Genomic DNA, 110,333 nt, shown 5'->3' with positions numbered 1-110,333 from the left:
ATCGTTCCGTCCGTCCAATCTCCGCCAAGCATGCTCAAGCTTCACGATTTTTGCAACAGAGCCGGAAATCGACCAAAAACGCGGTGGGGCGGGTAACGACGGCCGGGACGCCAACGCGCTCCACGGCCTCGGCCCAGCGCGCGGCCGGCGGCTGGAGCAGGCCGTTGTGCACGGAGCCGTGATAGGTGCCTACCGCCAACGCGAGCCAGCGCTCCAGCTCGCGCAGCGTCAGGGTGGCCATCTTCTCGGAATCGTACTCGCCGCGCTGGCCGGGATTGGAGAAGGTCGTCCCCGGTAATTCGTCGTGGATCATCTGCATCGCCGTGCCGATGATCCGTTCCACGATGCCGCCGTAGTGCGGCTGGCCTGGTGGGCGATAGTCCAGCCGGATGCCATGCTGTTCGCAGCCACGGCGCAGCGCTTCGCTTTTGAACTCGGCCGCGTTGTCCAGATAGAGCAGCCTGGGCTTGCCGCTCATCGGCCAGTCCATTTCCACATTCAGCCCTTCCAGCCAGGGCCGCTTGTCGCAGGCGGCATGCGCGAGGCATAGGCCGACCGAGACGGCGGACGGCGCTTCCAGCGTGACCACCATGCCGAGTACGCAGCGCGTGAACACGTCGATGGCGAGGGTCAAATATGGGCGGCCAATCGGTTGCCGGTCGCGCTCGTCGACCACGATCAGGTCGATGACGGTGTGGTCGATCTGCACCTGTTCCAGCGGCATGGTGACTTCTGGCGGAATGCCACCCGCGCCTTGCAAGGGACGGGCAGCGTCCTGCCCGCCCCGGCTGCGGGCTATTTTCGCCGGGTGTAGTCCGGCAATCCGCTGGGCCACGGTGTTGCGCGCCGGCACCGGCAGCTTCTGGGTTTTGCACGCCTGCGCGACTTCGCGGTGGAACGCCGCCAGGCTGCGTTTCTGCTTGGTCAGGAAGCGCTTTTGCAGCAGCTCGCGGATGATGCGCTCGACCGGTTCCGGCAAGCGCCCCTTGCCTTTGCCGCCGCCGGATCGGCCGGGCGTCAGGTCTGTTACCAGGCCAGTACCCTGCCGGGCGCGACGGATCAGGACATATACCTGTCGCCGGGACAGGCCCAGCGCTTGGGCTGCCTCATCGGCGGCTTCATGCCCGACCACCTCAAGCGCTGCCAGTGGCCCGATGATTTCCGTCCGGTGCCGGGCTTGCGCCCATGCCTCGTCGGGCAGGGTGGCCACGCCTTGCGCGGCAATCGGTGGAGTGTCTGATGTCATGCCCAAACCTCGCTTTGGTGCACACGAGTATTGAGCATAGTCGAGATTGGTGCAGACGACTCCTGATATTGGGCTGTCAGGAGCCGTATGCACACCAGGCGTTACATCCAGTCAGATGGTGCGGTCGTCTTCTGAAAACGACAGCCTTGCCTGACATCCAGTTAGGGTATAGCCTAGATTGACATGCGCGATGCAACCCTTAACTTGCTTGCACCTATCGTTTCCATGCTAGCTTTATCGTAACGCTAAAGAAATTGGGCTTAATGTCGAACACAATAAAATAAAACAGCCAACCCTTGAGGCTCTTATGCGCCAGAATTTACCAGTGACGGGTCGAAACTTAGAACTCCCAAAAGATGCCAATATTCTTTCGACTACCTCCCCTCAAAGCCATATCACGTACGTTAATCCTGACTTCATTAAAATCAGTGGTTTCACTGAGGAAGAACTATTAGGCCAGCCTCACAACATCGTAAGACACCCAGATATGCCGCCTGCTGCATTTGAGCATATGTGGAGTACATTAAAATCTGGCCGCTCATGGATGGGGCTAGTAAAAAATCGCTGTAAAAATGGCGACCACTATTGGGTAAGTGCTTATGTAACGCCAATAGCTAAGAATGGTTCGATTGTTGAATACCAGTCTGTAAGGACCAAGCCTGAACCTGAGCAGGTTTTGGCTGCGGAAAAATTATATGCTCAATTGAGAAGCGGGAAGGCCGCGAGGCCGAAATGGGCTGCTAGCTTTTCCGTGAAAATACTCTTGCTCATATGGGGTAGTATTATATCAAGCGCAATGGCTGCCGGCATGCTTACTGATACATCAATAAGCAGCTTATTGTTAGCTACTTTAATGTCAGGAAGCTTAAGCTCTGTTAGTGTTTTGGCTATTCTCTCTCCTCTTGGAAGACTGGTTGAAAGAGCCAGGAATATTTCCAATAACCCATTAAGTCAATCCCTCTACACTGGGCGCACCGATGAGTTTGGCCAAATAGAGTTTGCTTTACGAATGATGCAAGCTGAAACAGGCGCCGTAGTAGGTCGCATAGGTGATGCATCAAATCGGCTTAGCGAACACACCCAAAGCCTACTAAAGGATATTGAGTCAAGCAATGTACTTACAGTTGAGCAGCAGGCAGAGACAGATCAAATAGCAACGGCAGTAAACCAAATGGCGGCAAGCATTCAAGAGGTTGCGAGCAATGCACAGCATGCTGCAGATGCGGCCGGAAGAGCAGACACTGAGACGGCATCTGGCCAGCGTCTGGTAGCCCACACAAGCCAGTCAATCATTGCCCTTGAAGGTGAAATTAGGCAAGCCGCTCAGGTTATTCATGAGCTTGAAGGTCAAAGTAACGAGATATCAAAAGTTCTTGACGTTATACGAGGGATCGCCGAGCAAACGAATTTGTTGGCACTCAACGCAGCAATTGAGGCCGCGCGTGCTGGTGAGCAGGGGCGTGGTTTTGCTGTTGTCGCCGATGAGGTTCGCAGTCTTGCTGCTCGCACCCAGCAATCGACAACGGATATTCAAAGCATGATCAGCGCTCTACAAGAGCGAGCGCAATCCGCTGTTACAGTCATGGAGCAAAGTAGTCGGCAAGCGCACACGAGTGTAGCTCACGCAGAGGAAGCAGCTACAGCTCTTGATGGAATTGGCCAACGTGTTAACGAAATTACCGACATGAACGCGCAAATAGCGACTGCGGTCGAGCAGCAGGGAGCAGTAAGTGAAGACATCAACCGCAGTATTAACAATATACGCGATGCTGCTGATACCAATGTACAGACCGGGCAGAATAATTTGCAAAGTGCGAAATCTGTCGCTCAGTTAACTAGCGCTCTGAGCGAACTGGCAAAACAGTTTTGGGAAAAACGAGGATAACGCTTTTCAGTATCTCGACAGGGATAACTTACTTTACCATCGGTTATCCCTTTTAGCCGCACAAATTTTAGCCATGGCTTTTCAGGAAGTCAGGGCTATCAGAATGGCCTTAGAAAGCCTAGTCAAAGAGCTGTCACGAGAACACCGTTAGCTTAGCGTACGATTTTTTCCGAATTCTGCGGTTCCCCCTGTAACGACGCCAGCAGCCGATCCGCAACATTGGCGGCCCATACCGCGATCGTCAGGCTTGGCGGCCTGCCGGTCGATTCCGGCAGCGCTGCGGCATCGACCACATAGAGGCCCGGGTTATCGAAAACTTCGCCATTAGCATCGATCACGCCATCGGCGTTTGACGTACCCAGACATGCACCACCTAGCGGCTGCACGGTGAGCGGTGATGCAGGGGCGTAGATTTTTGTGCCTGTTGCACGTTGAATTGTTTCAACTTCGTAGTCGATCTCATGATAGACGCTGCTCTCATTCTTGTCGTAGGTGATTTGGAATTTCCCGCTCTCCATCGTCATCGCGCCGTTATTGTTGTCCTTGCCCAAGGCGACGATGAATGAATTCCGACGCAACCAGCGGCGGAGTATGGCCGGCATGGGAATATCATCGATGCCCTGGATGGCGGCGCGCAGCACCTGCACCGACTTGCTGGGGGAGTCTTTCGACCGGAATGGCCCGGCCAACGGCAACCCCTCGGAGAGATCTTTGGAACTGTTTTCTTTCCAGAAGGCGAAGTATCCGCCATTGGTGCCGAAGCTCATACCGAGCCGTGGCATTCCATCCAGCGCGCCGTCGACATCTCGGCTTTTGAACAGCAGTCGAACTGTGTTCAGGCATCCGGCGGCGAGGACGACGTGCTTGGCGAATACCTTTTCGTCACGTCCTTCCCGGTGGTTGCGATAAAGGATTTCATAGCGCATTCCCTCAGCGCTCGCTTCGCTCAACTTGCGGATGGTCTGCACTTCGCACAGGTCACGGACCTTCAGTCCGCGCTGCATGGCGGGCCAAATCGCGGCAAAGTCCAGTGTCGTTTTGGCACCGGACGGGGACCCCAGCACACTGTTGTTGCGGTAGTCGCATTCCCAGCGATCAATGCCATTGGCATCTGTGACTTTCGATGCGCTGCCTGGTTGCTTCGGAAAGAGCACACCGATGAGTGGACTCGCAAGCCCTGCGGTGGACAGCTCTCCACCGTAATTTGTCTCACTGATGCGGTTCGGACTCTTGTCTTCTTCCGTGGCCGCCCGGGTCTGTAGCAGCGCGATGATCTCGGAATAGTATTTGTCCATGCCAGCTTGCGAGATCTGGGGATGGCGACCGTCCCAGTACGCTGGGTTGGAGGGTTTTGCCAGCATCCCGGCATAGATGTGGCTGCCACCACCCACGTTGGATGAGCAGATCACGTTGATGCCGTTGCCTAGGTACGCTTCAACAAAGCCCTTTGTGTTCAGAACCCATTGTCCCTGGAACAGATGGGACCGAATCGATCTCAGACCGTGGGAAAAAGCCTTTGCTCCTTGCGGCAGCGGTGTCAGATCCGTCATGCCGACTGATCGATTCGGCACCGTATCGCGCCAGGGGCCGCGCTCAAGCATTACGACGTCTCGCCCCGCTTCGGCAAGTCGCTTGGCTGCAATCGATCCACCGAAACCACTGCCGATGACGATTATTTCAACTTTGCTTGCCGGGACTGCATCCAGGGAATTCTCGGTAGATTCTTCGGTTGCAGCCACGGTTTGCGCGCCGGCCGATCTCGCGTATGCAAGCGTCGACAGCGCCCCACCAATCAGCACTATCGCCTCTCTTCGACTCAGGTTTATCTCATCGTCTGTCTCAGATTTACTGTCCATTTCGTCCCCATGAAATTGAATGAGTTCAAGGACCTGTTTGCAATGTGCAACGGCCCATATGGCGATCGCCTGGTTCGCGGCCTGCGCGCGATTCCGGTAGCACCGCAGCATCGGCTAGGCTGATTGGTGCCAGCCTTGTTGAGGATTTCGCGGGCGTGTCGCCTCGTTGTTCATCAACTACAGGTCGTGTCTTTGACTTCAAAGGGGGTCATGGAATGTCTCCGGTGCGTTTGGTGTTAGAACGCCGGAACTATCGACCTTACTATCGTGGGAATGTCAAGAGGCGTGGGAAGGTGTCAAACGAATTGCGCGGCCACACCGGCCAGCAGCGATACGAAGGTGGCCATCATGCCCATGCGACGAAGGGGCATGATCCCGCCAAGCATGCCGACTGCATGGGCGACACGCCCGATCACCAGCGGCCCTGCGATAGCGAAGACAAAGCCCTGCGGCACCCCCCGATACTCTGCGAGCGCGAGCAGGATGAGCACGATTGGCACGTATTCGGTGAAGTTGCCCTGCGCGCGGATGCGGCGCAGCAGCGCCGGGTCATCGCCCGGCCCCAGGGGCTGCTTGACCGCCATGCGACGCAGGGACACGGGAACGCTCAGTGCGATGAGACCGATGGCTGCGAAGGCGGCAACGGTGGAGGTGATGGGAAGCATGTGTATTTCCTTTGCCTAATCAGCGGATGGGCTGGATGTCCGTGACGATGAGCTTCTCGCCATCTTTGTCCGCACCGAATCGCACCTTGTCTCCCGCCTGAACCTTGTCCAGTAAGGTGGCATCACGTGCCTGGAACACCATGGTCATGGCGGGCATATCGAGGTGCTTGATCCGCCCGTGCTTGATGGTGATCTTGCCGGTGGTCTTGTCCACCTTGCGGATCTCGCCGTCGGTGAGGTCTGCACTGGCAGGTGCAGCAGCTTGGTTCGCAGGGGCCGCCTGGGCAAAGGCTCCGGGTGTCCAAGCCGCGGCCGTGACGCTCAGCATCGCGCCGAGCGTCACGGCAAAAATGGCTTTCGATTTCATAGAGTTTTCCTTGGAATGAAACGGTAAATCGCTGTGCGCAGAGTGGTCAGACAATCAATGGCCCGCGTGGCTGGCCGGCTTGCGTACCTGCACCTCGACTTGCGACGTGGACTTGGATGCACGGGGCATGGAGCTGCCTCCGGTGGAAGACGAGCGCACCGGCTCGGTCATCGTCCCTTGGTACTCGGTGGCGACCGTGCCCGGCGGCTGTTGGTACCAGCCCGGATTGCCATAGTCGCCGGGCTTCTGGTCGCGCCGCACCTTGAGCACGCTGAACATGCCGCCCATCTCGACCGATCCGAACGGGCCGTCGCCGGTCATCATGAGCGCGGTGTTATCGGGGATGGGCATTTCCATCTCGGTCATGTCGGCCATGCCGCGCTCGCCCATCACCATGTAGTCGGGGATCAGCTTGGCGATCTTGCCGGCCACGCCGCTGTGATCCACCCCGATCATGGTGGGCACGCTGTGCCCCATGGCGTTCATGGTGTGGTGGCTCTTGTGACAGTGGAACGACCAGTCCCCTTCTTCGTCGGCGACGAACTCGAACTGGCGCATCTGCCCCACGGCCACGTCGGTGGTCACCTCGGGCCAGCGCGCGGCTTTCGGGATCGGTCCGCCGTCCGTACCCGTGACCATGAACTCGTGGCCATGCAGGTGGATCGGGTGGTTGGTCATGGTCAGATTGCCGACGCGGATGCGCACCTTATCGCCCAATCGCACGTTCAGCGAGTCGATGCCAGGGAAGATGCGGCTGTTCCACGACCAGAGATTGAAGTCCAGCATGGTCATGACTTTGGGCGTGTAAGCCCCCGGCTCGATGTCGTAGGCGTTGAGCAAGAAGCAGAAGTCGCGCTGCACCTCGTCGATCAAGGGGTGCTTGGCCTTGGGGTGCGTTACCCAGAAGCCCATCATGCCCATCGCCATCTGCACCATCTCGTCTGCATGCGGGTGATACATGAAGGTGCCGGGGCGGCGCGCCGTGAACTCGTAGACGAAGGTCTTGCCCGGCGGAATGGCCTTCTGCGTCAGGCCCGCCACCCCGTCCATGCCATTGGGCAACCGCTGGCCGTGCCAATGCACGCTGGTGTGCTCGGGCAGGCGGTTGGTGACGAAGATGCGCACGCGGTCGCCTTCGACCACCTCGATGGTCGGCCCGGGGGACTGGCCGTTGTAGCCCCAGAGGTGAGCCTTGAAGCCGGGAGCCATCTCGCGCACCACGGGTTCTGCCACCAAGTGGAACTCCTTGACGCCGTTGTTCATGCGCCAAGGGCAAGTCCAGCCGTTGAGCGTGACGACGGGGTTGTAAGGGAGGCCCGTGTTGGGCGTGAGTGGCGGCATGGTGTCGGCCGAGGTCTGCGTGACCGGCTCGGGCAGCGCCGCCATGGCGACGCGGCTGACGCTGGCTACCGCCACCGTGCCGCCCGCCATTGCAAGAAATTGCCTTCTGGAGTTCATGGCTGTGTCTTTGTGTGGAATCTGTCGAAGAGTTGGCCGGCTTAGTGCCCGGCATCGTCGCTGCTGGCCGGCTGCGGGTTGCCTCCGGCCGCTACGGCGCTAGCCATGGGCCTGCCGATCAGTGCCGCTTGCAGTGCTGCATCGGCCAACCAGAACTGCTGCTCGGCCGTGATGGTCGACATCACCGCACCGACCTGGTCACGTGCGTCGGCCAGCAGGTCGAAAACACCGATCAACATGCCGTTGTAGCGAAGCAGGTTCTCCTCCGAGATGGTCTTGCGCAGCGGCACGACTTCGTCGCGCTGGTGCCGCGCGATGTCGTAGGTCGAGCGGTAGGCCGAATAGCTCTCTCGCACGTTCGATCCCGCCGCGCGCAGCGTGGCATCCAGGCGCTGGGCCGATGCCAGCACCTGGGCCTTGGAGGCATCGCGCTGCAAGTCACCCCAGTCGAACAACGGCAGGCGCACGGAGATTTCGTAGCCTCGCCCGGTGGCCTTGTGTCCATCGGCGTTGTCGAACGTGGTGTTGCGGGTCACGCCAAGTTCCATATCCGTCACGCTGGTGATGCCAGTCAGGCCCCGTGAACGTGCCGAGGCATCGAGTTCGGCCTGGGCCAGCCGCACGTCCAGGCGCGCGCGGCTGGCGGTTTGGCCTACTTCCTCCGGCTGCAATGGCTGCTTGGGCAGTTCGGGCAGGCGTTCAGGCAGCGTCAACTCCTGCGCTTGGACGTCAGTCAGGCCCAGTTGGCGTACCAGTTCCTCCCGCGCTGCCATGGCGGCATGGCGTGCGGATGCGAGCTGGGTGCCCGCGTCGGCGTAGAACGCTTGCTGGCGGGCGCGCTCCAGCTTGCTGAAGTTGCCCACGGCCTGCATACGCCGCGCCAATTCGGCACTGGCCTCTGCGCTCTCGTACACCTGACCGGCATATTGCAGGCTTTGCTGTGCGGCCACCGCGCGCACCCAGGCTTGGCGCACCAGCGTGATCTGATCCACCACGTCGGAAGTCAGGCGCAGGCGCGACTGCTCGATCTGGCGGTCAGCCAGTTCCTTTCGCGCAGGAAGGGTCAGCAAATCCAGTAGTCCGAAGGACAACAAGCGGCCGAATTCCAGTTCGCTGCCTGTGCGCAGCCGCTCGAAGCCGAACACCGGATTGGCGATGCGCCCCCCCTGCGCGGAGCGGGCCGCGTCGGCGCCATGCTGTGCCAGCAGGGCCTGCAACGCCGGGCTATTGGCCAGCGCCAGTTCCACCGCCTGCGGCTGGCCAAGCGGCTGAGCCAGCAGATCGGAAGCCACTTGGCGGCGCTGCGCATGGTCTTCATCCGAGCGAGCCAGGGCCAGACGCCCGCCGGTGAAGCTGGCGGCCTCGTCATTGGTGCGCGACAGGTTTTGCGCCAGGTCCACGCTGGCGCAGCCGGAGAGCGCCGCCAAGGCCAAGGCGGCGAGTGAGAAGCGAGCGCGGGAACGTCGATGGGACGTGGAGTGGATGCTGCTGCTCATGGCTGGGCCCCTGTATGTGCCTCATGCCCGCCACCGTGTGGGGGCAGCACCGGAGCGGTGGCCGCAGGTGCCGTGGATGGCGTCTCCTCTGAGGCTTCTTTGGCATAGCCGCGCCAGCCGCCAATGCGGCCCACGGTGTCGTTCGCTTCGCGCCAGGGCGTGATGGGCTGATCTGCAAACCGCTGGTAGGTGGCGAAAGCCGGTGTATAGGCCAGTGGCGGCACGGTGGGCGACGAGGTCTGCTGCGGCGCTTCTGCATGGGCTGCCACGGCCGCAAGAAGCAGGGCCACCGCGGTGCCTGCATGAGCGGGCCAACGAGAGACGGGTCGGGTCATGGGTGTTGTCTTCCGGGAGTGGTGCGGTGCGTCAATGGCAGCACTGTCACCCTTCCCATCGTGGGAGAGTCAACACCCATCCGAAATAACCTGATCCCGTAAAAAAAATGTTTCATTTCCGCTTGACTCTCCCATGATGGGAAGGATCAAGCTGACGGCATATTGGAAAACAAACTCGGAGATCCCATGGGTACACCCCTGGCGTTCAAGCCCCTCAACGACAGAGTCTCAGCGCCGCAGGCTGATTCGGCTGCTGCTTCTGTGAAGTGGCCCAAGCGGGGCTTCTGGAAGAGCTTGCGCATGACGCTGCGCTTCATCAACCGCCCACCAGGCCCTACTGGCCGCTGGCCCGCACAGCCGCTACCGATCCATGCGCTGACCCGCGCGGAGATTCTTGCGGCGCCTGCGCGCACCTTGTTCCGCTTGGGGCATTCGACCATCCTGCTCAAGCTGCGCAGCGGCTTGTGGCTGACGGACCCGGTGTTTGTCGAGCGAGCGTCGTTCGTTCAGTGGGCAGGCCCCAGGCGCTTTCATGCCCCTCCGATTGGTTTGGACGCGCTCCCGGACATCGAGGGCGTCGTCCTGTCCCATGACCACTACGATCATCTGGACCGCAACAGCATCCTTGCCCTTGCGCCCAAGGTGCGGCACTTCCTGACGCCGCTGGGTGTTGGCGACCGGCTCATCAGCTGGGGCATTGACGCGCGCAAAGTGGTGCAGCTGGGCTGGTGGCAGTCGGCCACGGTCGGGGACACGGCGGGCGGGCTGCAATGCACGGCGACTCCGGCCCAGCATTTTTCCGGTCGAGGGCTGTTCGATGGCGACCGCACACTCTGGGCCTCCTGGGTGCTGGCCGATGGCGATGTCCGCATCTTCTTCAGCGGGGACTCGGGCTATTTCGACGGTTTCAAGACCATCGGCGAGCGCCTGGGACCGTTCGATCTAACGCTGATGGAGGCCGGGGCCTACGACGCCCACTGGCCCCACGTCCATATGTGGCCACCGCAGACGGTGCAGGCCCATATCGACCTGCGTGGCAAGCGCCTGCTGCCAATCCACAACGGAACGTTCGATCTGGGAGGCCATAGCTGGCAGGACCCTTTCGAGCAGATTTCCGCCATGGCGCAGACCCGCGGAATCGGAGTGCTGACCCCGCTCATCGGAGCGCCGATGGACATGCTTCATCCCGATCCCACACCGGCCTGGTGGCGTGATTCGCAGCCCCAAGCCTCTATGCAATTTCATAACAGAGTTCTCTCATGACCACCTCTCTCACTGCCACAGTTCCGATGGAGTTCAAGCTCCCCATCGAAGGAATGACCTGCGCGAGCTGCGTTTCGCGCGTCGAAAAAGCGCTGAACACGTTGCCCGGCGTGGAAAGTGCCACCGTGAACCTCGCCACCGAAGAAGCCACCGTTCGCGCCTCCGGCGTGGATGCAGCGGCACTGGCGGGCGCTGTCCGCAAGGCCGGCTACGAAGTTCGCGCCGACGAGATCCAGCTTCAGATCGAAGGCATGACCTGCGCGTCCTGCGTGTCGCGCGTCGAGAAAGCGCTGCTGCAGGTCCCCGGCGTGTCCGCCGCGTCGGTGAACCTCGCGACCGAGAAGGCCACCGTCACTGCGCTCTCCGGGGTGTCGTTCGCGACGCTGGCGGCCGCCATCGACAAGGCCGGCTATGTCGCCAAGCCGGTCGAGGGCGCTGCCACTCCCCAGACCGCCAAGCGCCTTCCCGAATGGTGGCCGGTTCTCGTGGGCGCGTTGCTGACGCTGCCGCTGGTGCTGCCCATGGCGCTGCAATTGTTCGGCCTGGACTGGATGCTCGATGGCTGGACCCAGATGGCGTTGGCCACGCCGGTACAGTTCTGGCTGGGCGCGCGCTTCTACCGTGCCGGCTGGAAGGCCGTGAAGGCCAGGACTGGCAACATGGATCTGCTGGTCGCGCTGGGCACGAGCGCGGCCTACGGGCTGTCGGTCTATCTGCAATGGAAGCATTCGGGCCACGGCATGCCCCACCTGTATTTCGAGGCCTCGGCCGCGGTCATCACGCTGGTGCTGCTCGGCAAATGGCTCGAAGCCCGCGCCAAGCGGCAGACCGCCGATGCCATCCGCGCGCTCAATGCCCTGCGGCCCACGGTTGCGCGGGTTCTGGTCGATGGGGTTGAAGTCTCTACGCCGGTGGAACAGGTGGCGGTGGGCGACGTCGTCGTCGTGCGCCCCGGTGAACGGATGCCGGTCGATGGCGAGGTGATCGACGGACGCAGCCACCTGAACGAATCGCTCATCACCGGCGAGAGCCTGCCGGTGCCCAAGGCGGTCGGCGACAAGGTGACCGGCGGCTCGGTCAACGAGGAAGGCGTGCTGCAAGTCCGCACGGCGGCCATCGGCGCTGAAACCACGCTGGCCCGGATCATCCGCATGGTGGAGTCGGCGCAGGCAGCCAAAGCGCCGATCCAGCGTGTTGTCGACCGGGTGAGTGCGGTCTTCGTGCCGGTCGTCCTCGGGGTGGCGTTGCTGACCTTCGTCGGCTGGCTCCTGTACAACGGCGGCGACGTGGAACAGGCATTGATCAGCGCGGTGGCGGTGCTCGTCATCGCCTGCCCTTGCGCACTCGGCCTGGCCACGCCCACGGCGATCATGGCCGGCACCGGTGTGGCTGCCCGTCAGGGCATTCTGATCAAGGATGCCGAGGCGCTGGAAGTGGCGCACTCGGTCACCACCGTGGCCTTCGACAAGACCGGCACGCTGACCGAAGGCAAGCCGTCGCTGGTTGCCATCGAAGCGATGGGAGACGTGCATCCCGATGAAGTGCTGCAGCTCGCCGCCGCGCTCCAGCAGACCAGCGACCACCCGCTCGCGCATGCGGTGATGGAGAAGGCCCGGGCGCAAGGCGTGGCGGTCGAGTCCGCACGAGAGGCGCAGGCCCTGCCCGGCCGGGGCGTGCAGGCCGTCGTGGGCGGCCAGCACATCCTGCTGGGCAGCACGCGGCTGATGAACGAGGAAGGCGCCAACCCGGGCGCGCTGCTGGCCGAGGCGCTGCGCCTCGAAGGCGAAGGGCGAACCATCTCTTGGCTGCTGGAGCGGGACGGCGACCTGGTCCGCGTGCTGGGGCTGCTGGCCTTTGGCGACACGATCAAGCCCTCGTCCTACGCTGCCGTGGCACGGCTGCGCGAGCTGGGCATCCGCACGGTGATGCTGACGGGCGACAACCAGGGCAGCGCGCGCGCCGTGGGCCGTGAACTGGGCATCGATGACGTCCGCGCGGAACTGCTGCCGGGCGACAAGGCGGGCATCGTGCAGGAGCTGCGCCAGCAGGGCCGCATCGTGGCGATGGTCGGTGACGGCTTGAACGACGCTCCGTCCCTTGTGGCGGCAAACGTCGGCCTGTCGATGTCGACCGGCACCGATGTGGCGATGGAAGCGGCAGGCATCACCCTCATGCGCGGCGATCCGCGTCTGGTGGCCGATTCGTTCGACGTCTCCCGTCGCACCTACTCGAAGATCAAGCAGGGGCTATTCTGGGCCTTCGCGTACAACGTGCTGGGTATTCCGCTGGCCGCGCTGGGTATGCTCAGCCCGGTGATTGCAGGCGCGGCCATGGCCTTCAGCAGCGTGAGTGTGGTCACCAATGCCCTGATGCTGCGGCGCTGGCGCGGTGCTGCGACCGGCACCAACGGCAGCGGCCAGAATCAAGAAGAAGGAGCCTGACGATGAACATCGGTGAAGCCTCTACCGCCTCGGGCGTCTCGGCGAAGATGATCCGGCACTACGAAGACATCGGTCTGCTGCCCCCGGCCAGCCGCACCGATGCCGGCTACCGCCAGTATGGCGACAAGGACGTCAGCAAGCTGCGCTTCATCCGCCATTCCCGCGACCTGGGTTTCTCGCTGGACCAGATCAGTGCCTTGCTCGATCTCTGGCAGAACCGCAAACGATCCAGCCGCCAGGTCAAGGACTGGCGGAATCGCACATCGCCGAGCTGGATCAGAAAGTGCGGGAGCTTCAGGAGATGAAGGCCATGCTCGAATACCTCGTGCGCTCGTGCCACGGCGACGACCGGCCGGACTGCCCGATCATCGAATCGCCGGCATCTGAAACCACCGGGAACCCCGAAAAAGGCGGCGGCGACCGTAGCCGCCGCGGCAAGCGCCACCAGCTTGTTCCTTAGATTTCCCGGGGTCTCGCACCCCCCAGGATCAGGTCGCCCGCGCCAAGCACTGGAGGCTTGGCGCCTGCCTTACCGTGTCAACCGCCTACCGCCCGGCGATTCCACGGCATGCGCATCAAGACCCGAGCCATGCCGCAGAAACCGGATACCCCGGCAAATATAAAGCCGGCTCCGACAAAGCCCGACAACACGTGGAACCACGGCGAGACCGTCGCGCCCAGGACTGCTCCCAGCACGATCAAGGTGCCCGCCGTGATCTGCACCTGCCGCTGCAACTCCATCGGCTGGGACGCATCTGCGACCACAGGGAGCCCGGCCTTCTTCCAGGCATCGAGCCCGCCTTCCAGCACATAGGCGTCGCAGGCCGCGCACGCGCTCAACGTCTGGGCGTTGACCTGCGTCCGATTGCCGGATCGGCAATGGAAGATCACGCCGCCGGCAGCGTCCAGGGGGGACGCGCCTTTCAGATGCTCCATGGGCACGTGGCGGGCGGCAGCAATGTGCTCGCGCGCATGCTCGTCCGCGCCGCGAATGTCGATCAGGACAGCCCCTTGGCTGAGAAGGTCGCGGGCTGCTTGGGGAGAAATGGGCTTCAAGGACATGGCAGATAACTCCGGGTGGTCAGGGACAGAAGATGGTCTTGAGCGTGGAGATGAGGGTGGCTACATCCGGGTTGTCGATCCGGTAGTACAGCGTCTGCGCCTCCCGGCGGAACGTGACCAGGCCTTCCTCGCGCATCTTGGCCAGATGCTGAGACAACGCGGATTGGCTCAGGGGTACGTGCTCATGCAGCGCGCCTACCGACATTTCGCCGTGCTCGATCAGCAGGCACAGCAACAGCAAGCGATGCTCATTGCCCACCGTTCGCAGCAGGACGGCCGCCTGAGCGGCCCCCTCCTGAAAGAACTGCTTGTCTCTCATCTTTGCAACCATGGACGCTTTATTTCGTATTTCGCTAAATTAGCACATTCTTATGTAATAGCAATACCCCTCCGTTCTCACCGGGCTTGCGGTGCCTTTTTCTTACGATGGTCGGCGGGCATGTGCCGCCGGAGGGTTACTTGCGGGACTTGGGCTTCCCGGCAAACAAGCGAGCAGTGCGTAGGGCCAGATAGCCGATGAACAGGTTGGCCGCGACAAACACCGGCAGCGCCAGGACTTGCGCCGCACCAACACCCGACTGTGCCAGGTGCAGGCCTGTGACCGTCGCTGCGGCTACGCCGAACGTGTAGGCCCAGTAAGTGGGAATGAAGGGCTGCGCCCCCAGCCAGGGGCCCAGGCGCAGGCCGAGCAGCAGCTGAAAGAGCCCATAGCCCCATAGCATGAGCAACCAGTGGTCCGTGCTTCCCGGAGACAATGCCAGCCACGCCATCGCGCAGACGACGGGCGGCGCGAACTGGATGCCGATCAGGGGGCGCTGAGGCGTGGGCACTGAGGACGAATGCCAAAGCCGATGGATGACCAGCGATTCGAGCGCCAGCCATGAGAACAGTCCCGCTCCCAGGAACAGCCATCCCCAATCCGGCTGACCTAGCGCCCCCAATGCTGCCGCACTGACGAAATTGCCGGCGACGGTCGGCAAATACAGGGTCGGCACCATGTCTACCGTGTTTCTCCCGCCTTGCCAGAGCAAGCCGGTGTGCCAAAGGCAGAAGCCCAGGTGCCACGCGATCCCCGCGATCGTCAGAAGCCATGCCAGGATGCTTGAGTACGGGAGGACCGCGATGGCGATAAGCAAAGTGGAAACCGCCAGCAAGGCAGGCGTGCCTCCTTGCACCGGGTGAAGGAACTCGGCTTTCACGACCTCGAAGCGCCTGATTGCCTGCCACAGATAGCCAATGATCAGGACGAACCAGACCAGACCCGCGATCGCAATGACCGTCTCACCCACAGCGCCCGGCAAACTCCATCGCTGCGCCGCGATACGCCAAGCCTGCCCGAGACCTGCCAGACCCAGGACGACCCCGAAGTACGACGCCGGGATTTGCGCCTGTCTTATACCCATATGCCGAATCACCGAAGGAATTCTTGCCCCCTGAAATGCCACACAAACCCGAAAGAGCATGCGGGCCGCCATGAACGGAGACAGCTGCCAACCGCGCGCGCTCCCTTCGACGTTCCTATTCAAGCTGGCGTTTATTGTTCGCCGACCTCCCTCGCTGGACAAACGAGATAAAGTTTCTCCCGCCAAAAGAAATCATTTCCCGGTAGCTTTGAACACTCGTGCGCAGCTGCTGATCCGCCGAGCTGCTGGTGCCGGCCGCCGGGAAAGCCGCCGAGGCAGCTTCTGCTTCAATCGGCCATCACCTCTCCCAGGCGCACCGGGCGCGCGGGAGCCCATTCGGGGTTGAACCGCATCGGCCCCGGCGGAAACAACAGCACCACGGTCGAGCCCAGCAGGAAGCGCCCCATCTCCTCGCCTTGCTTCAGGCTGATGCGACGGTCGGGATAGCTCCAGTGCCGCACGCTGCGGCCGTGGGGTGGCCTGACCACGCCGTGCCAGACCGTCACGATGCTGCCGACGATGGCGGCGCCCACCAGCACCATAGCGAAGGGGCCATGCGGCGAGTCGAAGTGGCACACCACACGCTCGTTGCGCGCGAACAGCGCGTCGACGCCGCGCGTCGTGGCCGGGTTGACCGAAAACAACTCGCCTGGCACGTAGCTCATCGAAAGCAGATGCCCGTCGCACGGCATATGGACGCGGTGATAGTCGCGCGGGCTGAGGTAGAGGGTCGCGAAAGCCCCACGCTCGAACCTGCGTGCCAGCACCTGATCGCCAGCCAGCAAGGCGCCGATGCTGAAGGATTTGCCCTTGGCCTGGAGTAGCTGGCCACGTTCGATGCGGCCGAACTGACTGATCGCTCCATCGACCGGGCAGATCAATTGCGCCGTCGCCACCGGACGCACGCCGGGCCGCAGCGCACGAGTGAAAAAGGCGTTGAAGGTCTCGTAGGCTCCAGGGTCACTCGACGCCGCGTCCGCCATATCGACGTCGTAGTGGGCGATGAAACGCCGAATCACCCATTGCGTCAGTGCGCCCGCGCGCTTGTGCGCGAGTACGCCGAGCATGCGGGTGATGAAGCGCTTGGGCAGAAGATGCTGCGCTCGGACGAACACACGTTCGGACAAGCGGGGCTTCATGCCGGTGTCTGGCGCATGCCCGGTCATATGGCCGCCACCTCCGTGAGCAGCCAGTCGCGGAAGGCCACCAGTCGCGGCAGGCTCGCGCACCCGGGCCGATAGACGATGTAGTAGGCCATCGCAGACATGACGCTGATCTCGGGGAACAGCCGGACCAGGCGCCCGCTCGCCACGTCGTCGCGCGCCATCACGCTGCGCGCGAGCGCGACGCCTTGCGCCTCGATCGCGGCCTGCAGAACCGCCGCGGAATTGTTGATCTTCATGGCGCGCCGTGTGGCGGCCCCCGTCACGCCGACTTTCTCCATCCAGGTCTCCCAGGTGGGGAAGCCCGCATGACCGTCCATCGACAGGTCGTGGATCAAGGTCTCCCGTAACAGATCGGCGGGCGCGCGCAAGTCCCGGTTCCGACGCAGCAACTCGGGCGAACATACGGGGTAGACCTCCTCGTCCATCAGCTTGTCGGCCACCAGGTCTGGCCACATCCCCAGGCCATAGCGCACGCCGATATCCACCCCTTGCGCGATGAAATCCACGGGCTTGAGGTTGGTATCCAAGCGCACATCGGTATCAGGCCATGCGCTATGAAAGCGCTCGATGCGCGGCAGCAGCCACTTGGCGGCGAAAGCCGGGCTCACCGCAACGGTCAGCACGCCGCTGGCCGACCCTTCCTTGAGCCGTTCCAGCCCGAGGCCCAACCGATCGAAGCCTGCTCGGATGTCGGGCAGGGCGCGCTGCGCCACTTCGGTGGCAACCAGCCTGGATCGTCCGCGGTTGCCGCGATGGAACAGCGGTGTGCCCAGCCATTCTTCGAGCGCGCGAACGAGTTGGCCGACGGCAGCAGGCGTCACGTTCAGTTCGGCCGCCGCAGCGGAAAAGCTCTGGTGGCGGGCAGTCTCCTCGAATGCTCGCAATGCGTTGAGGTGGGCAGGCGATTTCATTTCATTAAAGTTTTTCTTTTAGATATGAACACTTTAAATGATTTGTCGAGACAAGGAAACCAAGAAAAAATATCACTTATAGAACAGGCCAGACGCTGCCTAGCTCGCGATGGCCGTTGGGCACCGAAAAGACAACGTGGCAGTAGAAGTTTTTCTTCCCGTTTCAGCCCCATCTCCGAACCTGCCACCTCGGCGGGGCAACAGTCAAAGAGGTTTTCACATGAGTCATCAATTCGACGGAAAGAAGCTCCTGGTCGTCGGGGGCACCAGCGGCATGGGCATGCAGACGGCCCGGGTGGTGCTGGCCCAGGGCGGCAGCGTGGTGATCGTCGGCAATCGCCCGACGAAGACCGAGGAAGCGCGCGAGGAACTGTCGAGCCTCGGCCCGGTCGCCGCAGTGACGGCCGACCTCTCCAGCGACGCAGGGCTGGCCGCGCTGCTCAAGGCCATCGACGAACAACATGCGGACATCGACCTGCTGGTCAACGCCGCCGGTGTGTTCTTCCCCAAGCCCTTCCTGGAGCACTCCGACGCTGACTACGACCAGTACATGAAGTTGAACAAGGCCACCTTCTTCATCACGCAGAAGGTCGCCGCCAACCTCGTCGCCAAGGACCGTCCCGGCGCCATCGTCAACATCGGTTCGATGTGGGCGAAGCAGGCCATCGCGGCCACCCCCTCGTCGGCCTACTCGATGGCCAAAGCGGGTCTGCATTCGCTGACCCAGCACCTGGCGATGGAACTGGCACCCAAGCACATCCGCGTCAATGCGGTGTCGCCGGCGGTGGTGCAGACGCCCATCTACGAGGGGTTCATCCCGAAAGCCGAAGTGCATGACGCGCTGCAAGGCTTCAACAGCTTTCACCCGATCGGCCGCGTGGGCACCCCGCAGGACGTCGCCGAAGTGGTTGCCTTCCTGCTCTCGGACAAGGCGGGCTGGGTCACGGGCGCCATCTGGGACGTGGATGGCGGCGTGATGGCCGGCCGCAATTGATGCACGGCGGGCAAGCCCCTGGCGCTTGCCCCACCTGCGCTCGTTTCTGTCAACCAACCTAGCAAGGAGAAATGCACATGGTCTATTTGCAAATCACCCTCAAGATCGCCGAAGCCAACCGGGCTGCGGCGGCTGGCATCTACCAGAAGTACAAGGGGCCGTTCCTCGACACCGTTCCCGGTGCCGAGTCCAAGGAACTGCTGGTGCGCAACGAAGACGTGCAGGTACTGCATGGCTTCGATACCCAGGAGAACGCGAGCGCCTATCTGCAGAGTGCGCTGTTCACCGCGGACGTGGTCGGTGGCCTCAAACCGCTGCTCGATGCCGACCCCGACGTGCGCATCTACCAGATTGCTTAATGTCCCTCGTCGCCGGGTGCGCAAACAGCGCATCCGGCATTTTTCTGTCAAGGAAAGGTTGATCTCATGATGCAAGACTGGAATGCCTATCGCGGCATGCTGATGGAACGGGTGGGCGAATACGCCCAGCAGAGCCCGGCGGTGATGCAGGCGCTTGGCGCCCTCAGCGGAGTCGTCGAACAAGGCGGGCACCTGACGCCAAAGATCCACGAACTGATCGCGCTGGCCGTGGCGGTGACGACCCGTTGCGATGGCTGCATTGCGGTCCATACGCAGAAGGCAGTCGAGCACGGCGCGACCCTGGAGGAAATCTCCGAGGCTCTGGGCATCGCTATCGCACTGAATGCCGGCGCTGCACTGACCTACACGGCTCGCGTGCTCGACGCCCACGCGCAACTGCCCAAACAGTAAACCCATCGGCGAACGGAAGGCAGGCCCGCAGACCGGGCCTGTACGTCGTTCCCGCCGCGACAGGAGCCCTGCCCATGCGCATCAACGCAGATTTCTCGCGCCGAGCCATCGTGACGCCCGAGCAGTACCAATGGGTCGCCTCCCCCCAGGGAGGCGTCGAGCGCATGATGCTCGATCGCATCGGCGCGGAGAAAGCCCGGGCCACCAGTATCGTGCGCTACGCACCCGATTCGCGCTTCCCGCATCACCCTCATCCGGGCGGGGAGGAGATTCTGGTTCTGTCGGGGGTCTTTTCCGAAGACGACCGGCACTATCCGGCAGGCTGGTACTTGCGCAATCCACCCGGCTCCAGCCATGCCCCGTCCAGCCACGAGGGCGCAGACATCTTCGTCAAGCTCTGGCAGATGCAGCCTGGCGAGCAGCGCAACGTGCGCATCAACACGCACGACCCGGCCGCATGGCAGCGCCGGGATGGCCGCGAGGTCTGCCCGCTGTTCTCGGATGCTTTCGAGCGTGTCAGCGTGCAACGCCTGGCACCCCTTGAAGCGTTGCTGACCGACTCGGCCGATGGCATCGAGCTGCTGGTGCTGACCGGCGAAGTCATCACCGATGGCCAGTCTTGCGAGCGTGGAAGCTGGGTGCGTCTGCCTGTCGGTGAGCGCCCCGAGATCACCGCTGGCACGCACGGCGCCACCGTCTATCTCAAGACCGGACACTTGGCCGCTGCGGTGCAGGGGGTCTAACGGATGCAGCCCACACGCATTGCCATCATCGGCGGCGGCCTCAGCGGCCTTTATGCCGCCATACTGCTGGAGGCCCGCGGCATTCGGGACTATGTGGTGCTGGAGGCTCGCGAGACCTTCGGTGGCCGCATCGTTTCCTGGCCGGACGCATCTCGTCCCCACGAGGAAGCGATTGGGAAGCTGCCCATCGCCGGGCGCTTCGATATGGGGGCAACATGGTACTGGCCGGCCATGCACCCGGAGCTGCAACAGCTTGTGGCGCAGCTTGGCCTGGAGACCGTCGTGCAGCATGAAAACGGCGACATGTTGATCGAGCGCTCCAGGACACATGCACCGAGCCGCGTCGATGGGTTCGTCTCCGCGCCGCCCGCGCTGCGCCTGGCGGGCGGCATGGCCGCGTTGGTCGACGCCATCCGCGCCCGCCTGCCTGCTGACAGGCTCCTGGCCGGCCACCAGGTCACGCACCTTCAGCACCAGGGCGAACGGATCGAGGTCCAAACCCGGGATGCGTTGGGGCAAGTCGTTTCCCGCCATGTCGCCCATGTCCTGCTGGCGATACCGCCTCGGCTGGCGGCCAACACCATCGACTTCGCACCGACCCTGCCCGACGCGCTGCAACGGCAGTGGCAGGCATGCGGGACCTGGATGGCGCCGCATGCCAAGTACGTCGCCGTCTACGACACGCCGTTCTGGCGCGAGCAAGGGCTGTCCGGCGAGGCGCGCAGCGCCGTCGGGCCGATGGGCGAGATCCACGACGCCTCGGCCGAGGGTGGCGATGCCGCGCTGTTCGGGTTCCTGGGTGTGAGCGCGCAGATCAGGCAGCAAACGCCGGAGGCGGTCCTGCTTTCCCATTGCCGGGCCCAGTTTGTCCGGTTGTTTGGCGAGCAGGCGGCACGGCCCAAGGCAGAATTCCTGAAGGATTGGACCAGCGACCCGCGCACCGCGGTCGCCGCCGACGCGCACCCGGATGTCGACCACCCGACCCCGCCTCCCAGGACACCACACGATGGCACCTGGGAAGGCCGGCTCGTCGGCATTGCCAGTGAGTGGTCGCCGCATTTCCCCGGCTACGTGGCCGGGGCCGTCGAGGCGGCACGCCTCGGGGTCGAAGCGCTGTTGTCCCCCCACACGGCGGCGTCCATCCTGAATTGAGAAAGGAAGCATTGATGTTCGATTTCGACGAGGTCATCGACAGGCGCGGCACCAACTCCATGAAATGGGAGCATGGTCGCCAGTTCCTCACGCCCGAACAGCGGGCCGCCGACCCGCTACCGATGTGGGTGGCCGACATGGATTTCCGGGTGGCGCCGCCGATCCTCGATGCCCTGCGCGAGCAGGTGGAGATGGGGGTACTCGGTTACGGCGGTACGCCGGACAGCTACCGTGAAGCCGCCGTGGACTGGCAAATGCGCCGCTTCGGCTGGCAGGCCCGCCCGGAATGGCTGGTGCAGTCCCCGGGCGTCATCAGCGCGCTCAACATGGCGGTTCAGGCGTTCACACAGCCGGGCGACCACGTGCTGGTACAGACCCCCGTCTACTTCCACTTCCTGCACGATGTGGTCAACAACGGCCGTCGCTTGGCCCTGGCGCCGCTGACGCTGGAAGCTGGACGCTATCGCTACGATCCCGAGGTCTTCGAGGCCGCCATCCAGCCGAACACCCGGCTGTTCATTTTGTGCAACCCGCACAACCCGACCGGCAATGTCTGGACGCGCGAGGAACTGCTGTCGATGGCGGCGATCTGCGAGCGTCATGGCATCCTGATCGTCTCCGACGAAGTGCATCAGGACCTGGTGTTCGGCGAGGGCCGACGGCATGTACCGCTGGCGATGCTGGATGACGGGGTCGCGCTCAACACCATCGTCTGCACCGCGCCCAGCAAGACGTTCAACATCGCCGGCCTGTCCTGCGCCAACATCTTCATTCCCAACGCACGCCACCGGCAGCGTTTTTGGACGCAGTGCGAGCGCAACGGCGTGTTCCTCGTCAACACGATGGGCACGGCGGCCTGTGAGGCGGCGTACCGGCATGGCGAGCCGTGGGTCGACGCCATGCTCGACTACGTGCGCGGCAACCAGCGCTACTTTGCCGCGCAGGTCACCGCGCTGGGGCTGCCCCTGACCATCACGCCGACCGACGCGCTCTACCTGGCGTGGGTGGACTTCAGAGCACTCGGCATGCCACCGGTCGAACTGCATGACTTCCTGCTGCGGCGCGCCCGACTCTGGCTCGACCCCGGACACAAGTTCGGCGCACCCGGTGAAGGTTTCATGCGCATCAACCTGGCCTGCCCTCGCAGCGTGGTCGACGAGGCACTGCACCGCCTGGCCTCGGCCCTTTCCTGAAGCCGCCTGCCTATTTCAACGACAACAAAGTTTGGAGCAATGACCATGAAGACTACCTATCGTGCGATGCAAGTAACCCGGCCTGGCGTCCTTGAACTGGCGGAGCGCCCGACGCCTGCGCCCGGCGTCGGAGAGGTACTGATCGAGGTCGAAGCCTGCGGTATCTGCGGTGCCGATACCGGCGACATCGAACGCGCCGATCCCACGCTGCAACCGCCGCGCGTACCTGGTCATGAAGTGGTCGGGCGCATCGCGGCGCTCGGCGAGCACACCCCGTCCAACTGGAAAGTGGGGCAGCGCGTGGGCGTGGGCCGCTTGGGTGGTCATTGTGGCGAGTGCGTCCAGTGCCGCCAGGGCCGCTTCCAGCTCTGCCAGAACCAGCCCGTCCTCGGCGCCACCTGCGATGGCGGCTACGCCGAGATGATGCTGGCACGCGCCACGGGATTGGTTTCGATTCCAGACGAACTCGACGCCGATGAAGCCGCCCCGATCCTGTGCGCAGGCATCGCCACCTTCAACGCGCTCAAGAAATGCGGCGCAGAGGCTGGCGATACGGTGGCCATCCTGGGCATCGGCGGCCTGGGGCACATGGCGCTTCAGTACGCACGAAGGATGGGGTTCAAGGTCATCGCCATCGGACGAGGCCGCGACATCGCGGAAGACGCGCTGACGCTGGGGGCTCACCTCTACATCGACACCCGTGAGGAAGACGCGGCAGCCAGGCTCAAGAGCATGGGTGGCGCGCGCGCCATCGTCACGATGATCGACCACGCGGAGACGGTATCGGCGCTGCTGGCTGGCCTGGCGCCCGAAGGGCGGCTTGTCGTGCTCAACCCCGGCAAGGAGCCCCTGCTGGTGCCCGCCGGCCTGCTGGTCGGCGGGCAGCGCAGCATCCTGGGCTCGATCACCGGCACGCCTTACGACAACGAGAAGACCCTGAGTTTCAGCGTTCTGGCGGACGTGCGCCCCTGGATCGAAACCATGCCCCTGGAAGACGCCCAGGACGCCTACGTGCGGATGAAATCCGGCGACGTCAAGTTCCGCATGGTGCTGACCATGAATCAGTCCCACTGAGGCATGCGCCCAAAGTTTCAATTAATGCTTGCCAGATAGGCTCTGCGAGCCTTTTCCCGAACGATATCCACCGGAGGCTTCCATGTCTTTACGATCTCTCGCACCAAAACTCTTTGGCATCATCGCCGCCGTTTCCCTTTCAGCCTGCGCGGCACTTGGCACGCAGACCGAATCAGGGACAGTGGCGGCCCAAGGCGCTCATCCCGTCAGCTTCGAGCAAATCCGCAATGCGACCGTCAAGGTCAGCTATGGCGACACCACTTTCCTGATCGACCCGATGCTGGCGGAGAAGGAAACCTATCCCACCGCGCCGGGTGCCTTCAACGACCACCTGCGCAACCCGCGCGTCGATCTCCCCACCAGCATCGACAAGGTGATCGAAGCCGATGCGGTCATCGTCACCCACCTGCATTTCGACCATTGGGACGAAGCGGCAAAGAAGCACATCCCCAAGGACATACCCATCTTTGCGCAGAATCCCGAGGATGCCGAAAAAATCCGGGAGGCCGGATTCCGCGATGTCCGTGTATTCGGCGAGGGCACCGAGTTCAATGGCGTGCGCCTGACGAAAACCAGCGGCCAGCATGGCAGCGATGCCGCCATGGCCGTGCGCGGCCCACAGCTCGGCAAAGTGTCCGGCGTGGTGTTCCAGCGCCCTGGATTCAAAACGCTCTACCTCGCTGGCGATACGGTGTGGAACCGGCACGTTGAGACCGCACTGGCGACCTACAGGCCGGAAGTCATCGTCCTGAACACCGGCTACGTGCGCTTCAAGGGCCTGGACGGCGCCATCATCATGGGCAAGGAAGATCTCCTCAAAGCGAGCAGGGCCGCACCCACCGCCTACATCATTGCAAGCCATATGGATGCGCTGAGCCATGCCACCCAATCACGCAAGGAACTGGCCGAGTTCATCGCCGAGAAGCAACTCGACCCGAAGCGCGTGCTGATTCCCGAAGACGGGCAAAGCTATACGTTCTAGCCCCGCCCATCGGCATTCCCCAGGTTCATGAATGCCGCGACACGTTGCATGAACCATGCGAAACACCCCTTGTACAGCCGCTTGGCACAAGGCGGTGTTTCGCCACTTCTATTGACTGGATTCTTGATCTACCCCCGAGTCGCCCATGCCAAGTCCCCACGCCGTCGTATCGAACACCCCCACGCTTGAACTCTCCGAACGCGATCAACGCGGCAACATCATCCGGCTCACCGTGGCTCAGGCGTTGGCCGGAGCCAATTCGGTGGTGGTCTATGCCACGGGCGCGATCATTGGCCATATGCTGGCACCGAGCAAGGCGCTGGCTACGCTGCCGATTTCCATCTTCGTGGTCGGCATGGCCGCTTGCATCCTTCCGGCGGGAGCCATCGCCAGACGTCATGGCCGTCGTGCGGCTTTTCTTGCCGGCACAGGCGGAGGGGTGCTGACCGGGCTGCTGGCAGCGTTGGCAGTCATGCTGGGATCGTTCTGGCTGTTCTGCCTGGCCACCTTCTTTGGCGGCGCCTATGCGGCGGTGGTGTTGTCGTTCCGCTTCGCAGCAGCGGATGGTGTCGCCGCACCGCGGCGGGCACGGGCGTTGTCCTTCGTGATGGGAGGTGGCGTGGTGGCGGGGGTCGTGGGACCGCAGTTGGTCACCCACACCATGTACCTTTGGCCAGCGCATATGTTCGCAGCCACGTTCGTCGCCCAGGCGATCGTGGCGGCGCTATCGGCCATCGTCCTGTACGGCGTGCGCCTGCCCATGCCTTCCGCCGCGGAGGTCGCGGGAGGTCGGCCGCTGGGCACCATCGCGCGCCAACCGTTGTTCATCATCGCCGCCATTTGCGGCGCGGTTTCCTACATGCTGATGAACTTCCTGATGACGGCCGCGCCATTGGCGATGCAGATGTGCGGACACTCGCAGGAAAGCTCCAATCTGGGTCTGCAGTGGCACGTCATTGCCATGTATGCCCCTAGCTTTTTCACAGGGCGACTGATCACGCGCTTCGGCGCTGGTCGTGTCGTCGTTGCAGGCCTGCTGCTTACCGGGCTGTCCGCCGCCGTGGGGTTGCTGGGAGTCGATGTCGCCCATTTCTGGCTCACCCTGGTCCTACTGGGCATAGGCTGGAATTTTGGTTTCATCGGCGCCTCTGCTTTGGTGCTGGAATGCCATCGTCCTGAAGAAAAGACACGGGTGCAGTCTCTCAACGACTTCATCGTATTCGGCACCATGGCGGTGGGCTCTTTTGCCTCAGGCAGTCTTCTGGCGGCCTACGACTGGTACACCGTCTTGTGGGTGTCGTTCGTTCCGCTCGCGATAGCTCTGGTCGCTCTGTTTGCCGCGCCAAGCGGGAACAAGCACAACGCTGTTGGTCAAGGGTAGATGTGTGTGCGGCACCCTATGCAGACATGCACCCCGGCGACTGCCTTTGAATACCGAGTAAAGGCAGCGCTCTTTGATTTCAGGATACGAACTGAGGTTTTGCCATGCTAGGCCTAGACGCTCTGGAACTCGCGCGAATCCAATTCGCCTTCACCATTTCTTTCCACATCCTATTCCCGGCCATCACGATCGGCTTGGCCAGTTATCTCGCCGTTCTGGAAGGACTGTGGCTGAAGACGGGAACCCAGACCTATCGGGATCTCTATCACTTCTGGTCGAAGATATTCGCCGTCAACTTCGGCATGGGCGTTGTGTCTGGGCTGGTAATGGCCTATCAGTTCGGTACGAACTGGAGTGCCTTTTCGGATTTCGCAGGTTCCGTTACTGGCCCTCTGCTGGCATACGAGGTGCTGACCGCATTCTTCCTGGAAGCGGGCTTTCTGGGCGTCATGCTCTTCGGATGGAACCGCGTCGGACCCGGCTTGCATTTTTTCTCTACGATCATGGTGGCGATTGGCACACTGGTGTCGACCTTCTGGATTCTTTCCTCCAATAGCTGGATGCAGACCCCGCAGGGCTTCGAGCTGATGGATGGGCGTGTCATCCCAGTAGATTGGTTCGCGGTTGTATTCAACCCTTCGTTCCCGTACCGCTTGGCGCACATGTCGACGGCCGCATTCCTTGCCACGGCGTTCTTTGTCGGTGCGTCTGCGGCATGGCACCTGCTGCGCGGCAGCACGAACCCCGCCATCCGAAAGATGTTTTCCATGGCGCTGTGGATGGCTGTCTTCGTGGCGCCATTGCAGCTTCTGCTCGGCGACCTGCATGGACTCAACACACTGGAGCATCAACCCGCAAAGATTGCCGCCATCGAAGGGCACTGGTCCAATACCCCGGGGGAATCAACGCCACTGACGCTTTTTGGCTGGCCCGATATGCAGCGCGAGGAAACCCGCTTCAGTGTGAAAGTGCCATATCTCGGGAGCCTGATCCTTACCCATTCCTTGTCCAAACAGGTTCCGGCGCTCAAGGAGTTCAAGCCAGAGGATCGTCCAAACTCCACGATCGTATTCTGGTCGTTCCGAATCATGGTGGCCTTGGGCTTATTGATGATACTTGCAGGTCTTTGGAGTGTCTTTTTGCGCTGGAATAAAAAGCTGTATGAATCGCGAGCGTTCCTGCGTTTCTGCCTGTGGATGGGGCCGTCCGGGCTGATCGCGATTCTCGCGGGCTGGATCACAACCGAGGTCGGGCGCCAACCTTGGGTAGTCTACGGATTGATGCGGACCGCGGATGGCGTTTCCGCGCACAGCGCCAACCAGTTGGGATTGTCTCTGGCCTTGTTCGTGATCGTCTACTTTGCTGTGTTCGGAGCCGGCACAGGCTACGTTCTGCGCTTGGTACGCAAGGGGCCGGCGATGGGCGAAGGCGCGGGAGCGGAGCACGGGGGCCCCGGCACGTCACGCACGCCCGCACGACCGCTATCTGCTGCGGAAAACGGCCTGGAAGGCGATCCGATGAATGCCGAACACAACGGGAGGGCATGAAGATGGTGGGCGTCGATCTGTCGATCATATGGGCTGTGATCATCGTCTTTGGGGTGATGATGTACGTCGTCATGGATGGCTTTGATCTCGGCATTGGCATCCTCTTTCCATTCGTCCGGGACAAGGCCGAACGGGACGCGATGATGAACAGCGTCGCTCCGGTCTGGGATGGCAACGAAACCTGGCTGGTGCTGGGGGGCGCGGGTCTTTATGCAGCGTTCCCGCTGGCGTATTCGGTGATTCTCAGCGCCTTTTATCTTCCCTTGATGTTCATGCTGCTGGGACTTGTCTTTAGAGGCGTGGCTTTCGAGTTCCGCTTCAAGGCCAAGGACCACAAGCGCCATATTTGGGATAAAGCCTTCATTGGAGGATCTCTCATCGCCACCTTTTTTCAGGGCGTGACGCTAGGCGCATTTATCAATGGCGTTCCGGTTCAGAATCGCGCATTTGCCGGCGACTCGCTCGCCTGGCTTTCGCCGTTCCCCCTGTTTACCGGGGTGGCGCTGATCGCGGCATATGCTTTGCTTGGCTGCACATGGCTCATTCTGAAAACAGAGGGGCCTCTGCAACAAAAAATGCACCGGATTGCTCGACCGTTGGCCGTCCTGCTTCTGGCGGCGATCGGTATCGTGAGTCTGTGGACGCCACTTGCCGAGCCAAGCATCGCCGATCGATGGTTCAGCCTGCCCAACTTCTTTTGGTTCCTCCCCGTTCCGATCCTGGTGTTGACCGCCTTTTACTTTCTGCTTCGCTCGGCGTCGAGAGGTGATCACGCAAAGCCCTTCCTGCTGACCTTGGCCATGATCTTCCTGGGATTCACTGGCCTGATCATCAGCTTGTGGCCCAACATCGTTCCGGGGTCGCTCACCCTCTGGCAAGCCGCCGCTCCACCTCAAAGCCAGGGTTTCACGCTCGTGGGCGCGCTTTTCATCATTCCGATCATTCTGGTCTACACGGCGTGGAGCTACTACGTCTTCAGAGGCAAGGTAAAGCTGGGACAGGGGTATCACTGATGCCCAGATCCGAGGGAAAAAGACCCTTATGGCAGCGCGTGCTGTGGCTGATTGCCATCTGGTCGGCAAGCGTGCTGAGCCTGGGTGTTTTGTCCTACCTTCTGCGACAGGTTATGCAGGCCGTCGGTTTAAGCACGCCATAGCGGTAGAGAGCCGGCATTGGAGCGCAATGCTTCAGACTATGCCGGGCCACTCCAAAACGTCGCTCTGCCGATGGACAGTTGGCCGCCACGGCGCGGCGCGGAAGGCGGCGCGCTGAGCTGGACTACGGTGCCGCATCAACGGCGGTTTGTAGCGGCAAGCCTGCCGCCCGCCATTCCGGCACGCCGCCGGCCAGCGCTGTGGCCTGCACACCGAGGGTTTGCAGGATGGTGACGGCCTGCATCGACAACACGCAATAGGGGCCGCGGCAGTAGGCCACCACCTCTGTTCCTCGGGACAGTTCTCCGACGCGATCCGCCAGTTGCTCCAGCGGAATGTTGATCGCACCTGGCAGATGGGCCTGTGCGAACTCGCCACCGTCGCGGATATCCAGCAGCACGACCGCTCCTTCTTCCAGACGGTCAAGCAGGCTGTCAATGGAGACGGACTCCATCTCCTGCGGCCGCTGCCGACTGTCCGTAATGGCTTCGCGGATGCGGGCGTGCTGGAACGCCACATAGTCGTGCAATGCCGAGACGACGGCGGCCAGTGGCCCTGGCCCCAGGCGATACAGCATGTGCTTGCCATCCCGCCGGGTCTGGACACAGCCAGCACGCTTCAGGTGCTGGAGGTGCTGCGAAGCGTTCGCCACCGATATCCCGGTCAGCTCGGCCAGTTTCTCGACCGACCGCTCACCACGCACGATCTGCTCCAGCAGCGCCAGGCGATGCGGATGCCCCAAGGTCTTGGCGACCTCGGCCAATGGGTCGAGACGGCTGACGCCGTCGGGATGCAAATGCGGGTTCATTGACATCACCATACCATCACACTATCATTCAAGCAATTGATTGAATGATAGTGTGATGTGCTTATTTCCTTGTTCTTGGCCACCGAATCGGCTGGCACAAGGCCCCTTGGATCAGCCGTTCTGGAGTTTTGAATATGGGCACAGTGCTTACGCCTGCCACATGGGATTCGCTATGGACCTGCTTCGTGCTCGCCCTGGCGACCAGCAGCATTTCGGTTTCCATCACCCAGGGCGAGTTGTTCGCCCCCTTGCGCAACTGGGCGCAAAAAGTCGGCCATATGACCGGCCACTTGTTCCAGTGCTTCTTCTGCATCAGCCACTGGGTTGTGTTCCTGGGCATTGCCATCTTCCGCCCCACCATCACCAGCAGTGGCTTGGTGCTGGTGGATTGGATCGTCGCTGCGTTCTTCAGCCTGACGCTGTCCACGTTGGTCAGCGGGCTGATGTTCAAGGTGCTGCTCACCGGGATGGCCAAGAAGGTACGCGACAAGGAACTCAAGGAGATGTTTGCGCCCAAGTAACCGACCGCCGTAGCCGCATCCCGCGCCAGCAATTCAGGAGTTGGTTTCATGCTTCAGACATCCCCCAATGATGATTCGGCCAGCAGATATCTCCCCGGCTTCCAGTTGCAATGGCGCGGCCCGTGCCCGCAACCCGCCGGTTACGTCCATCCCTGCCGCGTCACCGCGGTTCTCTTCCAAGTGTCCCGCGCCGGCCGTGCCGGTGATTCTTTCGCAACTCAGGAGCCCCAACCCATGCTTCAAGAACTGACAAACGAGAATTTCGATACCGCGCTCGGTCAATCGCCCGGTCTATACGCGGTCCGCTTTTGGGCGGAATGGTGTGGTCCCTGCAGGGTGATGTCCCCGGTCTTCAAGGACGTGGCGCAGGACATGCAAGGCACCGCGCAGTTCGGTGAAGTCGATATCGATGGTTCGCCGGAATTGGCGGGCCGGTACGGCGTGCAGAGCATCCCGACCGTGTTGCTGTTCAAGGATGGGCAGGTGGTTGACCGGCTGACCGGCGCTGCCCCGAAGCCCAACGTCATCCGCTTCATCAACAACCATCTTCGTTGACCGTCGTGGCCCGGCCGCTCGCATCACCGCCCGGGCCGCCATACGCATGTAGATCCCGAGCACTCCCAAGAGAGAAGCACCAATGCCCCATGTCAGAGTGAAACCGTGGCAAGACGGCGATGAAGCCCCAGCCGAGCTTCTGCAAAGCATGCGGGCGCGTCGCCCGAATGGCGAGCTGATCGGCATTGACCGCGTACTGCTCAAAAGCTTCCCGCTCGCAATGGGCTGGAACGGCTTGCTCGGTCGCGTGCGAGCGGAGTTTGAGCTCCCGCTCGAATACCGTGAACTCATCATGTGTCGCGTGGCGGTGCTCAACCGAGCCGAATTCGAGTGGAATGTTCACCAGCCCGCCTACCTGCAAGCCGGAGGCACGCAGCAGAAATGCGATGTCCTGCGTGCCGATGGTATTTCCTCGCTATTCGATAACAAGGAGCGAGCGCTGCTCGAACTGACGGACCAATCCACCCGCAATGTCGAAGTGGATGAAGTTGTCATCGAGAAGCTCAAGGAACTCTTTGGGGAGCAGCAGACTGTCGAAGCCGTTGCGACGGTCGCTGCATACAACATGGTGTCCCGCTTTCTGGTCGCTCTCGCAATCTGAGTGCTTCGGTCAGCCACTTATATGGATCACTTATTACAGCCATGAAAACACATCGCCAACTCATCATTCTCGGCTCCGGTCCCGCTGGCTGGACCGCCGCGGTCTACGCCGCCCGCGCCAACCTGAAGCCCCTGGTGATCACCGGCCTGCAGCAGGGCGGCCAACTGATGACCACCACCGAGGTGGACAACTGGCCCGGCGATGCCCACGGCCTTATGGGCCCGGACCTGATGGCGCGTATGCAGGCCCATGCCGAGCGCTTCGACACCGAGGTGGTGTTTGACCATATCCATACCGCCGACCTGTCGCAGCGGCCGTTCCGACTGGTCGGCGACAGCGCCGAGTACACTTGCGACGCGCTGGTCATCGCCACCGGCGCCACCGCCAAGTACCTGGGCATCCCGTCCGAGGAGTCGTTCAAGGGCCGCGGCGTGTCCGCCTGCGCCACCTGCGACGGATTCTTCTACAAGGACCAGGACGTGGTTGTGGTCGGCGGCGGTAACACCGCCGTGGAAGAGGCGCTGTACCTGTCCAACATCGCCCGCAAGGTCTACCTGGTGCATCGCCGCGACACCCTGCGCGCGGAGAAGATCATGCAGGACAAGCTGTTCGCCAAGGTCGAGGCCGGCAGGATCGAGACCGTCTGGCACCATCAGGTGGACGAGGTGCTTGGCAATGACGCCGGCGTCACCGGCGTGCGGGTGAAGTCGGTGATCGACGGCAGCACTCGGGACATCGAGGCCCATGGCTTCTTCGTCGCCATCGGCCACCATCCCAACACCAGCCTGTTCGACGGCCAGCTGGCGATGAACAACGGCTACCTGGAGATCCGCGCCGGCCTGGGCGGCAACGCCACCCAGACCTCGGTGGAAGGCGTGTTCGCCGCCGGCGACGTCGCCGACCAGCACTACCGACAAGCCATCACCTCGGCTGGCTTCGGTTGCATGGCGGCACTCGATGCAGAGCGTTTTCTGAGCCCGGCATAGAGGCATCGGGAACGTCCGGTAGAACCGCCTGGCTATGGGAGGCGGCTCTGCCGGAGCCGTTTGCTCAGCGCAACGGAACGAGAAGCTCGGCGACCAGGCCGCCGTTGTCTCTGGGCATCATCTCCAGCCGCCCGCCGAAGCGTTCGACGATGGCGCGGACGATCGAAATACCCAAGCCAGCACCGTCGCTGCGCTGACGCCCCTGGTCGCCGCGCCAAAAGCGTTGTCCGATTTGCGTGGTCTGCTCCGCGCTCAGGCCTGGACCACGGTCCGCCACTTCCAGCAGGCAGGCCCGCGCCGAGGCATCGAAGCGTACCCGCAACTCGACGGCGCTGTCCGGTGGCGAGTAACGCAATGCGTTGTCCACCAGGTTGCGGATCGCGATCTCCAGCATGGATCGTGGAATGGGGCTGCCCGCGTCACTACCCTCGGTCAGCAGCGTCAGCCGCCCGCCAGCATCGTCGCCGCTACGCTCGATGATGCCGTGGACTACATCCATGACCGAAGCGCACTCGTCACCGTCATGGATCGGTGCTTCGGCGCGTGCCAGCACCATCATCTGGTCCAACGTGCGCCGCAGGCGCTTCACGCCTTGGTCCGCACTGTCCAGCGAAGACCCGACGTCTTCTCCCTCGCTGACCCGCGCCACTTGAAGATGGGTGTCGATCACCGTCAACGGGGTGCGCAGCTCGTGTGCTGCAGCATCCGTGAATGCCCGTTGGTTCGAGAGCGCCCGCGCCAAGCGCCGCAGAAGGCCGTTCATGGCGTCCAGCACCGGTCGCAGTTCCGACGGCGAATGATCCACCGCGATCGGTGACGTGTCGTCCGCGTGCTTGTCGCGTAGTTGCTGCGACAGGGCTTTCAAGGGCGCCAGCCCCCGCCCGATACCGATCCAAAGTGCAACCAGCCCCCCCAGAAAGGCAATCAGAAATGGCACGCCAGCGGCGTACAGCAGATCGTTGATCAAGGTGTCCCGCTGATCGACGCGATCTGCCGTAGTGATCTGGTAGCCATTGGCACGCAGGACATACACCCGCCACTGGTGCCCCAATACTTCCCGAGTGCTGAAGCCGGCCGGTAGGGACTCGAACTCCGAATGCGGCCCAGTGGTCGTTCTTGCCAGAACCTCACCTTGCAGCGACCGGATTTCGCATGCAATGCCTTCCTTGCCGCTGACGCGCACCGCCTCGGTGAAGCCGGATGGGGCGGCGTTCGGGGCCAGCGCCGCACGTTCGAGCAGCCCCGAAACCATGCGCGCGGACATGGCCAGGCGTCCATCGAGGGTCCGGTCGAGATTGGAATGAACACCGCGCATCATCAGGGCGGCGGCGACCACCCACAGCAGGATCAGCGAGAGGCTCGCGATCAACACCGCCCGAAGACGCAGGCTCATGATGAAGGCCTCCATCCCAGGCGGTAGCCCAGCCCGCGCGAGGTCTCGATCGCTTCGGCTCCCAGCTTGCGCCGGATGTTGTGGATATGCACGTTGATGGCGTTGCTGCTGACTTCCTCGCAGAGCCCGTAGATGCGTTCATTGAGGAAGTCCGGCGACACCCAGCGGCCATCCGCACTGGCGAGGTGTGCGAGAAGATCGACCTCCCGGCGCGACAACGTGACGGACTCGCCATGAAGCCAAGCCAGCCCGCTCTCCGGCTCCAGGCGCAAGGGGCCGGCGACGATGACCTGGGCGGCGCGGCCCTGAGTTCGCCTGACCAGCGCATGCAGTCTGGCCGCGAGTTCGCGCAGATCGAATGGCTTGACCACGTAGTCGTCCGCCCCGCCGTGCAGGCCCTTCAGCCGGTGCTCGATCGCGTCGCGCGCGGTGAGAATTAACACGGGAAGATGAGGTTCAAACGCCCGCATGCTGGCCAGCAGGTCCATGCCATCGCGGTCGGGAAGGCCGAGATCGAGCACCAGGGCGTGGAAGGTGTTTTCCTTCTGCATGGCCTCCGCTTCGTGCGCGGTACAGGCGTGATGAACCTCAATGCCGTGCTTGCGCAGGCCTGCCACGATCCCCTTGCCGATCAGCTCATCATCCTCGACCAGTAACACCCGCATTGCTGCTCCATTTCACTCTCACCGAAATAGCATGTTAGGCCAAGAGTTACGGGTGTGTCAGCGAATGAAATGGGTGCCCGTCCACTTTAGTTTCGCTTAATCGGACAGCCGCATCATTCCAAGTGACCTTGCTTGGAGGATTCGATTTGTCCCTATACCGGCGCGTACTCGCGGCCTTGTTGATATGTTGCTCTGCGATCGGCGTTGCGTGGGCGAATTCCAGCCTGCTCCCTTGGGCCAGCAATGATCCGCAGTTTCTGGACGTCGCCGAGGTGCTCCAGCTTCGCCCGGTACAACAGCAGGGCGATGCCTTTTCGATGGAAGGACGTATCGCCGATGACTACTACGTCTATCGGCACTCCATCAAGTTGGTCGATGGACAGGGCCAAGAAATCGACCTGAGTCTGCCTGCTGGAACGCCCAAGCATGATGAATTTTTTGGCGACACCGAAATCTATACGGGCGATGCGCTCCGCCTTCGCTGGCCGTCAACGGTTTCCGGCCCGCTGACGCTGCACTGGCAAGGGTGTGCCGAGGCGGGCATCTGCTATCCGCCCCAAACAATCGCGGTGACGCTTCCCGCCGTAGCGAGCATTCCGTCTCCACCTGCGAACGGCACAACCTTGTCGCCGGCGGCTGATGTCGCCAGCCCTCAAGCGTCATCGCCGACGATGCCGACCGCCAAACCGGACGATGCCGGTGCCGCGTTGGATATGGCCGAGGATCAGGCTGCGGCGCAGAAGCTCGCGACGCTCGGGCCGGTGGCCGGAACCCTGTTGTTCTTCGGTTTCGGCTTGCTGCTGGCGTTCACCCCCTGCACACTGCCGATGATCCCCATCGTCTCGACGCTGGTCGTCGGCAGCCAGGCCAATCCGCGGCGCGCGCTGCTCCTGTCCTCGGCCTATGTCTTGGCGATGGCGGGAACCTATGCGGCCGTGGGCGTGGCGGCCGGACTCGCCGGCGCCAACCTCCAGGCCACGTTGCAATCCCCGTGGCTGTTGGGCGCCTTCGCCGCGCTGTTCCTCATCCTGGCAAGCTCGCTGTTCGGCCTGTTCGAGTTGCGCCTGCCGGCGGCCCTGGTCAATCGCGTCGAATCGGCTGGAAGAGGGAAGACCGGCGGGCGCATCGCCGGGGCCGCGGCACTGGGCTTTCTGTCGGCGTTGCTCGTGGGGCCGTGCATGACCGCGCCCCTGGCGGGTGCGCTGCTGTATATCGGACAGACCGGCAGCGCCTTGTATGGCGGGCTTGCACTGTTCGCGCTGGGCATGGGAATGGGCCTGCCGCTGCTGGCCATCGCCGTGTTCGGTGCCCGGGTCCTCCCGCGGCCCGGCGCGTGGATGGAGCGGGTGCGGATCATCTTCGGCTACGTCATGGTTGGCATGGCGGTCATGATGCTGGCCCGGTTCCTGCCCGGCACGGCGAGCCTGGTGCTGTGGGGTGCGTGGATCTTGTCCATCGCGGTCGGCCTGGTTGCCTGGGGCCAGGCCGTCGCGGCCCGGCATCGGCTGGCCTGGACGCTGCGTTCCGTGGCCGTGTTCGCCGGGCTGTGGTCCGTATTGATGCTCGTCGGTGCCGCGTCAGGCGGAGAGTCTGCCTTGCAGCCTCTGGCGCATCTGCGCGGAGCCGCCGCCGCGCCCGCCGCTGCCGAGATGACCTACGTTCAGGCGAAATCCGCCGCGGACGTGGATGCCCGCATCGCCGAGGCCGGCGCGCGCGGCCAATGGACGTTGATCGACTTCTATGCCGACTGGTGCGTGAGTTGCCACGTGATCGAGCGCAATGTCTTCGGCAATCCGGCCGTGGCCGCCCGTCTGGCACAGGTGCAGATCGTGCGCCCGGATGTGACCCGCAACGACGCGGAAGATCAGGCGCTGCTCAGGCATTGGCAGGTGCAAGGGCCGCCCACGCTGATTCTGGTCGGGCCTGATGGCCAGGAACGTCGGGCACAGCGCGTCGTCGGCGAAATCCACGCAGGTGGCTTCCTGGAACGGCTCGACGCCGCGGGGGCGCCATGATCGGGATTGGCCCGTTTTCCATCGACGTGGTGATCGTCGCCGTCTCCGCCTTGCTGGCCTGGACCGTGGCACGCATGCTGGCGCGCCGGTTGCCCGACTCGCCCTACAAAGCCGCAGGCAGCCTGCTTCTCGATGCGCTGCTCGTAGGTTTGATCGCTGCCAGGCTCGGCTACATCGCGCGCTGGTGGAAGGACTATGCCCAGGCTCCCTGGTCAATGATCTCGATCGGTGATGGGGGATTCCTATGGTGGGCCGGCCTACTGGCGGCATTGCTGTTCGCCGGTTGGCGCACGCGCTCGATCCGGGCGCTGCGGATGCCAGTCTTCGCAGGTGTCTTTGCCGGGATCGTGGCGTGGGGGGCTGCGGGCGGCGTGGTCGAGCTGCTGCGGCGTTCCGCACCTCCCTTGCCAGATGTGCAACTGGCCATGCTCGACGGACAACCGATTGCCCTGAATTCGTATGCCGGTCGGCCTGTCGTCGTCAATTTGTGGGCGACCTGGTGCCCCCCGTGCCGAAGGGAAATGCCGGTACTACAGCAAGCGCAGTCAGTTTTTCCGGGGATCGCCTTCGTCATGGTCAACCAAGGCGAGCAGGCCTCGGTCATCCAGAGTTTTCTCGAACAAGAAGGACTGGTGTTCAACCACGTGCTGCGTGACCCGGCATCCGACACGATGCGGGTGATGGGCGCGCGCGGGCTGCCCACCACGCTCTTTTTCGATAGCGATGGGCGCTTGGTGGATACGCATATGGGCGAGCTGACCATGGCCAGCCTCAAGAACACCATCACGCGCCGCTACGCGCAAGAGTCCAGCCCCAACAGCACAAACCAGGAGTAACAGCCCCATGTTCCAACACCACACACGCTATCGAATCCCTCTCGGGCTCTGCTTCATGCTGATGGTGGGTTGCAGCCAGGCGGAGAACGCCAATACGCCACCCGCTAATACTCCGCCCGCCAATCTGCCCCCCGCCGTCAAGGCGCTGGAGGATCAGGGCCTGACCGTGATGACGGAGTTCGACGCGGGTAAAGAAGTGCGCGCCTTTGCCGCAGTCGCGGGCGACCAGCCGATCGCGGCCTACCTCACCAAGGACGGCCATGTCATCGTCGGCACGCGGCTGGACGCCAAGGGCGATCGGATCGACGATGCCAAGCTACAGGAGCTGGTCGCCAAGCCCATGGGAGACCGCGCGTGGGCGCAGTTGGAGTCATCCACCTGGGTGCTCGATGGCAAGGCCGACGCCCCTCGCGTGATCTACACGTTCAGCGACGCCAACTGCCCGTACTGCCATCGTTTCTGGGAAGCCGCCCGGCCCTGGGTGGATGCCGGCAAGGTTCAGTTGCGCCACGTGCTGGTCGGCATCATCAGCCAGGACAGTCCGAACAAGGCGGCCGCCATCCTTGGTGCGCCTGACCGCTCCGCGGCGCTGCTGGAGAACGAGAACAAGTTCGACCGGGGCGGCATCACGCCGGCCAAGACCGTCCCGGCCGACGTGCGCAAGATTCTGGAAGACCACCAGATGCTCATGCTGACGCTGGGGTTCCGCGGAACGCCGGGGATCGTCGTCCGCGATGAGAGCGGTGCACTCAAGAAGTACAACGGCATGCCCCGCCCAGAGGCCATGGCCGAGGTGCTCGGTCCTCGCTGATGACGCGGCCGAAGGTGAGAAAGGCAACCTGCAACAGGACGGTGGCGCCATGCTGATCGGGGCGCTGCTGGGGGTGCTCATCGGCGCGCTATTGGGCCTGACCGGCGCCGGCGGCGGCATCCTGGCCGTGCCGGCCCTGGTCTTCGGATTGGGCATGGCCATGCGGCAGGCCGCTCCCGTGGCGCTGATCGCGGTGGGGGCTGCCGCAGCAGTCGGGGCGCTGCAAGGCCTTCGCCAAGGCATTGTTCGCTACAAGGCTGCGGCCGTCCTCGCGGCATCGGGGGTCGTCGCATCTCCCTTGGGAATACGCCTGGCCCACCATTTGCCGGACACCTGGCTTGCCGCAATATTCGCCGCCGTCATGGTGATCGTGGCCCACCGCATGTTCCGCTCGTCGCAAGGCCACGCCTCGGAGCCCGGGGCAACCGCGCCTCCTGGCAAGGCGTGCCAGGTTTCCGCCGAGACAGGCCGCTTCGTCTGGACCTCGCGGATGTTTCTGACACTCGTCGCGATCGGCGCTGTGTCTGGCGTGTCCACAGGCATGCTGGGAGTGGGCGGCGGCTTCATCATCGTGCCCGCACTGACCTACTTCAGCGAGCTGCGCGTGCATAGCATCGTGGCGACGTCGTTGATGGTGATCGCGCTGATATCTGCGGCAACCGTCTCGATGGCCTGGGCACAAGGGTTCACCATGACCCAAGGTGCCTGGGCGTTCTCGCTCGCGGCGGTTGGCGGCATGGGGATCGGGCGACTGGTCGCGCCGCGCATCCCAGCAAGGGAGCTGCAGCGCGGATTCGCCCTGACATGCGTGCTGGTCGCGGCCTTGATGGTCGTCCGCAATTTTTCGTAGGCACACGCGCCACCTGGAGACGGCTCCGGTGGCGGTTGACTTTGGTATGGGAACATCATGCAGACATTGAAAGTGGATATCGCGATCATCGGCGCGGGCACCGCGGGGATCACGGCATTTCATGCAGCGAGGGCCGCGGGCAAGAACGTAGTCCTCATCGATCGCGGGCCGTTGGGGACAACCTGCGCCCGCGTGGGCTGCATGCCGTCCAAGGCAGCTCTGCATGCGGGCATGCGGTGGTCGACCGCGAAAGGCCTGCCCGAAGGCAGCGCACTGTTGCAACCACATGGCCCGCAAGCATTGTGGCTCCACGCTAGGCAAACGCGGGACGCGCTGGCCAGCGGTGCTGCGCAACGGACGCGCAACGCGGCAGGAGACCAGCTGATCATGGCCGAGGCGCGCTTCATTGCTCCCGGTGTCTTGCAGGCCGGCCCCTATGTTGTCGAGGCCGACGCCGTGATCGTGGCAACCGGCTCCCGCCCCATCATCCCGCGCTTCCTGGAGGGCGTGTCCGACCGCATCCTGACCACCGATTCCCTGTTCGAGCAGGACGTGCTGCCCAAGCGCATGGGTATTCTGGGCCTGGGCGCGATCGGTCTAGAACTGGGCCTCGCGCTGTCGCGCCTGGATGTTCAGGTGATCGCGGCCGACCAGCGCGAGACCATTGGCGGAATCCTCGATCCAGAGGTGCAAGCTGCCGCCCGCCAGAGGTTCAGCCAGGAGCTTCCGATGTGGCTGGGCGGGTCGGTCGAGATCGACGACGCAGGCGAGCAGATACGCATGCGCCAGGGCGATCACAGCGCCTGCGTCGATCGCCTTCTGGTCGTGACCGGGCGCACTCCCAACACTGAAGCACTGCACCTCGGTGCTGCGGGGATTGCTCTGGATGAACATGGACGTCCACACGTCGACCCGCAGACCATGCGCGCAGCGGACGTGCCTGTGTACTTCGCCGGCGATGTCCAACCCGACCGACCGCTGATGCACGAGGCGGCGGACGAGGGGCAAATGGCCGCGCACGCCGCACTGGCCGGCCTGCACGGTCAAGCCTGGTCGGTACCCGCGCGCCGGGTGCCGATCGCGATCCTGTTCACCGACCCGGACGTGTGTTCGGTCGGCCTTTCGCATGAGGCTGCACAGCAGCGCGGCGCCATCATCGGCGTGGCGCAAGGCGGGGGCAACGGGCGCTCCAAAATACTGGACGCCCAAGACAACCTACTGCGCATCTACGTCGCCCCGGACAGCGGCGCCGTGCTCGGGGCCAGCATGCTGCTCACGCAGGGCGAACACCTGGCGCACTTGCTGGCTTGGGCAATCCAGGCGAAGCAGAGTGTCAATGATCTACTGGCAATGCCGTTCTACCACCCCTCCATCGAGGAGATGCTGCAAAGCGCATTGAAGTCGGCATTGCAGCAGCTAAACCCGTAACCGAACCTCTTTCCTCGCTATCACGCCTGAACCATCATGAGCCAAGACATCCAGAACCAAGCATTGAAAGTGATTCTGCATGCGCCGACTCCGCCAGCACTGGAGCGCGCGCGCAAGAATGCAGTCAATCTCCTGCGCGACGCGCCCGAGACCGAACTACGCATCGTCCTTAACGCAGAGGCTGTCGAGTCCGCGCTCGATCAGGCACACACAGACGTGGATACGCACACCTGGGTGTGCCCCACGACACTGACGCGAATCGGAAGAGAGAACCGACCGCCGCTTCAAGTGATGGAGGGTCCAGCCGTCATCGAGATAGCGCGCATGCAACGAGCGGGATGGGTCTATATCAGATCGTAGCAACAGGCCGCCAACGCGGCAGAAGGGGGAAAGGGCATGGAACTGCGCCATCTTCGCTACTTTGTCGTCTTGGCTGAGGAACTGCATTTCACACATGCAGCCGAGCGTCTGCACATCGAGCAGCCACCACTGTCCCGAGCCATCAAAGAGCTTGAGGATGAATTAGGTGCAACGCTCTTCGACAGGGATCGGAGAGGAACACGCCTGACTCCAGCCGGATCGGCGTTCTTGCAAGACGTGCGGAGAGTATTCTCGGCTTTGGAACAGAGCCGGGAGAACGTCAGGGCGATTGCTGCGGGCTTACAAGGCAGCCTACGCATCGCCATATCTGATGGCACTGTTGACCCGCGCCTGTCCGCCTACCTCGCCCACTGTCGCGAAGAAGAACCTGAGATAGAAATCCGGCTGAGCGAAGTTCCTCTGTCGGAGCAGTTGCGTGGGCTGCGATCGGTTGACTTCACGATCGGCTTTGCCCATACCGCAGAGGTTGGCGATGAAATCATCGCGGAGCCAATATGGCATGACCCGCTGATCTTGGCAGTACCCGCGCGACATCCACTTCTTGCTCATAAGGAGGTGCCACTTACAAAGCTTGCTTCCTATCCGCTCGTGCTGTGCGATCCGCAAGTATGCGAAGGCTACAGCCGCGAGCTGACACGGCTGCTGCGGCTACTGGAGCAAGAACCGAACGTCGTCGAGCACGCATCCTCATTGGACATGATGCTCACTTTGGTAGGCGCTGGATATGGGCTTGGTTTCACCACGGCGGCGAGGCTCGCGGTCAGCCACCGTGCAGATGTCGTTGCCCGTCCTTTAGCGGCGGATTCGGCCGTGATCACCACCTATCTGCTTCGGCCACACAGCGACACTTCATGCCCAGCATTGGAGCGCTTCATTACTCGACTGCGCTCCCAGGCGGACGGATAGAAGTCCATTTCCGGTACGGCGTTAGCCTGCGTCGGCATGAAGATTGCGTTCCGTTGCAGCCATCAGCTCGGTGCCACTCATCTTGAGTGCCGCGGCAACTTTCAGGATCACGGACAGCGAAGGCAAGTGCTCCCCGCGCTCGATCTTGCCCATGTGCGAACGCTCAATACCGGCCAGTGCCGCCAGCTCCTCCTGAGCAACACCCTGATCCATACGAAACGCGCGCACGGCCTTGCCGAATGCCAAGGCTGGCTCGGCTTCATATCTGGTGGTGCCTGGGGGACGGCCTCGTTGAACAGTACGCTTCTGCATTAACAGAAGCGTCGAACAGTCACGAGAATTTAACCACGTTAAATTTAACTCACAAGTATCATATGGGGCTGTTTTCTTAATCAATTCTCTTCTTGGGGGCTCTTATGCACGACGCCACGAGTCGATTCCCCCGTCTCAGACTTGCCGTAGCACCGGGCGTACCGTCATCGCATCTTTCAGCGCTTCTCGCGCTTCAACGCGCGGAAGAGCCAGAGGTCGCCGTCTCGTTTTTTGAGGTTGCACGTGACGTTCTGCTTCAGGGGCTTCGTGAAAGCCGCTACGACGCAGGGATGTCGCTTGAGGGGGCCAGCGACCCAGCCCTCAAGACGCAACCTTTGTGGGCCGAGAGCATGGCCGTCGCCGTGCCGCCGCGGTTCCATTTACTCGACAGGGCAAAGCTCACCATCGCCGATCTCCAGGGCTACCCGATCTATCGCTGGCAGGCCGAGGCTTGCCCTCTGCTAGATGAGAGGCTGATCTCCCTAATGCCGTTGGACCAGGAGAACATCCAGCGGGTGACTTCATTCGAGATGCTGGCGCTATGGGTTGCGGCTGGCTACGGCGTCGGGGTATCCGCGCGAGCGCGCATTGACCATGGTCAGGGATGGGGGATCACCATGCGGCCGCTCTCTGACGGTCCCTATGAGATGGTCACGTACCTGCACCGGCCCCACGCGCAAGCCGACTCCGTTTCGGAGCGCTTCGAGCAGAGAGCGCTGCAAATCACCGGGGCTGGTGCCACGTAACAACGCCCCTTTGGCCGGGGCCATTTCCCCGGCCAAAGGATGATGCACGGGGATCAGGCCCCCTCAAGCACCACCGCGTTGTCCACCAGCCTACGGACGCTCTGCCGCACATCTTCGGGGATAGGCTGCAGGGCAAAGGCCTCGGGCGCATCCTCACGGCGCTTGTAGTCGCCCATGATGACCCGGATGATCGCGGGCACGTTGGTCGGCGTGACCACATCAATGGCCGCGCGATCCCCCAGGTCCGGGTGCGGCTGGGTCAGCATGCGGTACAGGTCCCACGAGTCCGCATGCGGGCACTGGTTCATGAGCGTCTGGGCCAGCCTGTGCTTGAGCGGCACCAGTTGCCAGTCGGGAACACGCTGCCCTCGGTTGCCCAGGCTGATGGACAGCAGCTTACCCGCCTTCAGTTCCCGGTTGATCTGGTCTTTGGACTTGCCGGCCAGCTTGCCGAACAGCGGGACAGGCAGATTGTTCGGCGATTCGTACATGGCCAGCATTTCTTCGCGCTCGCGCTGGATGGCGGACACTTCCGGTTCCGGGGCATGCGTGGGAGGCGGCGGCACCTGCGACAGCCGCTGGAACGTGATTCCGCCGCTGTTCGAGGTCACGACGATGGGCGTTGCGACCACTGGCGGGACGCTAGGGACAACGGGCTCGGACACCGTGGAGGCCGCACCCACCGCTTCGTCCGCTTCCGCCATCGCCGGCACCCCATCGATGCGGATGGTCAGGTGCGCGCTCGCGGCTTCCACTTGGCCCTGTTCAAGCAGGTCCAGGCGGTCAGCCCAGTCTTGCATCATCCGGCGACGCGGTTCCACGTACTTGGCGTGGTTGTAGGCCGAGCTGACCTTGTTCGGATCGGAGTGCGAAAGCTGCGCGTCCACCCAAATCTTCGGGTAGCCGATCTCGTTGAGCGCCGTCGAGATGGTGCCGCGGATGCCGTGGCCGGTCAGGCGCCCCTCATACCCCATGAGCTGCACGGCCTTGTTGAGGGTGTTCTCGCTGATGCGCTTCTTGAGTTCGCTGCGGTGCGACAGCAGGTACTTCTGCGCCGGCCGCATCACGCCCAGGAGATAGCGCACGATCTCGATGGCCTGCAGGGACAGAGGCACGATGTAGGGCGGCACGTCCTGCGGCCGCTTGCCAGCCTTGCGCATTTCGTCCTGGAGCTGCTTGACCACCTGCGGCGGGATGATCCACAAGCCGCGGTCGAGGTCAAACTGTTCTGGTTCGGCCAACCGCAACTCGCCCGTGCGCACCCCCGTCAGGAACAGCAGCCGGACGCCAAGCTGAGTCTGCCAGCCCCGAGGGTTGTAGCACCGCAGCTTCTGAAGAAACTCGGGCATCTCGGGCAGGTGGAGGTAGGGGTTATGGGCCACCGGGGGCTTGGGTTCGGCCACCACATCCAGGTCCGCGGCCGGGTTGACTTCCAGCCCCTCGGCGATCACCAGGGCATAGCGGAACAACTGGTTGAACCAAGTGCGGACCTTCTCGGCGGTGGTGAACGCCTTGCGTTTCTCGATCGCCGCCAGAACGCCCAGGAGCTGGGGGCGGCGAATGTCGTAGACCGACATCTTCCCCAGGGTGGGCAGCACGTCCTTGTTGAAGATGCGCAGGATCTGCGAGAGCGTGCTCTGGCGGCCCTCCTTGAGTTCCTTGCGGCGATGCTCGACCCAGGCATCGAAGACGTTCTTGAAGGTATATTCGCCTGCCAGCCTGGCCGCGTGCCGACGCTGATCGCGTTCGATTTGGGGATCGATCCCCCTGGCGAGCAGGGCTTGGGCCTTGTCTCTCTCGGCGCGGGCCTCGCGCAGGCTGAGGGCGGGATAGCCGCCGAGGGACAAGCGCTTCTGCTTGCCCAGCCAGTAGTAGCGGAAGATCCACGACTTGCCGCCTGCGGCAGAGACCATCAGGCCCAAGCAGTCGTTGTCGGAGATGGTGTAGCGCTTGCCGGTGGTCCTTGCCTGCCGGACGGTCAGATCAGAGAGTGCCATTTCGAGGCTCCTAAGTTATGACTTAGGCTCTATGCTCGTCATGGTTCCCGCTCAGCCCCAGCAACTATCCGGTAGCCGCCCCACCCGTATTCTTGTGCCTCAATTGGTCACTCAAAAACGGTAGCTGTGGGTGGATTTCCGTGGCGCTCGCTGGAATGAAAAAAGGGGCCGAAGCCCCTCTTTTCAACGACTTACAGACGTCAGTAGAAGTCTGTAGATCATAACTTGGAGCGGGACATCAGCTTCGAAATGCCGTGCAAGAGGATCAGCACGCCCAGCACGATACGGAGAATGGCTTTGCCCAGGTCTTGCGTTCCTTGCGTGCGACTCATCGCGATGGCTCCTTGCGGTTTGATGCAGGCGCATGTGACCTGCACAACTACCTTAGATCGTGCCAGCGTGAAGGTAAAGGCGCAGCGCCAACGGGAAGCGCCGGCCTGGACTCAGTCCGCGTCCGCCTTCTGGGTGCCCGATCGCGCGGGCGGCGGCGCGGTGGGCGGCGCCGCATGCATCGGCACACCGGTCGTCGTCATCATGCCCACCTTGCGCGCGTGTTCCGGCAGCACTTCGGCCAGGAAATCGAGGAAACGGCGCAGTGCCGGCGTAACGCCCTGCCGGGACGGAAACACCGCGTGCAGCACGCCCATCGGCAGGTCCCACTGGGGCAGCACCACTGCGAGGTCGCCGCGCTCGACATCGTCGCGGCAGTACATGCGCGGGAGCATGGCGACGCCCACGCCGGCGATGGCCGCCTCGCGCAGGATCGCGAACTCGTCGGACACCAGACGCGGGTCGTATCCGATATGGACGGGCTCGCCCGCCTTGTCGAACAACGTCCAGACATGGCGCCCTTCGTGCGGTTTCTGCGCCACCCCGGGCATGCCTTCCAGCGCCTGCGGCGTGCGCGGGCGGCCAATGCTGTCCAGCAGCGCGGGGCTGGCCACCAGCTTCATGTCGCTCCGGCCAAAGGTGCGCACGGCCAGGCTGGAATCGTCCAGCACATTGCGCACGCGCAGGGCCAGGTCATAGCCCTCGCCGATCACGTCAACCCGGCGGTTCGTGGCATCGATCTCCAGCTGGACACCAGGATTGGCGCGCATGAAGTGGCCGATATTGGGCGCCAACAGGATCTGGACGATGGCCACGGGACAACTGATCCGCAGATGACCGCCCGGCTGCTCGCGCGCCTGATCGATCACTTCACGCGCCGCCTCTGCGGCCTGCAGCATGTCGCGGCAATGGGCGTAGTAAGACTCGCCAAGCGGCGTCACACGCACCTGACGCGTGGTCCGGCGCAGCAGCTGGACGCCCAGATCCCGCTCCAGCTGGGCGATGCGCCGGGACAGGCGCGATTTAGGCACCCCCGTGGCGCGACTGGCTGCGGAAAAGCTGCCGTGCTGCACCACCTGGGCAAACAGCGACAAATCGTTGAGATCCTGCATGGTGGGCGCTCCGTTGCATCGATAGAACAATCATTTGCATTTTGCCTCACTACCGGCATCAATGGCCAGACTATATCTTTCAGCCATCCCAACCGAACTAGTGGAGCCAGACAATGAACATCCTGCAGATCGATTCGAGCGTACTGGGCGACAACTCCGTCTCGCGCAACCTGACCGCCAGCATCGTGGCCGACCTCGTGGCCCAGAACCCCAGCGCCAAGGTCACCGTGCGCGACCTGGACCGTGAAGCGCCGGCCCACCTCGGCAACCACCTGCTGCCCGTGCTGGGCGGCCCGAAGGACGGCCTGAATGCCGCCCAGCAGGCCGAACTGGACATCACCGAGGCATACCTGGCCGAATTCCTGGCCGCCGACGTGCTCGTGATTGGCGCACCGCAATACAACTTCGGTATCCCGAGCCAGCTCAAGGCCTGGATCGACCGCATCGCGCAAGCCGGCCGTACGTTCCGCTACACCGAGAATGGTCCGGAAGGCCTGGCCAAGGGCAAGAAGGCCATCGTGGTGTCGTCGCGCGGCGGCGTGCGCCAGGACGGCGCGGCGCTGGACCTGCATGAAGTGACTGTCGACGTGGTGCTGCGCTTCCTGGGCATTACCGATATCTCGTTCGTCCGCGCCCACGGCCTGGCCATGGGTCCGGAAGCCCGCGAGGCTGGCCTGAGCACGGCCAAGACCGAAATCGCCGCCCTGAACGACGCGCTGCGCGCCGCCGCCTGAACTGCCTGATTGGTTCCAGCCGGTTGTCGACTGGAGCCGTCACCCCGCCTCCGTGAAGTACCGGCGCTGATCCCCGTGGCGCCGGCTGCTGTCTGAGACAGGTATCCCCATCAGGGGTACCTGTCATTTTTTTGCCTGTACGCAGCGTGCGGGCCGCTGTAGGCATCGACCTACAGGGATCGCGGAAGTCACCCGGCTCGCCCCCCGGCGCAGATGGGTCTATGATGGTTCGACTGTCTGGACAACCTGCCAGCCAGCCCTGCATCCGCCGTCATCCGGGAGTCTGCATGACCGCCGCCGCCTCAGCCCTGCTGCCTGCCACCGCCAGTCATCCGCCGCACGAACCCGCCCTGCTGAGCCAGTATCGCCATGTGCGCGCCGCCACCGAGGCGCTGGTGGCTGACCTGTCCGATGCCGACGCCACCGTGCAGTCGATGGACGACGCCAGCCCCGCCAAATGGCACCTGGCCCATACCACGTGGTTCTTCGAGGAGTTCGTGCTTGGCGCACGCATCCCCGACTACGAGCCGGTGGACCCGCAGTATCGCTACCTGTTCAATTCCTATTACGAAGCGGTCGGCGCGCGCCATCCCCGGCCACGGCGCGGGCTGCTGACCCGACCGTCGCTGGACGAGGTGCTGGCCTACCGCGAGGCCGTGGACGACAGCATGTTCACGCTGCTGATGTCGGCCCAGACCGACGACGAAGCCGCGCTGATCACGCTGGGCCTGCATCACGAGCAGCAGCACCAGGAACTGCTGCTGACCGACATCCTTCATCTGTTTGCCCAGAATCCGCTGCGCCCGGCGTACGCGCCGGCCTTGGCGGTGCCGGTGGTGGCCGATCCCCGCCCCGCGCCCGACTGGATCACGCTGCCCGGCGGCATCGTCACGGTGGGCCATGGCGACGACGACTTTGCGTTCGACTGTGAAACGCCGCGCCACCAGGTGCTGCTGCAGCCGTATGCGCTGTGCTCGCACCCCGTGAGCAACCGCCAGTGGTTCGAATTCATCGAGGACGGCGGCTACCAGACCGCCGGGCTGTGGTTGTCCGATGGCTGGCGCTGGGTCTGCGACAACCGCATCGAGGCGCCGCTGTACTGGGAAGACCGTGAGGGCACCTGGTGGCACATGACGCTGCGCGGCATGCAGCCGGTTGACCCGGAAAGCCCGGTCACGCATGTGAGCTTCTTCGAGGCCGACGCCTTCGCGCGCTGGGCCGAACGCCGCCTGCCGACCGAAGCCGAATGGGAACACGCGGCCCGCAACCTGCCCGCGACCGGCAATTTCATCGAAGGCCGCTCGCTGCGGCCGCTGCCGGACCGGCAGAACACGTCGGGCGTGCTGCGGCAGATGTTCGGCGATGTCTGGGAATGGACGGCCAGCGCCTTCTTGCCCTACCCGGGCTTCCGGCCCAGTGCTGGCGCGGTGGGCGAATACAACGGCAAGTTCATGAGCAGCCAGATGGTGCTGCGCGGCGGGTCGTGCGTCACCCCCGAATCGCACATCCGCGCCACCTATCGCAACTTCTTCTACCCGCACCAGCGTTGGCAATTCACCGGGGTGCGGCTGGCGGACGATGTTTGAGGGCTGACGCCACGCACTCAATGGCCTGCGTGGCCATGGGCGTCCGGCGGCGCGTCGTTCAACGCGTAGCTCGTGCTGCGTCCGCCGCCAACCGCCTTGCGCAGCGCCCCGCGCGCCACCAGATCGTTGATGTCGCGCAGCGCCGTATCTGCGGAGCATTTGGCAATGGCCGCCCACTTGCTGCTGGTGAGCTTGCCCTCGAAGCCGTCCAGCAGCCGGTTCAGCACCTTGACCTGCCGGGCGTTGAGCGCCTGCATGCCCCAATGACGCCAGAATCGTGCCTTGGCCAATACGTCGTCGAGCGTGGCGTGGGCCTGCTGCACGGCACGCAGCAACGTTTCGAAGAACCACGCGAGCCACGGGGTGACATCCATCGAATCCTTCTGGGTCCGCTCGAGGATGTCGTAGTACGCATTGCGCTCACGCTGGATCTGCGCTGACAGGCTGTAGAACCGCTGCAAACTGCCATCGGCACGGGCCAGCATCAAGTCGCCAATGGCGCGCGCGATACGCCCATTGCCGTCGTCGAACGGGTGCAGCGTCACAAACCAAAGATGGGCCAGGCCGGCCCGGACCAGCGGCGGCTCGACAGGCGGGCCATTGACCCAATCCAGGAATCGCGCGGTCTCCGCCGCCAGACGCCCGGCCGGCGGCGCTTCGAAATGGACGCGCTGCCGGTGCAGCGGTCCCGAGACCACTTGCATCGGGCCCGCAGCGTCGTCGCGCCATTGGGCGACGTTGATCGAGGACAGCCCGGAGTAGCCGGTAGGGAAAAGCGCCGCGTGCCAGCCAAACAAACGCGCCTGGCTGACGGGGGTCCGGCAATTGGCCGTGGCATCGAGCACCAGTTCGACCACGCCCTCGACGTGGCGATCTACCGGCGCCAGCGCGCCGATGTCGACGCCGAGTCTGCGCGCGATCGACGAGCGAACGGAATGCACGCTGAGATGCTCGCCCTCGATTTCACTCGTCTTGACCACGTCATCGGTCAGTGCGGCAAGACAGGCCTGGTCGCGCAGGCCCATGCCGACATCGGACAGCCGTCCCAGCAGCAGCCCCTGCGCGTGGCTGGCTTCGGCCATCGGCGTCGCCAGCGCACCGGCGTCGTATCGCCAAGTGGGCCAGTCGGGTGCCTGCCAGATGTAGGTGTATTCGCCGCGATTCATGCGGAGATTATGGTGGCTATTCCCCGCAAGAACAAGCTAATCACCGCAGAATTTGCGGTGATTAGGGGCCGCGATCGCCGTAAGTGCTTTATTCGCTGCAGTTTGTGAGCTGAACGACCACGATTTTCTGCGTCTATGTCGGCCCCTGAGTATGCATGCACAGGGCCGGAACGGCCTTCGAGCATTGCGATCCATGGTGGCCGTTAATTGCGTTTATGTGCCAAGCACAGCCGATGCCCTTCATCCCTCCCGCAGCCTCCGCCAAAGCGTGGTGGCGCTGATGCCCAGCTGGGCGCAGGCGGCGGCACGGTTGCCGCCGCACTCGGCCAGCACGCGGCGGATGTGTTCGGCCTGGCTTGCCCTGGCGACGCCGGCCAGCGATTGCGTCCCGGCAACACCCGCCAGCCCTGCTCCGCCCGGCTCGGGCATGTCCGTTGCCGGCGGCTGCAGGACGGCCATGTCGTGCCCCGAAAACAGTTCCGGGACAGCCGCCTGCAGTTCACGCTGCAGCGCGGCCGGGGCCAGGTCCGTCCCGGCGACGAGCACGGCGATGCGTTCTGTCACGTTTTCGAGTTCGCGGATGTTGCCCGGCCAGATATAGCGGGCCAGCCGCCCGCGCACTACGTCGGGCAGCGGCTCGGGCGTGTCGATGCCCAGCCGTTCCTGGGCACGCCGGTACAGCAGCGCGGCCAGCGCCGGCAGGTCGGCCGCGCGCTCGCGCAGCGGCGGCATTTCGATCCGCAGGATATTGAGCCGGTAGTAAAGATCCTGGCGGAACGTCCCTTCGCGCACCAGCGCGGCCAGGTCGCGGTGGGTGGCGGCGATCACGCGGACGTTGACCGGCACGGCTTCCAGACCGCCAATCGGCAGCACCTGCTTTTCCTGCAGCACGCGCAGCAGCCGCGTTTGCAAGGCTGGCGGCATGTCGCCCACTTCGTCCAGGAACAGCGTGCCGTTGTGGGCCGATTCGAACAGGCCGGCCTTGCCGCCGCGCCGGGCGCCCGTGAACGCCCCTTCCTCGTAGCCGAACAGTTCGGATTCGAGCAGTGCCTCCGGAAATGCCGCGCAGTTGACGGCAACGAACGGAAACGCGCGGCGCGGGCTGGCATCGTGCATGCCCTGTGCCAGCACCTCCTTGCCGGTGCCGCTTTCCCCGCTGACCAGCACCGTCGAATCGACCACCGCGTAGCGCCGCGCCAGCGCCCGCAGGTCGCTCATGGCGGGGGAATCGCCGGCCAGGTCGTCGAGGCTGTAGCGCACGCCCGCCGCGCGGGCCCGCGTACGCGAGCGCAGGTTGCGGTCGGCGCGATGGATCGCATTGGCGTCCTGGATCGTCAGCACCGCCCCCGAAGCGCCAGACTCGCCGACGATCGGAATGCGGTTGACCACCACCATCCGGTCGCCCAGCCGGTGGATCGCCTCCAGCTCGCGCGCGCCGCTCTGCATCACGCCATCGAGCGACAGGCCCGGTGCCAGCGTGGACAGCTTGCGCCCCACGGCCGCGCCGGCCGGCGTGCCCAGGAATCGCTCCATCGCCGGATTGAACGCCTGCACGCGCCCTTCGGCGTCCACGGCCGCCACGCCTTCGTTCAGGTGGGCCAGGATGGCATTGACGTAATCGCGCCGCGTGGATTCGATACGCCGCAGCCGCGCGGCCTCGATCGCATCCTCCAGCGCCAGCCGCACGGCGTTGCCGGAATACAGGAACACGCCCATCAGCCCGTACTTGTCGGCCAGGTCGGTCACCATGCCGGGCCCCACCACCACGCGGATGCCTTCTTCCTTCAGCGCCCGCACGCGCGCCGTGGCATCGTCTTCGGTCAGGTAGGTATAGCGGGGAATATCGAGCCCGAACGCACCCACGAAGTCGTCCACTTCGGCGTACGTGGACGCATGCGTGACAAGGGCCACCTTGGGCGAAATGCGTCGCGCGGTGGCCAGCGCACTCATGACGTCGAAGCCGGTGACCTTGACCAGCACCACGGGCACGTCCACGTGCTGGCGCAGGTAGGCGCCGTTGGAGCCCCCGGCCACCACCACATCGACGCGGTTCTCGCGCGCCTCGCGGTTGATGGCGCTGGCCGCCGACTCGAACGCCCGCCCGACGATGCGGAATTCCGCGCGGGCGGCGTACGCCGGAATCAGGTCGGCGAAGGCGCGCGACAGGCGGCTGATCCCCATCGCCCAGATGCGCGGACGCGCACCGGGAACGGCCGGGGAAGCCGGGTTCAGCGGGATCGGGGCAGGCAGCGACGACATGGCGGCAGGACGCAAGAGATCGGTTTGCCGATTGTGCGCGCCATCGCAAAGCATTTCAACTTTGAAATCCAAAGATTGCATGCCTGCAATGCACAAGCGCATTATTGTGATGCAAGCGGCCTTTCATGTGGGCGATGACTGGCCGTCGACATCACCTAAGCCACTGACGCATAAGGGTTTCTGCCTACCGGAATGCCGCCCGGGCGGCGCGGGGCTCGCGTTTCAGCGGGCTGGCACACCCCTTGCGCTAAAGAGCCGCCCTGCCTCCGAAGCAGGATTGAACCAACCCAGAGATCCAAGCCATGACTTTTTCCGCCAACGAACTTGCCCGCTCCGCGGGTGCCCGCTTCCGCCAGGCCCTGATCGACGAGACCCCGCTGCAGATTCCGGGCACGATCAACGCCAACCATGCGCTGCTGGCCAAGCGCGCCGGGTATCGCGCGATCTACCTGTCGGGCGGCGGCGTGGCCGCGGGCTCGCTGGGCCTGCCGGACCTGGGCATCTCCAATCTCGATGATGTGCTGACCGACATCCGCCGCATCACCGATGTCTGCGACACGCCGCTGCTGGTGGATGTTGACACCGGCTTCGGCTCGTCGGCCTTCAACGTGGCGCGCACCACGCGGTCGCTGATCAAGTTTGGCGCCGCGGCCATGCATATCGAAGACCAGGTCGGCGCCAAGCGCTGCGGCCATCGCCCGAACAAGGAGATCGTCGGCAAGGACGAAATGGTGGACCGCATCAAGGCCGCCGTGGATGCCCGTACCGATGAGCACTTCGTCATCATGGCCCGCACCGACGCGCTGGCCGTCGAAGGCCTGGACGCCGCCATCGAGCGCGCCGTGGCCTGCGCCGAAGCCGGCGCCGATGCCATCTTCCCGGAAGCCATGACCGACCTGGCGATGTACGCCAGGTTCGTGGACGCCGTGAAGGTGCCCGTGCTGGCCAACCTGACCGAATTCGGCGCCACCCCGTATTTCACGCTCGACGATCTGCGCGGCGTGGGCGTGGCCATGGCGCTGTACCCGCTGTCGGCGTTCCGCGCCGCCAACAAGGCCGCCGAAAACGTCTTTGCGGCCATCCGCCGCGACGGCACGCAGAAGAACGTCGTGGACACCATGCAAACGCGCGCCGAACTCTACGAGCGGATCGACTACCATGCCTACGAGCAGAAGCTCGACGCACTGTTCGCGCAAGGCAAGGCCCGGTAACGCCCCCGCACACGTACGCGTTATTCTTTGCGATGCGGTCTGTTGCGCTGCAATAGGACACCCCACCATGACCGCACGCACCCCAAACACTCGAAATCGAATCAAGGAGACCCAGATGTCCGAAGCCCAACCGCTGGCCACGCCGAAGCCCAAGAAATCCGTTGCCCTGTCGGGCGTTGCCGCCGGCAACACCGCCCTGTGCACCGTTGGCCGTAGCGGGAACGATCTCCACTACCGCGGCTACGACATCCTCGACATCGCCGATACGTGCGAATTCGAGGAAATCGCCCATCTGCTGGTGCACGGCAAGCTGCCGAACAAGGCCGAATTGGCCGCCTACAAGACCAAGCTGAAGGCCCTGCGCGGCCTGCCCGCCAACGTGAAGGCCGCCCTGGAATGGGTGCCGGCCAGCGCCCACCCGATGGACGTGATGCGCACCGGCGTGTCGGTGCTGGGCACCGTGCTGCCGGAAAAGGACGACCACAACACGCCGGGCGCGCGCGACATCGCCGACCGCCTGATGGCCAGCCTGGGATCGATGCTGCTGTATTGGTACCACTACAGCCACAACGGCCGCCGCATCGAGGTGGAAACCGACGACGAATCGATTGCCGCGCACTTCCTGCACCTGCTGCACGGCGAGCCCCCCAGCAAGCTGTGGGAGCGCGCGATGCAGACGTCGCTGATCCTGTACGCGGAGCACGAGTTCAACGCCTCGACGTTTGCCTGCCGCGTGGTGGCCGGCACCGGCTCCGACATGTATTCGGCCATCTGCGGCGGCATCGGCGCGCTGCGCGGCCCGAAGCACGGCGGTGCGAACGAAGTGGCGTTCGAGATCCAGAAACGCTACGACACCCCGGACGAGGCCGAGGCCGACATCCGCCGCCGCGTGGAAAACAAGGAAGTGGTGATCGGTTTCGGCCACCCGGTGTACACGATCGCCGACCCGCGCAACGTCGTGATCAAGGAAGTGGCACGCAAGCTGTCGAAGGACGCCGGTTCGATGAAGATGTTCAACATCGCCGAGCGCCTGGAAACGGTCATGGCCGACGCCAAGAAGATGTTCCCGAACCTGGACTGGTTCAGCGCCGTGAGCTACCACATGATGGGCGTGCCCACCGCGATGTTCACCCCGCTGTTCGTGATCGCCCGGACGTCGGGCTGGGCCGCGCACGTGATCGAGCAACGGATCGACAACAAGATCATCCGTCCGACGGCCAACTACACCGGCCCGGAAGACCTGAAGTTCGTGCCGATCGAGAAGCGCGCCTGATCCATTGCAACAACAACAGTGCCGCCACCCGGCCCGGCCACCCGCCGGGCGGTGGCAGGCACGCACAGTCCTCACGTCGCCATGAACACTGCCTACCGCAAACCGCTGCCCGGGACCCGTCTCGATTATTTCGACGCCCGCGCTGCCGTCAATGACATCTCCCCGGGCGCCTGGGACAAACTGCCGTACACGTCGCGCGTGCTGGCCGAAAACCTGGTGCGCCGCTGCGACCCCGCCACGCTGACCGATTCGCTCAGGCAGCTTGTCGAGCGCAAGCGTGACCTCGATTTCCCGTGGTTCCCGGCCCGCGTGGTCTGCCACGACATCCTGGGCCAGACTGCGCTGGTGGACCTGGCCGGCCTGCGCGATGCCATCGCCGACCAGGGCGGCGACCCGGCCAAGGTCAACCCCGTGGTGCCGGTGCAGCTGATCGTCGATCACTCGCTGGCCGTGGAATGTGGCGGCTTTGATCCCGACGCGTTCGCGAAGAACCGCGCCATCGAGGATCGCCGCAACGAAGACCGCTTCGATTTCATCAACTGGACCAAGAAGGCGTTCCGCAACGTCGACGTGATCCCGCCGGGCAACGGCATCATGCACCAGATCAATCTGGAAAAGATGTCGCCCGTGATCCATGCCGACCACGGCGTGGCCTACCCCGACACCTGCGTGGGCACCGACAGCCACACGCCGCACGTTGACGCGCTGGGCGTGATCGCTATCGGCGTGGGCGGCCTGGAGGCCGAGAACGTGATGCTGGGCCGCGCGTCGTGGATGCGCCTGCCCGACATCGTCGGCGTGGAACTGAGCGGCCGCCGCCAGCCCGGCATCACCGCCACCGACATCGTGCTGGCGCTGACCGAATTCCTGCGCAAGGAAAAGGTCGTCGGCGCCTATCTGGAATTCCGTGGCGAAGGTGCGTCGAGTCTGACGCTGGGCGACCGCGCCACGATCTCGAACATGGCGCCCGAATACGGCGCCACCGCCGCGATGTTCTTCATCGACGGGCAGACCACCGAATACCTGCGCCTGACCGGCCGCGACGAAGCGCAGGTCCAGCTCGTGGAGACCTACGCCAAAACCGCCGGGCTGTGGGCCGATGCGCTGAAGACGGCCGAATACGAGCGCGTTCTGCATTTCGACCTGTCCACCGTGGTCCGCAACATGGCCGGCCCGTCGAACCCGCACAAGCGCCTGCCGACGTCCGACCTGGCCGCGCGCGGCATTGCCGGCAAGTGGGAGGAAACGCCGGGCCAGATGCCCGACGGCGCGGTCATCATCGCCGCCATCACGAGCTGCACCAACACCAGCAACCCGCGCAACGTGATTGCCGCCGCGCTGCTGGCCCGCAACGCCAACGCGCGCGGCCTGACGCGCAAGCCGTGGGTCAAGTCGTCGCTGGCGCCGGGCTCGAAGGCGGTGGAACTGTACCTGCAGGAAGCCAACCTGCTGCCGGACCTGGAAAAGCTCGGCTTCGGCATCGTGGCGTTTGCCTGCACGACCTGCAACGGCATGTCGGGCGCGCTCGACCCGAAGATCCAGCAGGAGATCATCGACCGCGACCTGTACGCCACGGCCGTGCTGTCCGGCAACCGCAACTTCGACGGCCGTATCCACCCGTACGCCAGGCAGGCGTTCCTGGCGTCGCCGCCGCTGGTGGTGGCCTACGCCATCGCCGGCACGATCCGCTTCGATATCGAGCAGGATGCCCTGGGCACCGACGCGAGCGGCAAGCCGGTCTACCTGAAGGACATCTGGCCGAGCGACGAGGAAATCGACGCAATCGTGAAGCAGAGCGTGAAGCCCGAGCAGTTCCGCAAGGTCTACGAGCCGATGTTCGCGCTGCACGCCGAGAACGACACGTCGATCGATCCGCTGTACGACTGGCGCCCGCAAAGCACGTACATCCGCCGCCCGCCTTACTGGGAAGGCGCGCTGGCCGGCGAGCGCACGCTGCGCGGCATGCGCGCGCTGGCGGTGCTGGGCGACAACATCACCACCGACCACCTGTCGCCGTCCAACGCCATCCTGCGCAACAGCGCGGCCGGCGAGTACCTGGCAAAGATGGGCCTGCCGGAAGAAGACTTCAACTCGTACGCCACGCACCGCGGCGACCACCTGACCGCCCAGCGCGCCACGTTCGCCAACCCGACGCTGATCAACGAGATGGCCGTGGTCGATGGCGCGGTCAAGAAGGGATCGCTGGCCCGCATCGAGCCCGAAGGCAAGGTCGTGCGCATGTGGGAAGCCATCGAGACCTATATGGATCGCAAGCAGCCGCTGATCGTGGTGGCCGGGGCCGACTACGGCCAGGGCTCGTCGCGCGACTGGGCTGCCAAGGGCGTGCGGCTGGCCGGCGTGGAAGCCATCGTGGCCGAAGGCTTCGAGCGCATCCACCGCACCAACCTGATCGGCATGGGCGTGCTGCCGGTGGAATTCCTGCCCGGCACCAACCGTCTGACGCTGGGGATCGACGGCACCGAGACGTTCGACGTGGTAGGCGCACGCCGCCCGCGCGCCGAGCTGACGCTGGTGATCCATCGCAGGAACGGCGAAAAGGTGGAAGTGCCGGTGCTGTGCCGGCTGGACAGCGACGAGGAAGTGTCGATCTATGAAGCCGGCGGCGTGCTGCAGCGATTTGCCCAGGATTTCCTGGAATCGTCGCGCGCCGCAGCCTGATCGGTATTAGGAAAACTACGATGTCTCACGTACCTCAAATCAGGATTCCCGCCACGTACCTGCGTGGCGGCACCAGCAAGGGTGTGTTTTTCCGGCTGCAGGACCTGCCCGAATCGGCGCAGAAGCCCGGCGAAGCACGCGACCGCCTGCTGATGCGCGTGATCGGCAGCCCCGATCCGTACGGCAAGCAGATCGATGGCATGGGCGCCGCCACGTCCAGCACCAGCAAGACGGTGATCATCGCAAAGAGTTCGCGTCCGGACCACGACGTGGACTACCTGTTCGGCCAGGTGTCGATCGACCAGCCGTTCGTGGACTGGAGCGGCAACTGCGGCAACCTGTCGGCGGCCGTGGGCCCGTTCGCGGTCAGCAACGGATTTATCGAGGCCTCGCGGATTCCTGAAAATGGAACCGTGACCGTGAGGATCTGGCAGGCCAATATCGGCAAGACGATCATCGCGCATGTGCCGATCACCAACGGCGCGGTGCAGGAAACCGGCGATTTCGAGCTCGATGGCGTGACCTTCCCGGCAGCCGAAGTCCAGCTCGAGTTCATGGACCCGGCCGCCGAGGAAGGCGACGACGGCGGCGGTGCGATGTTTCCGACCGGCAACCTGATCGACGACCTGGACGTGCCCGGCGTGGGCACGCTCCGGGCCACGATGATCAACGCCGGCATCCCGACGATCTTCGTCGAGGCGGAAGCCATCGGCTACACCGGCACCGAGTTGCAGGACGCCATCAACGGCGACCCGAAGGCGCTGGCGATGTTCGAGACGATCCGGGCCTACGGCGCCAGGCGCATGGGCCTGATCCAGGATATCGACGAAGCGAAGAAGCGCCAGCACACGCCCAAGGTGGCGTTCGTGGCCCGGCCTGCCACCTATACCGCGTCGAGCGGCAAGACGGTGGAAGCCGGCAGCGTGGACCTGCTGGTGCGTGCGCTGTCGATGGGCAAGCTGCACCACGCGATGATGGGCACCGCGGCCGTGGCGATCGGCACGGCGGCTGCCGTGCCGGGCACGCTGGTGAACCTGGCGGCCGGCGGCGGCGAGCGCGAGGCCGTGCGCTTCGGCCATCCGTCGGGCACGCTGCGCGTGGGCGCGCAGGCCGCGCTGGTGGACGGCCAGTGGACCGTGCAGAAGGCCATCATGAGCCGCAGCGCACGCGTGCTGATGGAAGGCTGGGTGCGCGTGCCGGGAGACGCGTTCTAGCCGATCCCTTGTTCCATGCGATAGATCTGACGTGGCTCTCGGACTTTTCTGAAATTGTCGTCACCGGGCGGCATTCTTCCTGACAGGAGAATGCCGCTTTGTCTTATCCAGCATACGTTTTGCGCGGGTGCAAGGATTCTGTTGAAGTTGTCGACGCAACGCCGTGGCGTGGTTATAGTTCTGGCTCCGTTCGCGAACCATTGCGGCTTGCGGCGGTTCAACGAACCAATCAAAAGCGGCCCCTGCTGTTTCCACAAGAATCACGCACCAGGCCGGGAAAGAGGAGAATCATGCAACGACCTGCCAAGCTCACCACCCTTGCCACCCTGCTGCTGTCCGCCGCGCTGCTGACCGGCACCGCGCATGCGCAACTGGCCCCGTCGGCCAGCGCCTCCGCGCCCGCCGGCACCACGGCCGAAGCGCGCAAGGCCAACATCGTCATCATCGGCACCGGCGGCACCATCGCCGGCGCGGGTGCATCGGCCACCAACACCGCGGCGTACCAGTCCGCCGTGGTGCCCGTGGACAAGATCATTGCCTCGGTCCCCGAAATCTCGAAGGTCGCCAACGTCAAGGGCGAGCAGATTTTCCAGATCGGCTCCGAGAGCTTCAACAACGAACGCCTGCTGAAGCTGGGCAAGCGCGTGTCGGAACTGCTCAAGCAGCCTGACGTGGACGGCATCGTCATCACGCACGGCACCGACACGATCGAGGAAACCGCGTACTTCCTGAACCTGACGCTCAAGAGCGACAAGCCCGTGGTGGTGGTTGGCTCGATGCGTCCGGGCACGGCGCTGGGCGCCGACGGCGCGCTGAACCTCTACGATGCCGTGCTGGTGGCTTCGAGCCCGGCCTCCAAGGGCAAGGGCGCGCTGGTGGTGCTCAACGACGAAATCCACACCGGCCGGGACGTGACCAAGACCAACACGTTCAAGACCGAGACGTTCCGCTCGCCGTTCGGCCCGCTGGGCTACGTGGTGGAAGGCCGCACGCTGTACTACCGCACCCTGGCCCGCCCGCACACGCTGCAGACCGAGTTCGATATCGACAAGATCGACAAGCTGCCTGAAGTGGCCGTGGTCTACGCCTACGGCAACGTGAATCCGGCCAGCATCGACGCGGCCGTCAAGAACGGCGCCAAGGCCATCGTCTATGCCGCGACCGGCAACGGCAGCGTGGGCGACTACATGGTGGAGCCGCTCAAGGCCGCGCAGGCCAAGGGCGTGCAGGTGGTGCGGGCCTCGCGCACGGGCAGCGGCATCGTCGTGCGCAACGCCGAGCAGCCGGACGACAAGTACAACTGGATCGTCACCGACGACCAGCTGCCGCAGAAGGCGCGCATCCTGATGGCGCTGGCGCTGACCAAGACCAACGACCCGAAGGCCCTGCAGCAGATCTTCTGGAAGTACTGATCGCCGGCTCGGTTGACGAGCAAGGCCCCGGCCCCGCCGGGGCCGCCTGACTGCCTACAGCAGTGCCGTGCTCATCAGCGCCTTGGCGGCGAGCACGGCTTCTGCCTCGCTCTCGGCAAACACCGACACCTCGGTCACCACCTGGCGCTTGCCCCGGCGTACCACGTCCGCCACGGCACGCAGCGTCGCGGATTTTGCCGGTGCCAGATACTGGATCGACAGCGATCCGGTCGCCCCGCCCTTCACGACCTCCAGATCCACGGCAGTAAACGCCGCCGCCGCGCCGGCCACATCGATCAGCGTGGCGATGACGCCGCCGTGGACCATGTCGCCCACGGTGATGTTTTGCATGCTGAATGGCAGCAGCAGCTCCACATGATCTGGCGCTACTACATCGAAGCGAATCCCGAGCGCGCGCGCCACGGGCGATCCGCCCAGCACCGATTCGAGCATGGCGGCATTGCGGGGTTCGACTGACTTTGCGGACATGGACGGCCTCCCTGGCATCAACTGGACTGGAATCATGACCCGTCAAGGGTAGATGGCCGTCAAGCGGTCCACAATGACCTCAGGGGTAATTCCCAAGTGCCGAAGGCGCCGGGGCCGGGCGTTTATAATGTGCGGCCAGCCGCCATACGGCCTTTTCCGCAGCGCCCCGCTTCATGTCCGCCAATACCCCCGATCCGCTCCATTCGCCCGCCACTTCCGACCAGGACGAGGCCCAGACGCGCCTGAGCGACCGCCCGGACAGCCCCTGCATCGGCATCTGCTCGACATTGTTCGACGAGGTATGCCAGGGCTGCGGCCGCACCGCAGCCGAAGTCAGCAACTGGGTGTTCTATAGCGAAGAGGAAAAACAGGGGATCTGGGAGCGGATCACGCGCGAAGCCACGGCATGGCGATTCCGCCAGGAATAGGCCGGAAGAACGCGATTTGTACGTTTCCTGTCGCACTTTCACGATAGTGTTGATGGATTGATACGAGCCAAGGTCGGCCATTTTTGATCTCCCCAGAATGCGCGGGCGGAAAGTTCCGCGGCATCGGGAGATTGAGCATGGCAACACGTGCATTGCAGCGCCGACCATGGCGCACAGGATGGTCGCGCCACGTCGGATCGTTACTGCTCTGGCTATCTGTGGCTGCCAGCGGGCAAGCCCTGGCCGGCCAGGCGTGCGTCTATACAGAGGCGGATTACCAGGGCGACAAACGCTGCTTCAACATCGACACGCAGGTCGATGTGCCAGATGGCCTGGCCTTCAAGTCGGTCAAGCTCGATTGGGATACCGAGCTCGTCGTCTCATCCGGTCCGAAGTTCAGAGGTCAGCTTCGGCGCTTCACCGGGGACTATGCCCGGACGGTGGACGCTTCCGCCATGACCTTCAGCAGCTTCCTTGCGGTGCCCCGGGCGTGCGTCTACAAGCACGCCCGGTTCCAGGGTCGGGAGAATTGCTTTGCCCCGGGGGCGCTGGAGTGGACACTATCCGACAGTGTCGACAGTAATGCGTCGTCGTTGCTGATGGCGAAGGACCTCGCCTTCTACGCGTTCTCTGAACAATTAGGAAAAGGCGAGTCTTACGTCCGGTATTACGGCGCCAACTTCTTCAACGCGTTCAACGACAAGACGCGGTCGCTCCAGGTCGTCAGAACGCGGCTGAATTGCAGCATTGACTGTCCCGTTGGATTTTCGGAGGGATACAACCTTGCCGATATCGTCGGCAACACCCCGGACGGCAAGCATTACCCGTTGAGTCAGGTGGTAATGACCGTCGAGACCAGCTCGCGGCAGTACTTTCACGTCTACGTTGGCAACGCCCTGCGCATCAAGTTCAGCGGGCATACTGCCGACATCGAGGATGCGTATACGTTTCGCAACGTCGCCAAGTTCGACCTCGATGCCGAGGCGGCATTCGTTTCCATCGCCCTGGCCTACGAAGACCCAACGCACATCGATGTCCAGCTCGTGTCGTCCGACCGGATGCGAAAAGTGCTGCGGACATCGCCAATTGCTACCGTGCAGCGCCCGGCCGCCCCGCTCGGCACGACACTCGCGATCGAGAACGAAACCGGCGAGGCAGTGCGAATTGCCGCACTGTCATTCGCACAGGTCAAGCCGGAAGCGCGGCTGCAGCCGCCGACCGCGTGCTGGCGCAACGAGATGCTCGCCGTCGCCACGTTCTTCCTCGGTCAGTGCAGCGCCCCGTCCCCGGGCAAGGCCACGCAGGACCCGAATGCGGTCCGTTACTCGGCAGGGGCTCCGGCCCACACGGGTTTCAACGCAGTGACACCTGCGAGGCCCAGAACCGCAGTGCCCGAAACCAGGCTGGTGTCCTATACGGCCATGGGGCGCAATCCCATGGCAGTCTATGCAGCCTCGCGCGTCTGCCGCACGGAGGTCGAGCATATCGTGACACCCCGCATGCGACGCGGCGTGGACGATCCAGCCGATTGCGTCAGCCGGACGATGACGATCATCGCGCTGTTCCAGGCGCTGTTCGGGCCCCAGTGGGATTCGGAAAGATTCGAACAGGTCGTCTCCAGCATTCTGGCCCACGGCACCACCGGCTATGCATCCTCGAACCCAGAGCTTGAGAATGAACTGATCGCGGCGGTACGGGAGCGGGACGGCTCGACAACGCGCGACAATCGCCGCGAGACCGCGATGGCTGCGTATCGCGCTGCCGACCAGGTCTTCCAGGTGTCGCGCAATGGCACCATGGACATGGAGGTGGCGGCAGCCCGCATGCACGCAGCGGGCAACGGCCAACTCGTGCAGTCCAATACGGCGCCGGCTACGCTGGCCGAGGCGCAGACCGCGCCGCTGGGTCGGTATCAGATCGATTTGCGAAACTTCCAGCCGCAGACCGTCTTGCCAAGAGTCCTCAGGAACGGGCGCTGGGAACAGGACGCGCGGAACCCGTTCACCTTCGAGATTCACAACTGGGACAACATTCCGGTCATGCTGCGCCTGTCGAGCGTGCTGCAACGCTGGCGCGATGACTACCGCCGTTTCGCCAGCGACAACGCCATGTCCCCCGGCCAGGCTTCCCTTGCGCATACCGGGCGCAGGATGGCGGACAGCATGGTCACCTCCATCGCGGAAGGCGAACCTGCCATCTATGTACTGGTGCTATATCAGGGCTTCCCCGTCTCGGTCCTGCTAGGCAGCATCGACGAGGACGATCCCACCCAGGCGGATGTCGGCACCGTGGTCAGCGTGCCGCAGAATGTTCTCTATCGCCAGAACGGCGTACGCGGCGCGGCAAGCTTTGGATTGCAGGTGTACCTGAACTATTTGAGCGGCCGGGGGGTGACCGATGTATTCACGTCGGCCATCACGACACCGTCGGCGCTGGTCAAGCAACGCGCGGGGTTCAGGCTGATCGAGCCCATGGACGACGAAAGCGCCGGCTCGGACGATGACAGAAGGCGCCGCCGCTAGGCCGCGGCCCTGACACAGGAAGGCTGGCGGCAGGCAATGCCAGCCGGCCTTACCCACCCGCCAGCCGTTTCTCCATATCCTCGACTGCGTGGTTCGCCACGCGCTGGCGGGCCAGCTTGCGCCAGCTTTCTGCCAGGACCGGCAGCTCCGCCATCTCGGCCAGCGCGGCGATATTGAGCCGGTCGACGTAGAGCACGTGCAGCAGCCGTTGCAGGCTCCAGTCCGGACAGGGCCGCGCCACCAGCACCAGGCGATCGCCGGCGGCCAGATCGCCCTCCTCGATCACACGGTAGTACCAGCCCGTACGGCCGCTACCCTGCACGGCGCGCGACATGCCTGCAAACCCGAAGCGATGATTGAGCTTCCAGCATGGCTGGCGGGCCTGCGAGACCTCCACCAGTGCCGTGCCCAGCCGGAAGCGGTCGCCGATGCAGACATCGGCCTCCGTCAAACCCGTTGTACTCAGATTTTCGCCAAATGCGCCGGCGCGTTCGAGTACGTCGATGTTGCTACCGTGCCCGGCCAGTTCGCCGCGCCAGCCAGCATAGTGGTCGTGCGGATAGTGGTGGATCGCCTTTTCGGGCCCGCCATGGTGTTTCGGATCGCCCTGTTCGTCGATGTCCAGCCCGATGGTGGTCACACGTACCGGCCCGTCGATTGCCGTCTTGTCGATGCCGCTGGGCACGCCCTTGGGCCCGAACGGCCGGACGCGGCCTGCCAGCAGCGCATCGATGCGGACATCGATCCGCTCGTCGATATCGTGGGGACGCCCTCTGCTCACAGCCCCGCTTCCTCCATCCACCGCGCAAACATCAGTTCGCCGGCACTGGCCACCGTGGCACCAATCTCGGCCGTACGGCGGCGGATCGTGCGCGGATCGATGCCGGCCCTGGCCAGTTCAACGGTATGGCCGATCAGCCACGTCTCGATATCGCCGGGCTTCACCTCGGGGTGGAACTGCAGCGCCAGCACATGCTTGCCGATGGCGTAGGCCTGGTTCGGCGTGGCCGCCGTCGATGCCAGCAGTTCGGCGCCTTCCGGCAGGTCGAAGGTGTCGCCGTGCCAGTGCAGGACTTCCCAGTCGGCGTTGGCCAGCACCGCCAGCGGCGAACGGCGCCCGGCGTCGGTCGGCTGGATCTGGCCCCAGCCGATTTCGCGCGTACCCGGATAGACGCGCGCGCCCGATGCGGCGGCAATCAGCTGCGCGCCCAGGCAGGCGCCGATGATCGGCAGTTCGTCTGCCAGGCGCTGGCGGATCACGCCGATCTCGGCCTCCAGCCACGGGTAGGCTTCGGTCTCGTAAACGCCGATGGGGCCCCCAAGCACAACCAGCAGATCGGCCGGGTCGGTCTGCACCAGCGTCAGGTCGTCCACGCCCGCCTGGTAGATACGGATGTCATGGCCGCGGTCGCGCGCCACCTCGGCAATCACGCCCGCATGCTCGAAGGCAACATGCTGGATGACATCGGTACGCAACTGGCGCCTGGATTCGCTCATCGACTGACACTCCTGCTGGAAAATGGCTTGGATTTCAATGCGGCCCCATACGATACCGCACCGCATCATCGCTTGTCTTTCACAGGTTGCAACACGAGTGTGTCGAAGCTGTCACCACCCGGGTTGCGCCGGTGCCCGCCAATCGTGATGAACTGCACCGCCGCCCATTTATCGGTCCAGTCGCGATAGTGCGGCGACAGCGCATTGCCCGATTGCCCGGTCGATGACATGAACCGGGAGTCGGACAGGTCGGCAAGGTCGTAGATCGCGCGCAGGCTGGCCGCATGGGTATTCTCGAACGGCGCCGCTTCATCGCGCAGGTTGTGCCGGCCCACGTCCACCGTATAGGTGTCGCCGCCGGTGCGGACGCGGATATTGAACAGGTTGGCCAGGTACGGCACCTTGCCGAACGGCTTGTGCTCCGAACGCGCCGCATGGGCCTTGCCCCAGCGCCATTTGGCCGGGTCGTCGCCATAACGCTGATCCAGGTCGGCAATGGCGCGTTGCCAGGCCAGGCCAATGGTGACCGCGCACGTCTCGCGCGCCGTGGTGCGCGAGTTGTCGCACCAGAATGCGCCGAGACCCTTGGGATCGCGCATGGCATTGAGCATCGGCAACTGTACGTTGCGCTGGTCCCAGAGGCTGTTGAACATCGGATCGCCGACCTTGTCCTCGAACAGCAGCCGCGACAGTTCACGCAGCCAGGCCGTCACCACCAGCGGCTCCGCGCGATCGGCGGCCATCGTGCCATCCCACTTGCGCAACGCATCGAACAGCCGGCGCTCGCGTTCCGGACGGGCGGCATCGCTGGCCACGGGTGCGGCCAGCAGCAGCGGCAAGGCGTCGCGCACGGCCAGCGACACCACGTCCTTCTGGATCGTGCCGAAGGTCTCCGGCGTATGGTGCGGCTCGGCGTCCAGCAGCGTCTGGATGCGCTGGGCGCGGTACGGCACGCTCCATTCGCTGGTGATGTAGAACGGGTAGTCGTTGTCGACGATCTTCTGGTTGGCCGTCACGATCGTCCCCGACGGCGGATTGAAGCGCCGTGGCAGCTGGTCGAACGGAATGAAGCCCTGCCAGTCGTAGCGCGCGTCCCAGCCCGGCGCGGGCGCCAGCCCCATCAGGTCGTTGTCGGGCCGGCGGATCGGCACCAGTCCCGGCGCGATATAGCCGATATTGCCGTCCACATCGGCGTACACGATGTTCTGCTGCGGCGAATGGAACTCACGCAGCGCGCCGACAAAGCTCTTCCAGTCGGTGGCCATGCCCATCTTCAGGCTGGCCTGGAAGGTCCGGTCGTCCGGCCGCAGCGCCGTCCACTGGAACGACACCACATACTGCGCGCCCAGCGGCCTGGCCGCCGCGCTGATCGGCTCGGCCACGTCCGACATCACCGGGCCATGTCGCGTTGTCCGGACATTGAGCGTCAGGTCGGGCTGCCCCTTGATGCGGATGACCTCCTGGCGCGTCTCGAACTCGGCCCAGCCATCGGGCGTCTGGTAGCGATTCGGGTTCGCCGGGTCGATCCGCTCGATATACAGGTCCTGCACATCGGGCGCGGTATTGGTGAATCCCCAGGCGATGCGTCGGTTATGGCCCAGCACCACAAGCGGCGCGCCAGGCAGCGTGGCGCCGGTAAGATCCATCCCCGGGGCCTGCAGGTGCGCGAAGTACCAGAGCCCGGGCGCCTGCAGCCCCAGGTGCGGATCGTTCGCCAGCAACGGCTTGCCGCTGCGGGTGTGCGCACCGGACACCACCCAGTTGTTCGATCCCATGCCATCGACATAGCCGGCCGGCGCGCGCTCGGACAGTTGCGCCATGGCCGTGGCCACGGGCGCCAGCTTGCGATAGAAGCTGGCGTAGTCCATCGTCCGCAGCGGCTTGTCACCGGGGTACGGCGCCAGGATCTCGGCAATACGCGACGTGGGCAGTTGCTGGGCCAGGCCCATGCGCAGCACCTCCTGCCGCCAGTTGCCGCCCAGGTCCCAGGCCATCATGGTCTGCCAGCCCAGCGTGTCGGCCGGCTCCCAGTGCTCAGGCTTCGTGCCCAAAATCAGGAACTCGGGTGGCAGCGCCGCCTTGCGGGTATCGATATAGGCATTGACGCCATCGGCATAGGCCTGCAGCACCGCGCGTGTCTCCGGCGGGGTCTGGGCCAGCACGGCTTCGGCGTTGCGGCGCACGCCCATGGTGCGCAGGAAGCGGTCGGTATCGAGCGCGCTCGGGCCCAGGATCTCGGCCAGCCGGCCGGCCACGATGCGCTTGTTCATCTGCATCTGCCAGAGCCGGTCCTGCGCATGGACATAGCCCAGCGCGTAGTAGGCGTCCAGCGCGTTGGCGGCCTGGATATGGGGCACGGCGTTGCGGTCGCGCACCACCACCACGCGGTCGCGCAGTGCGGGCAGGTGCATCGTCCCGGCGGTATCGGGCTGCGAGGCCTGGCGATACCAGATATAGCCGCCGATGGCGCCCGTCAGCCCGATCAGCAGCACGCCCGCCAGTATCCAGCCCACCCGTTTGAACCAGCGCATTCGACGTATCTCCCCGTGGAAAGACGCAAGCATCGCAGATTTCCGCGCAGACAAGAATGCCCGGACTGGCCGGGCATTGCAGTGGCGTCGCTGGAAGGCCCCGTCAGGCGGGCTTCTTCAGTTGCAGCGATTTGTATTCGAGGAATTCCTCCAGCCCGAACTTGCCGCCTTCGCGGCCATTGCCCGACTGCTTGAAGCCCCCGAACGGCGCGTTCATATTGAACGGGCCGCCGTTGATATCCACCTGGCCGGTACGGATGCGGCGTGCCACCTTGATCGCCCGCGCCTCGTCGCCGGACCAGACACCGCCGCCCAGCCCATAGACGCTGTCGTTGGCGATGCGGATCGCATCTTCCTCGGTGTCATAGCAGATCACCGACAGCACCGGCCCGAAAATCTCTTCCTGGGCGACGGTCGCCTTCGGATCGACATTGCCCAGCACGGTGGGCTTGACGAAAAAGCCGCGCTCGAAGCCGGCCGGGGCTTCGGGGCCGCCCGCCACCAGTTCGGCGCCCTCTTCCAGCCCGCGACGGATATAGCCGGTCACGCGTTCCTTCTGCACCGCGGAAATCAGCGGTCCCAGCCGCGTGGTATCGGCCAGCGGGTCGCCCACGGTAAAGCCTTCCACCACCTTGGCGGCGATGGCCTTGACCTCGTCATAGCGGCTGCGCGGCACCAGCATGCGCGTATGCGCCGAGCAGGTCTGGCCCGAATTCAGGAAGCACGCGCTGATGGTGCCCTTGACGGCCGCCGGCAGGTCCGCGTCGTCCAGGATCACCGATGCCGACTTGCCGCCCAGTTCCAGTGCCACGCGCTTGACCGTGTGCGCAGCCAGTTCGGACACCCGCTTGCCGGCCCGGGTGGAGCCGGTAAACGACACCATGTCCACCTCCGGATGGCTGGCCAGCACCTCGCCCACCACCGGCCCGTAGCCGGTCACCAGGTTGAACACGCCCGGCGGCAGCCCGGCCGCCTCGATCACCTCGGCCAGCACGAAGGCATTGAGCGGTGCCACTTCCGACGGCTTGAGCACCACGGTACAGCCCGCCGCCAGCGCCGGCGCCACCTTCAGGGTGATCTGGTTCAATGGGTAGTTCCACGGGGTAATGGCCGCGACCACGCCCACGGGCTCGCGCACCACCAGCGAATTGCCTACCTGCTCCTCGAAGGTAAAGCCTTCCAGCAGCGTGGCGGCCTGGCCCCAGTTGTAGACCGGGCCGCCCACCTGGATGGCGCGCGCCAGCTTGATCGGCATGCCCACTTCGCCCGCGATCAGCTGCGCCAGTTCCTCGGTGCGGTCTTTCAGGCCTTCGGCAATCTTGCGGATATAGCGCGCACGCTCGGCCGGCGGCGTGGCGGCCCAGCCATCGAATGCGGCCCGGGCGGCCGCGATGGCGTCCTCGGCGTCACGCGCGTGTCCCTCGGGGATCTTGCCCATCACCGCCTCGGTGGCGGAATGGATCACTTCAATGCTGCCAGTGCCGTGGGGTGCCACCCACTTGCCGTTGATAAACAGTTTGTCTCGTTGTTGCATGGCCACAGCCCTCATCAGGTGGATCGGCAATTGCAAAATTTTTGTTACTTTTATGGAGCACCACATTGTAGGCCGGTTTGCGGATTCGGATTTTTATCGACGCGGGCTGGTCCGGACAACAAGATGGCGATAATCGGCCGTGCAGGCAATCGATCCGAGGGCTCTCGCCGCGGGCGGCCGATCCAGAACAAAAGGAGCGAGACATGGTCGACCCGATCTATCAGAAGACGGAGGCTGGTCAGGAGGAAATCCGCACCCGCGCCCGCAAGCTGGACCAGAAACTGCGGGCGCTGCTGCTGATCGTGAACGGAGAACGCAGCAAATCGACGCTGATGGCGCAAGTTGCCGGCATGGGGGTGGCCGAGGAGGCATTCGACACCCTGCTGGCGCTGGGGCTGATCGCGCCGATGTCCGACCCCGCCGGCCAGGCATCGGCTTCGTCCGGGGCGTCGGGGGCGTCGGGGACGTCTGCCTCGCGGTCCGGCAGGCAGGCCAGCGCCCGCAAACCCGCCGACACCAATCTGTTCGCCGCCTATTCTGGCTTTAATTCGGCGGCCGGCAAGGGGATCGACGACCGCGTGGATGAGCGCGACGTGCTGGCCGACACCACGATCGCGCCCGCGATGGCGCCCGTCGCCGCCGGCACCCCGGCCGGCGCCAGTGGCTACCAGCGCCTTTACCACTTCTATACCGACGTGATCGGCAACCACCTGGGACTGCGCGGCTACGTGCTGCAGGTGAAGGTGGAAAAGGCATCCACCGTGGTGGAACTGGCGGCGCTGCGCGACACGCTGGGCGCGGCGCTGCAAAAGTCCAAGGGCGAGATCACCGCGCACGCGATCATCGACCAGCTCGACGATCTGCTGGCGGAAATGGGCGTGGCACCGGCGGCGCCAAGGCGATCTCGCTGACCCGGCAATATCGCTGGACCGATCGATCTGGCCCCGATCGATCCGGCCTCGCTCGGCGCGGCAGTGCCCCGGCTACGCGCCGCCCTCCTGGCTCGATGCCTGCGCCGGGCTGCCCACCGAGTACCAATCCACCTTGCGCGTGATCGCCATGATGCCGGCCAGTATCACGAACAGCAGCAGCGAGCCCAGTACCAGCGCGTTGTCCTCCGACACCAGCAGCCCATACAGCGCCCCGTACAGCGCGGTCAGCAGCCCCGCGAAGCCCGCGCCGCGTTGCCAGCTGCGCAGTACGAAGGTGAGATAAAAGCCCAGCAGGCCGATGCAGGCTGCGCTTGCCGCCAGATAGGCCATCAGGAACGGCGCGTGCTCCGACAGGCTGACCAGCAGCAGGAAGAACATCGCCAGGGCCAGCCCGGCCAGCAGGTACTGGATCGGGTGGATGCGGAGCGTCTTGACCAGTTCGAACAGATACAGGCCGGCAAAGGTCAGCAGCACGAACAGCAGCCCGTATTTCACGGCCCGCTCGGCCTTGACGTAGATGTTCACGGGCTCCATCAGCGTGACCGAGGCCGCCTCCAGCGACATCCGGCTGCCCGCCCCGGGATTGCCGGCCAGCTGGTCGCGCACATGGGTATTGAATGCCGTGACGGACCATTCGGCGGTGAAGCCGTCGTCTCTCACCGTACGCTGGCGTGGGAGGAAATCGCCGTCGAAGCTGGGATGCGGCCACGCGGAGCGCATCGTGAACTGGTTATGGTCGGCCACGGGCACCAGCGCCATCGACCGCGCGCCAAGCACGGCCAGCGTCAGGCTGAACGGCACGGTGCGGGCATCGAGCGGCTTACCCGCGGCGCCGTCCACGTCGATCCGCGCGTGCAGGCCCTGCGGCAGGCTTTCGAGCCGCGCGCCCTGCTGCAGCGGAACGGGCTTGCCGTCGAGTTGCAGGACAGGCTGCGACACCAGGCCGCGCATGTCGCCAACGCCAAGCACCACATAGGGCTGGCCCATCTCGAAGCGGACATGGCCGACGGATTTCGCCAGGTCTTCGTCCGACGTCAGGTCCGGCAACGCGATCGTGCCCTGCCATTGCGTGGCCGTCTCATGGACGATCGTCTTGTGAATGCCGCGATATCGCTCGCCCGGCGTCACGTCGGCACGCACCTGCAGCGTCTTGGGAAACACCAGCAGCCGCCGGCTTTCCTCACGATTCTGCTGCGGCGCGTTGCCGGCCACCGCCACGGCCACCACCTCCTTGTAGGGCACGACGATGATGGGGCCCGTCAGGGTCTGGGGGCCGGCATAGCTCTGCCAGATGCTTTGCTCGGCGGCGTCGCGGTACTGGCTGCGTTCGCGCACGATGCCAAGCACCATCTGCAGCGCGAACCACAACAGCAGGATGACGCCAGTAATGATCGCGATTCGGTAAAACAGGGCCTTGTTCATGGGAGCCTTGCGAGTGGAGATGCCGCAAGACTAGCCAGCGCATGTGGGCGCAAGATGGGGCCGGTGGGTAGCCGGCGTGAAGTGGGCCCCAAGCGTGTGAAGTCGCCCGGTATCGGGGGGATCTGGCGCGGCCGGCCGCGAGCACCGCGTGCCGGCCGGCAACTCAGACCGCCACCGGCAGCGCCAGTTCGGCGCGCGCCCCGCCGCCCTCGCGGTTGATCACGGCAACCGTTCCCCGGTGCAGCAGGGCCACCTCCCGCACCAGGCACAGGCCCAGACCGGTACCGCGCTCGCGGCCATCGGGACGCGGCAGAGAATAGAAGCGTTCGAACAGCCGTGGCATGGCATAGTCGGGAATGCCCGGCCCGCGATCGTCGATCCGGAGCACGACGATTTGCCCGGGCCCGGACCCGGGCGCCAGCGATATATCGATGGCGGAACCCGCAGGCGCGAAATCGAGCGCGTTTTCCAGCAGATTGACGATGGCCTGGCGCAGCAGGAACACATCGCCCGTGATCGCCGGCACGGCGTCGGGCGGCTGCCATCGCAACTGCACGGCCCGTTGCCGTGCCCTGGGCTCCAGCGACTGCACGATCTGCCCGATTTCCAGCCCCAGCATCACCGGCTCGGGCTTTTCCAGGTGCTGGCGCTGCTCCACTTCGGCCAGCGTCAGCAGCTTGCGGATCAACAGGTCCAGCCGCTGCGCCTGGCCTAGGATATTGCTGACAAAACGCTGACGGTCGGCGGCCGGCATGTCCTCCTGCAACAGCTCGGCCGCGCCGCCGATGGCCGCCAGCGGGCTCTTCATTTCGTGGGTCAGCGTGTGGATGTAGTGCTCCACATACTGCTTGTCTTCCAGCCGCAGGCGCATGGTCTCCACGGCGCGGCCCAGTTCGGCAAGCTCACTGGCACCGCGCAGCGGCATCTCGGCACGCTCGCCGGCGGCCACCGCGCGGGCATAGCGCTGCAGCTTGCGCAGGCCGAACACCAGCCAGAGCGTACACAGCACGCCAATCGCGGCCGCGCCGCCAATCAGCAGCAGGCCATAGGTCAGGATCACACCCTGGCTGCGCGCGATAAACGGCGCCACGGCCTGGTTTGGCTTGGCCACGGTCAGCACGCCGATAATGCGCGTGCCATCGCGGATGGGCGCCGCCACATACATCACCGAACTGCTTTCATCGGCAGGGTCCGAGCGGGTACTGCGCGCGCCGTACTTGCCCTGCAGGGTCAGGTAGACGTCGTTCCAGCGCGAATAGTCGGCGCCCACCGCCTGGCCCGCCGTATCGAAGCGCACGATGCCGAGGTCGTCGGTGATGTAGATGCGGTAGCCCACCGCGTCCTTGTGCATGCCCCAGACGCTGGCATCCACCGGCTGCTGGCGCAGTTGCGCCAGACGTTGGGCGAACGCCCCATCGGCCATCTGGCCGGCTTTCAGGTCGTCGGCCGCCAGCACGGCCAGCACATGGGCGGTATCGACCAGCGTGTCCTCCATCGCCTGGCGCACCCCGGGCTTGACCTCCTGGACGAACACCCGCAGCGTCAGGAACGTCGCCAGGCCGACCACCAGGAAAAAGCCGAAGAATATCCGCAGACCGATGTGCATGGACGGGGAGCGGGATCTAGACGCCGGGCGCCTGGCGCACGTCCGGCGCTTCGAGCGAATAGCCCATGCCGCGATGGGTGCGGATCGGGTCGCCTGCCGGGTCCACGTCGCGCAATTTGGCGCGCAGCGTCTTGATATGGGTATCGACGGTGCGATCGACCGTGTCGAGCGCGTCGTGCCAGACCAGGTCCATCAACTGGGAACGCGCATAGATGCGCCCAGGATGCTGCACCAGCAGCGCAAGCAGCCGGTATTCGTATCGCGTGAGATCGAGCCACTGGCCTTGGTAGGCCACCCGCGCGCCTTCCGCGTCGTGCCGGAAGCCGCTGGACCGCCCGGCTCTGTCGGGCACCGGGATGGTCACCATCGGGGCTGCCGAGGCTGCCGGTTCGGCCTGAGGCCGGGCGCGACGTAGAATCACGCGCACCCTCGCCGCCAGCTCGCGGGGCGAGAACGGCTTGACCACATAGTCATCCGCGCCAATCTCCAGCCCCACGATGCGGTCGATTTCCTCATGGCGCGCGGTCAGGAAGATCACCGGCACATCGGAAAACGTACGCAGCGTGCGGCAGACCTCGAAGCCGTTGATGTCCGGCAGGCCGATGTCGAGCACGACCAGATCGGGCCGATCCGCGCGCAACCGGGCCAGCGCGTCGCCGCCCAGCGTGCAATGCTCCGCCAGCATGCCTTCCGTCCGCAGCGCGTACAGGATGGTATCGGCAATGGCGGATTCGTCTTCCACCACCAGGATTGACGGTTGTTTCATGGGTGGGCGCGGCAGGATGGACGGTGTGTATTATCCGCCATCGCGCTGCGCGGTGGTCGATTGCTCCGGCACGCCCAGCAACTGGCGGAGTCGGCCGAGAAAAGCGGGAATGTCGATCGGGCGGCGGCGATGCATGGCTGGCTCCGGAAAAGATGGAGCAGCCAGTGTCGTGGCGAACGGTGAAGGGACGGTGAGGCCGAAGTGAAGCGGTCGCCCGACGTGCTTCACCGACGTGCTTCACCACCACACTCGCGCCGCCGCCAAGCTCGACGCGTGCCTTCGGCGTGTGCCTGTTCGTCAGGCCATTTCACACGCCGCTTCGCCGGCCAGTGCGACTGCCGGCGCTTCGGCCACGGGGCTTTTCGCCATCGCGCTGTCGGCTTCGGAAGCGATGTCGCCCAGACCGATGGCGACCGTGATATTCGGTGTCCAGTTCTGGCGGTCGGTGCTGACCTCGGCAAACGTGGTCACGGTCGCGGTGTAGCCCTGCGCCCTGAGGTCGTCGGCCAGCCGCTGCGCGCGCGGTTCCAGCGCCGCCTGCGGATTCTCTTCATTGATGTCGAGCACCAGTGTGGTCTCGAATTCTTCCTTGCCCTTATGGATCGCCGTGTGCATGGCCTTGAGCTGCTTGTTCGCGAGCGCGACGAGCTTGCTGTACCGGGATTCTTCCTGACTGGCGCGCAGTGCCTTGGCGGCGTTGATGATTTCGGTGCGATCCACGAACATGATTGCCTTTCGAGGTGGAGGGATGGAAAACGCGGGCGCCGCACCGGCCTGACTGCGGGACGCAGCGTCTCCGGAAGGCGGCGACAACTGTATAAATATACAGTGTCTGTCAGCGAGCCGGCAAGACGTCGCGATGAAAAAAGCCGGCGCGCCTGATGGCGGGCCGGCTTTTCTGGCGAAATGACGATGCGGCGATGCCGCCGGAATTACGCCTCGATGCCTTGCGACTGCAGGTACTCGTCGTACGTACCCAGGTAGTCGGTGATCGTGCCGTCGGGGCGCACCTCGATCACGCGCGTGGCCAGGCCATTGATCAGTTCGCGGTCGTGCGACACGAAGATCAGCGTGCCCGCGAACTTGTCCAGTGCGATCTGCAGCGATTCGATCGACTCCATGTCCATGTGGTTGGTCGGCTCGTCCATGGCCAGCACGTTGTGGCGGCCCAGCATCAGCTTGCCCCAGATCATGCGGCCCTTTTCGCCACCAGACAGCACCTTGACGTTCTTCTTGATGTCGTCGGCCGAAAACAGCAGGCGGCCCAGCGTGCCGCGCAGCGACTGGTCGTCGTCGCCTGCCTGCGTCCACTGGCTCATCCAGTCCATCACGGTCACGTCGTTCGGGAATTCCTCGTACGTGTCCTGCGGCATGTAGCCCACGTTGGCGTTCTCGGCCCACTTGACCGTGCCACGATCCACTTCCACGCCGCGCTGCACGCCGGTTTGCACGACGTTGTTCAGCAGGCTGCGCAGCAGCGTGGTCTTGCCCGCGCCGTTTTCGCCGATGATGGCCACGCGCTCGCCGGCCTGGACGGCCATCGACAGGTTGTTGATGATCTTGCGGTCGTACGTCTTGGTGATGTCCTCGACTTCCACGGCCAGGTTGTGCAGCTTCTTCTCGAACTCGAAGCGCACGAACGGATTCTGGCGCGACGACGGCTTGATGTCCTCGACCTTGATCTTCTCGATCTGCTTCGCGCGCGACGTGGCCTGGCGGGCCTTCGACTTGTTGGCCGAGAAGCGGCGCACGAAATCCTGCAGTTCGGTGATGCGTTCCTTGGCGCGCGCATTGGCGGCCACCTGGCGCTCGCGCGCCTGCATCGACGCCTGCATGTAGTCGTCGTAGTTGCCCGGGTAGACCTTCAGCGTGCCGTAGTCCATGTCGGCCATGTGCGTGCACACCGAGTTCAGGAAGTGGCGATCGTGCGAAATGATGATCATGGTGGAGTTGCGCTCGTTGAGCACGTCTTCCAGCCAGCGGATCGTGTTGATGTCTAGGTTGTTGGTCGGTTCGTCCAGCAGCAGGACATCGGGGTTCGAGAACAGCGCCTGGGCCAGCAGCACGCGCAGCTTCCAGCCCGGGGCGATGTCGCTCATCGGGCCCTGGTGCTGGTCGGTCGGGATGCCCACGCCCAGCAGCAGTTCGCCGGCGCGCGCCTCGGCCGTATAGCCGTCGTACTCGGCGTACTTGGCTTCCAGTTCGGCGGCGCGCATGTAGTCTTCGTCGGTAGCCTCGGGGTTGGCGTAGATGGCGTCGCGCTCGCTGGCGGCGGCCCACATTTCCACGTGGCCCATCATCACCACGTCGAGCACGCGGTTGTCTTCATACGCGAACTGGTCCTGGCGCAGCTTGCCCAGGCGGATGCCCGGTTCCAGCATGACGGTGCCCGCCGACGGCTCAAGGTCGCCGCCGAGGATCTTCATGAAGGTGGACTTGCCGCAACCGTTCGCGCCAATCAGGCCGTAGCGGTTGCCCTCGCCGAACTTGACCGAGATGTTCTCGAACAACGGCTTGGGGCCGAACTGCATGGTGATGTTTGCGGTAGAAAGCACGTCTGAACCTTGTCTGGAATATGGGTGTGCCCTGTGGGCACCACCTGCTGGCAGCCGGATTGTGGCGGCACGCACCCGATTGGCGTGCCCGGCGCAGCGAAAATGAGGAAATAACCCGTGATTTTACCACTTGCGGGGGGCATTCGTCAGCCATGGCCACGGCTCCGGCATCGACCTGCCGTGGCCTGCCCGATGTTTGTTACAACGTCGGGTACCCGGCCAGGGCCAGGCTGAAGCCATCGCCACGGGCTTCCAGCCGCGCCTGGGCGCCCACCGGCAGCGTCAGCTTGCGCGGGCAGTGGCCGAACGGCAGGCCGGTCAGCACCGGGATATCGAGCTGTTCGCGCAGATAGTCGAATACGGCATCCATGTTGTAGCCGTTGTCGTAATCGGTGGTGCGGTAGTTCGAGAAATCCCCCAGCACGATGGCCTGCTGCCCCGCCAGTACGCCAGCCTGCAGCAGTTGCAGCAGCATGCGCTCCACCCGGTACGGCGGCTCGTTGATGTCCTCCAGGAACAGGATGCCGCCAGGCATCTTCGGCATGTAGGGCGTGCCCAGCAGGCTGCACAGCATCGCCAGGTTGCCGCCCCACAGCGTGCCCTCCGCCGTCGCTGCCGTCACCACCTGCGGCGCGGCCACCTCGATCTTGCAGGCCGGGTCGCGCAGGATGGCCTCGAAGTGCCGCCACATGAACGGATCGACGTGTTCCTCGCCAAAATCGGCCAGCAGCATCGGCCCGGCAAACGTGACGCCGCCGGTGGCAGCCAGGTAGGCCAGCTGGAAAGCCGTGAAATCGCTATGGCCGACGATCGGCGTGCCGCTGACGCGGGCCTGCTCGGCAATGCGCGCAAAATCGATCTTGTCCAGCAGCCGCGCCAGGCCGTAGCCGCCACGGACCGCCAGCGTCAGTTCACCGCGCCCGCCGGTGCCGATGGCGTGCAGGTCGGCAAGCCGTTCGGCGTCCGTGCCGCCAAAGCGCAGGTAGCGGCGCGCGAGGATATCGGGATTGTTGACGTGGTACCCGTGTTGCTTGAGCCAGGCGCAGCCGCGCGCGGCAATGGCCACGTCGTGCGGGTAGCCGGATGAGGCGATCAGTCGGACTTCGATGGGTTGGCGCATGCTTCGGATGTTGAGGGTACGACGCTCGGAAGCAGGAATTCTCGCCTAATCGGCTGCCGCTGGCGAGGGTGGCGAAGGTGGTGCGACCTGCCCTTCGGCAAGCGGCTGCTCCCCGGCGGCCCGCGCTGCCTGCTGCGCTGCCTTCTGGGCCGCCTTCTGGGCCCGGCGCCGTGCGCCAAAGAAATCGCGCAGCATCTGGCCACACTCATCGGCCATCACGCCGCGTGCCAGCGTGGTCTGGTGGTTCAGCGTGGCCTGCGCGAACAGGTCGACGACACTGCCCGCCGCACCGGTCTTGGGATCGGTGGCGCCAAACACCACGTGCTTGAGCCGCGCATGGAGAATGGCGCCACTGCACATCGCGCAGGGCTCCAGCGTCACGTACAGCTCGCACTCGGGCATGCGGTAGTTGCCCAGCACCTTGGCCGCCGCGCGCAGCGCCTGCATTTCGGCATGGGCGGACGGATCGACCGAACGGATCGGCAGGTTATGGCCGCGCGCGATGATCTGGTCGTTCCACACCACCACGGCGCCCACCGGCACCTCGCCGGCCGCCTCGGCCAGGCGCGCCTCTTCCAGCGCAGCCGTCATATAGAAACGGTCCCGCGTGGCTTCGTCCTGGAACTGGGGCGCGCCGGACATGGGCAGCTCAGTCCTGCGCCGGCAGCGCGAACGGCGCGCTGACTTCGGCCCAGCAGTTCGGCGTTTCGAACAGCACCAGCTTCGTCAGCTGCAGATGATGGCCGAAGCAGTCCTTGAACACGGGCGCCAGGATATCGAACGCTTCCTGCGCCAGGTTCTCGACGGTCGGGATGCTGTCGATCACCACGGTCTTGTGGTTGTCCATCGACTGCAGGAAGTTCAGCAGCGCGGTGTCGCCGCGATAGATCAGGAACGCATGGTCCCACTTCGACACCAGGTGCTCGTTGGCCAGCGTCTTGATATCGCCGAAATCCAGGATCATCCCGTCGTCGGACGCGCCTTCCTGGCGCAGCACCTCGCCGGACAGCGTCAGGTCCAGCCGATAGCGATGGCCGTGGATATTGCGGCACTGGCCGCCGTGGCTCGGGATGCGGTGGCCGGCATCGAATTCGAGCCGGCGGGTGATGGAAACTTGTTTGCTCATGTGTCAGCGAATGCCCAGCAGCTTGTGGGTCTGCAGCGACAGGCGCCAGCGTGGATGACGCTGGCAGAAGTCGACCGCGGCGGCCGTATTCTGCCGGGCCAGCGGGCCATCCATGGCCTGCACCAGGAAATAGCGGAAATCCAGTTGCTCGTATGCCGCGAAGTCCTGACCCGCCTGCGGCATCACCACCTTCAGTTCGTCGCCCTTCTTCACGACCAGTTCCGAACCCATCTTGGGGCTCACGCAAACCCAGTCGATGCCATCGGGCACTTCGATCGTGCCATTGGTCTCGATGGCAATCTCGAAGCCCTGCGCGTGCAGTGCGTCGATCAGCGGCGCGTCAAGCTGCAGCAGCGGCTCGCCGCCCGTGCAGACCACCAGCGGCGTGCCGCCGGCGCCCTGCGGCCATTCCGATGCCACTACCGCGGCCAGTTCCTCGGCCGTCTTGTACTTGCCGCCACGCGTGCCGTCGGTGCCCACGAAATCGGTATCGCAGAACTGGCACACGGCGCGGGCGCGATCTTCCTCGCGGCCGGTCCACAGGTTGCACCCCGAGAAGCGGCAAAACACCGCGGCGCGGCCGGCGTTGGCGCCCTCGCCCTGCAGCGTATAGAAGATTTCCTTGACGGCGTATGTCATGCGTATGCGACGGTTGGGGTGCGTGGGGAGTTCCTGCTCAAAAATTAGGCAAAAGCCGAGGCGCGAGCAACCGGCGATTGTATCAAGAACCTAGGGTTTCTGCTAAGTCCATCGAAATCCGCCGAACCAGCGCCTGCCTTGCAGGCACCTGCCACCTTTCTTGATTTCAAATCAAATATCTTCTGCAGATCGACGGCTTTTTCGGCAACAAAGGCGCTGGCACACTGCGCTCCACCCTTGAATACCGGAGCTTGCCATGCCCGTTGCCTTGCTGGCGCTGACAATCAGTGCCTTTGCCATCGGAACCACCGAATTCGTGATTGTCGGCCTGATCCCGACCATCGCCGCCGACCTGCACATCAGCGTGCCATCGGCGGGACTGCTGGTCAGCCTCTATGCGCTGGGCGTGGCCGTGGGCGCCCCGGTGCTGACCGCGCTGACCGGCCGCCTGCCGCGCAAGGCGCTGCTGCTGTCGCTGATGGCGCTGTTCACCGCCGGCAACCTGCTGGCCTGGCAGGCGCCGAGCTATGAATCGCTGGTGGCCGCGCGCGTGCTGACGGGCCTGGCGCACGGCGTGTTCTTTTCGATCGGATCGACCATCGCCACCAGCCTGGTGCCGCGCGAAAAGGCAGCCAGCGCCATCGCCATCATGTTTACGGGCCTGACGGTCGCACTGGTCACCGGCGTGCCGCTGGGTACGTTCATCGGGCAGCACTTCGGATGGCGCGAGACGTTCCTGGCGGTCTCCGCGCTCGGTGTGATCGCGTTTGTGGGCAGCCTGTTGTTCGTGCCATCGACGATCCGCCACGCCGCGCCGGCCTCGCTGCTGCAACAGGCACGCGTTCTGGCCGAGCCGCGCCTGTTGCTGGTCTATGCCAAGACAGCCATCGGCTATGGCGGATCGTTTATCCCCTTCACGTTCCTGGCGTCGATCCTGCAGGATGTGTCGGGCTTCAGCGCCAGCGCCGTGGGCCTGGTGATGCTGGTGTATGGCGTCTCGGTCGCCATCGGCAATATCTGGGGTGGCCGCCTGGCCGACCGCCATGGCCCGATCGCGGCGCTGCGCATCGTATTTCTACTATTGGCGGCCGTGCTGTTCGTGCTGACCTTCACCGCCCCGCATCGGTGGCTGGTGCTCGCCACGGTACTGGCCTGGGGCGCGGTGGCCTTCGGCAACGTGCCGGGACTGCAGGTCTATGTGGTCAAGCAGGCGGAGCACCACACGCCGCAGGCCGTGGACGTGGCGTCGGGACTCAATATCGCCGCTTTCAACCTGGGCATCGCCGGCGCGGCATGGGCGGGCGGGCTGGTCGTCGAGCACTTCGGCCTGATGCATACGCCGTGGATCGGCGCGATGGTGGTGCTGGTGGCCTGGGCCCTGACCGAGCTGAGCGGCCGGCTTGACCGTGCCGCAGGCATCGACGTGCGCGCCGGTGGCATGCCGGCCGGGGCCCTGCAGCACTGATCTCCACCCTCGATTACCACCATCGGGCCCGGTAGCCTGCGCATCCAAAGCAGAACGGGCCTCGCAGGCCCGTTTTCCGATGGCATTGCCGTTTAGCGCGGCGCGCCCAGGAAATCCATCTTGCCGATCTGCACGCCCTTGTGACGCAGGAGGTCGTAGGCCGTGGTCACATGGAAGTAGAAGTTCGGCAGCGCAAACCCGAGCGTGTAGCTCTTGCCATCGAACGTCACCGGGCCGTTGCGCAACTTCAGCTCCACCACGCGCGTTTCGCTGCCCTCAAGCTGCTCGGGGCGGATCGACTTCAGGAAGCCCACCGTCCGGGCGATACGCTCCTGCAGTTCGGGGAACGTGGTCTCGTTGTCCGGATACGACGGGATGTCGATCCCGGCCAGCCGTGCCGCGCAGCCCTTGGCCGAGTCGCTGGCCCGCTGCACCTGCGCCGGCAGCGCGTCCATGTCGGCAATCAGACGCGTCTGAAGCAGCTCGGCGGCGTCCATGCCCTGTGCCTGCGCGTGGGCAGCGCCTTTTTCAAGGATGGCGGACAGGTTCGTCAGGGCCCGGACAAACACCGGGATCGATACGTCGTACATCGAGAGGGCCATGGGGGGCTCCTTGCATGGGTCGTGGGATGTTGTCGTGTCACTGCGTGGTCCGGCGGCGCGTGGCGCGCGGTGTGCCGCGGGCTGACGCCTGCCGGTGTCGCAGGCCAGAGCATAGACCGGAACCGCCGGAGCCGCTGGCTAGCCGCCGAGCCCGGCCAGCCACGCATCCGCATCGTCGATGCCGAACTCGATCCACATCGGCAGATGATCGCTCATGCGATAGGTGCGCCAGTCCTTGAAGCTTCGCCCCGGCCGGGTCTGGCGTTCGGACGCGTAGGCATCGGCGTCGGCCAGCCGGTAGACGTGCTCGTACACGTCGAACACGCCGGCGTGGCCGGTCGGCGCCATGCGCGACAGCCGCCGGAAGTAGGCAATCTGGTCGTAGTGCCGGTTCTTGTCCACATTCGAGCCCGGCAAGGATTGAAGCGGCTCAGGCACGACGAACCCCGCCCGGGTGATCGCCTCCATCGTCACGTCGCGCCGGTTGAAGATATTGAAGTCGCCCAGCAGGATCAGGTTGCCCGGGTCGGCCTTCACGCCGGGCGCCGGCTGCGGCGCGGCCGACAGCTTTCCGGCCGCCCTGGCGACGGTCTTGCTGAAGGCGGTGATCTCCGCCAGCCGCCGCGCGTCGTCGGGCTTGCCGGTGCCGTAGTAAATATGGACCGTGGCCAGCGTCAGGTACGCCCATCCGGCCTGGAAGCCGGCCAGGTATGGCGAGCGCGCCAGCTGCACGGGGGCCGGCCCCGCCCTGCCCGCCCTGGGCAGCACCAGTTCCGCAGCCAGCCCGGTAAAGCGCACCTTGCGGCGGTCGTACAGATAGGCCATGCGCTCGGCATTGCCGGACGTGCCCAGCGTGACATCGGTCACCAGATAGCCCCACCACGGCCCGAGCATGCGCTGCAGCCGCTGCAACGGGTACAGGCCGTCCCTGACTTCCTGGATGGCGATCAGGTCGAAGCGGCTCAGCACCTCGGCGATGTAAAGGTAGGACTCTTCCGAACGGTAGCCGTACTTGCCGCTGTCGAACTCGCGGATATTCCATGTGGCCAGCAGCAGCGTATCGGTGGCCGTGCGCGCCGGGATCTGGCTCGCCAGCGCCTGGCGCAAGCGTGTCAGGCCTTCGATGGTGCGGGCACGCGCATGCGCGTCGGCGATATCGGCAAGGAAGTCGTAGTGGGTCATTGGAGGGCGCCACGTTGAAAGCCGGCCATCGTCGGGGCCGCCCCTGGCGGCTGCATTGGTCTGCATCAAGCGCGCGGCTGGATAACGCCAATTCCAGCGGACTACGATGCCGCGCCGCCTCCCATGATCCGCGTCAACGCCCACGGCTCCCCCCGGAAATACGATGGCTCGCATCGTTGACAACACAACGGCCATCAAGGGATAGACGCCATGAATCACGCTACAGGTACCACCGCAGGGAATCCTGAAGCTGGCCTTTCGCCAGCATCCGAGCGCGCGCAGCCGCCTAACTTCGCCGGGAACGACCGGGTGTTGTTCGGCATCGTGCTGGGTGTGCTGACGTTCTGGCTGTTCGCGCAGACCACGCTGAACATTGCGCCGGACATGGGCGCCACGCTGGGCCTGTCGCCCACCACGATGAACATCGCCGTGGCCATCACCGCGTTGTTCTCCGGCATCTTCATCGTCTTCATGGGCGGCATCGCCGACCGCGTGGGGCGCTACCGCATCCTGCAGCTCGGCTTTTGCCTGAGCATCGCGGGGTCGCTGCTGGTGGCGATCGCGCCGGCCGGCCCGCTGGCCATACCTTGCCTGCTGGCGGGCCGCGCGCTGCAAGGCCTGTCGGCGGCATGCATCATGCCGTCGAGCCTCGCGCTGATCAAGACATACTGGCCCGGCAAGGCACGCCAGCGGGCCATCAGCATCTGGTCGATCGGATCGTGGGGCGGCTCGGGCGTGTGCGCGATCTTTGGCGGAACCATCGCGGCCCAGTTCGGCTGGCGCTCGATCTTCTTCCTGTCGATCGCGGCGGCCGTGGCCGGCCTGCTGATGATCCGGGGCACGCCCGAAAGCCGGGCCGAGGACCGGCACGACGCGAAGATCGACCGCAAGGGTATCTTCACCTTCATGGTTGCGATGATCGCGCTGCAGGTGGTGGTCACGCAGGGTGCCCGGTTCGGCTGGACCAGCGTCAGCACGCTGTTGCTGGTGGCAGCCGTGGTGATCTTCGGTTTCGTGTTCCTGCGCCACGAGGCCCGCGCCGCGGACCCGTTCATCGACTTCCGCCTGTTCCGCAGCAGCACCTACACCGGCGCGACGATTTCCAACTTCATGCTCAACGGCGTGGCCGGCACGCTGATCGTGGTCATGCAGCTGGCGCAGCTGGGCGGCAACATGACCGCCCAGCAGGCCGGCGTGCTGACCATCGGCTTCGCCATCACGATCATTGCGTTTATCCGCGTCGGCGAAAAGCTGTTGCAGCGGTTTGGCGCCCGCAAGCCGATGCTGTGGGGCTGCGCGCTGACGGCCGCGTCGGTGATCTGCCTGGCGATGACGCAGCTGACGCTGGCCGACTACAAGATCGTCGCCACCATCGGCTTTGCCCTGCAGGGTATCGGCCTGGCGTTCTATGCCACCCCGTCCACCGATGCCGCGCTGTCCGCGTTGCCGCCGGACCAGGCGGGTTCCGGCGCCGGCATCTACAAGATGGCGTCGTCGCTGGGCGGCGCGTTCGGCGTGGCCATCTCGGCCACGATCTTCACGGCCGTGCGCACCCATGCCGAAGGCGCGCAGATGCTCGACGGGCTGATCGACTTCCAGGGCGCCCAGGACCAGGTGGCCGTGCGTACGGCGGCCATCCTGGCGCTGGCATTCAACCTCTGCATGGTCGTCGTGGCGGCCATTTCGATCATGGCAACCATCCCGCGCGCCAAACCCGGTGTGCCTGCCCGGTGATGGGCCGGCATCCGCGCACGGTGACGCCTGCAACTGCGCCTTTTATGTCTTCCGTACTGATGTCCTCATCAAGGAGGCCTGTTCCATGTCTGCATCCATCGTTCTCATCTGCGGCAACCTGTTCGACGGTCTCGGCGACACCCTGCAGGGACCCACCGAAATCCTGATCGAACACGACACGATTGCCGCCATCGGGCCGTCGGTGGCGCGGCCGCGCAATGCCCGCGTGATCGATCTGTCCCATCGCACGATCGCGCCGGGCTTTATCGACACGCACGTTCACCTGTTCCTGGATGGGATGAACCTGAAGCAGCAGATCCTGCAGTCCAGCGCCGGCAAGGCGCTGGCTGGCCTGAGCCTGGCCCGCCAGTACATGCGCTATGGCTTCACCACCCTGCGCGACCTCGGCACGTTCGACGATGGCTGGCCGGGGCTGGAACTGCGCAACGCAATCAACGCGGGCCGCCTGACCGGTCCCCGCCTGTTCGTGGCGCCGCATATGATCAGCGGATCGGGCGGCCATGGCGACATGCAGGGCGCGCTGCCGTGCCGCTGCCATCTGGGGCTGTCGAAAACGGCCGACTCGCCCACCGATATCCGCAAGCAGGTGCGTTGCCAGGCCGCGCATGGCGCCGACTGGATCAAGACCATGAACACCGGCGGCTATATGAGCTTTGGCGACGACCCTGCGCGCGTGACGTGGTTCGACGAAGAAATGGAGGCCGCAGCAGCCGCCGCCCATCAGCTGGGCCTTCCGGTTTCCGTGCACACGGGCGCCGCCGAAGGCTGCAAGCAGGCCCTGCGTGCCGGCGCGCGCAGCCTGGAACATTGCTACCTGATCGACGACGAGGGCATTGCGCTGGCCGAAGCGTCGGGCGCCTTCCTGGTGCCAACCATGCAGATGACGCTGGAAGACAAGGACATGCTGGCGGCCAACACGTTGCCGCCGCAGGCGGTCTGGAAGTTTTCGCGCGACCTGCCCGAAATCGAGCGGGCCCAGCGGCGCATGGCCGGCAGCCGCGCCCACATCGCACTGGGCACCGACTGCGGCATGTTCCCGTTCTCGCGCGGCATTCTGGAATTCCAGGCGATGGTGGCGGCCGGCCTGTCGCCGGCCCGGGCGCTGCGCGCGGGCACCAGCGTGGCCGCGGCCCTGCTCCAACGCTCCGACATCGGCGTGCTCGAAGTCGGACGCCAGGCCGACATCGTGGCGATGCCAGGCGATCCGCTGGCCGACATCGCGGCCACCGCGCAGGTGGACTTTGTCATGCGCGGCGGACGCATTTACCGATTTGGTGATCTCGACCTGCCGGGTTGAAAACGCCCACAGCCCCGGAATCGTCGAAACACCTGCCGGAGATCTTCGGAAGCATCCACGACATGCCGTCATTCCAACGTAGAATTCGCAAGCCGGCGCACAGCCCCGGCGCAATGTCATGTCATCTGGATGTACGTCGATCTCCTTACCCTTTACCTTCTGGCTATCGGAACGCTGCTCGCCAGTGCGGGCATGATGTTCTGGGAACACCTGGCCAATCCCCGGCACGGCAAGGCCCTGCGCATTCTGTCCGCGGCATTTGCGACGCTTGCCGTCGGCTGCGTGACGGTGCTCTTCCGGCGCGCCGTGCCCGGTGTGCTGGGATCGGCACTCGCCAACCTGGTAATGCTGTGCGGCTACCTGCTGATCCTCAATGGCGTGGCGGCGCTCAGTAGCCGGCGCTACCACATCACCGTCGGCGTCGTGCTGTGTGGCATGGCAGCCGTTTGGGCAGTATCCGGCACACGATGGCTGGATGCTGTGTGGAACTACGTCAGCGCGTTCCCCATTGCCATCATCAGCGCCATGACTGCACGCGAAATGCTGCGGTGTGAGGCGCTGAAGCCATTTTTGGCGCGTCACATCGTCGTGGCCGTGGCGGGCATCCACGCCCTGCTTTACGCCGGCCGTGCGTTTGCGCTGCCCTGGCTCGTGTCGGCGTACGGGCCTGCCATGCAAGGCATCGCGAGCAAGATCACCATGTACGAGGGGGTCCTGTATTCGGTGATCCTGCCGATGACGATCCTGAAGCTGATCCGCGAAGACAGCCACATGCAGTTGCTCAAAGAATCCCAGACTGACTACCTGACCCGCCTGGGCAACCGCCGGTGGTTTTTCGAACAGGGCCAACGCATTCTGGCGGCCGAAGACCACCGCCGACCGGTAGCCGTCCTGGCTTTCGACCTCGATCAGTTCAAGGCCATCAACGACCGCTACGGCCACCAGGCCGGCGACGAAGTGCTGAAATCGTTCGCGGAGATCGCCCGGGGCGTGATGGGCCCGGACATCCTGTTCGCACGCATCGGCGGCGAGGAATTCGCTGCATTGCTATATGGCGCAGACGCGCAGCGCGCCGGCACGCTCGGCGCGACCGTGGCGGCGCAGTTCGCCGAGAATATCGCCGGCCGTATCGGGGGCGTCGGCATTCCGGCCACAGTCAGCATCGGGCTGGCGCAATCCGAGCGGGAAACGCCAGTGCTGAGTGACGCATTGGTCGCCGCTGACCAGGCGTTGTACCGGGCCAAGGCGCTGGGTGGGAATCGTCTGGAAATCGCGCAAACCGAGGACCAGTCGGCGACGGTGTGACGCGGCCGGGGAAGGCCATGTGAGGCGGGGTCCGGCAGGCGGATACCTGCTGGCATCCGCCCGATGCGGGATCGGCACCGGCGCATCCGGCCCTGCCAGGCGCCGGATGGCCTAAGGCCGGGGGATTATTCCCATTCGATCGTTGCAGGCGGCTTGCCCGAAACGTCGTACACCACGCGATTCAGGCCGCGCACCTCGTTGATGATGCGGTTCGAGCAGCGGCCCAGCAGCGCGTACGGCAGATGCGCCCAGTGCGCGGTCATGAAGTCCGTGGTCTGCACGGCGCGCAGCGCCACCACGTAGTCGTACGTGCGGCCATCGCCCATCACGCCAACCGACTTCACCGGCAGGAACACGGCGAATGCCTGGCTGGTCAGGTCGTACCAGCTTTTGCCCACCTGATGCGGTTCGCACAGGCCGGCGGCGGCATCCTGCTCGGTGGCGATGGTCTTGCGCAGTTCCTCGATGAAGATCGCGTCGGCGCGGCGCAGCAGATCGGCGTACTCGCGCTTGACCTCGCCCAGGATACGCACACCGAGGCCCGGACCCGGGAACGGATGGCGGTAGACCATTTCTGGCGGCAGGCCCAGCGCCACGCCCAGTTCGCGCACTTCGTCCTTGAACAGGTCGCGCAGCGGTTCCAGCAGCTTCAGCCCCAGCGTTTCGGGCAGTCCGCCCACATTGTGGTGACTCTTGATCGTGGTTGCCTTCTTGGTCTTGGTGCCGCCCGATTCCACCACATCCGGGTAGATCGTGCCCTGCGCCAGCCACTTGGCGTTGGTCAGCTTCTTTGCTTCGGCCTGGAACACTTCCACGAACTCGCGGCCGATGATCTTGCGCTTCTGCTCCGGATCGGTCACGCCGGCCAAGTGGCCCAGGAACTGGTCCGATGCGTCGACATGGATGACCTTGGCATGCAGGCGGCCCGCGAACATGTCCATCACCATCTTGCCTTCGTCCAGGCGCAGCAGACCGTGATCGACAAACACGCAGGTCAGCTGGTCGCCGATCGCGCGATGGATCAGCGCAGCCGCCACCGACGAATCGACGCCGCCGGACAGGCCCAGGATCACCTCTTCGTCGCCCACCTGCTCGCGGATCTTGGCCACGGCCTCGGCGATGTGGTCCCCCATCACCCAATCCGGGTTCGCGCCGCAGATCTGCAGCACGAATCGATCGAGCATCTCGCGGCCCTTCGACGTGTGCGTGACTTCCGGGTGGAACTGCACTGCGTAGTAGCCGCGGGCCTCGTCGGCCATGCCGGCGATCGGGCAGCTCGGCGTCGATGCCATCAGCTTGAAGCCGTCGGGCAGCGCGGTCACCTTGTCGCCGTGGCTCATCCAGACCTTCAGCATGCCGTGGCCTTCGGGCGTGCTGAAATCCTCGATGCCCTTGAGCAGGTTCGTATGGCCATGGGCGCGGACTTCCGCGTAGCCAAACTCGCGCGAATCGCTCCATTCGACCTTGCCGCCCAGCTGCACGGCCATGGTCTGCATGCCGTAGCAGATGCCCAGTACCGGCACGCCCAGATCCCACACGGCCTGCGGTGCGCGCAGCTGGTGGTCTTCGTAGGTGCTGGCGTGGCTGCCCGACAGGATCACGCCCTTTGGCGCGAACTCGCGGACGAATTCATCGGTCACGTCGTTCGGATGGATTTCGCAGTAGACGTGCGCTTCGCGAACGCGGCGGGCGATCAGCTGCGTGACTTGCGAACCGAAATCAAGAATGAGGATTTTGTCGTGCATGATTGGCAGTGGGCAGTGCATCCGGATCGGGTTCGGTCATGACTTCGGTGCCCGGGCCATAGCCGGGCGGCGGCGTGATGACCGGCTCGCGCCGGTATTCGGGGGATGCGGGGGACGTCGCCGGGCGCGCCGGGCGGCCAATGCCGCTGTCGGCGACATCGGTCACGTCGGTAACGTCGGTCGGATAGGGAACGCCGGCGGCACGCGCGTCGCGGTCGGCCTTGGCCTGGTCGGCCAGCGCGCGTTCGCGCAGCCGCACCTTCTTGGCCGACGGAATCAGCACGATGGCGAAGAACAGCAGCATGGCCGCCATCGTCAGCAGCCAGACCTTGCCGGCCGGCTGGACGGGCATGTCCAGGAACAGCGTCCAGGCGGCCACCAGTATCGCGCTGGCCAGGTTGATCAACCCGGCGACGCGCGCCACGGGCACCGTCATATGTCCATTGAATGTGGCCGTGAACAGCAGCCATGACATGCCGAGCGTGGCCACGCCCAGCAGCTGCCCGAACAGGGCCGGCTCCGGCACCGGCAGTTGCAGCGCGGCGTACAGCGTGGTGAACGGCGACATCAGCAGCAGCAGGCCAAGCAGCAAGTCGAGCACCGCATCGAAAAACAGCACGGCTCGCAGCAATACCTTCATGGTCGCTCCTTATTGCGGCGCGGCCGCGCAGGCCCCGTCAACCTCGACAGAACCGGCGCGGCCGTGGTGCCCGTCAGGGCAGGCCAGATCGACATCAATCGATATGGTAGTTCGGCGCTTCCTTGGTGATCTGCACGTCATGGACATGCGATTCGCGCATGCCCGCTGCCGTGATCTGCACGAACTCGGCCGATTCGTGCCACTGCGGAATCGAGCTGGCGCCGCAGTAACCCATCGACGCGCGGATGCCGCCAGTCAGCTGGTGGATGATCGCCTGCACCGGTCCCTTGTACGCGACTCGGCCTTCGATGCCTTCCGGCACCAGCTTGTCGACGTTGGCGGTGTTGTCTTCCTGGAAGTAGCGGTCAGCCGCGCCGTCCTTCATCGCGCCAACCGAACCCATGCCACGGTAGCTCTTGAACGAGCGGCCCTGGAACAGGAATACCTCGCCCGGAGCTTCCTCGGTACCCGAGAACATGCCGCCCATCATCACGGTGTGGGCACCGGCCGCCAGGGCCTTGGCCACGTCGCCGGAATAGCGCACGCCGCCATCGGCGATCAGCGGCACGCCCGTGCCCTTGAGCGCCTCGGCCACGTTCGACACGGCCGTGATCTGCGGCACACCGACACCGGCCACGATACGTGTGGTGCAGATCGAGCCAGGGCCGATACCGACCTTGACGCCATCGGCGCCATGCTCGACCAGCGCCAGCGCGGCGGCGCCGGTGGCGATATTGCCGCCCACCACCTGCACCTGCGGGAAGTTCTGCTTGACCCACCGCACGCGGTCCAGCACGCCCTGGCTGTGGCCGTGCGCGGTATCCACCACGATCACGTCGACGCCGGCCTTGACCAGCAGTTCCACGCGTTCATCGTTGTCCGGGCCCACGCCCACTGCGGCGCCTACGCGCAGCTGGCCGTGCGCATCCTTGCTGGCCAGCGGATTGTCCACGGCCTTCTGGATGTCCTTTACCGTGATCAGGCCGCGCAGCTCGAACGCCGCGTTGACCACCAGCACGCGCTCAAGGCGGTGGCGGTTCATCAGGCGCTTGGCTTCTTCCAGCGGCGCGCCTTCGGCCACCGTCACGAGCTTGTCGCGCGGGGTCATCTTGGCACGCACGGGTGCGTCCAGTTCTTCTTCGAAACGCAGGTCGCGGTTGGTGATGATGCCGACGACGGTCTTGCCCTCGAGCACCGGGAAACCCGAAATGCCGTGCTGTTGCGACAGCGCAATCACATCGCGAACCTTCATGTCCGGCGAAATGGTGATCGGATCACGCAGCACACCCGATTCGTAGCGTTTTACACGCGCCACTTCACGGGCCTGGTCGGCGGGCTTCAGGTTCTTGTGAACGATACCGATACCGCCGGCCTGCGCCATGGCAATGGCCAGGCGCGCTTCCGTCACCGTATCCATGGCGGCGGACAGCAGCGGAATATTGAGTTCGATCGAACGGGTCAGTCGGGTGCGGAGGGAAACATCCCGGGGCAGGACGGCCGAATAGGCCGGGACGAGCAGCACGTCATCGAATGTGAGTGCTTTCTGGACAAGACGCATAGCGAATCCTCTAGGCGCAAAAGCAGATTATACAGGAATGCAGGATTTGCTGATGCGTTGTTGCAAGCCGTTTGCTATTCTCGGCCACCTTTTTCAAACAAGGCATCGGGAGACCATGGGAATCGGCGTACTGTGCGGGCTGCTGGCCGGCGCGTTCTGGGGAATGGTATTCATCGCCCCAAAGCTGCTGCCGGCATTTCCCCCCTGGGAACTGGCAATCGGCCGCTATCTGGCGTACGGCCTGGTGGCCCTGGTCGCCGCCCTGCCGCTGATGCGCCGCATTGCGCGCAAGCTGACACGCCCCGACTGCGTGGCCCTGTTACGGCAGGCCTTTACCGGCAACCTGCTTTACTACGTGCTGCTGGCGTTCGGCGTGCAACTGGCGGGCGTGGGCCCCACGTCGCTGATCATCGGCATCCTGCCGATCTCGGTCACGCTGATGGGCCGGCGCGACCATGGCGCCGTGCCGCTGCGCCGCCTGACGCTGCCGCTGCTGGTCGTGGCGGCCGGCATCGCCTGCATCAACGTGGACCTGTTCGGCGGTGGTGGCGGTGGTGGCGGTGCCCACGGCGCGGCCGTGGCGGACGCAACGATCCGCCCCGTGTGGCAGAAAATCGCCGGCGTGCTCTGTGCGGCTGGGGCGCTGGCCTGCTGGACGCTCTATGCCGTGGACAACGCGCGCTACCTGCAGCGGCACCCGCACTTCAGCGGCAACGAGTGGTCCGCGCTCTATGGGCTGTCCACCGGGCTGGTGTCGCTGATCCTGGCAATCGCCGGCTGGCTCGCGTTCGGTGACACGCTGACGGCCCCAGGCAGCGCCCGGGACTGGCAGTGGTTCTGGACCGTCAACGCGGCGGTTGCGCTGGGAGCGTCGCTAATTGGCAACAATCTCTGGAACATTTCGAGCCGCCGGTTGCCGCTTACGCTGTCCGGTCAGATGATCGTCTTCGAGACGCTGTTCGCGCTGGCATACGGGTTCGTGTTCGATCACCGCTGGCCGCGGCCGCTGGAAATCGCCGCCATTGTGTTGCTGATGGCTGGCGTAGCGTGGTCGGTCCGCTTGCATGCGACGGACAAGTCTCAGTAGACTAGCGGCCAATGCCGGGTGGGTCACACGAAAGTCAACCCCACTGGCGACTGATGCCAACACAACCTGCTCGACCCGCTCACGATTTCGCCATGAAACGATCGTCCGCGCTGTACCTGCTGATTGCCGCAAGCCTGGCCATTCCCGGCACCGCCTTCTCCCAGTGGCAATGGAAGGACGCCAACGGCCGCACGGTCTACAGCGATGTTCCGCCGTCGCCATCGGTGCCTGAACGGGCCATCCTGGCCGCGCCGGGCCGGGTAGCCGGCGCCTATCGCCCGCTGGAAACGGAAACCGCCAAGGCTGACGGCAACCCGGCGCCGACGGGCAGCGCGCGCATGCAGCAGGTCAGCGCCAAGGCCAAGGCCGACAAACCCGTCGATGCCGACGAGGCATTCCGCGAGCGCCGCGATGCCCGCATCAAGGCCGACCTGGAAGCTGCCGCCAAGGAACGCAGCCAGCTGGCGCGCGACGAACGGTGCCAGCAGTTGCGTAACTACGCCACCGGGCTGAGTGCCGGCGTGCGGGTGTCCCGATCCGGCGCCGACGGCGCCCCGATGCGCCTCAACGACGACGAGCGCACGGCCGAACTGGCGCGCACCAACGATTCGATCAACCAGCAGTGCAGCGGCTGACGGGCTGATGCCTTGAAGGCAGGAGGCCCTGTTCAGGCGCCCTGCCCGCCTCCGCCGCGCAGCCATTTCTGGCCCTCGCGCATCCCGGAGGCCCGGGTTTTCTGCACGCGCTTGCGCCGGGCGGTCTTGGGATCCGCCGTCAGGACACGGTAGATTTCCACCCGATCACCCTGGCGCACCACGGTATCCAGCGATTTCAGCTTGCCGTAGATTCCCACGCGCATCGTCGTGGGATCCACTTCCGGGTGCGCCTCGGTCAGCCCGCTGGATTGAATGGCGCCGACGATGGTCGTGCCCTCCGGGACGGCAACTTCCTTCAGGAACACCGCATCCGGACGGGCATAGCAGACCGAAACGCGGACGGTCGCCGATGCTTCAGCCTTGCTTGGCATAGACCACCTCGGCCCGTTTGACAAAGGCATCCACAAACGTGTTGGCGATCACGCTGAACGCCGGACCGATGATTTTTTCGAGAATGACGCTCGAAAATTCGTAATGCAGGTGAAATTCGATCTTGCAGGCATCGGCGCGCAACGGCGTGAATCGCCAGGAACCGTTGAAGGTCTTGAAAGGACCGTCCGCGAACGTCATATCGATACGAGTTGGACGCTCCTGGGTATTGCGCGTGTGGAAATACTGCTTGATGCCGCTGAAATGGATATGGATCTTGGCATCGAGCAGCGTGTCGGTTTGCTCGAAGACCTCCACGCCACCGCACCATGGCAGGAACTTGGGATAGTCCTCCACGCGCGTGACCAGGTCGTACATCTGTTCGGCCGAGAAGCCGAGCAGGACGGATTTATGGACGTCTGCCATGTATACGGGTTGCGGGCACCTCGGGACTGGGCCGGGCCGGAGCGGTTTGCTAAAATCAGGATTTTAGCCGACAGCCGCGAACACGGCACGCCTTGGCGCGCTCGGCCGCAGTCATGTTGCTGCGCACCCTCACTGCCGCCGCCCTGCCAGGCCGCGCCGGTCAAATTTAGGAAATCACCTCCCGCATGACGATCGCTGACAACAAGAAGGCCTTTTTCGACTACTTCATCGAAGAACGCTATGAAGCCGGGATCGTGCTGGAAGGCTGGGAAGTCAAGGCGATCCGGGCGAACCGCGTGCAGATCAAGGAAGGTTATGTTGTGGTGCGCAACGCCGAGATGTTCCTGATCGGCGCCCACATCAGCCCGCTGCAAAGCGCCTCCACGCACGTCACGCCCGATCCGGTACGCACCCGGAAGCTGCTGCTCAAGGCCGACGAGATCAGAAAACTGATCGGCAAGGTGGAGCAGCGCGGCTATACGCTGGTGCCGCTGAACCTGCACTACACGCGCGGCCGCATCAAGTGCGAAATCGGCCTAGGCAAGGGCAAGAAGCAGTTCGACAAGCGGGAGACCGAAAAGAACCGCGACTGGCAGCGCGAAAAGGCGCGCCTGATGAAAAGCGAGAAGGAATGAAGAACGGAGGCCTCGGCCTCCGTTTTCGTTTCGTTTTCGTTTTCGTTTTCGTTTTTCAGCGATGCCAGATGGCGTCAGAGCACCTTCTCGACCTTCTGGCCCTTCACGATCTGCAGCGCAGAAGCAATCATCGAGCTCATCTCGCCGAGATTGCCTGGCACGATCAGCGTATTACCCTGCTTGGCCAGGTTGCCAAAGGCGGCAACGTATTCCTCCGCCACCTTCAGGTTGACTGCCTCCGTACCGCCCTCCCCGCGAATGGCGTGGCCGATTTTCTCGATGGCCTGCGCATTGGCTTCCGCCACGGCCAGAATGGCTGCGGCCTCGCCCTGCGCCTTGTTGATGGCGGCCTGCCTTTCCCCTTCGGACTTCTGGATGGCGGCTTCACGCGCGCCCGAGGCCAGGTTGATCTGCTCCTGGCGCTTGCCCTCGGACGCGGCGATCAGCGCCCGCTTCTCGCGCTCCGCCGTGATCTGGGCCTGCATCGCGTGCAGGATTTCCTTCGGCGGCGTCAGGTCCTTGATCTCGTAGCGCAGCACCTTCACCCCCCAGTTGGCCGCCGCCTCGTCGAGGGCGTTGACCACGCTGTGATTGATGAATTCGCGCTCCTCGAACGTCTTGTCCAGTTCCAGCTTGCCGATGACTGACCGCAGCGTGGTCTGCGACAACTGCGTGATAGCCACCACGAAATTGCTCGATCCGTACGAAGCCTTCATCGGGTCAGTCACCTGGAAGTACAGCACCCCATCGACCTGCAACTGCGTGTTGTCCTTCGTGATACAGACCTGGCTCGGCACATCGAGCGGGATTTCCTTGAGGATGTGCTTGTAGGCCACGCGGTCGATAAACGGCACGACAATCGACAGGCCCGGCGTCAGCGTCGCGTGGTAGCGCCCCAGCCGCTCCAGTACCCAGGCGTGCTGCTGTGGCACGATCTTGATGGACTTCGCAATCAGTACGATGGCGGCAATGAGCAGAATCAGCGGAAACAGACCGAGCTGATAGGCAAGCATGTACGACTCCCGTCAAAAAGAAAAGACTGCAAGGCAGAGGCAAGCGCCAGGCTAGCGTGGCGACACGATAAGCGTGGCGCCGCGAACTTCGATGATTGTGTAGCGCCCCGGGGAGGGGTCGGTCCCGGGAGCCAGCTCCACGGTCCAGTCGGCGCCGCGATATGGCACGCGGGCGCGACGGAAGGCATCCCAGGCGGAGACTTCGACTTCCTGTCCGATATCGATGTTCACGTCAGGGTTGGTCGCGGCATCGCTACGGCGCAGCCGGCCGAAGCGTGTGCGCCGCATCGCCACGATGGCCACGATGGCAACCACTGCCGCGGTAACCGTCTGCACGGGTACCTCGGCACCCAGCAGCGCGGCAATGCCGCCGGCTGTCACGCCGCAGGCGACCATCAACAGATAAAACGTGCCGGTGGCCATTTCCGCGATCAACAGCACCACGGACGCGGCAAACCAAAAGTAGTACGACGTCATCCCGTTCCTTTCCAGCCAGCCAGACACCAGCCCGAAAAAACAAAACCCCCGCCAAACGCCTGCGGCGTCTGCGGGGGCAGTTGGAACACCTGACCGCAGGGCCGGTGCCACACGGCGCGCCGGCCCATCAGGCCGGACGCCGCTTGTTCGGGTACGTCGCTATTGTGACGCGAAATGCCTCAGGAAGCCAGTTGCTGCCAGGTTTCCACCACCGAATCAGGATTCAGCGAGATCGACTTGATCCCTTCCTTGGCCAGCCAGGCTGCAAAGTCCGGATGGTCCGAGGGGCCCTGGCCGCAAATGCCGACGTACTTGTCCAGGCGCAGCGCCGTGGAAATGGCGCGCTGCAGCATGAAACGCACGGCCGGATCGCGCTCGTCGAAGTCCTTGGCCAGCAGTTCCATGCCCGAATCGCGGTCCAGGCCCAGCGTCAGCTGGGTCAGGTCGTTCGAGCCGATCGAGAAACCGTCGAAGAATTGCAGGAACTCTTCGGCCAGAATCGCGTTGGACGGCACCTCGCACATCATGATGATGCGCAGACCATTCTCGCCACGCTTCAGGCCGTGCTTGGCCAGCAGTTCGATCACGCGCTCGGCCTGGCCCAGCGTCCGCACGAACGGCACCATGATCTCGACGTTGGTCAGGCCCATCTCGTCGCGCACGCGCTTCATGGCCTTGCATTCCATCTCGAACGCTTCGGCGAAGTCGTCGGCGATGTAGCGCGAAGCACCACGGAAGCCCAGCATCGGGTTTTCCTCGTCCGGCTCGTAGCGCGAACCGCCGATCAGCTTCTTGTACTCGTTCGACTTGAAGTCCGACAGACGCACGATCACAGGCTTCGGATAGAACGCGGCACCGATCGTGGCCATGCCTTCGGCCAGCTTGTCCACGTAGAAGGCACGCGGGCTGGCGTGGCCACGGGCCACCGATTCCACGGCCTTCTTCAGGTCGGCATCGACCTGCGGATAGTCGAGAATTGCCTTCGGGTGAACGCCGATGTTGTTGTTGATGATGAATTCCAGGCGAGCCAGGCCAACACCGTGGTTCGGGATCTGCGCAAAATCAAACGCCAGCTGCGGATTGCCGACGTTCATCATGATCTTGGTCTCGATCTCCGGCATTTCGCCGCGCATGACCTCGGTGACCTCGGTTTCGAGCAGACCGTCGTAGATGCGCCCTTCGTCGCCCTCGGCACACGACACCGTCACCAGCGTGCCGTCCTTCAGCACGTCGGTGGCATCGCCGCAACCGACCACGGCCGGCACACCCAGTTCACGCGCGATGATCGCGGCGTGGCAGGTACGGCCGCCACGGTTCGTGACGATCGCCGCGGCACGCTTCATCACCGGCTCCCAGTTCGGGTCGGTCATGTCGGCCACCAGCACGTCGCCAGGCTGCACACGTTCCATCTCGGACGGATCGTTGATCACGCGGACCGGGCCCGTGCCGATCTTCTGGCCGATTGCACGGCCGCTGGTCAGCACCGCGGACGTGCCTTTCAGCTTGAATCGCTGCTCGGCCTTGCCGGCCGACTGGCTCTTCACGGTTTCCGGACGCGCCTGGAGGATATAGATCTTGCCGTCCTTGCCGTCCTTGCCCCATTCGATGTCCATCGGGCGGCCATAGTGCTTCTCGATGATCATCGCGTAGCGGGCCAGCTCGTTCACATCGTCATCGCTGATCGAATAACGGTTGCGCAGCTCGGGCGGCACGTCCACGGTCTTCACACGGCCGGCTTCGCCTGGCTTGGTGAATTCCATCTTGATCAGCTTCGAGCCGATCGAACGGCGGATGATGGGGTACTTGCCGGCTTGCAGCGTCGGCTTGAAAACGTAGAACTCGTCCGGGTTCACGGCACCCTGCACCACCGTTTCGCCAAGACCATAGCTCGACGTGATGAACACCACGTCCGGGAAGCCCGACTCGGTATCGATCGTGAACATCACGCCCGAGGCAGCCAGGTCCGAACGGACCATGCGCTGGACGCCGGCCGACAGGGCCACCACGTCGTGGGCAAAGCCCTTGTGCACGCGGTAGGAAATGGCGCGGTCGTTGTACAGCGACGCGAACACGTGCTTGATCTTGTCGAGCACGTCGTCGATACCGCTGACGTTGAGGTACGACTCCTGCTGGCCTGCGAACGAAGCGTCGGGCAGATCTTCGGCGGTGGCCGACGAACGCACGGCGAACGATGCCTCGGCGCCTTCGCGCGCCGACACGCGTGCATAGTGCTCGCGGATTTCGGTCTCGAGACGCGGCTGGAACGGCGCCGAGGCCACCCAGTTGCGGATCTCGGCACCGGCTTCTGCCAGGGCCTTCACGTCGTCGACGTCAAGCGTCTTCAGGCGTTCCGAAATGCGAGCGGTCAGGTTGTTGTGTTCGAGGAAGTCGCGGAATGCCAGCGCGGTGGTGGCAAAACCGCCGGGGACGCGCACACCGGCACCGGCCAGCTGCGAGATCATCTCGCCAAGCGACGAATTCTTGCCGCCGACGGTCTCCACGTCCTGCATGCGCAGTTCTTCGAACGGGAGCACGTAGGCGCCGTTATTTACCTGGTTGGTCATAAAAGCCTCAAAACAAAGTAAGAAATCTTTTGCACCGACCGGTATGTTGTTGGAGTTCTGGCCCCGGCGGATCGCTTGGCTGAGCAATTCCGTGTGACATCGGACGCTTCCGATGCTGCAATGCACATTGTCGACAATTCGGCGCCAAATCGTTGCCTGGCTGGGATTGGCGGAATTGCTTAGCCAAAAGATCGCCGCTATTCTACCGTGCCGCACCGCACTTTCGCTCGGCGGCTGCTCCAAAATAATTGTTCAGACATGTCCCTGCCCGAAGCGCCTGACGCGTCGCAACCCGCGCCAGCCCTGACTTCCCAGTCTTCTTCATCCGCTGCCGGCGCCCAGCCTGGGGCTGCGACGGCACCTGTGGATCGCCCTGCCGTGCGTACGGTTTTCATTGTGTCGGATGGCACAGGCATCACGGCCGAGACGTTCAGCCACTCGATCCTGGCCCAGTTCGAGATGCGCTTCCGCAAGGTGCGCATGCCGTTCGTCGACACGCCCGAGAAGGCGCATGTGGCCGTCAGCAAGATCAACGAGGCGTTCTACAACGAGGGCGTGCCGCCCATCGTGTTCACCACGCTTGTCAACGCCGAGTCCAACAAGGCGATGCGCCGCGCCAAGGGCATGATTCTGGACATGTTCCAGACGTTCATCGAACCGCTGGAAAAAGAACTGGGACTGAAGTCCACGCATGCGATCGGCCGGTTTCACCAGAACGCCGATACCGAGGCGTACAAGAACCGCATCGAGGCAATCAACTTCTCGCTGGCGCATGATGACGGTCAGTCACACAAGAACCTCGAGGACGCCGATGTGATCCTGGTGGGCGTGTCGCGCAGCGGCAAGACGCCTACCAGCCTGTATCTGGCCATGCAGTACGGCCTCAAGGCGGCCAACTATCCGCTGATCCCCGACGATTTCGAGCGCGGACGTCTGCCTTCGGCGCTCTACGCGTTCAAGTCCAAGATTTTCGGGTTGTCGATCGACCCGCAGCGGCTGACCGAGATCCGCAACGAGCGCCGGCCGGGCAGCAAGTACGCGGCGGTTGAGAATTGTCGCTACGAGGTCAACGAGGCCGAGGCGATGATGCGCCGCGAAGGGATCAAGTGGCTGTCGTCGACCCACAAGTCGATTGAGGAAATCGCGACGACGATCCTGCAGGAAATCAAGGTCGACCGCGATAACTATTGAAACACACGATTTTTGAGAATCGTCTTCTTGGCGGGTGATGGCTGGAGGGGAAAGATGACGTCATCGAACGTTTTCTTTCATGAACCATGTCCATCACCATGTCAGCTGATCCGCTTTCCAGCCTCCCCGACGCGGCCGATCCCACCCGCGCTCGCCAGCACCGCTACCCGCCGCGCCACGACTGGCGCATGGCCGCCACCATCTTCACTGCAGTCTTCGTCGCCCTCGGCGGGATCTTCGCCATCCTCGATTACTCCGGGCGCCAATCCGACAAGACGACCGACAACATCTATTACCGCTTCGATATGGTGGATGAGCGGCTCGGCGTGATGGACCGCCAATCCCAGGCAACCGACAAGCGATTGGATGGCATCGACCGCCGGATCGACAGGCTTGAAGTGAAGGTTGACGAAGGCTTCGCCAAGGTCGACCGGCGCCTCGATAAGATGGACGAACGCTTCGACAAGATGGACGAGCGCTTCAACAACCTCGAAGTCGGGCTCGGCAGGAAGTTCGACCAGATCGACCGGAAATTCGCCCAGATTGACGGGAAGTTCGACCAGATTGACGGGAAGTTCGACCAGATCGACGGGAAGATCGGTCAGATCGCGGACCTCCTGCACCTCCTGGTCGAACAGAAGGCCACTTCAGGCGCCACGGAACCCAGCCAAAAACTGGGCAGCCGCCCTCGCTAACAGCGCTCGCTCAGCCTGTCCGCCGCTGGCGTACCGCTTCAAACAGGCAGATGGCGGTCGCTGCGGCGACGTTCAGCGATTCCAGGCCACCGGGTTGCGGAATGCCGACCTTGCGCGAGACGCGTGCCATCCACTCCTGGCTCACGCCCGCGCCCTCGTTGCCGACGACCCAACCTACCGGCTGGCGCAGGTCGGTATCGAACACGGTGGCGTCGGCATGCGAGGACGTCGCAAGCAGCGGCACGGCCAGCCGGGACGCGAGCATGTCGAGTGTGCAGTGCTCGACGATATTGAGATGGAAATTCGCACCCATGCCGGCACGCAGTGTCTTGACCGACCAGGCGAATGCACAGCCGGTGGTCAGGAACGCGTGAGGAATGCCAGCCGCCGCGGCACTGCGCAGGATCGAGCCGACGTTGCCCGCATCCTGGACGCCATCGAGGATGATGCAGTCTGTCGCAATCTGCGCTGGCAGATGACCCGCCGGCGTCTCGATCACGAACAGCAGGTCGATGCCGTTCGCCACATTGCTGATCTGGCTGAAGAGCGCATCGGCCAGCACGACGACGCGTTCGGGCTCGACCTGGTCGAGCAGGCGCCGTACTTCGGCATGGTCAACATGACGTTCGCCTACGACGCAAGAGACCGGCTGACCCAATGCGGCAACGTAGGCCTGCGCCAGATGCACGCCGTCCAGCACCGATTGCCCGGCCTTGCGACGTTGATGCGTAGACCCGATCAGGGCCTTCAGGTGCTTGAACAGCGCGTTATCGCGCGAAGTGACGTGCTTCAAGGGGGTGGTGTCTTAGAAAGGCGGCGCTTCCTGGGCCTGGGCCTGGGCCTAGGCCTGGGTCATGCCGTTGACGCGTTCCAGCGCCAGGCGGACCGGCGCGAACGACCGCCGATGATGCGGGGTGGGACCATGCCGATCCAGCGCAGCAAAATGCTGAGGCGTCGGATAGCCAAAATGCGAATCGAAGCCGTAATCGGGATACTGCGCGTGCAATTCCCGGAGATTGCGGTCACGCGCAACCTTTGCCAGGATCGACGCGGCCGAAATGGCACGCACCTTGGCGTCGCCCTTGACGATCGCTTCCACAGGAAAAGCCACCTGCGGGCAACGATTGCCGTCCACCTGGACCAGATCGGGAATCACGCCATTGGCGGCAAGCCCTTGAACGGCGCGCTGCATGGCCAGCATCGAGGCATGGAGGATATTGATCGAATCGATTTCCTCGACCGTTGCAAAGGCGATGTGCCAGCCCAACGCCCGCTCGCAGATCCTGTCGAACAAGACCTCCCGCTTTTCCGCGGTCAGGATCTTCGAATCGGCGAGCCCGCGGATCTGGCGGTCCGGATTCAGCACAACAGCCGCCGCGTAAACGGGCCCCGCCAGCGGGCCACGGCCTGCTTCGTCCACGCCACAAAGGCGCTGGACCACGGCGACCGTCTGCGTCAGTGCAAGCCCCATCTGGCCGACATTGACTGCCTTGATGCGCGGCATCACACAGCCCCCCGAGTGTGGAGCAGATCCGCCACCACACCGGCCGCCAGCTTCGACGTATCGCGCTTTAGCGTTTCATGCATGGTCGTGAAATGTTCACGCAGGAATGCAATATTGCCTTCGTCATTGAGCTGCAACAGCGTTTCGCGCGCCAGCGCCTCTGGCGTGGCATCGTCCTGCAACAGTTCGGGCACGACAAAGCGTCCCGACAGAATATTAGGCAGTCCGACGTACGGCAGATAGCCCTGTCGTTTCATGATTTGTGCAGTCAGCCAGGGCACCTTGTACGAGATCACCATCGGCTTTTTGTACAGCGCAGCCTCCAGCGTTGCCGTACCGCTCGCCAACAGGATCACATCGGCTGACTCCATCGCCAGATGTGACTGACCATCCACAATTGTCAGATCGATCTCGGGATGCTGCGCGTGCAGACCTTCCACAATGGCATGGAGTGCCGGCGAGGCGGCGGGCAACACGAATGCCAGATTCCCGTCCATACGGTGCATGCGCGCCATGGCCTCGAAGAAAGTGGCGCCGAGATTCCGGACTTCGGACTGTCGGCTGCCCGGCAGCACGGCCACGATACGCTTGTTTTCCGGGAGGCCCAGCTTGGTGCGGGCGCCGGCCACATCGGGCACCATCGGAATCACATCGGCAAGGGGATGACCGACGTATGTTGCCGGGATACCCGCCTTGGCGTAGATCTCCGGCTCGAACGGAAACAGACAGAGAATATGGTCTACCGCACGCGCGATGGTACGAATGCGACCGCCCCGCCACGCCCAGATCGACGGACTGACGAAATGGACGACCGGTATGCCGGCGCGCCGCAGCGGAACTTCGAGACCGAAGTTGAAATCCGGAGCGTCGACACCAATAAAGCACAGTGGCGGCTGGGCCAGCAGCTGGTCCCGAATGGCCCGACGCGTGGCCAGAATCTCGCGCAGCGACCCCAGGACTTCCACATAGCCGTTGACGGAGAGTGTTTCCATCGGCCAATGCGAGACAAACCCTTGCGCCATCATGCGGCGGCCACCGATCCCGGCATAGTCAACCGACTCGCCCAGCCGTGCGTGCAATCCTTCCAGCAACAGCGAAGCCAGCAGATCGCCAGATGCCTCGCCAGCAACCATGGCAATCGTGCCACGCTTGTTTTCATGAGCTTCCGCATCAGCGGGAAGCACGGCCTGCATGGCTGCCTCGACCATGTCCGGCTGACGTCTAGCGCACGATGCCGCGTTGGGTCGCGGCGAGGAACTCGACGAAGGCCTTTAGCGGCGCTGCCGTGGTGGCATCCGACTGGCCCAGCATGGTCGAAATCTCGTTGCGGGCATCGTCGAAGCTGAGATCCGACTTGTACAGCAGCTTGTAAGCCTGACGCAACGCCGCGATCTGGGCCGCATCGAAGCCGCGCCGACGCAGGCCCTCGACGTTGATGCCATGCGGCGTCGCCTTGTTGCCGCTCTTGTCGCTCGCGGCAATCACGAACGGCGGCACGTCCTGGACCAGTGCCGAAGCCCCACCCAGCATGGCATGCGCGCCAATACGCACGTACTGATGCACGCCGCTCATACCGCCAAGAATCGCCCAGTCGCCCACTTCCACGTGGCCGGCAATCTGCGCATTGCTCGAAAACACCGTGTGGTTGCCCACGCTGCAGTCGTGCGCGATATGCACGTACGCCATGATCCAGTTATCGCTGCCGATGCGGGTCAGGCCGCGATCCTGCACGGTGCCCGTGTGGATTGTCGTGAATTCGCGAATCGTGTTGCGATCGCCAATCTCGAGCCGGGTGGGCTCGTTGGCATACTTCATGTCCTGCGGCACTCCGCCCACCGAGGCATATGGCCCGATGCGGTTCCCCTCGCCGATCGTGGTATGCCCCTCGACCGTGGTATGCGAGCCGATCCGCGTGCCGCTGCCGATCCGCACATTCGGACCGACGATCGAGAACGGGCCGACTTCCACATCGGCGGCGAGTTCAGCCTTCGGGTCGATCAGTGCGGTGGGATGGATTTGCGTCATACGTACTGTCCTGTGCTGTCAGTTCTGCTCGGTAACGGGAAGATCAGGCCTCGGCCTGCTTGACCGTGCACATCAGCTCGGCTTCGCAGGCAACCTCGCCATCCACGGTGGCGCTGGCCTTGAACTTCCAGATGCCGCGAATGTAGCGTTCCACGGTCACGTTCAGGTGCAACTGATCGCCGGGATACACCACGCGCTTGAAGCGGGCGCCGTCGATGCCGACGAAGTAGTACAGCGCGCCTTCCTTGCGCTCCATGTCGGCGCCAAAGGTCAGCAGGCCGGCCGATTGCGCCAGCGCCTCCAGAATCATGACACCCGGCATCACCGGTTGTTCCGGAAAGTGGCCCATGAAGTACGGCTCGTTGATCGTCACGTTCTTCAGGGTCTTGATCCGCTTCTGCGGTTCAAACTCGAGCACGCGGTCGACCAGCAGGATCGGATACCGATGCGGCAGCAGCTTCAGGATCTTGCGGATGTCGATATCGGAGGCTGTCATGATGATTTCTCTTCGTCTTGTTTGCTATTAACCCCGGCGGACGTGCCGCGCAGCCGGCGCTCCAGTTGCACCACACGCTCGCGCAGCTTCGACAGGCCGCGCACGATGGCCGCGTTGCGTTCCCACTCGCCATGCGATGTGAATGGGAACACGCTGGTGAAATGCCCACCGGGTTTTGTAATCGATTTGGTAATCGAGGTACCGCCGGACACTGTGGTCCGGTCGGCGATATTCAAATGTCCGGAAAAATTGGCCGCGCCGCCAATCACGCAGAACCTGCCGATCTTCGTACTGCCCGAAATCGCGGCCGTGCCGGCAATCACGGTGTGCGCGCCAACATGGACGTTATGGGCGATCTGCACCTGGTTGTCGATCTTGCAACCGTCCTCGATGACGGTATCGGCCATGGCCCCGCGGTCCACGCAGGTGTTGGCGCCAATCTCCACATCGTTGCCCAGCACGGCCCGCCCCACCTGGGGGATCTTGACGTACTGGACCCCGCCCGGCCCGATATCGGGCGCAAAGCCAAAGCCATCGGCCCCGATCACCGCACCGCTGTGCAGGATGTTGCGCGCGCCCACCACGCAACGATGATAGACAGAAACATTGGCGTAGATGAGCGTATCTTCGCCGATCTGCGCGCCTGCGCCGATAAAGGCATTTGCCAGGACGCGGACCCTCTCGCCCAGCCGCGCTCCGGCCTCGATGACCACGTTCGGACCGATAAAGCACGACGCAGGCACGACCGCGTCGGGCGCTACCGTGGCACGCGGGTCGATGCCGGTACGCGGATCGGCATTGGCGACGCGATCGAAACGCTGGGCCACGCGCGCAAAGCAGACGTACGGATTGCGCGCCACCAACCAGTTTCGGCCGTCAGCCTGCCCATCCGCGCGAATGCGCTCCAGATCCGCGGGCGACACGATCACGGCACCGGCCTTCGAAGCCAGCGCCTGCGCCAGGTAGAGCGGATTGGAAAGAAACGACAGATCGCCGGGACCGGCCTGGTCGAGCGGTGCCAGACCGCCCACGGCCAGGTCGGGATCACCCACAACCTGCGCGCCGTTCTCGGTGGCGAGCTGACCCAGTGTGGGTGTCTGCATGGCGGTACTTCCTTGAAAAATCGTAAAGCGGCGCGCGAGCGCCCGCCGCTTACTTGCCGGAGCTGGCGTTCAGCGCCTTCATCACGTCGTCCGTGATGTCGATGCGCGGATTGACGTAGACCGCTTCCTGCACGATCAGGTCGTACTTGCGCTGCTCGGCCAGTTGACGGATCACGCGGTTGGCGCGCTCCAGCACCTGGGCCAGTTCTTCGTTACGACGCTGGTTCAGGTCTTCGCGGAATTCGCGCTGCTTGCGCTGGAATTCACGGTCGAGGTCGGCCACTTCGCGCTGACGGCGCTGGCGGTCGGCGTCGGCCAGCACGGCGGTGTCCTTGTCGAGCTTGTCGGCCATGGCCTTGATCTTCTGGGCCATGTCCTGCAGTTCGCGGTCGCGCTTGGAGAATTCCTGCTCGAGCTTGACCTGGGCGGCCTTGGCGGGCTGCGAGTCACGCAGGATACGCTCCGAGTTCACCGCGGCAATGCGCGCCTCCTGAGCCATCGCCGGGGCCGCCGCGCAAAGGGCCGCAGCGGCCAGCGCGGCCGCGCTCAGGGATTTGATCAGTGGAGTGTGGAGTTTCATCAAACAAATCCTTTTGGGGATCAGAACGCGGTACCAATCTGGAACTGGAACCGCTGAACCTTGTCGTTCTCGTCCTTCTTCAGCGGGAAGCCCATGCTGACCTTCAGCGGGCCGATCGGCGACAGCCACGACATACCAAAGCCGGTCGAGTACTTCAGGTCGCTAACCGTGATCGGCGCACCTTCCTGATAGACGTTACCGAAGTCGAAGAACGTAAACAGACGCAGCGTGCGGTCAACACCCGAACCCGGCAGCGGGAACACGAATTCCACGTTACCGATCATCTTCGAGGCACCACCCACCGGGTTGCCGTTCTGGTCCTTCGGACCCAGCGTGCTGGTCTGGTAGCCGCGGACCGAACCGATACCACCGGCGTAGAAGTACTTGAACACCGGGAACGGCGTATTGCCGTAGCCGTGGCCGTAGGCCACCTCACCGTTGAAGGCCAGCGTGAAGGCCTTCGAGATCGGATAGAAGTACTGCTGCTGGAAGCTGGCGCGATAGTACTGCGTATCGCCGCCCGGCACACCGATTTCCAGGTTGGCCTGAGTGTACGGACCCTTGGTCGGGATCAGCGCACTATCCCGGCGGTCACGCGCCCAGCCGACCGTAAACGGGAAGTTGTTGATCGGGTCGCCGCTTGCCTTGCCGATCTTCTGCAGCCAGGCTGTGTACTGGCTAGGCGTATTGACCGAGGTATAGACCTGGGTACGCTCGTAGCCAATGCCGAAGAACACCGTGTCGTTCTCGGAGAACGGCACGCCGAACTTGAAGCCGCCACCGGCCGACACGATCTTGTAGTCCTGGTCACCCGTGTAGTACAGCGGGCGGGACGTACGGTAGTAGATATCGGTCGAGCGGCTGATGCCGTCCACCGTGAAGTACGGATCGTACTGGGTCAGCGCGATCGTACGGAACGACTTGGCCGTGTTCACATCGAGGCCAAGGCTGGTACCGGAGCCGAACACGTTGTCCTGGCGCAGGCCGGCCTGCAGCACGAGCTTGTCGGTCGACGAGAAGCCGAGACCCAGGCTGATCTGGCCGGTAGGCTTTTCCGTCACATTTACGTTCACATCCACCTGGTCGGGCGCGCCGGGCACGTCCTCGGTCGTGATGTTCGTATCCGTGAAATAGCCGGTACGGTTGATACGGGCCTGCGATTGCTGGAGTTTCTCGCTATCGAACCACGAGCTTTCCATCTGGCGCATTTCGCGGCGCACCACTTCGTCGCGCGTCTTGCTGTTGCCCACCACGTTCACGCGACGCACATAGACGCGGCGACCCGGATCGACCATCAGGGTCAGCGCCACTTCGCGCTTTTCCTTGTCGATCTGCGGCTGCGGGTTGATCGTGGTGAACGCATAGCCGTACGTACCGAGCAGATCGGTGATGGCCTTGGTGCTGGCCGTCAGCTTTTCGGACGAGAAAATATCGCCCTTCTTCAGCTGCAGCAGCTTCTGCATTTCTTCCTGCTTGCCCAGCAGTTCGCCGGCCAGGTGGATATCCGACACCTTGAACTGCTCGCCTTCGGCGATATTCAGCGTCAGGTAGATATCCTTCTTGTCAGGCGTGATCGAGACCTGCGTCGACTCGATCTGGAATTCCAGATAGCCGCGATTCAGGTAGAACGAGCGCAGCGCTTCCAGGTCGGCCGTGAGCTTCTGCTTCGAATACAGGTCGTTCTTGGTGTACCACGACAGCCAGTTGGGCGTGGACAGCTGCATTTCGTCGCGCAGCGTGCTTTCCTTGAACGCCTTGTTGCCAACGATATTGATCTGGCGGATCTTCGCGACCGGACCTTCTTCCACGTTGAACACCACGGACACGCGATTGCGGTCCACCGGCGTCACGGTGGTCTGGACTTCGGCGGCGTAGTAGCCGCGGGCCACGTACTGGCGCTTCAGCTCCTGCTCTGCCTTGTCGATCAGCGCCTTGTCGTAGTAACGCGCTTCGGCCACGCCCACGGCCCGCAGGGACCGGCGCAGCGTGTCCTTGTCGAATTCCTTGATGCCGACGAATTCAAGCTGGGAAATCGCCGGGCGTTCCTCGACCTGCACCACCAGCACGCCGTCTTCGGCGCGGATCTGCACGTCCTTGAAAAACCCGGTATTGTAGAGCGCACGGATGGCGTCGGCGCCCTTGTCATCGGTGAAGGTTTCACCGACGCGCACGGGCAGGTAACCGAAGACGGTACCCGGCTCCACACGCTGCAGGCCTTCCACGCGAATATCCTTGACCACAAACGGATCTGCGGCCCAGCCCGCCGGGCTCCAGGCCGCAATAATGGCACTCGTCAGCAAGCCCAGCGAGATGCGCTTATTTCTGATCAAAGTCGATCCCCTCTTCCTCATCGATTTCATGCAGGGTGTGGCTCCAGCGCCGATTGCCGCTGCGCCTGACAATACCGGCACGACCGATCCTTCCCGACGGAGAAAATCCCCCCGGGATACGACCGCCCCCGTCCGACTGGCGCTTCCGGCTGCGCGAAACTAGCCGCGCGCAAGAAACAGTCGGCTGACGTCATTGAACAAAGCGAGTGAGGTCAGGAGCAAGATGCATGCGATGCCGACCTTCTGCAGCATCGCTTGCCAGTGGTCTGGTACAGGCCTGCCAGTCAAAAATTCCACGCAATAATACAGCAAATGCCCCCCATCCAGCACCGGAATAGGTAACAAATTCAGTACACCGAGGCTGACGCTAACCAATGCGAGGAAGCTCACGAACGGCTGCCAGCCCATGTTGGCGGCCCGGCCGGCATAGTCTGCAACGGTCAGCGGACCGCTCAGATTCTGCAGCGATGCCTGGCCGACGAGCATCTTGCCAAGCAGCTTCAAGGACAGCGTGCTGGTGTTCCAGACCTGATCGGCCGCACGGGCCAGGGCCTGGGTAAACGGGTAGCGCACGATTTCGGTCTGCACGGCCTGGTTCAGCGCGGCGCCCAGCTTGCCAACCAGCGGCGCGGGCTCGCCATCGGCACCAGCCTTGCCGCCCGGTGCGGCATCGAGCTTGACCGTCACGTCAATGCGCTGGCCGGCGCGCTCGATCCCAAGCGTGACGTCCTGGCCCGGGCGCGCCCGAACCCCGCGAATCAGTTCGCCGGCCTGGGTCAGCGGCTGGCCCTGCCAGGCCACCACCTTGTCGCCGGCGCGCAGACCCGCCCGTTGTGCCGCCGACTCGGCGACGATCTCGGTAATGGTGACCGGCCCGCCCTTCAGGGCCAGGCCCAGTGTGGCCAGCGGGTCCTGATCGGGGTTCCCGCCGGTATCGGGAAGCCGGCCCAGTGCGACGTCCCGCTCGGCACCATCGGCACCACGGACGTGCATGACGGCACGCGCCTCGCCAAAACCCTGGGCAAACACGGCCATGCGCAGATCGTTCCAGGACCGGACAGGCTCGGTCTGGCCATTCGCGCTCAGCGACAGCACGCGGTCGCCGTCCCGGACGCCGGCCTGCGCCGCCGCCGTATTGGACGCCGGCGCGGCCAGCACGGGGGCGGGCTCGCGCATGCCGCCGGCAAACAGCACCAGATAGAGGGCGATGGCCAGCGCGAAATTCGCCAGCGGGCCAGCGGCCACGATGACAAACCGCTTGCCCACGGGCTGGCGGTTGAATGCACGCGGCAAGTCGGCCGCATCGATGGCCGGATCCGCGTCCGGGTCGCGCTCCCGCTCGTCAAGCATCTTGACGTAGCCGCCCAGCGGGATGGCAGCCAGCGTCCATTCCGTGCGGTCACGCCCCTTGCTGACCCAGCGGGCGAGCGGACGGCCGAAACCGATCGAGAATCGCAAAACCTTGACCCCGCACGCACGCGCGGCCAGGTAATGGCCCATCTCGTGAACGAAGATCAGGATGCAGAGGGCGACAACGAACGCGATAACGGTTTGCATGGCAATCACCTCTTTCCAGATCCGGGCCTCACCGCGATCGTGATGACGATCAGCGGCCGGCCAGTTGTTTCAGCAGCGCCAGGGCGGCCTTGCGTGCCGCGGCATCGGCGGCCAGCACGCCGTCGAGCGACCCGGCTTCACCTTCGGCGGGCTGTTCCAGCACACCGGCCACGACCCGCGCGATGTCCGTGAACCGGATGCCGCCGGCCAGGAACGCGTCCACGGCCACCTCATTTGCGGCATTGAGCACGGCCGGGGCCACATCACCGGCGCGCAGTGCGTCAAAAGCCAGGCCCAGGCACGGAAAGCGCCCCAGGTCCGGCGTCTCGAAATGAAGCCCGCCAGCCACGGTCAGGTCCAGCGGGGTCACGCCCGAGTCGATCCGTTCCGGATAGGCCATGCCGTAGGCAATCGGCGTACGCATGTCTGGGTTGCCAAGCTGCGCCAGCACCGAACCGTCGGCATAGGCCACCATCGAATGGACAATGCTCTGCGGGTGAATCAGCACCTCGATTTTGTCCGCCGGCGCGCCAAACAGCCAGTGGGCTTCGATGACCTCGAGCCCCTTGTTCATCATCGTGGCCGAATCCACCGAAATCTTGCGACCCATCACCCACTTCGGGTGCGCGCAGGCCTGGTCGGGCGTGATGTCGTGCAGCGTCGACGGGTCGCGGGTGCGGAACGGGCCGCCCGATGCCGTCAGCAGCACCTTCGATACCCCTGCGCCATAGCGCGGGTCGCTGGTCGGCAGGCACTGGAAGATGGCATTGTGTTCGCTGTCGATCGGCAGCAGCGTGGCGCCGTGATGCTGCACCGCATCCATGAAGATGCTGCCCGACATCACCAGCGATTCCTTGTTGGCCAGCAGCACGCGCTTGCCCGCCCGCGCCGCGGCCAGCGACGAGCGCAGGCCCGCGGCGCCGACAATGGCAGCCATCACGGCATCGGTCTGTGCATCCGCGGCGATCGATTCGAGCGATTCCGGGCCGTAGCCGACTTCGGTCGCAATGCCGGCCGCACGCAGCTTGCCTTCGAGCTCGCGCGCCGCCTCGGCCGAACCCACCACCGCCCGTGCCGGACGGAACTCGGCGCACGCAGCGGCCAGCTTGTCCACCTGACGATGGGCGCTGAGCGCGTGCACCGTGTAGCGGTCGGGATGTCGGCGCACCACGTCCAGCGTGCTTTCGCCGATGGAACCCGTGGCGCCCAGAATCGTAATGCGTTGCATATAACCAGACGAATTCAGTTGTGATCAGACCCAGGACAGCAGCAGCGCCGCCAGCGGAAATACCGGGATCAGCGCGTCGATGCGGTCGAGAACGCCCCCGTGGCCCGGCAGCAGCCGGCTGCTGTCCTTGATGCCGACCTGGCGCTTGAGCAAGGACTCGAACAGGTCGCCCACCACGCTGGCCGCCACCAGCAGCGTGGTCAGCATGGCCAGCACGCCCAGGCCTACCTTGTCGGCGATCAGCGAATACCAGGTAGGCGCGAAGGCATGGCTAGCCGCCAGCCCCAGCGCGACGATCATCGCCAGCAACCAGCCGCCGATCGCACCTTCCCAGGACTTGCCCGGGCTGA

General features: G+C 64.2%; 101 protein-coding genes and 2 pseudogenes (1 of these 103 only partly in view). 47 read left to right on the top strand and 56 right to left on the bottom strand.

The genetic code is table 11. The features are described from left to right. Nucleotides 1-34: 34 nt before the first annotated feature. Nucleotides 35-1,246 (bottom strand): DDE-type integrase/transposase/recombinase, encoded by a 1,212-nt coding sequence (locus AC3G88_RS22705; protein ID WP_023082272.1) that lies wholly within the window; start codon nucleotides 1,244-1,246, stop codon nucleotides 35-37. A gap of 307 nt (nucleotides 1,247-1,553) precedes the next feature. Between AC3G88_RS22705 and AC3G88_RS22700 the strand changes: the two genes are divergently transcribed. Continuing rightward, nucleotides 1,554-3,131 (top strand): methyl-accepting chemotaxis protein, encoded by a 1,578-nt coding sequence (locus AC3G88_RS22700; RefSeq protein ID WP_023082271.1) that lies wholly within the window; start codon nucleotides 1,554-1,556, stop codon nucleotides 3,129-3,131. 152 nt (nucleotides 3,132-3,283) lie between these two features. Here AC3G88_RS22700 and AC3G88_RS22695 read toward each other — a convergent pair whose 3' ends face one another. The 6 genes from AC3G88_RS22695 to AC3G88_RS22670 all read right to left on the bottom strand — a co-directional run bounded on the left by AC3G88_RS22695 (nucleotide 3,284) and on the right by AC3G88_RS22670 (nucleotide 9,263). Then, nucleotides 3,284-4,987 (bottom strand): GMC oxidoreductase, encoded by a 1,704-nt coding sequence (locus AC3G88_RS22695; protein WP_198712313.1) that lies wholly within the window; start codon nucleotides 4,985-4,987, stop codon nucleotides 3,284-3,286. A gap of 296 nt (nucleotides 4,988-5,283) precedes the next feature. Next, nucleotides 5,284-5,652, bottom strand: a complete 369-nt coding sequence (locus AC3G88_RS22690) for an MAPEG family protein (RefSeq protein ID WP_023082269.1) — start codon at nucleotides 5,650-5,652, stop codon at nucleotides 5,284-5,286. A 19-nt stretch (nucleotides 5,653-5,671) separates the two neighbouring features. After that, nucleotides 5,672-6,019, bottom strand: coding sequence for a copper-binding protein (locus tag AC3G88_RS22685; RefSeq protein WP_023082268.1), 348 nt, complete (start codon nucleotides 6,017-6,019; stop codon nucleotides 5,672-5,674). Between the two features lie 54 nt (nucleotides 6,020-6,073). After that, entirely contained in the window at nucleotides 6,074-7,477 is a 1,404-nt protein-coding gene (locus tag AC3G88_RS22680) for a multicopper oxidase family protein (protein ID WP_031668804.1), read from the bottom strand. 41 nt (nucleotides 7,478-7,518) lie between these two features. Further along, nucleotides 7,519-8,973: a TolC family protein gene (locus AC3G88_RS22675; RefSeq protein ID WP_023082266.1), complete on the bottom strand. Its 1,455-nt coding sequence runs from the start codon at nucleotides 8,971-8,973 to the stop codon at nucleotides 7,519-7,521. Further along, nucleotides 8,970-9,263 (bottom strand): hypothetical protein, encoded by a 294-nt coding sequence (locus AC3G88_RS22670; RefSeq protein ID WP_041106365.1) that lies wholly within the window; start codon nucleotides 9,261-9,263, stop codon nucleotides 8,970-8,972. Before AC3G88_RS22670 ends, AC3G88_RS22675 begins: the two co-directional genes overlap by 4 nt. Nucleotides 9,264-9,494: 231 nt before the next feature. Between AC3G88_RS22670 and AC3G88_RS22665 the strand changes: the two genes are divergently transcribed. From AC3G88_RS22665 to cueR, 3 genes and pseudogenes are all read left to right on the top strand, one after another. After that, nucleotides 9,495-10,571 carry an MBL fold metallo-hydrolase gene (locus AC3G88_RS22665; RefSeq protein ID WP_023082265.1) on the top strand — a complete coding sequence of 359 codons (1,077 nt, stop codon included), beginning with the start codon at nucleotides 9,495-9,497 and terminating at the stop codon, nucleotides 10,569-10,571. After that, complete coding sequence (locus AC3G88_RS22660) at nucleotides 10,568-13,012, top strand: heavy metal translocating P-type ATPase (protein ID WP_023082264.1); 2,445 nt, start codon at nucleotides 10,568-10,570, stop codon at nucleotides 13,010-13,012. Before AC3G88_RS22665 ends, AC3G88_RS22660 begins: the two co-directional genes overlap by 4 nt. Nucleotides 13,013-13,014: 2 nt before the next feature. After that, nucleotides 13,015-13,472: pseudogene (cueR, locus tag AC3G88_RS22655) on the top strand (Cu(I)-responsive transcriptional regulator). Nucleotides 13,473-13,549: 77 nt separating this feature from the next. Here cueR and AC3G88_RS22650 read toward each other — a convergent pair. The 5 genes from AC3G88_RS22650 to gcvA all read right to left on the bottom strand — a co-directional run bounded on the left by AC3G88_RS22650 (nucleotide 13,550) and on the right by gcvA (nucleotide 17,554). Next, entirely contained in the window at nucleotides 13,550-14,074 is a 525-nt protein-coding gene (locus tag AC3G88_RS22650) for a rhodanese family protein (RefSeq protein WP_023082261.1), read from the bottom strand. A 19-nt stretch (nucleotides 14,075-14,093) separates the two neighbouring features. Beyond that, on the bottom strand, nucleotides 14,094-14,393 hold the full coding sequence (locus AC3G88_RS22645) for an ArsR/SmtB family transcription factor (RefSeq protein ID WP_228381273.1): 300 nt from the start codon (nucleotides 14,391-14,393) through the stop codon (nucleotides 14,094-14,096). A gap of 136 nt (nucleotides 14,394-14,529) precedes the next feature. Beyond that, nucleotides 14,530-15,549 carry a dicarboxylate transporter/tellurite-resistance protein TehA gene (gene tehA / locus AC3G88_RS22640; RefSeq protein WP_228381272.1) on the bottom strand — a complete coding sequence of 340 codons (1,020 nt, stop codon included), beginning with the start codon at nucleotides 15,547-15,549 and terminating at the stop codon, nucleotides 14,530-14,532. 215 nt (nucleotides 15,550-15,764) lie between these two features. Beyond that, nucleotides 15,765-16,604, bottom strand: coding sequence for an archaetidylserine decarboxylase (gene asd / locus AC3G88_RS22635; RefSeq protein ID WP_031668801.1), 840 nt, complete (start codon nucleotides 16,602-16,604; stop codon nucleotides 15,765-15,767). 35 nt (nucleotides 16,605-16,639) lie between these two features. Then, complete coding sequence (gene gcvA / locus AC3G88_RS22630) at nucleotides 16,640-17,554, bottom strand: transcriptional regulator GcvA (RefSeq protein WP_023082257.1); 915 nt, start codon at nucleotides 17,552-17,554, stop codon at nucleotides 16,640-16,642. Nucleotides 17,555-17,774: 220 nt separating this feature from the next. Between gcvA and AC3G88_RS22625 the strand changes: the two genes are divergently transcribed. The 12 genes from AC3G88_RS22625 to AC3G88_RS22570 all read left to right on the top strand — a co-directional run bounded on the left by AC3G88_RS22625 (nucleotide 17,775) and on the right by AC3G88_RS22570 (nucleotide 28,546). Continuing rightward, nucleotides 17,775-18,548, top strand: a complete 774-nt coding sequence (locus AC3G88_RS22625; protein WP_023082256.1) for an SDR family NAD(P)-dependent oxidoreductase — start codon at nucleotides 17,775-17,777, stop codon at nucleotides 18,546-18,548. Between the two features lie 77 nt (nucleotides 18,549-18,625). Then, complete coding sequence (locus tag AC3G88_RS22620; protein ID WP_023082255.1) at nucleotides 18,626-18,907, top strand: hypothetical protein; 282 nt, start codon at nucleotides 18,626-18,628, stop codon at nucleotides 18,905-18,907. Between the two features lie 66 nt (nucleotides 18,908-18,973). Then, a complete protein-coding gene (locus AC3G88_RS22615) occupies nucleotides 18,974-19,318 on the top strand; it encodes a carboxymuconolactone decarboxylase family protein (RefSeq protein WP_023082254.1) in 345 nt (114 codons plus the stop codon). Nucleotides 19,319-19,392: 74 nt separating this feature from the next. Further along, nucleotides 19,393-20,061, top strand: coding sequence for a cupin domain-containing protein (locus AC3G88_RS22610; RefSeq protein WP_023082253.1), 669 nt, complete (start codon nucleotides 19,393-19,395; stop codon nucleotides 20,059-20,061). A gap of 3 nt (nucleotides 20,062-20,064) precedes the next feature. Continuing rightward, nucleotides 20,065-21,213, top strand: coding sequence for a flavin monoamine oxidase family protein (locus AC3G88_RS22605; RefSeq protein ID WP_023082252.1), 1,149 nt, complete (start codon nucleotides 20,065-20,067; stop codon nucleotides 21,211-21,213). Nucleotides 21,214-21,227: 14 nt separating this feature from the next. Next, on the top strand, nucleotides 21,228-22,406 hold the full coding sequence (locus AC3G88_RS22600) for a MalY/PatB family protein (RefSeq protein ID WP_023082251.1): 1,179 nt from the start codon (nucleotides 21,228-21,230) through the stop codon (nucleotides 22,404-22,406). A 45-nt stretch (nucleotides 22,407-22,451) separates the two neighbouring features. Further along, the gene (locus AC3G88_RS22595; protein ID WP_023082250.1) at nucleotides 22,452-23,480 is read left to right on the top strand and encodes an alcohol dehydrogenase; all 1,029 of its coding nucleotides are present in this window, start codon (nucleotides 22,452-22,454) and stop codon (nucleotides 23,478-23,480) included. 82 nt (nucleotides 23,481-23,562) lie between these two features. Next, complete coding sequence (locus AC3G88_RS22590; protein WP_023082249.1) at nucleotides 23,563-24,462, top strand: MBL fold metallo-hydrolase; 900 nt, start codon at nucleotides 23,563-23,565, stop codon at nucleotides 24,460-24,462. 145 nt (nucleotides 24,463-24,607) lie between these two features. Further along, entirely contained in the window at nucleotides 24,608-25,843 is a 1,236-nt protein-coding gene (locus tag AC3G88_RS22585; protein WP_023082248.1) for an MFS transporter, read from the top strand. Between the two features lie 104 nt (nucleotides 25,844-25,947). Next, nucleotides 25,948-27,390: a cytochrome ubiquinol oxidase subunit I gene (locus AC3G88_RS22580; RefSeq protein WP_023082247.1), complete on the top strand. Its 1,443-nt coding sequence runs from the start codon at nucleotides 25,948-25,950 to the stop codon at nucleotides 27,388-27,390. A 5-nt stretch (nucleotides 27,391-27,395) separates the two neighbouring features. After that, nucleotides 27,396-28,403 (top strand): cytochrome d ubiquinol oxidase subunit II, encoded by a 1,008-nt coding sequence (gene cydB, locus AC3G88_RS22575; RefSeq protein ID WP_031668800.1) that lies wholly within the window; start codon nucleotides 27,396-27,398, stop codon nucleotides 28,401-28,403. Continuing rightward, nucleotides 28,403-28,546, top strand: coding sequence for a DUF2474 domain-containing protein (locus tag AC3G88_RS22570; protein WP_079279707.1), 144 nt, complete (start codon nucleotides 28,403-28,405; stop codon nucleotides 28,544-28,546). Before cydB ends, AC3G88_RS22570 begins: the two co-directional genes overlap by 1 nt. Nucleotides 28,547-28,668: 122 nt before the next feature. Here AC3G88_RS22570 and AC3G88_RS22565 read toward each other — a convergent pair whose 3' ends face one another. Then, nucleotides 28,669-29,352: an ArsR/SmtB family transcription factor gene (locus tag AC3G88_RS22565; protein WP_031668799.1), complete on the bottom strand. Its 684-nt coding sequence runs from the start codon at nucleotides 29,350-29,352 to the stop codon at nucleotides 28,669-28,671. Between the two features lie 185 nt (nucleotides 29,353-29,537). Between AC3G88_RS22565 and AC3G88_RS22560 the strand changes: the two genes are divergently transcribed. The 4 genes from AC3G88_RS22560 to trxB all read left to right on the top strand — a co-directional run bounded on the left by AC3G88_RS22560 (nucleotide 29,538) and on the right by trxB (nucleotide 32,015). Beyond that, nucleotides 29,538-29,873 carry a DUF1360 domain-containing protein gene (locus AC3G88_RS22560; protein ID WP_228381271.1) on the top strand — a complete coding sequence of 112 codons (336 nt, stop codon included), beginning with the start codon at nucleotides 29,538-29,540 and terminating at the stop codon, nucleotides 29,871-29,873. Between the two features lie 48 nt (nucleotides 29,874-29,921). Further along, entirely contained in the window at nucleotides 29,922-30,428 is a 507-nt protein-coding gene (gene trxA, locus AC3G88_RS22555; RefSeq protein ID WP_454008137.1) for a thioredoxin, read from the top strand. An 82-nt stretch (nucleotides 30,429-30,510) separates the two neighbouring features. Further along, nucleotides 30,511-31,029, top strand: a complete 519-nt coding sequence (locus AC3G88_RS22550; protein WP_023082242.1) for a carboxymuconolactone decarboxylase family protein — start codon at nucleotides 30,511-30,513, stop codon at nucleotides 31,027-31,029. A gap of 41 nt (nucleotides 31,030-31,070) precedes the next feature. After that, nucleotides 31,071-32,015 (top strand): thioredoxin-disulfide reductase, encoded by a 945-nt coding sequence (gene trxB / locus AC3G88_RS22545; protein ID WP_041106370.1) that lies wholly within the window; start codon nucleotides 31,071-31,073, stop codon nucleotides 32,013-32,015. Nucleotides 32,016-32,079: 64 nt separating this feature from the next. Here trxB and AC3G88_RS22540 read toward each other — a convergent pair whose 3' ends face one another. Together AC3G88_RS22540 and AC3G88_RS22535 are read right to left on the bottom strand one after the other, a co-directional pair. Then, entirely contained in the window at nucleotides 32,080-33,408 is a 1,329-nt protein-coding gene (locus tag AC3G88_RS22540) for an ATP-binding protein (RefSeq protein ID WP_023082240.1), read from the bottom strand. Further along, entirely contained in the window at nucleotides 33,405-34,073 is a 669-nt protein-coding gene (locus AC3G88_RS22535; RefSeq protein WP_023082239.1) for a response regulator, read from the bottom strand. The genes AC3G88_RS22540 and AC3G88_RS22535 overlap by 4 nt, the downstream gene beginning before the upstream one ends. Nucleotides 34,074-34,195: 122 nt before the next feature. On the opposite strand from AC3G88_RS22535, the gene dsbD reads away from it, so the two are divergent. From dsbD to AC3G88_RS22500, 7 genes are read left to right on the top strand one after another with little or no spacing between them, the layout of a single operon-like run. Further along, entirely contained in the window at nucleotides 34,196-36,088 is a 1,893-nt protein-coding gene (gene dsbD, locus AC3G88_RS22530) for a protein-disulfide reductase DsbD (RefSeq protein WP_434990626.1), read from the top strand. Beyond that, nucleotides 36,085-36,924 carry a TlpA disulfide reductase family protein gene (locus AC3G88_RS22525; RefSeq protein WP_023082237.1) on the top strand — a complete coding sequence of 280 codons (840 nt, stop codon included), beginning with the start codon at nucleotides 36,085-36,087 and terminating at the stop codon, nucleotides 36,922-36,924. Before dsbD ends, AC3G88_RS22525 begins: the two co-directional genes overlap by 4 nt. Nucleotides 36,925-36,931: 7 nt before the next feature. Next, nucleotides 36,932-37,735, top strand: a complete 804-nt coding sequence (gene dsbG, locus AC3G88_RS22520) for a thiol:disulfide interchange protein DsbG (RefSeq protein ID WP_023082236.1) — start codon at nucleotides 36,932-36,934, stop codon at nucleotides 37,733-37,735. 49 nt (nucleotides 37,736-37,784) lie between these two features. Next, complete coding sequence (locus tag AC3G88_RS22515; RefSeq protein ID WP_023082235.1) at nucleotides 37,785-38,585, top strand: sulfite exporter TauE/SafE family protein; 801 nt, start codon at nucleotides 37,785-37,787, stop codon at nucleotides 38,583-38,585. A gap of 57 nt (nucleotides 38,586-38,642) precedes the next feature. Beyond that, the gene (locus tag AC3G88_RS22510; RefSeq protein ID WP_023082234.1) at nucleotides 38,643-40,013 is read left to right on the top strand and encodes a dihydrolipoyl dehydrogenase; all 1,371 of its coding nucleotides are present in this window, start codon (nucleotides 38,643-38,645) and stop codon (nucleotides 40,011-40,013) included. A gap of 36 nt (nucleotides 40,014-40,049) precedes the next feature. Beyond that, nucleotides 40,050-40,373, top strand: a complete 324-nt coding sequence (locus AC3G88_RS22505) for a DsrE family protein (RefSeq protein WP_031668797.1) — start codon at nucleotides 40,050-40,052, stop codon at nucleotides 40,371-40,373. Between the two features lie 36 nt (nucleotides 40,374-40,409). After that, on the top strand, nucleotides 40,410-41,300 hold the full coding sequence (locus AC3G88_RS22500; RefSeq protein WP_023082233.1) for a LysR family transcriptional regulator: 891 nt from the start codon (nucleotides 40,410-40,412) through the stop codon (nucleotides 41,298-41,300). 21 nt (nucleotides 41,301-41,321) lie between these two features. Here AC3G88_RS22500 and AC3G88_RS22495 read toward each other — a convergent pair whose 3' ends face one another. Beyond that, nucleotides 41,322-41,612, bottom strand: coding sequence for a helix-turn-helix domain-containing protein (locus tag AC3G88_RS22495; protein WP_031668796.1), 291 nt, complete (start codon nucleotides 41,610-41,612; stop codon nucleotides 41,322-41,324). Nucleotides 41,613-41,716: 104 nt separating this feature from the next. Between AC3G88_RS22495 and AC3G88_RS22490 the strand changes: the two genes are divergently transcribed. Continuing rightward, a complete protein-coding gene (locus AC3G88_RS22490; protein WP_031668795.1) occupies nucleotides 41,717-42,358 on the top strand; it encodes a substrate-binding domain-containing protein in 642 nt (213 codons plus the stop codon). Nucleotides 42,359-42,411: 53 nt separating this feature from the next. On the opposite strand, the gene AC3G88_RS22485 is transcribed toward AC3G88_RS22490, so the two are convergent. The 3 genes and pseudogenes from AC3G88_RS22485 to AC3G88_RS22475 form a co-directional block, all read right to left on the bottom strand. Continuing rightward, nucleotides 42,412-44,355: a tyrosine-type recombinase/integrase gene (locus tag AC3G88_RS22485; RefSeq protein WP_023082230.1), complete on the bottom strand. Its 1,944-nt coding sequence runs from the start codon at nucleotides 44,353-44,355 to the stop codon at nucleotides 42,412-42,414. Nucleotides 44,356-44,588: 233 nt separating this feature from the next. Beyond that, nucleotides 44,589-44,687, bottom strand: a pseudogene (locus AC3G88_RS22480) (GntR family transcriptional regulator); the annotation flags it as partial. Nucleotides 44,688-44,798: 111 nt separating this feature from the next. Beyond that, the gene (locus tag AC3G88_RS22475; RefSeq protein ID WP_488893987.1) at nucleotides 44,799-45,797 is read right to left on the bottom strand and encodes a LysR substrate-binding domain-containing protein; all 999 of its coding nucleotides are present in this window, start codon (nucleotides 45,795-45,797) and stop codon (nucleotides 44,799-44,801) included. Nucleotides 45,798-45,910: 113 nt separating this feature from the next. Here AC3G88_RS22475 and AC3G88_RS22470 point away from each other — a divergent pair, with 113 nt between their 5' ends. Both AC3G88_RS22470 and egtB read left to right on the top strand, forming a co-directional pair. Continuing rightward, nucleotides 45,911-46,531, top strand: coding sequence for an FMN-dependent NADH-azoreductase (locus AC3G88_RS22470; protein WP_153947746.1), 621 nt, complete (start codon nucleotides 45,911-45,913; stop codon nucleotides 46,529-46,531). A 287-nt stretch (nucleotides 46,532-46,818) separates the two neighbouring features. Next, nucleotides 46,819-48,117 carry an ergothioneine biosynthesis protein EgtB gene (gene egtB, locus AC3G88_RS22465; RefSeq protein ID WP_488773084.1) on the top strand — a complete coding sequence of 433 codons (1,299 nt, stop codon included), beginning with the start codon at nucleotides 46,819-46,821 and terminating at the stop codon, nucleotides 48,115-48,117. Nucleotides 48,118-48,134: 17 nt separating this feature from the next. Here the strand turns inward: egtB and AC3G88_RS22460 are convergent, their stop codons facing one another. Both AC3G88_RS22460 and prpR read right to left on the bottom strand, forming a co-directional pair. After that, nucleotides 48,135-49,283: a Fic family protein gene (locus tag AC3G88_RS22460; RefSeq protein WP_488773085.1), complete on the bottom strand. Its 1,149-nt coding sequence runs from the start codon at nucleotides 49,281-49,283 to the stop codon at nucleotides 48,135-48,137. 240 nt (nucleotides 49,284-49,523) lie between these two features. Further along, nucleotides 49,524-51,464, bottom strand: coding sequence for a propionate catabolism operon regulatory protein PrpR (prpR, locus tag AC3G88_RS22455; protein WP_488773166.1), 1,941 nt, complete (start codon nucleotides 51,462-51,464; stop codon nucleotides 49,524-49,526). 380 nt (nucleotides 51,465-51,844) lie between these two features. On the opposite strand from prpR, the gene prpB reads away from it, so the two are divergent. The 5 genes from prpB to AC3G88_RS22430 all read left to right on the top strand — a co-directional run bounded on the left by prpB (nucleotide 51,845) and on the right by AC3G88_RS22430 (nucleotide 59,331). Next, complete coding sequence (gene prpB / locus AC3G88_RS22450; RefSeq protein ID WP_488773086.1) at nucleotides 51,845-52,753, top strand: methylisocitrate lyase; 909 nt, start codon at nucleotides 51,845-51,847, stop codon at nucleotides 52,751-52,753. A gap of 115 nt (nucleotides 52,754-52,868) precedes the next feature. Further along, nucleotides 52,869-54,026 carry a bifunctional 2-methylcitrate synthase/citrate synthase gene (gene prpC / locus AC3G88_RS22445; RefSeq protein WP_153947750.1) on the top strand — a complete coding sequence of 386 codons (1,158 nt, stop codon included), beginning with the start codon at nucleotides 52,869-52,871 and terminating at the stop codon, nucleotides 54,024-54,026. Nucleotides 54,027-54,107: 81 nt separating this feature from the next. Next, entirely contained in the window at nucleotides 54,108-56,705 is a 2,598-nt protein-coding gene (gene acnD, locus AC3G88_RS22440; protein WP_488773087.1) for a Fe/S-dependent 2-methylisocitrate dehydratase AcnD, read from the top strand. A gap of 20 nt (nucleotides 56,706-56,725) precedes the next feature. Continuing rightward, a complete protein-coding gene (gene prpF / locus AC3G88_RS22435; RefSeq protein ID WP_488773088.1) occupies nucleotides 56,726-57,919 on the top strand; it encodes a 2-methylaconitate cis-trans isomerase PrpF in 1,194 nt (397 codons plus the stop codon). 290 nt (nucleotides 57,920-58,209) lie between these two features. Then, nucleotides 58,210-59,331 (top strand): asparaginase, encoded by a 1,122-nt coding sequence (locus AC3G88_RS22430; RefSeq protein WP_153947753.1) that lies wholly within the window; start codon nucleotides 58,210-58,212, stop codon nucleotides 59,329-59,331. Nucleotides 59,332-59,385: 54 nt separating this feature from the next. Here the strand turns inward: AC3G88_RS22430 and AC3G88_RS22425 are convergent, their stop codons facing one another. Further along, nucleotides 59,386-59,820 carry a PaaI family thioesterase gene (locus AC3G88_RS22425; protein WP_228770891.1) on the bottom strand — a complete coding sequence of 145 codons (435 nt, stop codon included), beginning with the start codon at nucleotides 59,818-59,820 and terminating at the stop codon, nucleotides 59,386-59,388. 173 nt (nucleotides 59,821-59,993) lie between these two features. Between AC3G88_RS22425 and AC3G88_RS22420 the strand changes: the two genes are divergently transcribed. Together AC3G88_RS22420 and AC3G88_RS22415 are read left to right on the top strand one after the other, a co-directional pair. After that, nucleotides 59,994-60,248 (top strand): DUF1289 domain-containing protein, encoded by a 255-nt coding sequence (locus AC3G88_RS22420; RefSeq protein ID WP_487523741.1) that lies wholly within the window; start codon nucleotides 59,994-59,996, stop codon nucleotides 60,246-60,248. Between the two features lie 137 nt (nucleotides 60,249-60,385). After that, nucleotides 60,386-62,770: a hypothetical protein gene (locus AC3G88_RS22415; protein WP_488773089.1), complete on the top strand. Its 2,385-nt coding sequence runs from the start codon at nucleotides 60,386-60,388 to the stop codon at nucleotides 62,768-62,770. A gap of 49 nt (nucleotides 62,771-62,819) precedes the next feature. Here the strand turns inward: AC3G88_RS22415 and AC3G88_RS22410 are convergent, their stop codons facing one another. From AC3G88_RS22410 to AC3G88_RS22395, 4 genes are all read right to left on the bottom strand, one after another. Then, nucleotides 62,820-63,551: an MOSC domain-containing protein gene (locus AC3G88_RS22410; RefSeq protein ID WP_488773090.1), complete on the bottom strand. Its 732-nt coding sequence runs from the start codon at nucleotides 63,549-63,551 to the stop codon at nucleotides 62,820-62,822. After that, complete coding sequence (locus tag AC3G88_RS22405; RefSeq protein ID WP_488773091.1) at nucleotides 63,548-64,267, bottom strand: glutamine amidotransferase; 720 nt, start codon at nucleotides 64,265-64,267, stop codon at nucleotides 63,548-63,550. The genes AC3G88_RS22410 and AC3G88_RS22405 overlap by 4 nt, the downstream gene beginning before the upstream one ends. A gap of 65 nt (nucleotides 64,268-64,332) precedes the next feature. Continuing rightward, on the bottom strand, nucleotides 64,333-66,798 hold the full coding sequence (locus tag AC3G88_RS22400; protein ID WP_488773092.1) for a penicillin acylase family protein: 2,466 nt from the start codon (nucleotides 66,796-66,798) through the stop codon (nucleotides 64,333-64,335). Between the two features lie 103 nt (nucleotides 66,799-66,901). After that, nucleotides 66,902-68,332: an aldehyde dehydrogenase family protein gene (locus AC3G88_RS22395; RefSeq protein ID WP_488773093.1), complete on the bottom strand. Its 1,431-nt coding sequence runs from the start codon at nucleotides 68,330-68,332 to the stop codon at nucleotides 66,902-66,904. A gap of 203 nt (nucleotides 68,333-68,535) precedes the next feature. On the opposite strand from AC3G88_RS22395, the gene AC3G88_RS22390 reads away from it, so the two are divergent. Next, entirely contained in the window at nucleotides 68,536-69,243 is a 708-nt protein-coding gene (locus AC3G88_RS22390; RefSeq protein ID WP_488773094.1) for a hypothetical protein, read from the top strand. Between the two features lie 72 nt (nucleotides 69,244-69,315). On the opposite strand, the gene creD is transcribed toward AC3G88_RS22390, so the two are convergent. The 9 genes from creD to queE all read right to left on the bottom strand — a co-directional run bounded on the left by creD (nucleotide 69,316) and on the right by queE (nucleotide 78,498). After that, nucleotides 69,316-70,686, bottom strand: coding sequence for a cell envelope integrity protein CreD (gene creD / locus AC3G88_RS22385; RefSeq protein ID WP_488773095.1), 1,371 nt, complete (start codon nucleotides 70,684-70,686; stop codon nucleotides 69,316-69,318). Between the two features lie 163 nt (nucleotides 70,687-70,849). Beyond that, nucleotides 70,850-72,292, bottom strand: a complete 1,443-nt coding sequence (gene creC / locus AC3G88_RS22380; RefSeq protein WP_488893986.1) for a two-component system sensor histidine kinase CreC — start codon at nucleotides 72,290-72,292, stop codon at nucleotides 70,850-70,852. Nucleotides 72,293-72,308: 16 nt separating this feature from the next. Next, on the bottom strand, nucleotides 72,309-73,058 hold the full coding sequence (gene creB, locus AC3G88_RS22375; RefSeq protein ID WP_488773096.1) for a two-component system response regulator CreB: 750 nt from the start codon (nucleotides 73,056-73,058) through the stop codon (nucleotides 72,309-72,311). Nucleotides 73,059-73,355: 297 nt separating this feature from the next. Beyond that, nucleotides 73,356-73,784 carry a hypothetical protein gene (locus AC3G88_RS22370; protein WP_488893985.1) on the bottom strand — a complete coding sequence of 143 codons (429 nt, stop codon included), beginning with the start codon at nucleotides 73,782-73,784 and terminating at the stop codon, nucleotides 73,356-73,358. Nucleotides 73,785-73,990: 206 nt separating this feature from the next. Then, complete coding sequence (locus AC3G88_RS22365) at nucleotides 73,991-75,613, bottom strand: ABC-F family ATPase (RefSeq protein ID WP_249641082.1); 1,623 nt, start codon at nucleotides 75,611-75,613, stop codon at nucleotides 73,991-73,993. Between the two features lie 199 nt (nucleotides 75,614-75,812). Continuing rightward, a complete protein-coding gene (ldcA, locus tag AC3G88_RS22360) occupies nucleotides 75,813-76,733 on the bottom strand; it encodes a muramoyltetrapeptide carboxypeptidase (RefSeq protein ID WP_488773098.1) in 921 nt (306 codons plus the stop codon). A gap of 45 nt (nucleotides 76,734-76,778) precedes the next feature. Further along, nucleotides 76,779-77,375, bottom strand: coding sequence for a tRNA adenosine(34) deaminase TadA (gene tadA, locus AC3G88_RS22355; RefSeq protein ID WP_488893984.1), 597 nt, complete (start codon nucleotides 77,373-77,375; stop codon nucleotides 76,779-76,781). Between the two features lie 7 nt (nucleotides 77,376-77,382). Next, a complete protein-coding gene (locus AC3G88_RS22350) occupies nucleotides 77,383-77,859 on the bottom strand; it encodes a 6-pyruvoyl trahydropterin synthase family protein (protein ID WP_092599951.1) in 477 nt (158 codons plus the stop codon). 3 nt (nucleotides 77,860-77,862) lie between these two features. After that, entirely contained in the window at nucleotides 77,863-78,498 is a 636-nt protein-coding gene (gene queE / locus AC3G88_RS22345; RefSeq protein WP_488773100.1) for a 7-carboxy-7-deazaguanine synthase, read from the bottom strand. Between the two features lie 256 nt (nucleotides 78,499-78,754). Between queE and AC3G88_RS22340 the strand changes: the two genes are divergently transcribed. After that, entirely contained in the window at nucleotides 78,755-79,963 is a 1,209-nt protein-coding gene (locus tag AC3G88_RS22340) for an MFS transporter (protein WP_488773101.1), read from the top strand. Nucleotides 79,964-80,055: 92 nt separating this feature from the next. Here the strand turns inward: AC3G88_RS22340 and AC3G88_RS22335 are convergent, their stop codons facing one another. Beyond that, nucleotides 80,056-80,565, bottom strand: coding sequence for a DUF1993 domain-containing protein (locus AC3G88_RS22335; RefSeq protein WP_153947767.1), 510 nt, complete (start codon nucleotides 80,563-80,565; stop codon nucleotides 80,056-80,058). A 138-nt stretch (nucleotides 80,566-80,703) separates the two neighbouring features. Next, nucleotides 80,704-81,747, bottom strand: a complete 1,044-nt coding sequence (locus AC3G88_RS22330; protein WP_488893983.1) for an endonuclease/exonuclease/phosphatase family protein — start codon at nucleotides 81,745-81,747, stop codon at nucleotides 80,704-80,706. 210 nt (nucleotides 81,748-81,957) lie between these two features. On the opposite strand from AC3G88_RS22330, the gene AC3G88_RS22325 reads away from it, so the two are divergent. The 3 genes from AC3G88_RS22325 (at nucleotide 81,958) to AC3G88_RS22315 (ending at nucleotide 86,104) form a co-directional block, all read left to right on the top strand. Then, nucleotides 81,958-83,481, top strand: coding sequence for an MFS transporter (locus tag AC3G88_RS22325; protein ID WP_488773104.1), 1,524 nt, complete (start codon nucleotides 81,958-81,960; stop codon nucleotides 83,479-83,481). An 85-nt stretch (nucleotides 83,482-83,566) separates the two neighbouring features. Further along, complete coding sequence (locus tag AC3G88_RS22320) at nucleotides 83,567-84,799, top strand: amidohydrolase family protein (protein WP_488773105.1); 1,233 nt, start codon at nucleotides 83,567-83,569, stop codon at nucleotides 84,797-84,799. Between the two features lie 129 nt (nucleotides 84,800-84,928). Then, a complete protein-coding gene (locus AC3G88_RS22315; protein ID WP_488893982.1) occupies nucleotides 84,929-86,104 on the top strand; it encodes a GGDEF domain-containing protein in 1,176 nt (391 codons plus the stop codon). Nucleotides 86,105-86,229: 125 nt separating this feature from the next. On the opposite strand, the gene guaA is transcribed toward AC3G88_RS22315, so the two are convergent. From guaA to guaB, 3 genes are all read right to left on the bottom strand, one after another. Further along, nucleotides 86,230-87,849, bottom strand: coding sequence for a glutamine-hydrolyzing GMP synthase (gene guaA, locus AC3G88_RS22310; protein WP_488773107.1), 1,620 nt, complete (start codon nucleotides 87,847-87,849; stop codon nucleotides 86,230-86,232). Beyond that, complete coding sequence (locus AC3G88_RS22305) at nucleotides 87,824-88,489, bottom strand: hypothetical protein (RefSeq protein WP_488773108.1); 666 nt, start codon at nucleotides 88,487-88,489, stop codon at nucleotides 87,824-87,826. Before AC3G88_RS22305 ends, guaA begins: the two co-directional genes overlap by 26 nt. A 94-nt stretch (nucleotides 88,490-88,583) precedes the next feature. Further along, nucleotides 88,584-90,047 (bottom strand): IMP dehydrogenase, encoded by a 1,464-nt coding sequence (guaB, locus tag AC3G88_RS22300; RefSeq protein WP_400395062.1) that lies wholly within the window; start codon nucleotides 90,045-90,047, stop codon nucleotides 88,584-88,586. Between the two features lie 115 nt (nucleotides 90,048-90,162). On the opposite strand from guaB, the gene AC3G88_RS22295 reads away from it, so the two are divergent. Further along, nucleotides 90,163-91,134, top strand: a complete 972-nt coding sequence (locus AC3G88_RS22295; RefSeq protein WP_488773109.1) for a DMT family transporter — start codon at nucleotides 90,163-90,165, stop codon at nucleotides 91,132-91,134. Between the two features lie 92 nt (nucleotides 91,135-91,226). Next, complete coding sequence (locus AC3G88_RS22290) at nucleotides 91,227-91,769, top strand: DUF4124 domain-containing protein (protein ID WP_488773110.1); 543 nt, start codon at nucleotides 91,227-91,229, stop codon at nucleotides 91,767-91,769. Between the two features lie 32 nt (nucleotides 91,770-91,801). Here the strand turns inward: AC3G88_RS22290 and AC3G88_RS22285 are convergent, their stop codons facing one another. Continuing rightward, nucleotides 91,802-92,161 carry an RnfH family protein gene (locus AC3G88_RS22285; RefSeq protein ID WP_488773111.1) on the bottom strand — a complete coding sequence of 120 codons (360 nt, stop codon included), beginning with the start codon at nucleotides 92,159-92,161 and terminating at the stop codon, nucleotides 91,802-91,804. Next, nucleotides 92,145-92,585 (bottom strand): type II toxin-antitoxin system RatA family toxin, encoded by a 441-nt coding sequence (locus AC3G88_RS22280; RefSeq protein ID WP_066735285.1) that lies wholly within the window; start codon nucleotides 92,583-92,585, stop codon nucleotides 92,145-92,147. The genes AC3G88_RS22285 and AC3G88_RS22280 overlap by 17 nt, the downstream gene beginning before the upstream one ends. A 185-nt stretch (nucleotides 92,586-92,770) precedes the next feature. Here AC3G88_RS22280 and smpB point away from each other — a divergent pair, with 185 nt between their 5' ends. Then, nucleotides 92,771-93,220, top strand: coding sequence for an SsrA-binding protein SmpB (gene smpB / locus AC3G88_RS22275; protein WP_092599990.1), 450 nt, complete (start codon nucleotides 92,771-92,773; stop codon nucleotides 93,218-93,220). Between the two features lie 74 nt (nucleotides 93,221-93,294). On the opposite strand, the gene AC3G88_RS22270 is transcribed toward smpB, so the two are convergent. The 3 genes from AC3G88_RS22270 to ppsA all read right to left on the bottom strand — a co-directional run bounded on the left by AC3G88_RS22270 (nucleotide 93,295) and on the right by ppsA (nucleotide 97,274). Next, a complete protein-coding gene (locus AC3G88_RS22270; RefSeq protein ID WP_153947777.1) occupies nucleotides 93,295-94,233 on the bottom strand; it encodes an SPFH domain-containing protein in 939 nt (312 codons plus the stop codon). A gap of 51 nt (nucleotides 94,234-94,284) precedes the next feature. Continuing rightward, nucleotides 94,285-94,710, bottom strand: coding sequence for an NfeD family protein (locus AC3G88_RS22265; RefSeq protein ID WP_488773112.1), 426 nt, complete (start codon nucleotides 94,708-94,710; stop codon nucleotides 94,285-94,287). Nucleotides 94,711-94,889: 179 nt separating this feature from the next. Then, nucleotides 94,890-97,274, bottom strand: coding sequence for a phosphoenolpyruvate synthase (ppsA, locus tag AC3G88_RS22260; protein ID WP_488773113.1), 2,385 nt, complete (start codon nucleotides 97,272-97,274; stop codon nucleotides 94,890-94,892). Between the two features lie 378 nt (nucleotides 97,275-97,652). Here ppsA and ppsR point away from each other — a divergent pair, with 378 nt between their 5' ends. Beyond that, complete coding sequence (ppsR, locus tag AC3G88_RS22255) at nucleotides 97,653-98,465, top strand: posphoenolpyruvate synthetase regulatory kinase/phosphorylase PpsR (protein WP_092600258.1); 813 nt, start codon at nucleotides 97,653-97,655, stop codon at nucleotides 98,463-98,465. A gap of 86 nt (nucleotides 98,466-98,551) precedes the next feature. Beyond that, complete coding sequence (locus AC3G88_RS22250; RefSeq protein ID WP_488773114.1) at nucleotides 98,552-99,160, top strand: hypothetical protein; 609 nt, start codon at nucleotides 98,552-98,554, stop codon at nucleotides 99,158-99,160. Between the two features lie 10 nt (nucleotides 99,161-99,170). Here the strand turns inward: AC3G88_RS22250 and AC3G88_RS22245 are convergent, their stop codons facing one another. The 11 genes from AC3G88_RS22245 to AC3G88_RS22195 form a co-directional block, all read right to left on the bottom strand. Beyond that, nucleotides 99,171-99,953, bottom strand: coding sequence for a TrmH family RNA methyltransferase (locus tag AC3G88_RS22245; RefSeq protein ID WP_488773115.1), 783 nt, complete (start codon nucleotides 99,951-99,953; stop codon nucleotides 99,171-99,173). 48 nt (nucleotides 99,954-100,001) lie between these two features. Continuing rightward, complete coding sequence (gene rnhB, locus AC3G88_RS22240) at nucleotides 100,002-100,664, bottom strand: ribonuclease HII (RefSeq protein ID WP_488773116.1); 663 nt, start codon at nucleotides 100,662-100,664, stop codon at nucleotides 100,002-100,004. Beyond that, on the bottom strand, nucleotides 100,664-101,857 hold the full coding sequence (gene lpxB, locus AC3G88_RS22235) for a lipid-A-disaccharide synthase (protein ID WP_488773167.1): 1,194 nt from the start codon (nucleotides 101,855-101,857) through the stop codon (nucleotides 100,664-100,666). The genes rnhB and lpxB overlap by 1 nt, the downstream gene beginning before the upstream one ends. A gap of 28 nt (nucleotides 101,858-101,885) precedes the next feature. Then, nucleotides 101,886-102,689, bottom strand: coding sequence for an acyl-ACP--UDP-N-acetylglucosamine O-acyltransferase (gene lpxA, locus AC3G88_RS22230; RefSeq protein WP_153947785.1), 804 nt, complete (start codon nucleotides 102,687-102,689; stop codon nucleotides 101,886-101,888). A 43-nt stretch (nucleotides 102,690-102,732) separates the two neighbouring features. After that, entirely contained in the window at nucleotides 102,733-103,185 is a 453-nt protein-coding gene (gene fabZ, locus AC3G88_RS22225) for a 3-hydroxyacyl-ACP dehydratase FabZ (protein ID WP_061958372.1), read from the bottom strand. After that, nucleotides 103,182-104,288, bottom strand: coding sequence for a UDP-3-O-(3-hydroxymyristoyl)glucosamine N-acyltransferase (lpxD, locus tag AC3G88_RS22220; protein ID WP_488773117.1), 1,107 nt, complete (start codon nucleotides 104,286-104,288; stop codon nucleotides 103,182-103,184). Before lpxD ends, fabZ begins: the two co-directional genes overlap by 4 nt. Nucleotides 104,289-104,337: 49 nt before the next feature. Next, nucleotides 104,338-104,868: an OmpH/Skp family outer membrane protein gene (locus AC3G88_RS22215; protein ID WP_092600018.1), complete on the bottom strand. Its 531-nt coding sequence runs from the start codon at nucleotides 104,866-104,868 to the stop codon at nucleotides 104,338-104,340. A 20-nt stretch (nucleotides 104,869-104,888) separates the two neighbouring features. Next, nucleotides 104,889-107,219: an outer membrane protein assembly factor BamA gene (gene bamA, locus AC3G88_RS22210; RefSeq protein ID WP_368086169.1), complete on the bottom strand. Its 2,331-nt coding sequence runs from the start codon at nucleotides 107,217-107,219 to the stop codon at nucleotides 104,889-104,891. Nucleotides 107,220-107,357: 138 nt separating this feature from the next. Beyond that, a complete protein-coding gene (gene rseP, locus AC3G88_RS22205) occupies nucleotides 107,358-108,755 on the bottom strand; it encodes an RIP metalloprotease RseP (RefSeq protein WP_488773118.1) in 1,398 nt (465 codons plus the stop codon). A gap of 49 nt (nucleotides 108,756-108,804) precedes the next feature. Further along, nucleotides 108,805-109,983, bottom strand: a complete 1,179-nt coding sequence (gene ispC / locus AC3G88_RS22200) for a 1-deoxy-D-xylulose-5-phosphate reductoisomerase (RefSeq protein WP_488773119.1) — start codon at nucleotides 109,981-109,983, stop codon at nucleotides 108,805-108,807. 24 nt (nucleotides 109,984-110,007) lie between these two features. Then, nucleotides 110,008-110,333: the 3' end of a phosphatidate cytidylyltransferase gene (locus AC3G88_RS22195; RefSeq protein ID WP_153947789.1), read on the bottom strand. The gene runs 496 nt beyond the window's last position; 326 of the gene's 822 nt are visible here — the last part of the coding sequence; its start codon lies beyond the right edge, outside the window; it ends in the stop codon at nucleotides 110,008-110,010.

Source organism: Cupriavidus sp. 86D6 (assembly GCF_057815095.1).
Note: the sequence above shows the minus strand (reverse complement) of the source record. Positions and strands in the feature narration are given on the sequence as shown.

Excerpts from the sequence above, each read along its gene's own strand:
- AC3G88_RS22595 (WP_023082250.1), top strand. The coding sequence starts at position 22,452 with ATGAAGACTACCTATCGTGCGATGCAAGTAACCCGGCCTGGCGTCCTT.
- AC3G88_RS22215 (WP_092600018.1), bottom strand. The coding sequence starts at position 104,868 with ATGAAACTCCACACTCCACTGATCAAATCCCTGAGCGCGGCCGCGCTG.
- AC3G88_RS22620 (WP_023082255.1), top strand. The coding sequence starts at position 18,626 with ATGGTCTATTTGCAAATCACCCTCAAGATCGCCGAAGCCAACCGGGCT.
- tadA (WP_488893984.1), bottom strand. The coding sequence starts at position 77,375 with ATGTCCGGCGCGCCCCAGTTCCAGGACGAAGCCACGCGGGACCGTTTC.
- AC3G88_RS22565 (WP_031668799.1), bottom strand. The coding sequence starts at position 29,352 with ATGAACCCGCATTTGCATCCCGACGGCGTCAGCCGTCTCGACCCATTG.
- AC3G88_RS22425 (WP_228770891.1), bottom strand. The coding sequence starts at position 59,820 with ATGTCCGCAAAGTCAGTCGAACCCCGCAATGCCGCCATGCTCGAATCG.
- ppsA (WP_488773113.1), bottom strand. The coding sequence starts at position 97,274 with ATGACCAACCAGGTAAATAACGGCGCCTACGTGCTCCCGTTCGAAGAA.
- AC3G88_RS22460 (WP_488773085.1), bottom strand. The coding sequence starts at position 49,283 with ATGAATCGCGGCGAATACACCTACATCTGGCAGGCACCCGACTGGCCC.
- AC3G88_RS22690 (WP_023082269.1), bottom strand. The coding sequence starts at position 5,652 with ATGCTTCCCATCACCTCCACCGTTGCCGCCTTCGCAGCCATCGGTCTC.
- prpC (WP_153947750.1), top strand. The coding sequence starts at position 52,869 with ATGTCCGAAGCCCAACCGCTGGCCACGCCGAAGCCCAAGAAATCCGTT.
- AC3G88_RS22330 (WP_488893983.1), bottom strand. The coding sequence starts at position 81,747 with ATGACCCACTACGACTTCCTTGCCGATATCGCCGACGCGCATGCGCGT.
- AC3G88_RS22490 (WP_031668795.1), top strand. The coding sequence starts at position 41,717 with ATGCACGACGCCACGAGTCGATTCCCCCGTCTCAGACTTGCCGTAGCA.
- AC3G88_RS22320 (WP_488773105.1), top strand. The coding sequence starts at position 83,567 with ATGTCTGCATCCATCGTTCTCATCTGCGGCAACCTGTTCGACGGTCTC.
- AC3G88_RS22295 (WP_488773109.1), top strand. The coding sequence starts at position 90,163 with ATGGGAATCGGCGTACTGTGCGGGCTGCTGGCCGGCGCGTTCTGGGGA.
- trxB (WP_041106370.1), top strand. The coding sequence starts at position 31,071 with ATGAAAACACATCGCCAACTCATCATTCTCGGCTCCGGTCCCGCTGGC.
- guaA (WP_488773107.1), bottom strand. The coding sequence starts at position 87,849 with ATGCACGACAAAATCCTCATTCTTGATTTCGGTTCGCAAGTCACGCAG.
- rseP (WP_488773118.1), bottom strand. The coding sequence starts at position 108,755 with ATGCAAACCGTTATCGCGTTCGTTGTCGCCCTCTGCATCCTGATCTTC.
- AC3G88_RS22660 (WP_023082264.1), top strand. The coding sequence starts at position 10,568 with ATGACCACCTCTCTCACTGCCACAGTTCCGATGGAGTTCAAGCTCCCC.
- fabZ (WP_061958372.1), bottom strand. The coding sequence starts at position 103,185 with ATGACAGCCTCCGATATCGACATCCGCAAGATCCTGAAGCTGCTGCCG.
- queE (WP_488773100.1), bottom strand. The coding sequence starts at position 78,498 with ATGACATACGCCGTCAAGGAAATCTTCTATACGCTGCAGGGCGAGGGC.
- guaB (WP_400395062.1), bottom strand. The coding sequence starts at position 90,047 with ATGCGTCTTGTCCAGAAAGCACTCACATTCGATGACGTGCTGCTCGTC.
- AC3G88_RS22590 (WP_023082249.1), top strand. The coding sequence starts at position 23,563 with ATGTCTTTACGATCTCTCGCACCAAAACTCTTTGGCATCATCGCCGCC.
- AC3G88_RS22615 (WP_023082254.1), top strand. The coding sequence starts at position 18,974 with ATGATGCAAGACTGGAATGCCTATCGCGGCATGCTGATGGAACGGGTG.
- AC3G88_RS22540 (WP_023082240.1), bottom strand. The coding sequence starts at position 33,408 with ATGAGCCTGCGTCTTCGGGCGGTGTTGATCGCGAGCCTCTCGCTGATC.
- rnhB (WP_488773116.1), bottom strand. The coding sequence starts at position 100,664 with ATGCCGCGCATCAAGGCAGTCAATGTCGGCCAGATGGGGCTTGCACTG.
- AC3G88_RS22305 (WP_488773108.1), bottom strand. The coding sequence starts at position 88,489 with ATGAAGGTATTGCTGCGAGCCGTGCTGTTTTTCGATGCGGTGCTCGAC.
- AC3G88_RS22695 (WP_198712313.1), bottom strand. The coding sequence starts at position 4,987 with ATGGACAGTAAATCTGAGACAGACGATGAGATAAACCTGAGTCGAAGA.
- AC3G88_RS22340 (WP_488773101.1), top strand. The coding sequence starts at position 78,755 with ATGCCCGTTGCCTTGCTGGCGCTGACAATCAGTGCCTTTGCCATCGGA.
- AC3G88_RS22665 (WP_023082265.1), top strand. The coding sequence starts at position 9,495 with ATGGGTACACCCCTGGCGTTCAAGCCCCTCAACGACAGAGTCTCAGCG.
- prpR (WP_488773166.1), bottom strand. The coding sequence starts at position 51,464 with ATGGGGATCAGCCGCCTGTCGCGCGCCTTCGCCGACCTGATTCCGGCG.
- AC3G88_RS22510 (WP_023082234.1), top strand. The coding sequence starts at position 38,643 with ATGCAGACATTGAAAGTGGATATCGCGATCATCGGCGCGGGCACCGCG.
- AC3G88_RS22390 (WP_488773094.1), top strand. The coding sequence starts at position 68,536 with ATGGTCGACCCGATCTATCAGAAGACGGAGGCTGGTCAGGAGGAAATC.
- AC3G88_RS22605 (WP_023082252.1), top strand. The coding sequence starts at position 20,065 with ATGCAGCCCACACGCATTGCCATCATCGGCGGCGGCCTCAGCGGCCTT.
- AC3G88_RS22600 (WP_023082251.1), top strand. The coding sequence starts at position 21,228 with ATGTTCGATTTCGACGAGGTCATCGACAGGCGCGGCACCAACTCCATG.
- AC3G88_RS22325 (WP_488773104.1), top strand. The coding sequence starts at position 81,958 with ATGAATCACGCTACAGGTACCACCGCAGGGAATCCTGAAGCTGGCCTT.
- creD (WP_488773095.1), bottom strand. The coding sequence starts at position 70,686 with ATGAACAAGGCCCTGTTTTACCGAATCGCGATCATTACTGGCGTCATC.
- AC3G88_RS22265 (WP_488773112.1), bottom strand. The coding sequence starts at position 94,710 with ATGACGTCGTACTACTTTTGGTTTGCCGCGTCCGTGGTGCTGTTGATC.
- AC3G88_RS22535 (WP_023082239.1), bottom strand. The coding sequence starts at position 34,073 with ATGCGGGTGTTACTGGTCGAGGATGATGAGCTGATCGGCAAGGGGATC.
- AC3G88_RS22420 (WP_487523741.1), top strand. The coding sequence starts at position 59,994 with ATGTCCGCCAATACCCCCGATCCGCTCCATTCGCCCGCCACTTCCGAC.
- AC3G88_RS22550 (WP_023082242.1), top strand. The coding sequence starts at position 30,511 with ATGCCCCATGTCAGAGTGAAACCGTGGCAAGACGGCGATGAAGCCCCA.
- AC3G88_RS22395 (WP_488773093.1), bottom strand. The coding sequence starts at position 68,332 with ATGCAACAACGAGACAAACTGTTTATCAACGGCAAGTGGGTGGCACCC.
- AC3G88_RS22675 (WP_023082266.1), bottom strand. The coding sequence starts at position 8,973 with ATGAGCAGCAGCATCCACTCCACGTCCCATCGACGTTCCCGCGCTCGC.
- AC3G88_RS22645 (WP_228381273.1), bottom strand. The coding sequence starts at position 14,393 with ATGAGAGACAAGCAGTTCTTTCAGGAGGGGGCCGCTCAGGCGGCCGTC.
- AC3G88_RS22415 (WP_488773089.1), top strand. The coding sequence starts at position 60,386 with ATGGCAACACGTGCATTGCAGCGCCGACCATGGCGCACAGGATGGTCG.
- dsbG (WP_023082236.1), top strand. The coding sequence starts at position 36,932 with ATGTTCCAACACCACACACGCTATCGAATCCCTCTCGGGCTCTGCTTC.
- ldcA (WP_488773098.1), bottom strand. The coding sequence starts at position 76,733 with ATGCGCCAACCCATCGAAGTCCGACTGATCGCCTCATCCGGCTACCCG.
- AC3G88_RS22335 (WP_153947767.1), bottom strand. The coding sequence starts at position 80,565 with ATGGCCCTCTCGATGTACGACGTATCGATCCCGGTGTTTGTCCGGGCC.
- acnD (WP_488773087.1), top strand. The coding sequence starts at position 54,108 with ATGAACACTGCCTACCGCAAACCGCTGCCCGGGACCCGTCTCGATTAT.
- AC3G88_RS22525 (WP_023082237.1), top strand. The coding sequence starts at position 36,085 with ATGATCGGGATTGGCCCGTTTTCCATCGACGTGGTGATCGTCGCCGTC.
- prpF (WP_488773088.1), top strand. The coding sequence starts at position 56,726 with ATGTCTCACGTACCTCAAATCAGGATTCCCGCCACGTACCTGCGTGGC.
- lpxB (WP_488773167.1), bottom strand. The coding sequence starts at position 101,857 with ATGCAGGCCGTGCTTCCCGCTGATGCGGAAGCTCATGAAAACAAGCGT.
- AC3G88_RS22285 (WP_488773111.1), bottom strand. The coding sequence starts at position 92,161 with ATGCCAAGCAAGGCTGAAGCATCGGCGACCGTCCGCGTTTCGGTCTGC.
- gcvA (WP_023082257.1), bottom strand. The coding sequence starts at position 17,554 with ATGAAATCGCCTGCCCACCTCAACGCATTGCGAGCATTCGAGGAGACT.
- AC3G88_RS22370 (WP_488893985.1), bottom strand. The coding sequence starts at position 73,784 with ATGTTCGTGGATCGCACCGAAATCATCAACGCCGCCAAGGCACTGCGC.
- tehA (WP_228381272.1), bottom strand. The coding sequence starts at position 15,549 with ATGGCGGCCCGCATGCTCTTTCGGGTTTGTGTGGCATTTCAGGGGGCA.
- AC3G88_RS22570 (WP_079279707.1), top strand. The coding sequence starts at position 28,403 with ATGCCCAGATCCGAGGGAAAAAGACCCTTATGGCAGCGCGTGCTGTGG.
- creB (WP_488773096.1), bottom strand. The coding sequence starts at position 73,058 with ATGAAACAACCGTCAATCCTGGTGGTGGAAGACGAATCCGCCATTGCC.
- lpxA (WP_153947785.1), bottom strand. The coding sequence starts at position 102,689 with ATGACGCAAATCCATCCCACCGCACTGATCGACCCGAAGGCTGAACTC.
- creC (WP_488893986.1), bottom strand. The coding sequence starts at position 72,292 with ATGCACATCGGTCTGCGGATATTCTTCGGCTTTTTCCTGGTGGTCGGC.
- trxA (WP_454008137.1), top strand. The coding sequence starts at position 29,922 with ATGCTTCAGACATCCCCCAATGATGATTCGGCCAGCAGATATCTCCCC.
- AC3G88_RS22405 (WP_488773091.1), bottom strand. The coding sequence starts at position 64,267 with ATGAGCGAATCCAGGCGCCAGTTGCGTACCGATGTCATCCAGCATGTT.
- AC3G88_RS22505 (WP_031668797.1), top strand. The coding sequence starts at position 40,050 with ATGAGCCAAGACATCCAGAACCAAGCATTGAAAGTGATTCTGCATGCG.
- AC3G88_RS22580 (WP_023082247.1), top strand. The coding sequence starts at position 25,948 with ATGCTAGGCCTAGACGCTCTGGAACTCGCGCGAATCCAATTCGCCTTC.
- AC3G88_RS22280 (WP_066735285.1), bottom strand. The coding sequence starts at position 92,585 with ATGGCAGACGTCCATAAATCCGTCCTGCTCGGCTTCTCGGCCGAACAG.
- egtB (WP_488773084.1), top strand. The coding sequence starts at position 46,819 with ATGACCGCCGCCGCCTCAGCCCTGCTGCCTGCCACCGCCAGTCATCCG.
- lpxD (WP_488773117.1), bottom strand. The coding sequence starts at position 104,288 with ATGCAGACACCCACACTGGGTCAGCTCGCCACCGAGAACGGCGCGCAG.
- AC3G88_RS22650 (WP_023082261.1), bottom strand. The coding sequence starts at position 14,074 with ATGTCCTTGAAGCCCATTTCTCCCCAAGCAGCCCGCGACCTTCTCAGC.
- AC3G88_RS22700 (WP_023082271.1), top strand. The coding sequence starts at position 1,554 with ATGCGCCAGAATTTACCAGTGACGGGTCGAAACTTAGAACTCCCAAAA.
- AC3G88_RS22270 (WP_153947777.1), bottom strand. The coding sequence starts at position 94,233 with ATGCTTGCCTATCAGCTCGGTCTGTTTCCGCTGATTCTGCTCATTGCC.
- AC3G88_RS22680 (WP_031668804.1), bottom strand. The coding sequence starts at position 7,477 with ATGAACTCCAGAAGGCAATTTCTTGCAATGGCGGGCGGCACGGTGGCG.
- AC3G88_RS22495 (WP_031668796.1), bottom strand. The coding sequence starts at position 41,612 with ATGCAGAAGCGTACTGTTCAACGAGGCCGTCCCCCAGGCACCACCAGA.
- AC3G88_RS22400 (WP_488773092.1), bottom strand. The coding sequence starts at position 66,798 with ATGCGCTGGTTCAAACGGGTGGGCTGGATACTGGCGGGCGTGCTGCTG.
- prpB (WP_488773086.1), top strand. The coding sequence starts at position 51,845 with ATGACTTTTTCCGCCAACGAACTTGCCCGCTCCGCGGGTGCCCGCTTC.
- AC3G88_RS22475 (WP_488893987.1), bottom strand. The coding sequence starts at position 45,797 with ATGCAGGATCTCAACGATTTGTCGCTGTTTGCCCAGGTGGTGCAGCAC.
- AC3G88_RS22485 (WP_023082230.1), bottom strand. The coding sequence starts at position 44,355 with ATGGCACTCTCTGATCTGACCGTCCGGCAGGCAAGGACCACCGGCAAG.
- AC3G88_RS22350 (WP_092599951.1), bottom strand. The coding sequence starts at position 77,859 with ATGAGCAAACAAGTTTCCATCACCCGCCGGCTCGAATTCGATGCCGGC.
- AC3G88_RS22515 (WP_023082235.1), top strand. The coding sequence starts at position 37,785 with ATGCTGATCGGGGCGCTGCTGGGGGTGCTCATCGGCGCGCTATTGGGC.
- AC3G88_RS22610 (WP_023082253.1), top strand. The coding sequence starts at position 19,393 with ATGCGCATCAACGCAGATTTCTCGCGCCGAGCCATCGTGACGCCCGAG.
- bamA (WP_368086169.1), bottom strand. The coding sequence starts at position 107,219 with ATGAGGAAGAGGGGATCGACTTTGATCAGAAATAAGCGCATCTCGCTG.
- AC3G88_RS22250 (WP_488773114.1), top strand. The coding sequence starts at position 98,552 with ATGTCCATCACCATGTCAGCTGATCCGCTTTCCAGCCTCCCCGACGCG.
- AC3G88_RS22500 (WP_023082233.1), top strand. The coding sequence starts at position 40,410 with ATGGAACTGCGCCATCTTCGCTACTTTGTCGTCTTGGCTGAGGAACTG.
- AC3G88_RS22315 (WP_488893982.1), top strand. The coding sequence starts at position 84,929 with ATGTACGTCGATCTCCTTACCCTTTACCTTCTGGCTATCGGAACGCTG.
- AC3G88_RS22470 (WP_153947746.1), top strand. The coding sequence starts at position 45,911 with ATGAACATCCTGCAGATCGATTCGAGCGTACTGGGCGACAACTCCGTC.
- AC3G88_RS22585 (WP_023082248.1), top strand. The coding sequence starts at position 24,608 with ATGCCAAGTCCCCACGCCGTCGTATCGAACACCCCCACGCTTGAACTC.
- AC3G88_RS22685 (WP_023082268.1), bottom strand. The coding sequence starts at position 6,019 with ATGAAATCGAAAGCCATTTTTGCCGTGACGCTCGGCGCGATGCTGAGC.
- ispC (WP_488773119.1), bottom strand. The coding sequence starts at position 109,983 with ATGCAACGCATTACGATTCTGGGCGCCACGGGTTCCATCGGCGAAAGC.
- AC3G88_RS22290 (WP_488773110.1), top strand. The coding sequence starts at position 91,227 with ATGAAACGATCGTCCGCGCTGTACCTGCTGATTGCCGCAAGCCTGGCC.
- smpB (WP_092599990.1), top strand. The coding sequence starts at position 92,771 with ATGACGATCGCTGACAACAAGAAGGCCTTTTTCGACTACTTCATCGAA.
- AC3G88_RS22705 (WP_023082272.1), bottom strand. The coding sequence starts at position 1,246 with ATGACATCAGACACTCCACCGATTGCCGCGCAAGGCGTGGCCACCCTG.
- AC3G88_RS22625 (WP_023082256.1), top strand. The coding sequence starts at position 17,775 with ATGAGTCATCAATTCGACGGAAAGAAGCTCCTGGTCGTCGGGGGCACC.
- AC3G88_RS22430 (WP_153947753.1), top strand. The coding sequence starts at position 58,210 with ATGCAACGACCTGCCAAGCTCACCACCCTTGCCACCCTGCTGCTGTCC.